The 94276-nt window shown below is 55.5% G+C and carries 83 protein-coding genes and 2 pseudogenes; 45 read left to right on the forward strand and 40 right to left on the reverse strand.

Features of this window, described 5'->3' with window-relative positions:
* Nucleotides 1-214: 214 nt before the first annotated feature.
* Entirely contained in the window at nucleotides 215-1108 is an 894-nt protein-coding gene (locus tag GOV91_RS19095) for a YegS/Rv2252/BmrU family lipid kinase (RefSeq protein ID WP_171236596.1), read from the forward strand.
* A 127-nt stretch (nucleotides 1109-1235) separates the two neighbouring features.
* Here GOV91_RS19095 and GOV91_RS19100 read toward each other — a convergent pair whose 3' ends face one another.
* Nucleotides 1236-2330 carry an AI-2E family transporter gene (locus GOV91_RS19100; RefSeq protein WP_171236597.1) on the reverse strand — a complete coding sequence of 365 codons (1095 nt, stop codon included), beginning with the start codon at nucleotides 2328-2330 and terminating at the stop codon, nucleotides 1236-1238.
* A gap of 540 nt (nucleotides 2331-2870) precedes the next feature.
* Between GOV91_RS19100 and GOV91_RS19105 the strand changes: the two genes are divergently transcribed.
* Complete coding sequence (locus tag GOV91_RS19105) at nucleotides 2871-3167, forward strand: hypothetical protein (RefSeq protein ID WP_171236598.1); 297 nt, start codon at nucleotides 2871-2873, stop codon at nucleotides 3165-3167.
* A 45-nt stretch (nucleotides 3168-3212) separates the two neighbouring features.
* Nucleotides 3213-3959, forward strand: coding sequence for a sulfite exporter TauE/SafE family protein (locus tag GOV91_RS19110; protein ID WP_371732346.1), 747 nt, complete (start codon nucleotides 3213-3215; stop codon nucleotides 3957-3959).
* 391 nt (nucleotides 3960-4350) lie between these two features.
* Here the strand turns inward: GOV91_RS19110 and GOV91_RS19115 are convergent, their stop codons facing one another.
* The 8 genes from GOV91_RS19115 to GOV91_RS19150 all read right to left on the reverse strand — a co-directional run bounded on the left by GOV91_RS19115 (nucleotide 4351) and on the right by GOV91_RS19150 (nucleotide 11693).
* Nucleotides 4351-5019 carry a fumarate hydratase C-terminal domain-containing protein gene (locus GOV91_RS19115; RefSeq protein WP_171180529.1) on the reverse strand — a complete coding sequence of 223 codons (669 nt, stop codon included), beginning with the start codon at nucleotides 5017-5019 and terminating at the stop codon, nucleotides 4351-4353.
* Nucleotides 5016-5972 carry a fumarate hydratase gene (locus tag GOV91_RS19120; protein WP_171236599.1) on the reverse strand — a complete coding sequence of 319 codons (957 nt, stop codon included), beginning with the start codon at nucleotides 5970-5972 and terminating at the stop codon, nucleotides 5016-5018. Before GOV91_RS19120 ends, GOV91_RS19115 begins: the two co-directional genes overlap by 4 nt.
* On the reverse strand, nucleotides 5969-7726 hold the full coding sequence (locus GOV91_RS19125) for an L-aspartate oxidase (RefSeq protein WP_171236600.1): 1758 nt from the start codon (nucleotides 7724-7726) through the stop codon (nucleotides 5969-5971). Before GOV91_RS19125 ends, GOV91_RS19120 begins: the two co-directional genes overlap by 4 nt.
* A 1-nt stretch (nucleotide 7727) precedes the next feature.
* On the reverse strand, nucleotides 7728-8081 hold the full coding sequence (locus GOV91_RS19130; RefSeq protein ID WP_171209831.1) for a succinate dehydrogenase: 354 nt from the start codon (nucleotides 8079-8081) through the stop codon (nucleotides 7728-7730).
* Nucleotides 8078-8425, reverse strand: a complete 348-nt coding sequence (locus GOV91_RS19135; protein ID WP_171236601.1) for a succinate dehydrogenase — start codon at nucleotides 8423-8425, stop codon at nucleotides 8078-8080. Before GOV91_RS19135 ends, GOV91_RS19130 begins: the two co-directional genes overlap by 4 nt.
* Nucleotides 8425-9138, reverse strand: coding sequence for a succinate dehydrogenase/fumarate reductase iron-sulfur subunit (locus tag GOV91_RS19140; protein ID WP_171236602.1), 714 nt, complete (start codon nucleotides 9136-9138; stop codon nucleotides 8425-8427). Before GOV91_RS19140 ends, GOV91_RS19135 begins: the two co-directional genes overlap by 1 nt.
* On the reverse strand, nucleotides 9135-10169 hold the full coding sequence (locus GOV91_RS19145; protein ID WP_171236603.1) for a zinc-binding dehydrogenase: 1035 nt from the start codon (nucleotides 10167-10169) through the stop codon (nucleotides 9135-9137). Before GOV91_RS19145 ends, GOV91_RS19140 begins: the two co-directional genes overlap by 4 nt.
* Before the next feature lie 69 nt (nucleotides 10170-10238).
* Nucleotides 10239-11693: an NAD-dependent succinate-semialdehyde dehydrogenase gene (locus tag GOV91_RS19150; protein WP_254440717.1), complete on the reverse strand. Its 1455-nt coding sequence runs from the start codon at nucleotides 11691-11693 to the stop codon at nucleotides 10239-10241.
* 242 nt (nucleotides 11694-11935) lie between these two features.
* On the opposite strand from GOV91_RS19150, the gene GOV91_RS19155 reads away from it, so the two are divergent.
* Entirely contained in the window at nucleotides 11936-12817 is an 882-nt protein-coding gene (locus tag GOV91_RS19155) for a LysR family transcriptional regulator (RefSeq protein WP_171236660.1), read from the forward strand.
* 96 nt (nucleotides 12818-12913) lie between these two features.
* Here the strand turns inward: GOV91_RS19155 and GOV91_RS19160 are convergent, their stop codons facing one another.
* Both GOV91_RS19160 and GOV91_RS19165 read right to left on the reverse strand, forming a co-directional pair.
* Nucleotides 12914-13357 (reverse strand): hypothetical protein, encoded by a 444-nt coding sequence (locus tag GOV91_RS19160; RefSeq protein WP_171236604.1) that lies wholly within the window; start codon nucleotides 13355-13357, stop codon nucleotides 12914-12916.
* A gap of 43 nt (nucleotides 13358-13400) precedes the next feature.
* Nucleotides 13401-14333 carry a nitroreductase family protein gene (locus GOV91_RS19165; RefSeq protein ID WP_371732343.1) on the reverse strand — a complete coding sequence of 311 codons (933 nt, stop codon included), beginning with the start codon at nucleotides 14331-14333 and terminating at the stop codon, nucleotides 13401-13403.
* Between the two features lie 173 nt (nucleotides 14334-14506).
* Here GOV91_RS19165 and GOV91_RS19170 point away from each other — a divergent pair, with 173 nt between their 5' ends.
* Together GOV91_RS19170 and GOV91_RS19175 are read left to right on the forward strand one after the other, a co-directional pair.
* Nucleotides 14507-15253 carry a sulfite exporter TauE/SafE family protein gene (locus tag GOV91_RS19170; RefSeq protein ID WP_171180545.1) on the forward strand — a complete coding sequence of 249 codons (747 nt, stop codon included), beginning with the start codon at nucleotides 14507-14509 and terminating at the stop codon, nucleotides 15251-15253.
* A gap of 114 nt (nucleotides 15254-15367) precedes the next feature.
* Nucleotides 15368-16048, forward strand: a pseudogene (locus tag GOV91_RS19175) (IS6 family transposase).
* Between the two features lie 798 nt (nucleotides 16049-16846).
* Here GOV91_RS19175 and GOV91_RS19180 read toward each other — a convergent pair.
* Together GOV91_RS19180 and GOV91_RS19185 are read right to left on the reverse strand one after the other, a co-directional pair.
* On the reverse strand, nucleotides 16847-17956 hold the full coding sequence (locus GOV91_RS19180; protein WP_171236605.1) for a ParB N-terminal domain-containing protein: 1110 nt from the start codon (nucleotides 17954-17956) through the stop codon (nucleotides 16847-16849).
* The gene (locus GOV91_RS19185) at nucleotides 17953-19260 is read right to left on the reverse strand and encodes an AAA family ATPase (RefSeq protein ID WP_171180549.1); all 1308 of its coding nucleotides are present in this window, start codon (nucleotides 19258-19260) and stop codon (nucleotides 17953-17955) included. The genes GOV91_RS19180 and GOV91_RS19185 overlap by 4 nt, the downstream gene beginning before the upstream one ends.
* Nucleotides 19261-19649: 389 nt before the next feature.
* Here GOV91_RS19185 and GOV91_RS19190 point away from each other — a divergent pair, with 389 nt between their 5' ends.
* A complete protein-coding gene (locus GOV91_RS19190) occupies nucleotides 19650-20411 on the forward strand; it encodes a DnaA N-terminal domain-containing protein (RefSeq protein WP_254440718.1) in 762 nt (253 codons plus the stop codon).
* 53 nt (nucleotides 20412-20464) lie between these two features.
* Nucleotides 20465-21511: an aromatic ring-hydroxylating dioxygenase subunit alpha gene (locus tag GOV91_RS19195; protein ID WP_171236606.1), complete on the forward strand. Its 1047-nt coding sequence runs from the start codon at nucleotides 20465-20467 to the stop codon at nucleotides 21509-21511.
* A 26-nt stretch (nucleotides 21512-21537) separates the two neighbouring features.
* Here the strand turns inward: GOV91_RS19195 and GOV91_RS19200 are convergent, their stop codons facing one another.
* Together GOV91_RS19200 and GOV91_RS19205 are read right to left on the reverse strand one after the other, a co-directional pair.
* The gene (locus GOV91_RS19200) at nucleotides 21538-21780 is read right to left on the reverse strand and encodes an N-acetyltransferase (RefSeq protein ID WP_256368714.1); all 243 of its coding nucleotides are present in this window, start codon (nucleotides 21778-21780) and stop codon (nucleotides 21538-21540) included.
* Nucleotides 21781-22088: 308 nt separating this feature from the next.
* Nucleotides 22089-22967: a LysR family transcriptional regulator gene (locus GOV91_RS19205; protein WP_171236608.1), complete on the reverse strand. Its 879-nt coding sequence runs from the start codon at nucleotides 22965-22967 to the stop codon at nucleotides 22089-22091.
* Between the two features lie 96 nt (nucleotides 22968-23063).
* On the opposite strand from GOV91_RS19205, the gene glyA (GOV91_RS19210) reads away from it, so the two are divergent.
* Together glyA (GOV91_RS19210) and GOV91_RS19215 are read left to right on the forward strand one after the other, a co-directional pair.
* Nucleotides 23064-24371, forward strand: coding sequence for a serine hydroxymethyltransferase (gene glyA / locus GOV91_RS19210; RefSeq protein WP_171236609.1), 1308 nt, complete (start codon nucleotides 23064-23066; stop codon nucleotides 24369-24371).
* A gap of 168 nt (nucleotides 24372-24539) precedes the next feature.
* Nucleotides 24540-26555 carry a DEAD/DEAH box helicase gene (locus tag GOV91_RS19215; protein WP_171236610.1) on the forward strand — a complete coding sequence of 672 codons (2016 nt, stop codon included), beginning with the start codon at nucleotides 24540-24542 and terminating at the stop codon, nucleotides 26553-26555.
* Nucleotides 26556-26675: 120 nt separating this feature from the next.
* Here GOV91_RS19215 and GOV91_RS19220 read toward each other — a convergent pair whose 3' ends face one another.
* Together GOV91_RS19220 and GOV91_RS19225 are read right to left on the reverse strand one after the other, a co-directional pair.
* Complete coding sequence (locus GOV91_RS19220) at nucleotides 26676-27773, reverse strand: Gfo/Idh/MocA family protein (protein WP_171236611.1); 1098 nt, start codon at nucleotides 27771-27773, stop codon at nucleotides 26676-26678.
* A 12-nt stretch (nucleotides 27774-27785) separates the two neighbouring features.
* Nucleotides 27786-28496 (reverse strand): GntR family transcriptional regulator, encoded by a 711-nt coding sequence (locus GOV91_RS19225; protein ID WP_171180711.1) that lies wholly within the window; start codon nucleotides 28494-28496, stop codon nucleotides 27786-27788.
* A gap of 107 nt (nucleotides 28497-28603) precedes the next feature.
* Here GOV91_RS19225 and GOV91_RS19230 point away from each other — a divergent pair, with 107 nt between their 5' ends.
* From GOV91_RS19230 to dctP, 6 genes are read left to right on the forward strand one after another with little or no spacing between them, the layout of a single operon-like run.
* Nucleotides 28604-29758, forward strand: coding sequence for an LLM class flavin-dependent oxidoreductase (locus GOV91_RS19230; RefSeq protein ID WP_171236612.1), 1155 nt, complete (start codon nucleotides 28604-28606; stop codon nucleotides 29756-29758).
* Nucleotides 29758-30648, forward strand: coding sequence for an aldo/keto reductase family oxidoreductase (locus GOV91_RS19235; protein WP_171236613.1), 891 nt, complete (start codon nucleotides 29758-29760; stop codon nucleotides 30646-30648). The genes GOV91_RS19230 and GOV91_RS19235 overlap by 1 nt, the downstream gene beginning before the upstream one ends.
* Nucleotides 30648-31163 carry a flavin reductase family protein gene (locus GOV91_RS19240; protein ID WP_171236614.1) on the forward strand — a complete coding sequence of 172 codons (516 nt, stop codon included), beginning with the start codon at nucleotides 30648-30650 and terminating at the stop codon, nucleotides 31161-31163. The genes GOV91_RS19235 and GOV91_RS19240 overlap by 1 nt, the downstream gene beginning before the upstream one ends.
* 53 nt (nucleotides 31164-31216) lie before the next feature.
* Nucleotides 31217-31804: a TRAP transporter small permease gene (locus GOV91_RS19245; protein ID WP_171236615.1), complete on the forward strand. Its 588-nt coding sequence runs from the start codon at nucleotides 31217-31219 to the stop codon at nucleotides 31802-31804.
* Nucleotides 31805-33094: a TRAP transporter large permease gene (locus GOV91_RS19250; protein ID WP_171236616.1), complete on the forward strand. Its 1290-nt coding sequence runs from the start codon at nucleotides 31805-31807 to the stop codon at nucleotides 33092-33094.
* A 24-nt stretch (nucleotides 33095-33118) separates the two neighbouring features.
* Nucleotides 33119-34180, forward strand: coding sequence for a TRAP transporter substrate-binding protein DctP (gene dctP, locus GOV91_RS19255; protein WP_171236617.1), 1062 nt, complete (start codon nucleotides 33119-33121; stop codon nucleotides 34178-34180).
* A gap of 30 nt (nucleotides 34181-34210) precedes the next feature.
* Here dctP and GOV91_RS19260 read toward each other — a convergent pair whose 3' ends face one another.
* Nucleotides 34211-34681, reverse strand: coding sequence for a tetratricopeptide repeat protein (locus GOV91_RS19260; RefSeq protein ID WP_171236618.1), 471 nt, complete (start codon nucleotides 34679-34681; stop codon nucleotides 34211-34213).
* A 15-nt stretch (nucleotides 34682-34696) separates the two neighbouring features.
* Here GOV91_RS19260 and GOV91_RS19265 point away from each other — a divergent pair, with 15 nt between their 5' ends.
* A complete protein-coding gene (locus tag GOV91_RS19265) occupies nucleotides 34697-35965 on the forward strand; it encodes a cytochrome-c peroxidase (protein ID WP_171180571.1) in 1269 nt (422 codons plus the stop codon).
* Here GOV91_RS19265 and GOV91_RS19270 read toward each other — a convergent pair.
* Together GOV91_RS19270 and GOV91_RS19275 are read right to left on the reverse strand one after the other, a co-directional pair.
* A complete protein-coding gene (locus tag GOV91_RS19270) occupies nucleotides 35962-36807 on the reverse strand; it encodes a TauD/TfdA family dioxygenase (protein WP_171236619.1) in 846 nt (281 codons plus the stop codon). The genes GOV91_RS19265 and GOV91_RS19270 overlap by 4 nt on opposite strands.
* 115 nt (nucleotides 36808-36922) lie before the next feature.
* Nucleotides 36923-37552 (reverse strand): response regulator transcription factor, encoded by a 630-nt coding sequence (locus GOV91_RS19275; protein WP_245223249.1) that lies wholly within the window; start codon nucleotides 37550-37552, stop codon nucleotides 36923-36925.
* Between the two features lie 219 nt (nucleotides 37553-37771).
* Between GOV91_RS19275 and GOV91_RS19280 the strand changes: the two genes are divergently transcribed.
* The 6 genes and pseudogenes from GOV91_RS19280 to GOV91_RS19305 all read left to right on the forward strand — a co-directional run bounded on the left by GOV91_RS19280 (nucleotide 37772) and on the right by GOV91_RS19305 (nucleotide 43540).
* On the forward strand, nucleotides 37772-39013 hold the full coding sequence (locus GOV91_RS19280; RefSeq protein ID WP_171236620.1) for an aminotransferase class V-fold PLP-dependent enzyme: 1242 nt from the start codon (nucleotides 37772-37774) through the stop codon (nucleotides 39011-39013).
* 28 nt (nucleotides 39014-39041) lie between these two features.
* Complete coding sequence (locus tag GOV91_RS19285; RefSeq protein WP_171236621.1) at nucleotides 39042-40238, forward strand: malate--CoA ligase subunit beta; 1197 nt, start codon at nucleotides 39042-39044, stop codon at nucleotides 40236-40238.
* Nucleotides 40238-41125 carry a succinate--CoA ligase subunit alpha gene (sucD, locus tag GOV91_RS19290; RefSeq protein ID WP_171180586.1) on the forward strand — a complete coding sequence of 296 codons (888 nt, stop codon included), beginning with the start codon at nucleotides 40238-40240 and terminating at the stop codon, nucleotides 41123-41125. Before GOV91_RS19285 ends, sucD begins: the two co-directional genes overlap by 1 nt.
* Nucleotides 41125-42096, forward strand: a complete 972-nt coding sequence (locus GOV91_RS19295; protein ID WP_171236622.1) for a D-glycerate dehydrogenase — start codon at nucleotides 41125-41127, stop codon at nucleotides 42094-42096. The genes sucD and GOV91_RS19295 overlap by 1 nt, the downstream gene beginning before the upstream one ends.
* A gap of 78 nt (nucleotides 42097-42174) precedes the next feature.
* Nucleotides 42175-42420: pseudogene (glyA, locus tag GOV91_RS19300) on the forward strand (serine hydroxymethyltransferase); the annotation flags it as partial.
* A gap of 142 nt (nucleotides 42421-42562) precedes the next feature.
* A complete protein-coding gene (locus tag GOV91_RS19305) occupies nucleotides 42563-43540 on the forward strand; it encodes a CoA ester lyase (protein WP_171236623.1) in 978 nt (325 codons plus the stop codon).
* Nucleotides 43541-43625: 85 nt separating this feature from the next.
* On the opposite strand, the gene GOV91_RS19310 is transcribed toward GOV91_RS19305, so the two are convergent.
* Nucleotides 43626-44102: an Lrp/AsnC family transcriptional regulator gene (locus tag GOV91_RS19310; RefSeq protein ID WP_371732344.1), complete on the reverse strand. Its 477-nt coding sequence runs from the start codon at nucleotides 44100-44102 to the stop codon at nucleotides 43626-43628.
* A gap of 86 nt (nucleotides 44103-44188) precedes the next feature.
* Between GOV91_RS19310 and GOV91_RS19315 the strand changes: the two genes are divergently transcribed.
* From GOV91_RS19315 to GOV91_RS22965, 3 genes are read left to right on the forward strand one after another with little or no spacing between them, the layout of a single operon-like run.
* On the forward strand, nucleotides 44189-45199 hold the full coding sequence (locus GOV91_RS19315; protein WP_171236624.1) for a pyridoxal-phosphate dependent enzyme: 1011 nt from the start codon (nucleotides 44189-44191) through the stop codon (nucleotides 45197-45199).
* Nucleotides 45192-46316: an amidohydrolase gene (locus tag GOV91_RS19320; RefSeq protein WP_254440720.1), complete on the forward strand. Its 1125-nt coding sequence runs from the start codon at nucleotides 45192-45194 to the stop codon at nucleotides 46314-46316. Before GOV91_RS19315 ends, GOV91_RS19320 begins: the two co-directional genes overlap by 8 nt.
* A 44-nt stretch (nucleotides 46317-46360) precedes the next feature.
* Nucleotides 46361-46777, forward strand: a complete 417-nt coding sequence (locus GOV91_RS22965; protein WP_171236626.1) for a PfkB family carbohydrate kinase — start codon at nucleotides 46361-46363, stop codon at nucleotides 46775-46777.
* A 118-nt stretch (nucleotides 46778-46895) separates the two neighbouring features.
* Here the strand turns inward: GOV91_RS22965 and GOV91_RS19330 are convergent, their stop codons facing one another.
* Both GOV91_RS19330 and GOV91_RS19335 read right to left on the reverse strand, forming a co-directional pair.
* A complete protein-coding gene (locus GOV91_RS19330; protein ID WP_171236627.1) occupies nucleotides 46896-48914 on the reverse strand; it encodes an adenylate/guanylate cyclase domain-containing protein in 2019 nt (672 codons plus the stop codon).
* Between the two features lie 310 nt (nucleotides 48915-49224).
* A complete protein-coding gene (locus GOV91_RS19335) occupies nucleotides 49225-51660 on the reverse strand; it encodes an FAD-dependent oxidoreductase (RefSeq protein WP_171236628.1) in 2436 nt (811 codons plus the stop codon).
* Between the two features lie 190 nt (nucleotides 51661-51850).
* On the opposite strand from GOV91_RS19335, the gene GOV91_RS19340 reads away from it, so the two are divergent.
* The gene (locus GOV91_RS19340; protein WP_171236629.1) at nucleotides 51851-53374 is read left to right on the forward strand and encodes a trimethylamine methyltransferase family protein; all 1524 of its coding nucleotides are present in this window, start codon (nucleotides 51851-51853) and stop codon (nucleotides 53372-53374) included.
* Between the two features lie 33 nt (nucleotides 53375-53407).
* Here GOV91_RS19340 and GOV91_RS19345 read toward each other — a convergent pair whose 3' ends face one another.
* Together GOV91_RS19345 and GOV91_RS19350 are read right to left on the reverse strand one after the other, a co-directional pair.
* Nucleotides 53408-54382 carry a LysR family transcriptional regulator gene (locus GOV91_RS19345; protein ID WP_171236630.1) on the reverse strand — a complete coding sequence of 325 codons (975 nt, stop codon included), beginning with the start codon at nucleotides 54380-54382 and terminating at the stop codon, nucleotides 53408-53410.
* A gap of 284 nt (nucleotides 54383-54666) precedes the next feature.
* On the reverse strand, nucleotides 54667-55575 hold the full coding sequence (locus GOV91_RS19350; RefSeq protein WP_171236631.1) for a LysR family transcriptional regulator: 909 nt from the start codon (nucleotides 55573-55575) through the stop codon (nucleotides 54667-54669).
* A gap of 230 nt (nucleotides 55576-55805) precedes the next feature.
* On the opposite strand from GOV91_RS19350, the gene GOV91_RS19355 reads away from it, so the two are divergent.
* From GOV91_RS19355 to GOV91_RS19370, 4 genes are read left to right on the forward strand one after another with little or no spacing between them, the layout of a single operon-like run.
* On the forward strand, nucleotides 55806-58259 hold the full coding sequence (locus GOV91_RS19355) for an FAD-dependent oxidoreductase (RefSeq protein ID WP_171236632.1): 2454 nt from the start codon (nucleotides 55806-55808) through the stop codon (nucleotides 58257-58259).
* Between the two features lie 14 nt (nucleotides 58260-58273).
* Nucleotides 58274-59794 (forward strand): trimethylamine methyltransferase family protein, encoded by a 1521-nt coding sequence (locus GOV91_RS19360; RefSeq protein WP_171236633.1) that lies wholly within the window; start codon nucleotides 58274-58276, stop codon nucleotides 59792-59794.
* 56 nt (nucleotides 59795-59850) lie between these two features.
* Nucleotides 59851-60876: an Ldh family oxidoreductase gene (locus tag GOV91_RS19365; protein ID WP_171236634.1), complete on the forward strand. Its 1026-nt coding sequence runs from the start codon at nucleotides 59851-59853 to the stop codon at nucleotides 60874-60876.
* Nucleotides 60877-62118: an FAD-binding oxidoreductase gene (locus GOV91_RS19370; RefSeq protein ID WP_171236635.1), complete on the forward strand. Its 1242-nt coding sequence runs from the start codon at nucleotides 60877-60879 to the stop codon at nucleotides 62116-62118.
* A 52-nt stretch (nucleotides 62119-62170) separates the two neighbouring features.
* On the opposite strand, the gene GOV91_RS19375 is transcribed toward GOV91_RS19370, so the two are convergent.
* From GOV91_RS19375 to GOV91_RS19400, 6 genes are all read right to left on the reverse strand, one after another.
* Nucleotides 62171-63166, reverse strand: a complete 996-nt coding sequence (locus tag GOV91_RS19375; RefSeq protein WP_171236636.1) for an ABC transporter ATP-binding protein — start codon at nucleotides 63164-63166, stop codon at nucleotides 62171-62173.
* Nucleotides 63163-64197, reverse strand: coding sequence for a Gfo/Idh/MocA family protein (locus tag GOV91_RS19380; RefSeq protein WP_171236637.1), 1035 nt, complete (start codon nucleotides 64195-64197; stop codon nucleotides 63163-63165). The genes GOV91_RS19375 and GOV91_RS19380 overlap by 4 nt, the downstream gene beginning before the upstream one ends.
* A complete protein-coding gene (locus GOV91_RS19385) occupies nucleotides 64194-65033 on the reverse strand; it encodes a carbohydrate ABC transporter permease (protein WP_171236638.1) in 840 nt (279 codons plus the stop codon). Before GOV91_RS19385 ends, GOV91_RS19380 begins: the two co-directional genes overlap by 4 nt.
* A 10-nt stretch (nucleotides 65034-65043) precedes the next feature.
* Nucleotides 65044-65958: a carbohydrate ABC transporter permease gene (locus GOV91_RS19390; protein WP_171236639.1), complete on the reverse strand. Its 915-nt coding sequence runs from the start codon at nucleotides 65956-65958 to the stop codon at nucleotides 65044-65046.
* A 64-nt stretch (nucleotides 65959-66022) separates the two neighbouring features.
* Nucleotides 66023-67273, reverse strand: coding sequence for an ABC transporter substrate-binding protein (locus GOV91_RS19395; protein ID WP_171236640.1), 1251 nt, complete (start codon nucleotides 67271-67273; stop codon nucleotides 66023-66025).
* Nucleotides 67270-68193 carry an N-acetylmuramic acid 6-phosphate etherase gene (locus GOV91_RS19400; RefSeq protein WP_254440721.1) on the reverse strand — a complete coding sequence of 308 codons (924 nt, stop codon included), beginning with the start codon at nucleotides 68191-68193 and terminating at the stop codon, nucleotides 67270-67272. The genes GOV91_RS19395 and GOV91_RS19400 overlap by 4 nt, the downstream gene beginning before the upstream one ends.
* A 148-nt stretch (nucleotides 68194-68341) precedes the next feature.
* Here GOV91_RS19400 and GOV91_RS19405 point away from each other — a divergent pair, with 148 nt between their 5' ends.
* From GOV91_RS19405 to nagA, 4 genes are read left to right on the forward strand one after another with little or no spacing between them, the layout of a single operon-like run.
* Entirely contained in the window at nucleotides 68342-69229 is an 888-nt protein-coding gene (locus GOV91_RS19405) for a BadF/BadG/BcrA/BcrD ATPase family protein (RefSeq protein WP_171236642.1), read from the forward strand.
* Entirely contained in the window at nucleotides 69216-69971 is a 756-nt protein-coding gene (locus GOV91_RS19410) for a GntR family transcriptional regulator (protein WP_171236643.1), read from the forward strand. Before GOV91_RS19405 ends, GOV91_RS19410 begins: the two co-directional genes overlap by 14 nt.
* A 13-nt stretch (nucleotides 69972-69984) precedes the next feature.
* Nucleotides 69985-71013 (forward strand): SIS domain-containing protein, encoded by a 1029-nt coding sequence (locus tag GOV91_RS19415; RefSeq protein ID WP_171236644.1) that lies wholly within the window; start codon nucleotides 69985-69987, stop codon nucleotides 71011-71013.
* Nucleotides 71010-72170: an N-acetylglucosamine-6-phosphate deacetylase gene (nagA, locus tag GOV91_RS19420; RefSeq protein ID WP_171236645.1), complete on the forward strand. Its 1161-nt coding sequence runs from the start codon at nucleotides 71010-71012 to the stop codon at nucleotides 72168-72170. The genes GOV91_RS19415 and nagA overlap by 4 nt, the downstream gene beginning before the upstream one ends.
* A 101-nt stretch (nucleotides 72171-72271) precedes the next feature.
* Here nagA and GOV91_RS19425 read toward each other — a convergent pair whose 3' ends face one another.
* The 3 genes from GOV91_RS19425 to GOV91_RS19435 all read right to left on the reverse strand — a co-directional run bounded on the left by GOV91_RS19425 (nucleotide 72272) and on the right by GOV91_RS19435 (nucleotide 76426).
* Nucleotides 72272-73237 carry a LysR family transcriptional regulator gene (locus tag GOV91_RS19425; protein ID WP_174836815.1) on the reverse strand — a complete coding sequence of 322 codons (966 nt, stop codon included), beginning with the start codon at nucleotides 73235-73237 and terminating at the stop codon, nucleotides 72272-72274.
* 198 nt (nucleotides 73238-73435) lie between these two features.
* Complete coding sequence (locus GOV91_RS19430; protein ID WP_171236646.1) at nucleotides 73436-75310, reverse strand: adenylate/guanylate cyclase domain-containing protein; 1875 nt, start codon at nucleotides 75308-75310, stop codon at nucleotides 73436-73438.
* A gap of 237 nt (nucleotides 75311-75547) precedes the next feature.
* Nucleotides 75548-76426: a LysR family transcriptional regulator gene (locus GOV91_RS19435; RefSeq protein ID WP_171180665.1), complete on the reverse strand. Its 879-nt coding sequence runs from the start codon at nucleotides 76424-76426 to the stop codon at nucleotides 75548-75550.
* Between the two features lie 163 nt (nucleotides 76427-76589).
* On the opposite strand from GOV91_RS19435, the gene GOV91_RS19440 reads away from it, so the two are divergent.
* Nucleotides 76590-76853, forward strand: coding sequence for a DUF4242 domain-containing protein (locus GOV91_RS19440; RefSeq protein ID WP_171180667.1), 264 nt, complete (start codon nucleotides 76590-76592; stop codon nucleotides 76851-76853).
* A 346-nt stretch (nucleotides 76854-77199) separates the two neighbouring features.
* Here the strand turns inward: GOV91_RS19440 and GOV91_RS19445 are convergent, their stop codons facing one another.
* Nucleotides 77200-78543, reverse strand: coding sequence for a lipopolysaccharide assembly protein LapB (locus tag GOV91_RS19445; RefSeq protein ID WP_171236647.1), 1344 nt, complete (start codon nucleotides 78541-78543; stop codon nucleotides 77200-77202).
* A gap of 440 nt (nucleotides 78544-78983) precedes the next feature.
* On the opposite strand from GOV91_RS19445, the gene GOV91_RS19450 reads away from it, so the two are divergent.
* The 3 genes from GOV91_RS19450 to GOV91_RS19460 all read left to right on the forward strand — a co-directional run bounded on the left by GOV91_RS19450 (nucleotide 78984) and on the right by GOV91_RS19460 (nucleotide 82813).
* Nucleotides 78984-80237, forward strand: coding sequence for a DUF3179 domain-containing (seleno)protein (locus GOV91_RS19450; protein WP_171236648.1), 1254 nt, complete (start codon nucleotides 78984-78986; stop codon nucleotides 80235-80237).
* A 20-nt stretch (nucleotides 80238-80257) separates the two neighbouring features.
* Nucleotides 80258-81925: a sulfatase-like hydrolase/transferase gene (locus GOV91_RS19455; protein ID WP_171236649.1), complete on the forward strand. Its 1668-nt coding sequence runs from the start codon at nucleotides 80258-80260 to the stop codon at nucleotides 81923-81925.
* 69 nt (nucleotides 81926-81994) lie between these two features.
* The gene (locus GOV91_RS19460; RefSeq protein ID WP_171236650.1) at nucleotides 81995-82813 is read left to right on the forward strand and encodes a hypothetical protein; all 819 of its coding nucleotides are present in this window, start codon (nucleotides 81995-81997) and stop codon (nucleotides 82811-82813) included.
* A gap of 87 nt (nucleotides 82814-82900) precedes the next feature.
* On the opposite strand, the gene GOV91_RS19465 is transcribed toward GOV91_RS19460, so the two are convergent.
* From GOV91_RS19465 to comD, 3 genes are read right to left on the reverse strand one after another with little or no spacing between them, the layout of a single operon-like run.
* On the reverse strand, nucleotides 82901-84046 hold the full coding sequence (locus GOV91_RS19465) for an alpha-hydroxy acid oxidase (RefSeq protein ID WP_371732345.1): 1146 nt from the start codon (nucleotides 84044-84046) through the stop codon (nucleotides 82901-82903).
* 10 nt (nucleotides 84047-84056) lie between these two features.
* Entirely contained in the window at nucleotides 84057-84611 is a 555-nt protein-coding gene (comE, locus tag GOV91_RS19470) for a sulfopyruvate decarboxylase subunit beta (RefSeq protein ID WP_171180678.1), read from the reverse strand.
* On the reverse strand, nucleotides 84608-85114 hold the full coding sequence (gene comD / locus GOV91_RS19475; protein WP_171095649.1) for a sulfopyruvate decarboxylase subunit alpha: 507 nt from the start codon (nucleotides 85112-85114) through the stop codon (nucleotides 84608-84610). The genes comE and comD overlap by 4 nt, the downstream gene beginning before the upstream one ends.
* A gap of 124 nt (nucleotides 85115-85238) precedes the next feature.
* Here comD and GOV91_RS19480 point away from each other — a divergent pair, with 124 nt between their 5' ends.
* A complete protein-coding gene (locus GOV91_RS19480; protein ID WP_171236651.1) occupies nucleotides 85239-86132 on the forward strand; it encodes a LysR family transcriptional regulator in 894 nt (297 codons plus the stop codon).
* Between the two features lie 18 nt (nucleotides 86133-86150).
* Here the strand turns inward: GOV91_RS19480 and GOV91_RS19485 are convergent, their stop codons facing one another.
* Nucleotides 86151-87419, reverse strand: a complete 1269-nt coding sequence (locus tag GOV91_RS19485; protein WP_171236652.1) for an MFS transporter — start codon at nucleotides 87417-87419, stop codon at nucleotides 86151-86153.
* 475 nt (nucleotides 87420-87894) lie between these two features.
* Nucleotides 87895-88497: a helix-turn-helix domain-containing protein gene (locus tag GOV91_RS19490; RefSeq protein ID WP_171180684.1), complete on the reverse strand. Its 603-nt coding sequence runs from the start codon at nucleotides 88495-88497 to the stop codon at nucleotides 87895-87897.
* Between the two features lie 147 nt (nucleotides 88498-88644).
* Between GOV91_RS19490 and glyA (GOV91_RS19495) the strand changes: the two genes are divergently transcribed.
* The 5 genes from glyA (GOV91_RS19495) to GOV91_RS19515 all read left to right on the forward strand — a co-directional run bounded on the left by glyA (GOV91_RS19495) (nucleotide 88645) and on the right by GOV91_RS19515 (nucleotide 94193).
* Nucleotides 88645-89898, forward strand: a complete 1254-nt coding sequence (gene glyA / locus GOV91_RS19495; protein ID WP_171236653.1) for a serine hydroxymethyltransferase — start codon at nucleotides 88645-88647, stop codon at nucleotides 89896-89898.
* Nucleotides 89899-89909: 11 nt separating this feature from the next.
* Nucleotides 89910-91289, forward strand: coding sequence for a dihydrolipoyl dehydrogenase (lpdA, locus tag GOV91_RS19500; protein ID WP_171236654.1), 1380 nt, complete (start codon nucleotides 89910-89912; stop codon nucleotides 91287-91289).
* 14 nt (nucleotides 91290-91303) lie between these two features.
* Nucleotides 91304-92248, forward strand: a complete 945-nt coding sequence (gene lipA, locus GOV91_RS19505) for a lipoyl synthase (RefSeq protein WP_171236655.1) — start codon at nucleotides 91304-91306, stop codon at nucleotides 92246-92248.
* A gap of 24 nt (nucleotides 92249-92272) precedes the next feature.
* Nucleotides 92273-93691, forward strand: a complete 1419-nt coding sequence (locus tag GOV91_RS19510; protein ID WP_171236656.1) for a sodium:alanine symporter family protein — start codon at nucleotides 92273-92275, stop codon at nucleotides 93689-93691.
* A 79-nt stretch (nucleotides 93692-93770) separates the two neighbouring features.
* Nucleotides 93771-94193: a universal stress protein gene (locus GOV91_RS19515; protein WP_171236657.1), complete on the forward strand. Its 423-nt coding sequence runs from the start codon at nucleotides 93771-93773 to the stop codon at nucleotides 94191-94193.
* Nucleotides 94194-94276 lie beyond the last annotated feature (83 nt).

A 94276-nucleotide genomic window follows, 5' to 3' on the forward strand; every position in this document is an offset into this window, starting at 1 on the left:
CCCTTGTTCCCCCCTCTCGACCAAAGTAGTGGCCCAATTTTACGGGGCAAAGACAGGCTCAGAGCAGCCGTTTGCTGGGCTCTGTTCGAGTGACCCCTACGCGGACAAGGCTGACTATTGGCTGGCACAAATAAAATTTCAATTGCCTGAACGCCCCTGCCTTTCTTACTTTTAAAGCAGTTGCTCCAACGTACGAGAGCTTTATGCTGGAACCATGGCCAAACGTACCCTGCTAATTCTTAACAGGAAGTCCGCAGCAAGACCCGATCTGCGTGCTGCTGTTCGCCCATTGGAAAAAGAGCTTGGCATTAGGGTAAGTATTCCTTGGTCAGGAAAAGACTTGAAGAAGACGCTCCGAGAAGCCGTGGGCGATGGGGTAACTCGGATAATCGCTGGCGGTGGTGACGGCACTTTGAACTCGGTCGCGAGTGCTGTTTTGAAGTTGAAGACAAAGTCGCCTGTCTCGCTAGGTCTTGTTCCCTTGGGGACAGCCAACGATTTCGCCCGGTCGTATGGTGATAAGGGTTTGGACTTGGCAACATCTGTTCGAGTTGCAGCATCGGAAGACGCGCAGCCAATTGATGTCGGACACATAAACGGCAGTCCGTTTGTGAATGTTGCAAGCGGCGGTTTTGGAGCGATGATCACTGCAACCACACCCAAGGAAATGAAGAAACGACTGGGGGGACTCGCGTACACACTGTTTGGGCTTGCTCGTTTATCTGATGCAAAATCTGTTCCCGCAAAAATCTCAATTGATGATCAAGACCCGTACAACGTTTCCATTTCCGCTATCGCGATTGCGAACAGCCGCTATGCAGGTGGCGGTTTTGACGTAGCGCCTGAAGCGGAAGTGTCCGATGGGTTGCTGGATTTAAGCGTGCTTTCCGCTGAAAGTTTAATGCCAGAAAACCTACCCTTTGGCAGACTGCCGGATATTTCGGATCCCACGGATGGTGTTGTACAGCGCTCTCGTCTGAGATCTATGGTTCTGGAAACCTCCCAGCCGTTTCATATGAATTTGGACGGCGAGCCGATGATCGATCAACGCTTTGAGGTTTCAATTAGACCAAAAGCGCTGAACTTCGTTTTCCCAAGAGGGAAGTAGTGCGGGTTTCTCCTTGAAACTCAAGCTTCGTGCGGTGTTTCGAACATTATATGCGGGGCTGACACATACATTCGCCGATATAGTCAGGTAAAAAGCCGCCATCCAGTTTGGAGAACGTCTTTCGCGCTTAGCTTTTCACTGCGCCAGTGTTGTTTATCTTCCCATCACCGGACATCAGTATCGCAATAGGCTGAGTAGATGGGATATTCGACAGCACAATCATGATGCACACTGTGATCGGAACACTCATCAACGCGCCGGCAATCCCCCAGATCGCAGTCCAAAACGTGAGCGCCAAAATGACCATGAATGGCGACAAATTCAGGCTTTTGCCAAGTAGCATTGGCTCCAGGATATTGCCGATAGAGAATTGAACAGCGCCACAACCAATTAGAACAACAAGAAAGGGCACGGCTTCTTCAAACTGTACCAGTGCGACAATGGAAGGAAGCGCGACGCCGACGATAGAGCCGACTGTGGGGATAAAATTCAACAAAAACGCAAGAACGGCCCAGGTTTCAGAGAAGTCCAGGCCGACGGATGCCATCACGGCATAACTGCCCAAGCCAGTCAGTGCACTCACCAGCGTTTTGATGCCAACATATCTTTGAATGCTGTCCGACGTGCTCTCAAGAACGCGGCGAACTTTTTCAGCGGCTTCTCTGTCTTTGATTGCGAGCTTGATTTTGGCGCGCATCGGAACACGTTCGACCAACATGAATGGCACATAGAGCAGCACCAGGAAAAAAGCGCTTAGGAATGCCCCAGCAGAGCCGATCACTCCTGTCGCGAGCCCAGCCAGGTTGATCTGTTCCAAGGCTTTGATCGCTGCTGCATAGTTGTCTTGCCCAATCAGTGATACCAGCTTTGCGACTATGCTGGTAAACCGTTCCTCATAGCGCGGAAACGCTTCCGAAACCTCGCCGGCTTGACTGGATAATATCGACAACACAAGCGAAAGGCCGATTAACACAATTGAAATTGCGGCCAAATGCGCAAGCCACTTCGGGACGGTACCGCCAAATATCTTGAATCTGCCAATGCGATCCGTAGTTGCGGTGAGAAGAACGAACAGGAGGGCCGCAAAAGACAGGGGAACTAGCACAGAGGAGGCGAGGACTAGCGACGCTATTGTCAAGAACACCAGCACGACCAACTGATACCAGAACGTGAGCCCAAAGAAGTTTGGAGCGGGATCTTTATGATGCATACCCTTTTTCATTTGTAGGCTCCCTACAGGACTGAGCGTTGTCCAGCCGCTTTCTGAAAATGAAAGTATATTAGCTCGCCTTGAAAGTAACTTGGCAAGAGGTTCAATTACTTCTCTCGAGAACGAATAGTAGAGATTTTCAGGTGAAGACTTTCATATTTTTACCGTGAACTTGCTGTCGATCTGAAATCTGTATCTCAAAGGTCATCAACGAAAGCTTGGTTCTTCAGCCGCCTACTGAGATCGGATATCTGATAGTCCACATTGGGCTCGATGCGGACGTTCACCTGAACATCGCAATTGAACGGCTTGCGGACTTTCTCGACATTCGTTTTTCGTGCCTTGCTGACGCAGCATTTGTTCGCGGCTGCGGCACACGTGCTGATGCAACGCAGCGTTTGTCGTCAATCCGGTCATTCACGAGTGTTGTTCTAGTTGGAACTGAGACTGGGCTTTCTCCGAACCGTGTTTAGAATCGAAAGACGACGACAATACGGACTTTTTTTCGCCAAAGGGATTTGCGTGGCCATGGGAAGCGTTCGGATCAAAATCATGTTCGTTATTGACCGCTACAGCAACACTAAGATCGCGATTTGGCACCGAGGCAAATTGGCTGAGTGCGCTGTACGGAATCAGCCCGAACAAAATGAACTACAAGGGGAAGCGTTTGAAAATCACCCAAAGTTTGGGGCTACCGGCCAGCATCGGTGGGAGGGTGAAGATTCTGAGAGAAATACGGGGTGTCAAGAATTTTTGTCGGTTGCAACGAAAACCGCAATCGCCGTCGATTGGGCTTGGAATTGGTTGCGAAAGCGCGCAAAATTGTTGGGCGTCTTCGTAGTCAAGTAAGACTACGTATTATCTCGCTGGGCGTTGAATTTAAGGACATTGCAATTGCCAACTGAGCTCTATGTTTACCTGCTTATGGGGGCGGCAGCTGGTGGGCTCATCAACGGATTGGCGGGATTCGGAACAGCTCTTTTTGCACTTGGCTTCTGGCTAAATGTCATGCCGCCGGTTCAGGCGGTTTCAGTGGTTGTTGTGATGTCCGTCGCCAGCGGTTTGCAAGGCGTTTGGTTGGTACGAAGGTCCATTGCAAATCAGCCAAGGCGCCTCGCGCGCTTCCTGCTGCCCGCTCTTCCAGGGATACCGATGGGCGTAGCAGCTCTTTCGTACATTCCGGTGGATACACTTAAGATGATCATCGCAGGTTTCATGCTGCTCTATGGCGGATTTTTCACTTTCCGCACCACGTTGCCAAAACTCGAACGCCCCGCACCAATAATCGAATGCATCGTCGGATTCTTTGGTGGCTTACTTGGAGGTGCCGCATCGTTGTCGGGCGCATTGCCGACGATGTGGTGCGCCATGTGTCCTTGGACTAAGGCTGAAACCCGTGCTGTGCTTCAGTCTTTTAACGTGGCTGTCTTGGCGCTCGCGTGTATCATGTTTGCGGTCAACGGAGCCTATTCGTGGGATACGCTGATACTCATCGGCTTAGCGCTTCCTGTTACTATTGTCTTTGCCCAGATCGGGATCTCGCTGTTCAAGCGGCTGGACGATGATCAATTTCGTCGCTTGATCATCGCAATGATGTTTCTGTCGGGCATTATACTGATGCTGCGCGCGCTGGTTACTTAATTCGAGGTGCCTTAAGGAAAAGTGTTCGCGCGAATGTGATAAATTGCGGGTACTCTGGACATCGCGGAATACTCTGACTGTACTTCACTTGCCAGTTGCCTGAAGGCCAGCGCCCTAAGTGAGATCACCGGTTCCTAACGCCGCACAAAGCATCACCAATCTACGACCAAAAATAGAGACGCTCGGCGATCCAGAACTCTGGATGAACTCTTGCTCTTCTAATGCCTCGAAATGCGGTTGCAGCACCGCTGTCTCTATTTCCAAGGATTTACCCGTGTCAGCCACGGACATCGGTCGATCTGACTTCACCAATGTCTCCAGGATAAACAACGGAATGAGGCACTCCTATTCCCGTGCGACCTCATCTTTATGCGCATCGATAGGCATACCTTCAAATGACCTCATCCGTGCGGTCGTCACTTTCGCCATAGCGTTTAAGGGTTGCAGGCCTGGTGCCTTCGTAGACCCGTGCTACGTTCTTAGCGATTTTGGCGTTTTCCCGTTCAAAAAGACAGTCACCGTACATGTCGGAGGCGACGATGAAGGGGCCCATGCGGTTGCATTTGAGAACCCACATCGCCTGCGCGAGGCCCAGTTCCTCGTTCCAGTGCACAGCCTCCACATTCTCAACGCCGCGCCCAAGAAGCGCACCCGTGCCGTATCCGACGGTCGACAGGTAGACTGCGCCATTAGGCACGAAGTATTCCTTGTAGTCCTTCGATGTCATGCCGCCCTTGCCGACGATCAACTTTGCCCCGGTCTTGGCCATCCATTCAGGCAACCATTTGGCAAAGCGGAAAGATGCCGTCGCCGTCACAGCGCCCATGTCAAAAGACCCATCCGGGTTGATTCGAGCGGCGGGTGAGCAGTGGAAGTTGGCGGCGGATTGGGAGGGCAACTCCATCGGGATATTCGCCTTTTCCTCTAGAGCGCGCATATAGACGCCTTCTCGAGCTGTGTACATCAGGCCATCAAGGTAGACGACATCGCCCAGGCGCAGATCTGCGATCTCTTCGTCGGCGGGGGTGGTGGACAGGATGATTTCACGCGGTGCGCTCATTCTGCTGCCTCCCGCACAGGTTCCCAGTCAATGGTTTCACGACGCTGATAGTCGGTGAACCAGTCTGGGTCCGTGCGATGTTCGACTTGCCCGTCCGCGTGGATGCGGGCGACGGCGCGGCGCGAGCTTAGACAGAACGCATGCACCGACATGGGCATTCCGCCCGTGTGGCAATACCCAACTTCGATATTACAATCGATTACCATGTTCTTGCCGACAAACCCCATGGCACCCATGCCGATAGAGTTGCCAAGTTCTTTGAATTCATCCTCCATCTTGGCGATTTCTGGATCGCTGTTACGCGATCCGACGATCCGCAACGTCGAGGCGCGTTTGCCCAGTGTCATGCAGATATCCTTGGATCCCCCCAACCCGATGCCGATGATGGCAGGCTGGCAGGCAAGGCCGCGTTTGCCGAAAGCCATAAGGCTGTCGAGGTAGAAACGCTTGATCCCCTGAATACCATCAGACGGGAACAGCATCCGGTAATCCGAACCAAAAAGCCCGCCCTTGTGGACGGTGATCAGATCTACCCATGCGCCCTCGGGCTCATAGCCATATTCGATCTCCGGCGCGCCGATGCCCACGTTGTTGTTGTGATCCGTCCGCCACAATGGATGCACTCGGTTCGGTCGTAGCGGAACACCGTTGGTGGCATTCGCCGTTGCGCGGCGCAGAGCGGCTTCAAGTGCGACCATACCGCCTTCAACCTGCGCTTCGTTGCCCATCTTGACGAACCAGCGCGGCACGCCAGTATCGCCGCACATCGCGCGTCGGTCTTCCTTGGCGGCCTCGTAATTTTCCAGCATCGCCTTGAGAACAAACGACGACAGATCGCCGTCTTCTGTCCTAGCGGCCTCTTGCAAGCCATCGAGGTAGTCTTGCGGGATTTCAATAGCGGCCTTGTCCATCAGGGTTTCGGCGGTGGATTGGATCAGGTTTATGGGTATCATTGTGCTGCAACCAATGTTTCAGGCGCACCTTCGGGCAAGACAGTCTCGCCCGGACGCACGATGGTGAATTGAACGGGTTCATTGTTCACGGCCACCCTGCCGTTTTGCAGTGTTGCGACAGTGAATGCGCTGTCTTCCATCGCACCAGGCTCTGGATAGTCTTCACGGAAATGCGCCCCGCGGGAGTTTTCACGAGCAATCCCGGCTTTGGCAATGACCTCGGATACATCGCACAGTGAACGTAGATTTAGCCAGTCATGCCAAGTCAGGTTAAACGCTAGATTACTGTCCTCAACACCTACATCCATCAAGGCCTCAGAGACGCTTGCTATCCCTTTCAACCCGCGCTTCATGCCAGCCTCGGTGCGCATGACACCCACGTCGTCCCACATGATATTCTGCAACTGCTTTCGCAGCGGTAGGACAAGATCCGGCTTGCGGCTCAGCGGATAGATGGCGCGCTCGAACTCTGCCGCCAGCACATCTTCGTCTGGGTCACGCAGGCTCATGCCTGCCACATCGCGCCCCATCGTGTCGCCTGCGATACCGCCATAGACGGTGGAATTGGCCACACCATTCCCGCCTAAGCGGTTGGACCCATGGGCGCCGCCGGCGTCCTCGCCGGCGACATAAAGACCCTCCATCTCCGTGCGCGTGTCGACATCGACGACGACGCCGCCCATGAAGTAATGCGCCGTTGGCACAACTTCGACCTTACCGGCGGCCAGATCGAAGCCGCTGTCAGCGCAGCGGTTGACCATGCCTTTAAACTTCTTACGCACGTTATCCGGCCCAAGATGTGCCATTGAGATGAAGACGCCCTCTTGTTCGGGATTGTTGTTCTTGCGCATCTCGGCATAGATACCCCTACTGACCACATCACGGGTGGCACGTTCGCCTCTGTCGTCATAATCGAACATGAACCGCTGACCAGTGTGGCTGATGAGCTGTCCGCCAGCGCCGCGCAGGCCTTCTTCCAGAACGGTGCCGGTCATGCGGGTATGATCCCCGGCAAGCAGCCCTGTTGGGTGAAACTGCACCATTTCCATGTCCCGCAAAGTTAGCCCCGCACGCAAAGCCATGGCCAGACCATCCATGGTCTTGTCACCGGATGGAGTGTGGTATTTGTACATGGTCGGCCCGCCGCCCGTGCCCATCATCACCGTTTTGGCACGCACCAGACGGAACTTGCCAGTCCGCATGTCGATCATCAGAACGCCCGCCAGCGCACGGCTGTCTTTGGTCGGGATTAGACCCACCGCGCGGTGTTCTTGCAGTTTCTCAACACCGGAGGCGAGGACCTTTTCCATCAGCCGATTGATGATCTCGATCCCCGTCAGATCACCCTTGTGAACCGTCCGGTCCGCCGTTTGCCCGGCAAATGCCTTTTGGTGTAGCGACCCGTCCGCGTTGCGGTCAAAGAAACACCCGACCTCGTTTTCCAGCTCGCGAATGCGGACCACGGCCTGCTCACACAAGCGCCACGCCATGTCCTGATTGGGCAGCCATTTGCCGCCATTGATCGTGTCCATGAAGTGCCGTTCAACCGTATCGCCGCCCCCAAGGGCCACGTTGTACCCGCCCTGAACCATTCGAGTGCAGCCGCATTTTCCGATCAAGCCTTTCACCGCGATGGTGATTTTCGCCCCCTCTGGTGCTGTCTGCTGGGCGTGAAGTGCAGCGAACAAGCCAGCGCCTCCGGTGCCGAGGATAAGAATGTCGGTGTCGTGGCGTTCAATGTCAGAAACTTTCATGTCAAATCGCTTTCATGAAAAAGAGAATCGCAATGCAAAAAGATCCCGCCGTTGCACCTGCCGCTAGTGTCTTTTGGGGTGCGCTCCACGGCAGCCATTCCATCGCTATCAGACGCAAACCGCCAAACATGTGAATAGCCAGAAGGAAAACGAGACCAAACTCTGCGATCTTCACCGCGGCCGCTTCGGTGAGATGAAGGAAGCCGTCCAGCCTAACGGGGTCTGTCATCGCCATGGCCAGCACCCAGAAGTGTAGGGGCAGGAACAAGGCCAGCGCGAGCCCGGACAGGCGGTGCAGGATATAGGCAAGCCACAGGGGATGCGCGCGGGATGTGATGCCTTTTGCGGCCTTCATACGCCCACTCCTTGCGCAAAGGTCACCGCCCAAACGGCGCGCGCGCCAAGCGCTAACAAACCCAGTCCAACAAGCCACATGAACCCTTCCAACGCAGCGCCTTTCAATCCGCCCCATTCCAACGCGATAGCACGCAAGCCAATGGCGCCATGGATGGAAACCGCGACTACGAAGATGCCATAGAACAGAAACCAGAGCACAGACCCTTGGGTACGCTCCAAGATCTCAGCGGCACTCAACCCACCCTGAATGGCATAGATCATCACCGCCAGATGCCCGACCACAAAGGGGGCCATCAGCAGCGCGCTTAGCCGTTGAAACATGTAAAGCCGCAAACTCAGCATTAGCGCCCCCTCTTGAAGAAGTTTTTTGCGGTTTCTCGTTTCAGCCCCGCGATAGCTGACATCGGGTTCAGCTCATTCGGACAATACATCGTGCATGACCCCATCGAGTGACAGTTGTGACATCCACCACTGCCGGAAACAGCATCCAAAATCGCGACGCGCCCTTCGTCCTTCGCATCGTTCAGGAGGGTCCAGGCCCGCTGTAAAGCAGCCGGACCGAGGTAGTCGGGGTTGCTCGCCACTGTGTCACAAGCGGCGTAACACACAGAACAATTGATGCATTCAATTCCGGCATTCGCTTCGACCCTCGTGGCGCTTGTCTCATCCACCGGGGCAATCTCGTCATCTCGTGTGAGAGCGCCGTGATGCACACCTTCGGCGGCAACCCATTTGTCAAAAAACGGATCCATATCAACGGCCAGATCCTTGATGACGGGCAAGTTGCGCAACGGTCCGATCATCACCGCATTGCCATCAACAACCTTGGAGATGTGTGTGCGACAAGTCCAGCGCGGGACACCGTTGACCATCATCGCACAGCTGCCGCACATACCGACACGACAGGCAAACCGATAACTCAAGGTCGGGTCCGCGTTTTGCTGCACCCAGGACACTACATCCAATACAGTCTGGTTCTCATAGGCGGGCACATCGAAAGTTTCGACGCGGTCTGCATCGCGCTGAATGGTGACTTTCAGAACCTCTGCCGTCATTTGGAGAAATCCGTAATCACTGCTGTTCCGGGACGCGTCGGGCCCTTCATCGAGCGCAATTCAGCACTTGCCCCAGATAGGGTGACTTCGCGATCCAACATGGGGGTAAGATCCACGTCGCCCCGTTCGATCATCTCCAACAAAGACGGGTATTTCCATGCAGGCATGCCGCGGGTCCCGAAAAAGGCCAATTGTTTGGAATAGATGGCACGCATGTTAACCTCCATTATGCCATCACCGGCGGGCATGCCCACATGCACGTGCCGACCAAGGGTGGCGAGACATTCAACAGATGCGTTCGTCGTCTGCGCAATGCCAAGCGCCTCAAGTGAGACCTGCGCACCGCCCTTGGTGATCTCGCGGATGGCGTCGGGAACATCCTCGGTCGCTGCGTTCACGGTTGCATCTGCGCCCAGCGTCAGCGCATGATCCAGCTTTTCCTGAACGACATCGACGACAACAACCCGCGCCCCCAGCATTTTGGCCAGAAGCAAAGCCGACAGGCCAATGCCGCCCGTGCCATGTACGGCGACCCATTCACCTGCCCGCACATTAGCGCGATCAGTCAATGCGTGCCACGCGGTTGTGACCCGACAGCCAAGACCAGCGGCCAGTGCGTCTGGCATTGTTTCAGGCAAGTGAACTAGGTTGTGGTCAAACGGAACGGCAACAAATTCTGCGTAGGCGCCCGGCGCGCCAAAACCGGGGACAATAGCACTTTCACAGGTGTTCGAGTGACCCGTCTGACACGCCAGGCAATCACCACAGCCCAAAATGAACGGGGCGATCAGTTTGTCGCCGATCTTGTGTCTGGCCTGCGCGCCTGCCTCGACCACTGTTCCGCAGTATTCATGCCCTAGGATTGAACCACTGGTGACTTTGGGATGACTGCCCACCCATCCATGAAAATCAGAACGACACACCCCGCAGGCAGCCACTTCGAGAACAACGCCGTTCTCGGGGCAGCTTGGGTCCTCTACCGTTTCAATGGAAAGATCTTCATTGAAGTCTCTGACAACAGCGGCGCGCATCGTTCATTCCCTTATTTGTTGAGCCAAGCTCTGTGCGGCTCTGTCCCCTCGGGACGCGGTGATTTCTTGTCAGGCGTCCAAACCGGCAACGCACATGTATTTGACAGACAGGTAATCCTCCGAACCCTGACTACCGCCTTCCTTGCCCATACCGCTTTCCTTGAGTCCTCCGAACGGAGCTTCGACGGTCGTGATCAGGCCGGAGTTGATCCCGATCAACCCATACTGAAGCCCATCATTTAGCCGAAAAGTGCGCCCGAGCGATTTGGTGCAGGCGTAAGCTGCAAGGCCGAACTCCGTGGCGTTAGCGGCTTCAAAAGCTTCTTGTTCGGTCTCGAACTTGAAGACAACGGAAAGCGGGCCAAAGATCTCTTCGGTTGCGCATTTCATGTCGGCGTTTGCAGCGGTGATCACTGTTGGTTCAAAAAAGGTGCCGCCTATCTCGTGCCTTTTGCCACCAGAGACGATTTTGCCACCCTTGGAAGTCGCATCCGCGATCATATCTTCCACTTTCTCGACGCCTGCCATGTCGATCATCGGCCCTTGTGCGACACCATCATGCGCGCCATCCCCGACAACCAATTCCTCGGACGCCTGCTTTAGCCGCGCGACAAAGGCGTCGTGAATACCAGCCTGTACGTAGAAGCGGTTCGTGCACACGCAGGTCTGGCCCATGTTGCGATACTTCGCGATCATTGCCCCTTCGATAGCCGCATCAATATCTGCATCGTCAAACACGATGAACGGTGCATTGCCCCCTAGCTCCTTCGACACTTTCTTGAACGTGTCTGCAGATTGGCGGATCAACACTTTGCCAACGTCTGTTGACCCGGTAAAGGTGACCTTGCGCACATCAGGGCTGGCCATCATGGCTCCGGCGATTTCTCGGGCGGAGCCGGTCAGTATGCTGACGACACCGTCAGGAAAACCGACATCCTGGCACAGCTTGACCCAGGCAAGACCAGAATAGGGCGTAGCCGTCGCTGGTTTTGCAACTATCGTGCATCCTGCGGCAAGCGCGGGTGCCAGCTTTCGCGCCAACATGGAGGACGGAAAATTCCACGGTGTGATTGCCCCCACAACGCCCACAGGATGGCGTGTCACCATGAGTTTGCGATCGGCGGTCGGAGACGGCACAATCTCGCCTTTGGCGCGCCGCACCTCTTCAGCAAACCAACGCACATAGGCAGCGCCGATGGCAATTTTGCCACGCGCCTCGGCAAGCGGCTTGCCTTGCTCTGCTGTCAGCAGCTGCGCCAGGATTTCCTGGTTGTCCATCAATGCGTCGTGCAACTTATGCAGCAGACCAACACGGAAAGACAGATTGCTGGTTGACCAGCCGTCGAACGCTTCCGTCGCTGCCGCAATCGCGCGATTGGTCTCGCTTATACCGCAACTAGTTACATGTCCGATGACTGTACCAGTTGCCGGGTTCGTCACCGAAATGGTCTCACCGCTTTCCGATCCGCTCCAAGCGCCGCCGATCAGGTTGGCCTGTTGCAACATGTCACCATAGTCACTCATGGAATTTCCCTCTAAACAAGCGATGAGAAGCGCACCGGACACAGCCGAAAAGCCACGATAGTGACTCTGATTAACAGTAAGACAATCTGTAAATAAGCGAAAAAATATTTATATTAAATTTAGTAAAGCTTTCAAAATACCATGTGGTCGTTATAGAGACAGTCATTAGCTCGTGCGGCCCCAAGGCCCCAAGCGGCCCGACATTGGCTGAAAAATCGACCCAATGGGTGAAAGGATTGGACATGACGATCCGGCAACTCCGAACCCTAGTTGCTATTGCAGACACCAAAACATTTGGTGAAGCCGCGAATGTCATTCACGTGACCCATGCCGCGATCAGTCAGCAAATGCAGGCACTTGAGGCCCAGCTGGACATTGAACTGTTTGATCGGAGCACGCGCACGCCAAAGCTTACCCCAGCGGCGCATCTGATCGTTGCAAAGGCCCGAACGCTAGTCGATGCTTATGACAATCTGGTACCGTCCGCCTTAGAAGACGGCGGCCTCAAAGGCATTATCACTCTTGGAACTCTGCGTACGACACTGACAGGGCTAACGCCAAAGGCGATGGCAGCCTTGAAATCCAAGTGGCCCGAAATTGGGCTTCACATTCGCCCTGGGCTGACAGGCGCCTTGCTAACAGAGATTGAACGTGGAGGCCTGGACGCTGCAATTGTTGTCAAACCAAACTTGATGCCTGCCGGTCTCACCTTTCGAGAACTGGCGCAAGAGCCAATGCAACTGATCGCATCCATCGACGAAACAGAAGTGGACCCGGTGGTTCTTTTGAAATCCAGACCATTTATTCGATACGATAGGAACGCTGTTGCAGGGACACTAATAGACAATTGGCTTCTCTCGAAACGTATTCAGGTGGCTGAGACAATGGAATTGGATAGCCCAGAAGCGATTGTATCGATGGTACACGCCCGCCTTGGTGTATCCATCGTCCCTGATCTTGCGGTCAAGCCGTTTGATGCCGTCCCAGTAATGCGCATTGGCCTCGGCCCGGATGCGCCAATAAGAACGCTCGGCCTTGTTTACAGAGACAACCAAGTCAAAAAGCGGGTTCTCGACGAGTTATTCGAGGCGCTCATGCATGCCATTGAGATATCGCAAAAGTGACAATCGCGAAATAAGCAAAGTATCTTGTTTCAAGAGCCGTCTCACTTTGACTTGATGAAAGAATATCAGGGTAGTGAATCCGAGAAGGTATTTGCTTCAGTCCATTAGCGACGTGACAAATTTTCTGATTTCTGCCTTCGCATATCTGTTGCGAAGGAAAATAGGAGCTGCAACATAAATGATTGCGGCGACCATTATGGCACCCAAGCACCACTCCGGCAGAATGAAGACCAGAACGCAGCATAGCAGGATCAGTCCTACGTCAACCCACCAAGATCCTTTATTGGGCAACGTAGAAAAAATGGTTTCGGCCGACAGTACTTCAGTTTCGTGTTCTGACCTTGCAAGTGTTGTGATAGCTCGGTACCCGTAAGCGTCAAAGCAAACCTTGTTGCGACTCCCGGGAATCAATTGCCAACCGTGCTGCACCGCAGCCCGCGAAATGTATTCCTCCAAAGCCCACTGTGAAGAAATTTGTTCGCCCATTCTGAATTGTTGGCAAAGGACGTTCTCTGGCTCGTGTGTTACGACTTCTGACATCAACCCTCCGCGTCCTGAAGTGCTTAGCATCCTAGCGTACAAATCAATTAAGCTCGAAGCCGCATGACCGAACGTAGTTACCAAAGTCAGCACGTTCGGGCTCGCTATACTGCCGAACTTTGTCTTCAGACCAGGAATACCTTTCGCTGTCCGCAAATTTCTTTGGAAATCTCTGTTTTTCATAGGGCTGCGACGTCGCGCGCTCTTCATCGTATTGCACAATTGTCTCTTTCAAATTGACCTCCCTATATTGGTCGACGTGACATGTGACCTGTAGTGGCAGCCGCTTAGAGATCTTCGGCGTTTGCGCGGGAAAACCAAATGCGAGGCCCGCAAATGGAAAAACATGGTCCGGCAGATCAAGCAGGTCAGAGACGGCCGCAGCCTTGTTTCGCACAGCGCTGATCGGGCAGCAGCCGAGTCCAAGCACTTCCGCCGCTGTCACGAAAGCGCCCAGCGTAATCGCTGCATCCCCCGTTGCATTGAAAAACGCGTCAAGATGGTCGTTTGCGAAGGGGACACCATGCCATTCGTGCAGCAACCTTTGGCGACGGTTGTTGCCGCAAATGACGGCAATCATCGGCGCATCCGCGACCCAAGACTGACCCGACACAAGTGTTGCAAGACGTCTTTGGATATCTTCGGATTCCAGCAAGATGATATCACACTGCTGCAGATCGCTCTTTGTGGGCGCGGATAGGGCGATCGCGGAGATGGTGCGGACCCAATCGGATGGGATTGGCTTGTCCATGAATGCACGACAAGACCCACGGGCCGCCATGGAATACAAAAGGTCCGATTGTGCGGTGCTTTCAACTTGTGAAGGTGCATCGCTGAAACGCGCCGCGAGGGCGCGTTGCAAGTCCGATTGGGGTGCCTTCGACATGCTGGTCCTTCTCTTTAGCTGCTTGTTTCTTAAAGTACACATAGAAGCTGAACGGTTTTTTGCTTGCTTAGCAACTGCAAGATGTTCCACCGGCACACGCGCCGCGTAGTTTCTTTTCCGTCATGAACGGCAATTGCCTGTTGGCACATAAACCCGCAAGCATTGCCGAAAATGTATCACCGCGCTAAGATACGCCGAAACCTGCGGCTCTCAAGCTTTGCCGCGAAAGCCGCGACAGGCAGATAAATTAAATCGAAGCAGCAATGCATGACATTTCCCTGATCGCGTTTGCCAGCGCCGTCCTGCTGCTGGCAGGCGCAGTGAAAGGTTTCATTGGGCTGGGAATGCCGACCGTCGCGCTGGTTCTGTTAACGTTTAAGCTCGACGCAAGATCCGCCGTCACATTGATCCTGATTCCAATGTTGCTGAGCAACGTCTGGCAATTCTGGCGTGGACCTGACATGGTTGGATGCGCGAAACGGCATTGGCGCTACGCGGCCATTTTGATCCTATGCGTCGCTGGAACCGTCTGGTTCAGTCAATCCACTCCAGATCGGTTTTTGCGCGCTGTGCTAGGTGCGTTTGTACTGGCGTTTTGCTTTTTCAGCTGGCGTGACATGGTGCCTCCGATCCCGTCAAGCACAGTGCGCTTGTTCGAAATAATCAGCGCTTTGGTTGCCGGGCTGGTTGGTGGGTTGACTGCCGCATGGGCGCCACCATTGGCTATGTACCTGACCGGTCTCCGACTGGAGCGTGACGCATTTGTTCAGGCACTCGGGTTCTTAATCACGGCTGGTAGTGTGTCCGTTTTGGCGATGTTCATAGCTGTCGGGCACAGTTCGCAAGCGGATCTGGCAGTCTCGGTCTTCTTGCTGGTTCCGACCCTGATTGGGTTTTCCGCAGGTGAGCGGTTGCGGCATAGGGCAAATTCCGAAGCCTTCAAAGGCTTTTTCTTAGGCGCATTTTCGCTGCTGGGGGCGAATTTGTTGTTGGGCACTCTCTGGGGGTAGTGCGCAGCGGAATCATCGCACGCAGCACTGCGTCTGGATCTGTTGCAAACTTTTGACTGTTGACGCTCATAAGTTCTTCGAGTGATTGGATATTGAAGTTGAAAGTTTGTTTTTATGATCTCTTTCAAAGGCGGGCAGTATCCGAAAGATGTGATCCTCTTCGCAGTGTTTTTCTATGTCCGATACGGTTTGTCATATCGCGATCTGGAAGAGATCATGCATGAGCGAGGCGTTGCAGTAGATCACACGACGCTGAACCGCTAGGTGACGCGGTATGCAGGCGCAATTGCTGAAGCGGCGCGTCGTCGAAAGGGGCCGTGCGACCGCTCCTGGAGAATGGACGAAACTTACATCAAGGTGAAAGGAAACTGGGTCTATCTCTATCGAGCTGTCGACAAGCACGGCAAGACGCTTGATTTCATGCTTTCGCAACGTCGAAACAAACCCGCGGCCACCAAGTTCTTTGCCCGAATGCTGGAGGTCAACGGCCTTCCGAGAAAGATTGTCATCGACAAAAGTGGAGCTAACACCGCTGGCCTCAAGGCCATCAACAAGATGCTGAAAGGTTTTGGTTGCCCGGTCCCAATTGAAATGGTCAGGCGAAAATACTTGAACAACATCGTGGAACAGGACCATCGTTTCATCAAAAGACGAACCCGCCTGATGTTCGGCTTCAAGTCTTTTGCTTCGGCATCAGCGACTCTGGCTGGCATCGAGGTCGCGCACATGATCCGTAAAGGCCAGTTCACACCGGGACTCTGCCCGTTTCGTCAATTCTCCGAGTTGGCAATCTGACCCGGAAGCGATCGCAGATATACTTGGCCGACCTAAAACTTTGCAACGAAACCGTGTCAACTCTTCGGTCAGTAAGAAACTTTGCAACAGATCCCCCTAGATAACAAAATTTCTTGCTTAAGCTTATTTTAATGATCATTTTTTAAACTTATTGCACGTTACACGACACCTCACGTAAGCGCACCTTTTCTCACTCTTGGAGCATTAAGAGCCAAGTCGTAGCTGAGCGCTGCAAGAGAACGAGGCTAGGACGGTGTTGAGTACCCTGCCCTAGATCAAGGTTCAACTTGACCAAAACGTAACTCAAACAAAAACTCCGCTCTGCGGCTGCCAATATTTGCGAAAACCTTTTGTCTAGCACATGACAAACCTTGCTGCGTGGCTGGACCTCCCAAAAGAGCTGCACAAGTTGGATGGCCCTCTAACTGAATCAATATCGTAAACCGCCAGACTCCATGCCCCGAGCTAAAGGCAAGAAGCATAGGAAAATCAATGGTGCATCACATGAGTGTCTCAAAAAACTGCTGCGAGCGGTGGTAACGTTAGCCTTAGAAGGGCTGCCTTCCAGAGGATTGGTTTAATCGCCAGCTTCAAACTTTGGCTTAGTTCCACGTTTGTGCGCTGCTTTACGAAAAACAACTTCTGCCTCAGCATAGGCCTTCTAAGCCCACTCTATCATACTCAAAACGAACTAGCTTGGCCCGATACTGGATGCCGATACTGGCCCCGGCTTAATACGCCTCCAACAAAAAAGCGCGAACTGCAGTCCGCGCCTTTGATAAATTACTGCCTTAGTTCTTACCCGTGGGTAAGATCATCTTCTTCAGGCAAAGCTTCAATAAAAGCGGCGATCGCCTCTTCCAGTTTGTTGCGATCCACCCGCGTGAAGTCCAAGTTGTATTTTAGCTCAATTCGCCCGCTGGAAGCAGAGCATTTCGCAACCCCTGCCCTGCCAGTTACTTGAAACGTAGTTTTCGCTCGCCGAGGCTTACTGGAGCTTTCACCCTTAGGCTTCTGGTCCTCGCTGGCCTCTGTCGCCCCTAAAAAAGACCTGAGAATCGCGACCTCGCGAACGCCGTCACGATCCGGTTCGCTCATCAACGTCTCGCTCACCTGCCGCACAAGATTCGGCGTTGCATCGAACTTGCGTTTAAGTTCCACGCCGACATTTCGCGGAATGTCATTTGGATGCATCAGCACTTTGTCCAACATCCTCAACAAACTGGCAAACGACCTGATATAGCTGCGCTTGGTGTAGCTTGCCGACTTGAACAACGTGGAAACGGCCTTGTCCACATCCGGGCAATCATTTGACGGGTTTTCCGCATACGCTCGTGCGAGTGCGCCCATTTCCGCAAATGAGATATCCTTGCGGATCAAGTTTTCATCCACCATGCGACGGTAGCTGTTGTCGAGGTCGCTAGCCTCTGAAATGCCCGCCGGAATTCGGGCGTACACGTCCTTACCCGTTTCATCGAGCAATGCTCGATAAGCAGATAGGCGACGCATCCCTTGGATGAGCTCGAACCGGCCATCCGAACGACGTTCAAGTCTGATTGGATTGGACAGCCCAATGTCCCGAATAGAATCCTTGAGCTCGTCCAACTCTGGATCCGGTCCAGGCTTGCGATCTCGTGTCAGCTTTTCGGTCAAGACATCGGCCAGAGGTACATGTTCAGTGACCAAACCTTCGTTCCGAAGGCGGACCAACTCATGTGCCAGGCGATCGTTTTCTGCTCGAATGGTTTCTTCTGTCGATTGCTGATCCCGCAACGCATCGGCATTTTCAGAAATCGCCGCTGCCATCGGACCTCGGCGCTTCTCAAGAACTTTGTCCGGCACGTTCCCAACAGGAATGTCGTCCATTGCCGGTATGTCGATATCGAACATTCTGCGCTTGCGGCTCATGCCTCATCCTCCAGCTTGTCCCAGGCCGACAACATGACGCCCCGAAATTCCTCATATACATTGTCAAATGTCGAACGCGCTCGACGCCAGGTTTCTCGCGTCATCTCGCGATAATCCATTTCATAAACTGAGCTAAGGAAACGACCTGACTGCTCAACTGCGCGAGTCATTTCAACCGGATGCTCGGCGACGTGCTCTCCAAAGACCTTTTTGAACGCCTCAAACATCGCATGGTGAAGAGCGTTGCCCGGCTCGTATCGCGTGAGTAGGAACCGCAACTCACAAAACGTTTTTGGCAAACCGATCTTACCCGTGGGTAAGGTTTTGTCGAAGCCGTAAGCCAAATCCTCCAACGCCTCGGCAAGCTGCCCGATGAAAGACGTGGTGGAATCGTACTCCCAGTATCCCGGGCCCGATGGAATATAAAGCATGTCAGCAGCAAAGACGGCATTCATGGATTGATAACCAATTGCCGGAGGGCAATCGAAGATGATCAGGTCATAGGCATCATCGGGGATTTGATCCAGATATCGCGACACAGCCGCAAAGAATGACCACTCAGGGTTAAGATGCCGATACTGCGCCGAAGCAAATTCAACGAAGGCGGCATTGGCACAGGATGGGATCGCGTCGATCGTGGACCAGGAAGTCTTTCTGATAAAGTCCGAGATTCTGAGGTCACCAAGACCCATATCTGTAATTGACGGCGGCAGTTCACGGCGGGGTAGGGCGGTCCCTGATTGCGCGGCAACGGGGCGATTGTTCATACGTTCCGTTTCACGGATTAGATCCCGGGCCATGATGCCCCAGACAGTATAATCCTCGGCCACATCCGTAAGACCCATCGAATGGCTCAGCGTCGCCTGTGGGTCAAAGTCCACCACAAGCACACGATACCCATCCAGTGCAGAGGCGTGCGCAAGATGTAACGCCACGGTCGATTTTCCAGCTCCGCCCTTGAAGTTGGCAACAGCAGCGCGAATGGCGCGCTTGCCTTCGGGGCGCGGGGGCATCAGGGACTTCCGGTTTACCTTGAGACGTCGTCGCAACTCGTTCACCTCTTCCAGGCTGAACCACCTCTGGCGCCCATCCGGCTCGACCTCGCCACTGGGCAGGGACGGATCCGCCGCCAATTTGCCGCGAAAGGTCGACTGGTTGACTCGGAAGATCAGCTCGGAAACCTCCCAGCTTGAAAACCGGCGGAGTGTCTTCTCCATTTCGGGGCTAAAAGTCTGCTGGCGAATCCAGCCCTGCAGCTTGAGGGATTGGTTGCGCAATGCGCTCAGGTCTTCGTGCGTGTACATGCCTCTGATCTCTATATTTGGAACGTAAATTTCTGTTCGTTTCCTATTTACGACCGATTTGCACTTTACGCAAAAGAAAATATCATGAAACTGCAACCTTACCCACGGGTAAGAAAACAAGGCGTCTAAGCGCAAAAGCGATTCGGGAGATTCGGCCGCGCCGCTCAGCGAGTCATGTACCAGGAACCTCGTTATTTAGGGGGACAGGGAACGGTCAAATCCTATATATAGGGGGACATTAGAACTCTTTAAGGGGACATACTGCATGTCCCCCCTCACCATTAATTCACCAAATTCTTTTCTTTTTTGAAGGATGACCGACCTAAAGGTTGCCTCGATTTCAGACTCTTCTTGACAGAATCGAAGGTTTGGACGCTAATTAGGCCAAGATGGCGAAAAGCGTTGGAAAACAGCGCGAACATGGCGGGATAAACCCGTCTGAGGCAGAAGAAGCGGTGAGAACGGGTATGCAACTGGCTAAACCGGTCGGGCGTAATGCGGCGGCCTTAAAATACGATATACTCTCTGCGCTGACCGTTCACGCCTTGTCAGGAGATAAACACCGACAGCGTAGTGTTCTGCGTATCATCGCCTTGATTACGACCAGATATAACTGGCGCAGCAATGAATTGTCGATTGGACGCGAAGAAATTTCGCGCCTTTGGGCAGTGAACGAAAGGACAGTAAAGCGCGAAATGTCCAAATTTCGCGCATTAGGGTGGGTATCCGTCAAAAGGCCTGCGGCGCGTGGCAGAGTCGCCGTATACGAGATTGACCTCAAACAGATCATGATCGACACGCAAGAGGTGTGGCCGATCATAGGTTCGGACTTCCATGCGCGTATGATGCATGAACCGGAGCCGGAAACAAATATTGTGCCGTTCACGATGAAACCCGCGCCCACCGAAGATGGCGAGAGCGATGTCTGGTCACAGGTCCAGTCGAATCTTCATGAACGAGATCCAGAACTGTGGGCAAGCTGGTTTCAACATTTATCCGAAGCTGAGCGGGCAGGGGGGACTGTGACCCTCGTTGCTCCTTCGCGGTTCATGGCTGATTACATTTCTCAAAAGTGGAACCAACGTTTGCTCGCAGCCTATAGCCGGGTCGATCCCAGCATTAGAGTTGTGCGGGTGGAGTCGGCGGAGTGAGGGGCATCCGCCCATACTGGCGCAAGCCATCTGACCAACAGGAGAGCTCGTCCATGTTTCTGAAAAACTGCTGGTATGTCGCCGCTTGGAGCAAGGATATCGGGCGCGAACTGAAGGCCGAGACCTTTCTAGGCGAAAACATTGTGTTCTACCGCCAGCAGGACGGCACCCCCGTCGCGCTTGAGGATGCCTGCCCGCATCGCAAGCTGCCGCTGTCTAATGGCAACCTGATTGGCGATGTTGTGGAATGCGGCTATCACGGTCTGAAATTCGACTGCTCGGGTAAATGCACCGATAGCCCGACCCAGCGCGGTATGACCCCGCGTCGAGCGGTTGTAAAATCCTACCCGGTGGTGGATCGCTATCGCTTTCTGTGGATCTGGATGGGCGACCCGGATCTGGCCGATCCTGACAAGATTTTCCCGATTGATAACTTCGATGACCCAAGCTGGGGCAAAACCGATGGCGGGGTGATGGATATTGACTGTCACTACCTGTGGATCTGCGACAACCTGTTGGACCCCAGCCATGTAGCCTGGGTTCATGTGTCGTCCTTTGCAGGTGCAGGCACGGATGAAGAGCCGTTGGATGTGAATAGAACAGATCGAGGCGTAATCGTTTCGCGCTGGATCGAGAACAAGCCGCCGTCGCCTTATTACGCGAAACTGGTGGCCTTTGACGGTGATTGTGACCGACTGCAGCACTATGAGATGTGTATGCCTGCGATCGGGCTGAACAAATCTATCTACACGCCCGTCGGGACCGGAGGCTATGATAAGCAACCGGTTGCTGAGACATTCATCAACATATCTTACAACTTCATGACCCCGATTGATGAGGATCGAACCCGGTATTTTTGGTTCCAGCACCGCAATTCCGATCCCGACAATGCCGAGGTGTCCAAATTCATGAATGATGGCGCGCGGATGGCGTTTCTTGAGGACAAAGAAGTGTTGGAAAAGGTTCATCTGGGCATGAAATACGCCAAGACGCCCCATATTGATCTGGGGCTGGACGCGGGGGCCAAACTGTTCCGGAAAGCTTTGAACCGCGCGATTGAGGCTGAGGCTGGACCGATCGACATGGTTGAGCGGTTGTAAGGCTTGCTGGTCGGTTCTGAAACCCACTAGGCATCGAGAGGAAAGTGAAACCGGGGATGCACCGCATCCCGCCGCTCGAATCCGCAAGCCAGGTAGGCGGCTTGGGCTTTTGAATTGTCGGGGTGGGTGCCGACCATCATGTAGGAGCAGGACAGCGCGCGCGCCTTGTATATTGCGCCTTCGATCAGCCGCCGCCCGACGCCCATGCCGCGATGGGGCCGTTCGACAAAGAGGTGGTGCATGTCGATACCACGACGACCCAGCTGCAATTGGCTGAGCGGGCTCAGAACGGTATAAGCTTCGCGACAGTAGCACAGCCATTACTTTCTCGAAGTAGGAAGAGTTGGAAGCTTGTCTTCTAACAAACTTCGATCATACGAAAGTGGCTGACTGCACACTTAGCAGACAGGTTCTGAAGTCAATATCAGCGTCGGCAGGTAGATCGAGTTCCAAAACTGTCAGCGCCCAAAGCCGCCCATCGCGGCAAGCCCCAACCGCAGTTTATCGCTCAGAAAAGGTGAAATCCAACCCAATTAGCGGAAGCAGAGACAGTTCAATCTTTGGCGTGGATGATCGTTCAGTCTGACAGCAATTGAACAACTTGGTCCGTTTCAGGTCTGCGTCTCGATTGTTCTGGCATTTCGATCACAAGAGAGCGACCTGTATGGCAGGATTGACTATGCACGGGCGTCAAAGCACCAGAAGCTAAAGCTTCTTCGATCAGACACATGTGTCCGATCAACATGCCTGCGCCGGCCTTGGCCTCTTCGACGGCAAGGCTGTAGAGCGAAAACTGAGGTCCACTTTGATCATCGCGCAGTTTATACCCAGTTTTTTGGGACCAAGTGGACCAATCGTCTTTCCAAGCCTGATCATGCAGTAGTGGAATGTCTTCAAATCCGTTTCCGCCTCGGGCGCGATCCAGAAGCGTAGGCGCGCAAACCGGAGCGATAATGTCCTTGCAAACAGCGATCTGCCTTGGCGATCCATCCGTCACGGCGAAGAAGATCGACAAATCGAACAGCTCACGCCCAAGAGTGGGCGGAGTTTCCATGGCTGTTACAGAAAAAGTGATGTCTGGCAGTTGAGCTCTGATCTGACGCAGACGCTTGGGCAGCCAAAGTTGGGCAACACTGGGCAGGGCTGCGATGTGAAAATCGGCCTTGGGCTTTAAGTTGCGCAACGCTCGGGCCGCATCGGCCACTTGGTCAAAGGCCGAGGTGAAATCCGCGACAAGTGACTGCCCTTCAGGGGTGAGCTCAACGCCCTGGGCATTGCGGCGAAACAGCGGGGACCCTGCCCAACCTTCCAGTGTTTTTATGTGTTGAGATATCGCGCCCGGCGAGACGCTCAACTCTTCGGCTGCCGCGGCAAAGCTTACGTGGCGCGCAGCAGCCTCAAAGGCGCGCATGGCGTTCAGAGGTGGTCCTTTCGGGCGATTAGGAACAACGCTCATTTCAGAAGCCTTAGTTTTTCTACGCCAAGAAATATCAATTCTGCTTTGCGATGTCACGCGGCAGTCGTCACATTGAGAAAAACAGGAGATCGTCAGATGACACTTGCGCAAAGAGATTGGGTGCCCGCCGTAAGCGAAACCTTGGTTCAGGACATCGCAACAAAGGCCGCTGCGACACCGTCGGGTGATCTATTGGCCCGGATTGAGCATTTGGCAGAGGAAAACCGTCGCATCCACGAGAAAGAGTGCTTCAACCTAAACCCGGCAACCAATGTGATGAACCCCAAAGCCGAACTGCTTTTGTCTTCAGGCATTGGGTCGCGACCTTCCTTGGGTTACCCCGGCGACAAATATGAAATGGGGCTGGAAGCAATCGAAGAGATCGAAGTTATCGCCGCAGAACTGTGCGCCGAGGTTTTTGATGCCCAGTTTGCCGAAGTTCGCGTGCCTTCAGGCGCCATTGCCAACCTCTATGGGTTTATGGCGACTTGCAAACCAGGCGACACAATAATCGCTCCTCCCGCCTCAATTGGCGGGCACGTTACCCATCATGTAGCTGGTTGCGCCGGACTTTTTGGTCTGCGAACAATCGAAGCACCTGTGAACGCTAATGGCTACACCGTCGATCTGGATGGTTTGCGCGAACTGGCGAAGTCTGAGAGGCCCAAGCTGATCACGATTGGCGGCAGCCTTAATCTGTTTGAACATCCTGTGGCCGAGGTCCGCGCCATTGCGGACGAAGTAGGAGCATGGGTTATGTTCGACGCCGCCCATCAGTGTGGCATCATTGCCGGACGCGCGTGGTCAAACCCGTTGAAAGAAGGTGCGCATTTCATGACTATGAGCACCTATAAGAGCCTTGGTGGTCCGGCTGGGGGTCTGATCGTTTCAAATGAAGCCGAAATTGCGAAAGCGCTGGACGCGATAGCCTTTCCCGGCATGACTGCCAATTTCGATGCAGCCAAGACTGCTGCTCTCGCCGTCACGATGTTGGATTGGAAGGAATTTGGTTCGGCCTATGCGCGCGAGATGATCGCCATGTCACAAGCGTTGTCCCAAGCGTTGCACGAGCAGGGTGTTCCGATCTTCACTTGCCGGGATGGTTTTACAAATTCCCACCAATTCGCGGTTCTTGCGAAGGCTTTCGGCGGAGGTCAAACAGCATCCAAAAAGCTGCGGGCAAGCGGGTTCCTCGCATGTGGCATCGGCTTGCCGGTCGAACCCGTAGAGGCGGACATGAACGGCCTGAGGATCGGCACCCCAGAGTTGGTGCGGTGGGGTATGAGGTCCGACGACGCTGAGCGTTTGGCCGATCTGATCATGCGCGGCCTGAGTGGTGAAACTGTTCTGGCAGAGGTTTCTGCCTGGCGCAGAGAGTTCGACCAGCTGCATTTCGTGAATTGAGATCAAAGCGGCCGTTTGAGTTGACCTCTCGAATTCCGGTCGCTTTGACAACATCCTTGGAGACGGCAAAGGGACGATTTGCCGCCGATCGTACTTGTTGGTTCGAGCGGGCTGTACAATGTCTGTCATCACCGTTAAGGGCGTGATCTTTCTTCTGCAAGGTGATCTATGCACAACCCCTTCGACCTGCCCAAGACGCTTTCGCAGGCGTTGACCCAAAAGGGTTACAGCGAACTAACACCCGTTCAAGTCGCGGTGACACAGCCTGAACTGAGCCAGCTTGATCTGTTGGTGTCAGCGCAAACCGGATCGGGAAAAACGGTGGGTTTTGGCTTGGCGATTGCGCCAGATTTGTTGGACGGCGATGGCCGATTTGATCGCCCCGCGTCCCCTTTGGCTTTGGTCATTGCGCCCACACGTGAATTGGCCATGCAGGTGCAACGGGAATTTGACTGGCTGTTTTCTGAGGCCGGGATCGTTACCGCATCCGCCGTTGGAGGCATGGATGCGCGTGCTGAACGCAGAGCGATCGAGCGCGGCGCGCATGTCATTGTCGCCACGCCCGGTCGACTTAGGGACCATGTCTCTCGGGGTGTGATCGATCTGAGCGATCTCAGGGCTGTCGTCCTGGATGAAGCGGACGAAATGCTGGACATGGGGTTTTCGGAAGATCTGGAGTTCATTCTGGACCACACGCCTGAAAACCGTCGCACATTGCTATTCTCGGCAACGGTGCCGCGCGGTATCGCCAAGCTTGCCCAGACCTATCAAAAAGATAACGCACGCCGCATCGAGGTCGGCAACAAAGACGCCCAGCACGCGGACATTTCCTATCTTGCGCTGTCCGTGGCCCCGTCAGACATCGAAAAGGCAATCATCAACCTGTTGCGTTTTCATGATGCGCAAACGGCGATCATCTTTGCCAATACCCGGTCTATGGTGGCCCGCCTGACAGCGAAGTTTTCCAACAGGGGGTTTTCGGTGGTTTCGCTTTCGGGCGAGCTGAGCCAGTCTGAACGCACCCACGCTTTGCAAGCCCTGCGTGATGGGCGTGCACGTGTATGTATCGCAACAGATGTGGCTGCACGCGGCATAGACCTGCCCCGGTTGGAACTTGTGATCCATGCGGATCTGCCGTCCAATGCGGAATCTCTGTTGCACCGATCCGGGCGAACAGGCCGCGCCGGACGCAAGGGCACTTCGGTGCTGATTGTACCGGGGCGCCAACGGTCAAAGGCACAACGCCTTTTGAAATCCGCCAAACTAGAGGCGGAATGGGGTACGCCACCCTCCGCCGAGGCGGTGCTTGCGCGCGATGAAGAACGGCTGATGTCCGATCCGGGCTGGGATCAGTCCCCAAGCGCCGAAGAACAGGCTTTCTCTCAGCGCCTTCTGCAAGAGCACTCTGCCGAGAAGATTGCGGCGGCGTTTCTGCGGCTCTACCGCGAGCGCAATTCCGCGCCCGAGATTTTGGGTGATGTGCCTGAACCGGGTGCCCGCAAAAAACGGGACGCTTCGGATTTCGGGCCCAGCACTTGGTTTTCGCTGTCTTTGGGCCGCAAACAACGCGCCGAGCCGCGATGGCTGCTGCCCATGCTGTGTCGTAATGCGGGGATTTTCAAAGATGCAATTGGGGCCATTCGTGTTCAATATCAGGAGACATTCGTTGAAATCCTGACCGATGCCGTGCCTGCGATGAAGAACGAGCTTGGCCCAGAGCTTGACCTTGAGCAGGGCGCGCGTTTGACCGAATTGCCCGGCGTCCCGGATTTCGACGCCTCACCAAAAGGCCCCCCTGCGGCACCAAAGACGCCGCGTGCAGATCGCAAAAAGGACGTATCGCGTCGCGACTCTAAGCCCGCTGTGGATCCAAACGCCGCTGAATCCGAACAGAGCGCGAAAAAGCCCTCAAAGCGCCAGGATAACGTTGACAAACCACAGTCTGGCAAGCCGAAGCGGAACCATGGCAAGAGCCAGGGCAATCCTGAGAAGAAAACAACCGTCAAAAGCAACGGTATCGAGACCAAGCGGCGCAAGAACGCGGCTGATCCGTCAAAACCCATGGGTTCTCGGAAAGAACGCGCCAAGGGCCGGCAGGATGGCGACAAACCCAAACGCTTTAAGGTGCGCGCAGGAAAAGGCCCGGATGCGCGGCCGATGCGCAAAGGGTCACGGAAAAAGTGAACCCCATTGTTGCTTTCTGGTGGCATTGCAAAAGGTGCATCAGCCGAGCCATATGATGGATGCGATAAGCCGGGTTGGGATCCAACTGATCTTAAAACCCAACCCGGCGCGTCTTTGTGATCATTCGCCTATTCGTACGGTTTCGCCGCTTTCTATCGCTTTTTGTGCCGCGTGCCCCATCCGTACGGCCCAAAGACCGTCCTTCAGGCTGACGTCCGGTTTGGCCTTTTCACCGCGCAGCACGGCCAGAAACCCTTCGTGCTGATAAAAGGTTGACCCATTGTGGTCTCCGGCCGCCAATATTCTGGCGTCTACGGGTACATCTATTGTCGTGGGCCCCTTGGGGCTGCGGGGGCTTACAATAACTTTGGGCACTGGTGGTTCCCCCAGATGATCCGGCCAGAAGCGCCCTGGGCCGGGAACCAGCGCCTCGACCTTGGCCTTGGCTCCAACAGCCGAAATTTCTTCCTGATACCGGGAGCCTTCTGCAAACATGCACAGTTCTAACATGGCCCGTGCGCCCGAGGCGAAATCGACAATGACGTACCCGTGGTCCAGAATATCGGGTGTTTCGCCTTCGTAGCTTTCGTCCAGATGGTTGACGGCTTGTCCGCCGCTTGCGGTCACGCGCACCGGGTCGGATTGCAGGATCAAGCGCATGAGGTCGAAGAAATGGCAGCATTTTTCGACAAATGTGCCCCCGGTATTGCGATTGAATCGGTTCCAGTGGCCAACCTTCTCCAGAAAAGGGAAACGATGCTCGCGGATAGACAGCATCTTCACGCCACCCGTTGCTTCCGCCTTGTCGATCAAAGCGGCAATTGGGGGCATGTATCGGTATTCCATCGCAACCCAGATGGGGCAGGGATAGCTACGCTCAACATATTCTAACCGGGCCACATCCTGTGGGTCGGTGAACAACGGCTTTTCCACCAACAACGGCAGGGGTCGCGTTTCGGCCACTTCGCAGATCTGGTCTACATGCAAGTGATTGGGGCTTGCTATGACAAGGCAATCCAACTCCGCGACTGCCAGAAGCTCTTTGACCGAGCTTACCATCGCGGCATCCGGTGCGATGGCTTTGGCAGCTTTTGCCATCACCGGATCCGGCTCAAAAATCGCCGCCACGCGCGTCCGTTCCAACAGGCCGATATTGTGCAAGTGCTCTTGCCCCATCATGCCGCATCCAATCAGCCCGTAGTTGATGGTTCGGGTCATGCGTGTTTCCTTTTACTTCAAACGTTGGACGTAGTTGGCCCGATCTGGGTCGAACCATGTTTTTGAGAATTCAACGGGTTCAGCGGTCTCTGACCAGCTGAAACGCTCGATATACCCCACTGTTTGGCCTGCTGGTTTGGTGAAGCTTTCGGGCGTCCAATCGGGAAGCGATTGGACCGAGACCCTGTCTTCGGCCCGAATGATCCAAAATCCCAATTGGCGTTGATAGTAGCGGTAAAGAGAGTCGGACAAGAGGGTCCGGTCGATCAAACCTGCTGATTCGTCCAGCCAGATTTCTTCGACGGCTATGATTGTGTCATTCAAGTAGCGCATCCGACGCACGCGTGATCCGCGGGTTGACTGTCCGAACGGGGGCAGATCGGAAGGTTTTTCCAAGTGATCCACCGACAGGATATCCGCGCGCGGCAAGCCGCCACCTTTAGGCAATTCAAGCCGGAACATCGCATAGACGCTGTTCTGTGTTCCTGTTTCCCGAATGTAATTGCCCGAGCCTTGGATGCGCTCGAGCATCCCCTTTTTTTCTAGCTCGGCGAGCGATTTTCGCAGCGTCCCGACCGAGACATTTAGTTCTGCGGCCAGCTCGCGCTCGGGTGGCAGGCGCTCGCCGTCTATCAGCCGACCCGCCGCGATGTCGCGGATCAGAAGCTCCGCAATCTGGATGTAAACCGGAAGGGCATTTGGGTTTCGATTAGCAGAGGGCACAGTCAGTCGCTTCACTTAGTCGCGGAAAAAATTGATACACTATTGATCTACATCAAAGCGATTGCTACGCAAGAGAAAAAGCAAACGCTGCGCGGAGACCGACTCAGATGACTATCGTCCCCATCACTTCCCCTGATCTGGATGCGGCAGAGGTCTCGTGGTTTGCTGCGCTCTGCTCGGACGACTACCAGTTCCTTGGAGTGCCCGATGGCGATCTGCGGTCCAGTTGGGCGCATTGTTCCGGCATCGTAAAAGAGGCCGAAGCGCAAGGGTTCCGCAATATCCTGTGCCCATCCTCTTATCAGGTTGGCCAGGACACGCTGAGCTTTGTCGCGGGCTGCGCCCCGATCACTGAAAAGATTAATATGTTGGCTGCCGTGCGGTGTGGTGAGATGCAGCCGATCATGCTGGCCCGCACCATCGCTACGCTGGATCACATGCTGAAGGGGCGGTTGACGGTCAACATCATCTCATCGGACTTCCCCGGTGAGAAAGCCGATAGTGCGTTCCGTTATCAGCGATCGCGCGAAGTGGTCGAGATTTTGAAACAGGCCTGGACACAGGACGAGATCAACCACGCCGGCGAGGTGTATAACTTCTCGGGTCTGACAACGGATCCTGCGAAACCCTATCAGACTGGCGGGCCGCTGTTGTATTTTGGTGGATATTCACCTTCGGCTTTGGATTTGTGTGGTGAACATTGCGACGTCTACCTGATGTGGCCCGAAACCAAGGATCAACTTGCCGAACGGATGAAGGCCGTTCACGCTGTGGCCAAGAACTACAACCGCACGCTGGACTACGGCCTGCGTGTCCACATGATCGTCCGCGATACCGAGGCTGAGGCACAGGAATATGCGGATTACATCGTCTCGAAGCTGGATGACGAATACGGTCGCGCCATCCGTGAACGGGCGTTGGACGCGACGTCGCTGGGTGTGGCGCATCAGGCCAAGAACCGCGATCTGGCAGACGAGTATGGCTATGTCGAACCCGGTCTCTGGACTGGTGTTGGCCGGGCGCGGTCTGGCTGCGGTGCCGCTCTGGTCGGATCGACCGATCAGGTTATGTCGAAGATCGAGGAATATCAGAAGATGGGCATCCGCGCTTTCATATTCTCGGGCTACCCGCACATGGATGAGGCCAAGCACTTTGGTGCTCGGGTGTTGCCCAACTTGAAAACCTGCTCGCTGCCCGAAGCTTACGGGCGCGTGCCAGCAACGACCCCAGCGACCCCACTGGGCAACGGAGAACGCCGCTGATGCAACGTGTGAAACTATCTGACTCGCTTGAGATGAGCCGTCTTGTCTATGGCATGTGGCGGCTGGGCGATGACAGCGACACGTCCACAGGGCATGTGGAGGCCAAGATTCAGGCTTGCTTGGATCAGGGCATCACCACCTTTGATCAGGCTGATATCTATGGCGGTTACGCAGCTGAGGCCGTTCTGGGCAATGCCTTGCGCGCCAACCCAAGCTTGCGCCAGAAGATGGAGATCGTCACCAAATGTGACATCATCGCCCCGGTGGGCCGTTGCGCGGATGCGAAGGTGAAATACTACGACACGTCGCGCGCCCATATTCTGAAGTCGGTCGATACCTCGCTGAAAGAAATGGCCATTGACCATATCGACCTGCTGTTGATTCACCGCCCTGACCCGCTGATGGACCACAATGAAACTGGTGCCGCTCTGGACGAGGTTGTCGCCAGTGGTAAGGTGGGCGCTGTGGGTGTATCGAATTTCCGCCCGTGGGACTGGTCGCTGCTGCAATCGGCGATGAAGACTAAACTGGTCACCAACCAGATCGAGATCTCGCTGGGCGAGATCAGCCCTTTCACCAATGGCGATCTGGCGTTTCACCAGCAACACGGCCACCCGTTGATGGCGTGGTCGCCGCTTGGTGGAGGCCTGTTGATGGCCGGAAACCCTCCGGTCGGCGTTGTGGCCGATGAAATCGCAGCCGAGTTCGGTGTGGATCGCGCCGCCGTCGCTGTGGCTTTCCTGCTGGCACATCCGGCCAACATCCTGCCGGTTCTGGGAACCAACAATCTGGATCGGATCAAACGCGGCTCGGACGCGTTGAAAGTTAAACTGGATCGCGAAACCTGGTATCGCCTCTATGAGGCGGCACTGGGGCATGAGGTACCATGATGAACGCAATCTCAAAGGACATGACCCACACCTTCGTTCCACATAAGGACGACACCCGTACCCTGCGCGACGCCTTTGGTCGCTTTGCTACTGGGGTGACCATCGTCACCTGCGACAGCGCGGATGGTCCGGTCTGTATTACGGCCAATAGTTTCTCGTCCCTGTCGTTAGACCCGCCGCTGATCATGTGGGCGGGTGACCGCAATTCGCGGCGCTTCCCCTATTTCCAAGAGGCCCGTCATTTCAGCGTTCACGTGCTGTCATCCGAACAGGCCGAGCTCTGCTTTGGCTGCTCCAAGGATGCCTTCGCCCTGCGCGACATCGCGCATGAGCGCTGCGAGAACGGAACGCCGTTGTTGTCAGATTGCCTGGCGCGGTTTGAATGCGAACAACATGCATATCACGATGCGGGCGATCACGTTATTGTTGTGGGAAAAGTTCTTAGGGCCAGCATGGCGGACGGAGACGCGCTGACCTTTTATGCCGGGAAACTCGGCCAATTCGCGCAGCACTAAGCGCGATCTGACGGCCGTGGGACATTCCCGCGGCCGAACAAGGGAGGATCCGCATGGGCGGACTGGCATCGGTGCTTGCGCCGATTGCATTCGTGAACGAAACCGTGCTGCGTCTGGGCCGCGCGGTTGGTGTCGTTGCGATTGCACTCATGGTCATTGCAATTCTGATTCAGGTGTTCTTCCGATATGTTCTGGGCAATGCGCTGCCCTGGCCGGATGAGGCCGCGCGGTTCTGCATGTTGTGGATGACCGGTCTGATGGCCCCGACCGCCTTTCGCCGTGGTGGCTTTGTGGCCATCGACATGCTGGAGCGCTTTTTGCCGCGCATTATCGGCCAAACGCTGAACCTGTTCTTGCTGCTAATCTCGCTTGCCGTGCTGCTGGTCGCCGTCAATATCGGCTGGTCCGAGGTGACTGGCTTTGGCGGTAGGTTCGCCACCGCAGCGCTATACCTGCCCACATCTTTCGGGTTCGACGAATGGTACCGCATCCCGCGTAGCTGGATGATGGCCTCGCTGTTGGTGGGGATTATCTTGCTGATCTCGGTGAATATCGAGTTGATCCTGCGATCTTTCATCACTCTGCTGGGCGGAGGTCACCTGTTGCCCGAAATTCCTGATGCGGCAGTGGGGGCCGAATAAATGCTGATCTGGTTCCTGCCCACCTTTCTGATTTTTCTGCTGGTCGGACTGCCGGTCTTTTTCGCCCTTCTGGCCGCGCCCGGTATCCTGCTGTGGCTGAGTGGCCAAACCAACGACATCACGCTGCTCTACCGCAACGTCTATAACGGCATGGACAGTTTCCCGCTGATGGCGATCCCCTTCTTCATGCTGGCCGGAGAGTTGATGAACCGAGGCGGCATCACCATCCGTCTTGTCGAGTTTTCACAGGCGCTTATGGGCCATCTGCGTGGCGGTCTGGCACATGTGAACGTGCTGAGTTCGATCCTGTTTGCGGGCTTGTCCGGCTCGGCAGTCGCAGACACCTCGGCCCTAGGGTCCATGCTGATCCCGGCGATGGAGAAACAGGGTTATACCCGTAAATTCGCTGCGGCGATCACAGCGGCAAGTTCGGTGATCGGACCGATTATTCCGCCCTCGGGCATCATGATCATCTATGCCTACGTAATGGGCGAAAGCGTGGCTGCCCTGTTCCTCGCGGGTATCGTCCCCGGTGTGATGGTTGGTGTCGGCCTTATGCTGATGATCAAACTGATGGCTGACAAATATGACTTCCCTGTCGCCAGCCGGAAATACACCTGGCCCGAGCGTCGTCAGGCCAGCCTTAAAGCCTTCTTCCCGCTGATGACCCCGGTCATCATTCTGGGCGGTATTCTGGGCGGTATTTTCACCCCGACCGAGGCTGCAGCCGTCGCCGTAGGCTATGCTTTCATCATCGGCTTCTTCGTTCTGCGCACTTTGACGTGGAAAGAAGTGCCCGAGGTTCTCAGCAACGCAGGCATGACCTCGGCCGTCGTGCTGCTGCTGGTTGGCGCGGCGATGGCGTTCAAAACTGTGGTCAGCCTCAGCCATGCGCCCGAGCAATTGGCTTCACTGATACTCAGCCTTTCGGAAAACCCGCTGATCCTACTATTTCTGATCAATCTGCTGCTTTTCATCGTCGGTATGTTCTTGGACGCCGGTCCCGCGATCATCATTCTCGGGCCCATCCTTGGCCCGATCTTCACCAGCCTCGGTGTTGACCCAATTCACTTCGCCATCATCATGAGCGTCAACCTGACCGTTGGTCTGGCCACCCCACCGATGGGCTTGGTCCTGTTCGTGGCCGCCGCCGTGTCACGCGAACGGGTTGAGACCATCGCCAAAGCGATCCTGCCATTCCTGGCGGTCGAAATCATAGTGATCTTCCTGATCACCTACATCCCCGCACTATCCATGACCATCCCGCGCATAACGGGGTTTGCCAACTAACTGAGTTCCACAGGGAGGAAACGCATGCTCAGAAACTTTATCAAAACCGCAGCGGTGGCCACATCGTTGGTGGCCGCGTCTGCCGTGGCCGCCACAGCCGCAGACTACACGCTGCGCGCCACTGCCAACTCGAATGAGAATGACGAGGACTACGACGGCCTGATAGTTTTCAAGAACTACGTCGAGGCCGCCTCGAACGGCGCGATTGAAGTCGAATTGTTCATCGGAACCCAACTGTGTTCGAACGGCGCGGAATGCCTGCAAGGCGTCGCCGACGGCACAATCGACATCTTCATTTCGACATCAAGCGGGGCCTCGGGTATTTTCCCGTACGTACAGGTGTTGGACCTGCCCTATCTGATGGCGGATGACCGCATCGCCGAACACGTCCTGACGGGCGACTTTACCCGCAAAATGCGTGAGATGGCGCTGGAGGATTCCGGCGGCGCAATTCGTCTGATGACCATCGGCAATACCGGTGGCTGGCGCAATTTCGCCAACACGCAGCGCCGCATCGCGGAACCTGCGGATATGGAAGGTTTGAAGATTCGTACCGTGGTCGCCGATTTGCCACAGGAACTGGTCAGAGCACTTGGGGCGTCGCCAACGCCAATCCCATGGCCAGAATTGTTCACCAGCTTCCAGACAGGCGTGGTCGAAGGATCCAAAAACGGTATTACGGATATCATGGGCATGAAATTCCCCGATGCCGGTTTGCAGTATCTGACTTTGGACGGGCACGCTTACATGGGCGCGATGTGGTGGATGAACAACGCCAAGTTTATGGAAATGCCGGAAGACATGCGTCGTGTCGTTGTCGACGGCTTCTATGCGCTACAACAGGCAACTTTCGCGTCGCCTAAACGAAAGTCGATCCAGGCTTACGAGGATTTCGTTGCTGGCGGCGGTGACCTCTATGTACCCACGCCGGAGCAAAAGGCTGCGTTCAAAGAGGCCGCAACGCCGGTATATGACTGGTTCCAGTCCAATGTCGCGCGTGGGGACGAGATCTTTGTTGCACTGACCGAAGCGGTCGCTGCGGCTGAGGCCGATGTGAACGCGTCGCGCGATGCGGATCTGAACTAAGCGTCCGGGTCGGGCCTTCGGGCCCGGCCCCTATCGAAACGGGTACATCCACCCTTTGTAGTCGTTCACCAGAACATGCGCTCTTTCGATCTGCTCCGGCGACATTTTCTTGACCACTTCCTCAAGGCTGATCGCCGCATCGGGATCGCCGCCAATCGCGCTGAGCGTGTACCACATGTAAGCCCTGACCAGATCAGGCGCGGGCATCCCAAGACCCAGCTCATAATACCAGCCAACCCCCGACTGGGCCCCCGGATGCCCCTTCATCGAGGCGCGCAGATACCATTCGAACGCGCGCTCATAGTCCCGTTCGACGCCCAGGCCCAGCCCGTACATCACGCCGATCAATTCCTCGGCCTCGGCATTGCCCGAGCGGGCGGCGGGCAGCAGTTCTTTGCGCGCGGCCTCAAACTCGCCGGCCTCCATCAAATCGCGCGCCTGTTCCAGTTCGGCGAGCGCCGGGCTGGCAAGCAGACAAAGGGCAAGTACAAACTGGCGCATGGGGTTGCTTTCCTCTTGGCCGGGAGCGCGGCGGCACAGGATGTGCCGCGCCCTCTGACAGATGATGATTTCCTGCCTTTTGATATGGAACAGGCCGCCATCGGTCATCAACTGTTTTACGACCCGATCCTGTCGGGCAATCAGAATATATCCTGCGCGCATTGCCATCATCCGGACTTCGGGACTTCAGATGGGCTGTCGCTTGGCATCGGGGAAGGCGGTGAAGGTCTGGGACCGGACCGTACTCCGGGCACCGGCGCAGACAGAATCCGAAAGCGTATCCCGCGTAACTCACCGGGGCTATGGAATCTCGGGGCGAAAGGTATCCACACGGTGTTTCACGATGGCCGCCTGAGCATCTCGGATGTTTATGAAAACGGGTTCAACTCACCCGCGCAGGAATGGTTGCCTGAAGGGTTGAACTCTTTGCTAGCCGCACAAGCGCTTTTTCCATTGACCGCACAGTTCGAAATGGCGGGAAATGTAGCCGAAAACCAAGTGACCGGGGCCGTCCACGATCGGATCGACAAAGGTTGGCCGATCCTTGCCAAACGCGTAAGAACCGATCCGTTTTACGGACCGGCGATGGTCGCGGCGTTCGGAGAAATCGAAACAACCGAGGACATTACAATCACGCAGGTCGCCAATGCCTTGGCAGCGTTCATGGCCATCGAATGGCGCAGCACGGACAGCCCATTCGACCAGTATCTGGCAGGGGACATGAATGCGTTATCAACCGTTCAAAAAGACGGGATGGATCTGTTCTATGGTAAGGCAAACTGTTCCGTGTGCCACGCGGGCCCGTTGATGTCCGATCAGGAATTCCACGCTTTGGCCATTCCGCCTTTTGGTCCGGGCCGAACCCGTCAATGGGATCCGTATGCGCGCGACGTTGGTCTTATGGGTGAAAGCAACCGGTTGGAAGATGCCTACAGGTTTCGCACCCCCATGTTGCGCAACGTTGCTTTGACGGCCCCTTACGGTCACAACGGGGCTTTCCCCGACCTTGAAAGCGTCATCCGCCATCATCTGAACCCTCAGGCAAGCTTTGATGCCTGGACGCCCGATATGGCCGGGTTGCCTCAGGTTCCGTGGTTGCACGACGCTGACTTTCTGGTTTGGGATGATCGACTGGAAATGGAACGCCAACGCAGCAAAACTGACATTGATCCGATTGAACTCTCGGAAGTGGAAATCCAGAATCTGATCGCTTTTATGGACGCTTTGACAGGTTCCAGTGTGGATGCACCGATTTTTGGCGTGCCCAGTGGATTTGTTCCTTAGCTGTCCTTGTTTTCAGCAGGGGTCGACAAAGCCACGCCTTCAACCGTGACCCGGTGCATCAGGCGTCGAAAACCGTGATAGTCGTTGATTGCCTTGTGCCATGTGGCTCTGTTGTCCCACATCGTTATGTCGCCCGCGCGCCAGCGCACGCGGCATTGGAACTCGGGTTGTTTGCAGTGTTCGTACAGCATCGCAAGAATTGCATCAGACTCGTCTTTGCTGAGCCCTTCGATATGCGTTGTGAAGACAGGGTTCACAAAAAGACCACGACGCCCGCTGAGTGGATGTGTGATGACAATGGGATGGTGCGCATCTTGTGTTGCGGCGTCTGCGTTGCCTAATCGACCGCTCTTGGCGGCTTCGCTGTCTTGTATGGCGGCACCAAAGACGTGACGTGAAGAATGCACAGCAGTCAGCCCGTCTAGAAACTGACGCATTGGGGCCGAGAGTGCCTCATACGCGGCTGCCATAGACACAAACAGCGTGTCTCCTCCATAGGGCGGCATCTCAATCGCATGCAGGATTGATCCCATGGCTGGCGCTTCGTCATAGGAATGATCGGTGTGCCACCCTTCACCCACCGCTTCTTTCTGGCCCTTTTCTTTTAAGACCGTCGCAATCTCGGGATAGCCATTAACCGGTTTGAAGAAACGGTTGACGTTGATCGCGCCAAAGCTGCGAGCAAAGTTCAGATGGTCTTCAGGGGTGGCTGTTTGACCCCTTAGGACGATAACGGAATACTTGGCAAAGGCTTGGTGAATATCAGGAAATTGCCCGCTGTCTCGAATATCGGCGCCGTAGATTTCAGCGCCTAAGCCGCCGGTGAGTGGTGTGATGTCCATCGGGGTGCTCCTGCTTTTTCAAGATCAGGATAAAGGACGATTGGGCTTTGGAGAAACGGAATTAGCTAGTACTACGCCGTCGCGCATTCTGGACGGCAGCCCCCGGACCATAGCCCTAATCCAATGCGGATCTGGACGAATAGTAAAACGCAATGGCCTGAGTTCTGTTTTTCACGGCCAGCTTGTCATAGATATTGGACAGGTGAAATTTGACCGTGTTTGTCGAAATCTGCAGTTCTTTTGAAAGGTCCCGATTGGACATGCCTTGGGCCAAGGCTTCAAGAATGGCGCGTTCTTTGCGGGACAGGCTTTGGATAGGGTCCTGTTGCATTTTTCGAACGTCGATGAATGGAAAGACCATTTTGCCAGCCGCCACATCGGCGCAGGTTTCAAGCAAGCCTTCAACCTCGCCGGATCGCGCCGCAAAACCAGCGGCCCCGGCTTGCATGGCCAGCCGCGGCGTTTCGCTGGTCACATCCCCATACACCACAAACCGGGGTGCATTGGCCTGTTCTCGAAGAACCTCGATCAGCTTTGCCGCTCCGAGCACCGGGAGGTTCCAGTCGACCACCCCGACCTGAACCGGAACTCGCATGACGGTTCCCAGGAACCCTTCGGCGGTGGCTGACGTCGCCACCAACGAGAATCGCGGGTCGCGTTCAAAGATTTCAGACATGGCAGACAGAACCAGCGGATTGCCGTCTGCCAGCATGACATCAATAGGGGTACCTGGCGCGCCAATCATCTGTTTTTACCCAACTTTCGCAATTTACTACCCAAACGGGTAGGTGATAACTCAGTATACCTTGGTATTTTTACCAATTCGGGTGGGAAATTCCCCATCCTTTTGGCCATCCTAAAGCAGTAGTAAGTTACGTTGCGTCATTGCGCAAGGCGGCGTTTTCTGTCCGGCAACGAAACACGACGGGTCCAAGAGCCCGACCAACGCCGAGGATGACAGACAATGACGTTTCAGATTTTCCCTCCTCTTGAGATCCCCGAGACTTTGGCCGCTGGCCCGGGACCGGGCAACACCGACGCCCGTGTCCTGCGCGCCTTCAGCAGCGCAGGCGTAGCGGATCACATGCAGGGTGACGTTCTGCGGGGCATGATCGAGTGCAAACACATGCTGCGGAAAATCTGGGGCACGTCCAACACGTATACTTTTGCGGTCGCAGGCACCGGTTGGAGCGCTCTGGACGCTATGTTCTCTGCCGTCATGCCTGGCGATAAGGTCGTGGCGTTTGCCAACGGGACATTCTCGGGTATCGACGCTCTGACCCTGCGGATCAAGGCAGCTACACCTCAAGAACACGCATCCAACCCGCTTGACCCACAAGCCGCCAGTGTCACCGTGATCGAGGTTCCACATGGTCAGCCGGTGACAGGTGAACTGGTTGACGCCGCTTTGGCGGAGCACAAGCCAAAATGGGCCTTCATGGCACACTGGGAAACCGGATCCGGGCGTGTCAACGATCTGCGCGGCTTTTCGGACGCCTGTGAACGCAACGGTGTGATGGGGCTGATCGACGCGGTGTCGTCGCTGGGTGCCGATGACTTTTCGATTGATGATTTTCCCGGTATCGCCGGATGGGCGTCTTGCCCGCAAAAAGGTTTGTGCTGCCTGCCGCTGACCTACGCGCCGGTCAGCTTTACGGATGCTTATATCGAAAGCCTGAAGGTGTCAGGTGCATACTCCTATGTTCACAACCCAATCTTTGAAGCGCGCCATTGGGGCATTGTCGATGGGCAAGACGTAGAAAAAGGCACATACCACCGGACGCATTCGGGATACGCCGTTGCGGCGTTCCACGAAGCCCTGCGACTGACCCTGCAAGAAAGCCTGGCAAAGCGGGCCATGGCCTACCGCACCCATGAGAAGGTTCTGCGCGATGCGGTGATCGAAATGGGCTGCGAAGTGACATCGGACATGCCCAGCCTTGTTGTTCTGAACCTGCCACCGGAACTGGCGGGGCGAGAGATGGAGCTGGTCCAGAACTGCCGTGCACGGGGATTTGGCATCTGGCCGACTCTCAGCGCTCCGGTACAGGTGCGGATCGGCATCCTCAATCAGTTGAACCGCGACGCGGTCAGCCGGATCGTACGCCTGTTCGCCGAAGCCCTGCGCGAGCTTGGCGGAGAGGTCGATCAGGATGCGATCGAGGCTTTGCTTGAAAGCCGCTACGGCACTTCAATCGCTGCTTAACCACACTGCATGAACGGGAGGATTGCAGATGGATATTCATGAATACCAAGCGAAAGAACTTCTTTCCAATTTCGGGGTCGACGTACCTCCGGGCGCACTTGCTTACAGCCCGGAACAAGCGGCCTATCGGGCGCGAGAGCTGGGTGGTGAAAAGTGGATCGTCAAAGCGCAGGTCCATGCCGGTGGGCGCGGCAAGGCCGGAGGCGTCAAGCTGTGCAACACTGAAAACGAGATTTATCAGGCCTGCGATGACCTGTTCGGTCGCAAGCTGGTCACGCATCAAACGGGCCCGGAAGGCAAAGGCATCTACCGTGTTTACGTCGAAGCCGCCGTGCCGATTGATCGCGAGATTTATTTGGGATTTGTTCTGGACCGATCCAGCCAGCGGGTGATGATTGTTGCCTCGTCGGAAGGTGGGATGGAGATCGAAGACATCTCGGCCGACCGTCCGGACAGTATCGTGCGATCCATTGTGGAACCGGCAGTTGGGCTTCAGGAATTCCAGGCGCGTGAAATTGCGTTCAAGCTTGGTCTTGAACCCAAGCTGATCCAGCAGATGGTGCGCACACTGCAGGGTTGCTATGCCGCGTTCAGCGACTTGGATGCCACCATGGTCGAGATCAACCCGCTGGTCATCACCGGCGACGACCGGGTGCTGGCGCTGGATGCAAAGATGAGCTTTGACGACAACGCTCTGTTCCGCCACCCGCAGATTGCCGAGCTGCGCGACAAAAGCCAGGAAGACCCGCGCGAAAGTCGCGCGGCGGACCGGGGGCTGTCTTACGTGGGTTTGGAGGGAAACATCGGTTGCATCGTCAACGGTGCCGGTCTGGCAATGGCAACTATGGACACGATCAAGCTGGCCGGTGGTGAGCCCGCAAACTTCCTTGATATCGGTGGCGGTGCTTCGCCAGAACGGGTCGCCAAGGCGTTTCGGCTGGTTCTGTCGGACACCAATGTCCAGGCCATCCTCGTCAACATTTTCGCAGGCATCAACCGCTGCGATTGGGTGGCCGAGGGCGTCGTTCAGGCGCTGAAAGAATTGGATATCGACCTTCCGGTCGTTGTCCGGCTCGCTGGTACCAATGTCGAAGAGGGCCAGAAGATCCTTGCCAAGTCCGGGCTGCCGATCATCCGCGCCACAACACTGATGGAAGCAGCAGAACGCGCTGTAGGCGCATGGAAAAACGACCTTACCCAAGGCACCAAGATGAGGGCTGTGTAATGAGCATTCTTCTCGATCGCGACTCGCGTGTCATAGTACAGGGCATCACCGGCCGGATGGCGCGGTTTCACACCAAAGACATGCTGAAATATGGCACGAATGTCGTAGGCGGCGTCGTTCCCGGCAAGGGCGGCGAAACCGTCGAAGGCGTTCCGGTTTTTGACACTGTCAAACAAGCCGTTGAGGCGACCGGCGCGGATGCCAGCCTTGTTTTCGTTCCTCCTCCGTTTGCCGCGGATTCGATCATGGAAGCAGCGGATGCAGGCATCCGGTACTGCGTTTGCATCACCGACGGTATCCCAGCGCAAGACATGATCCGGGTGAAACGCTACATGTACCGCTACCCCAAAGACAAACGTATGGTTCTGACCGGTCCGAACTGCGCGGGCACGATTTCGCCCGGTAAAGCTTTGCTGGGGATCATGCCGGGTCACATCTACCTTCCGGGGCATGTGGGGATTATCGGACGCTCGGGCACGCTGGGCTATGAGGCCGCAGCGCAGCTGAAAGAACGCGGAATTGGTGTATCGACCAGCGTCGGGATCGGGGGCGATCCCATCAACGGGTCTTCGTTCAAGGACATCCTTCAACGGTTCGAAGAAGACGAAGACACCCATGTCATCGCCATGATTGGTGAGATTGGCGGCCCGCAGGAAGCCGAGGCGGCAGAGTACATCCGTGACCACATCACCAAACCTGTGATCGCCTACGTTGCGGGCCTGACTGCTCCGAAAGGGCGGACCATGGGCCACGCGGGTGCGATCATCTCGGCCTTTGGCGAAAGCGCTAGCGAGAAGGTTGAAATCCTGTCTGCCGCTGGTGTGACCGTGGCGGAAAACCCTGCCGTAATTGGTGAAACAATTGCGCGTGTGATGGAGGCTGCGTGATGGTCAAACCGTCTGTTCTTGTGACCCGTCGCTGGCCTGCTGCCGTCGAGGCGCAGTTGGCCGAGAACTATAACACCGTACTGAACACTGGGGACAAACCTTTGTCCCCGTCTGAAATCCGGCAGGCGTTGAAATCCTATGACGCGGTCTTGCCTACGGTAACCGATACGCTCAGCGCCGAGGCGCTGGACGTATCTGGTGCGCAGACAAAAATCCTTGCCAATTATGGGGTCGGCTACAGCCACATTTGTGAGCCGTCTGCCCGCGAACTGGGTATGACCGTGACGAACACGCCTGATGTTCTGTCAGAATGCACTGCAGATATCGCCATGACCCTGCTGCTGATGGTGGCGCGTCGGGCGGGCGAGGGCGAACGCGAGCTGCGTTCCGGCAACTGGACCGGTTGGCGGCCCACGCATCTGGTTGGGACCAAAGTCAGCGGTAAGACGCTTGGCATCATCGGCTATGGGCGCATCGGTCAGGAAATGGCCCGCCGTGCGCATCACGGCTTTGGCATGGACGTGCTGGTCTATAACCGCAGCCCGGTGGACCCGGATATATTGGCGCGGTGCAATGCCACTCAGGTGGCGTCAATTGATGAGTTGTTGCCGCAATGCGATTTCGTCTCACTTCATTGCCCCGGCGGGGCTGCGAACCGCCACCTGATCAATGCGCGCAGGCTGGACCTTATGAAACCCGACGCGTTCCTGATCAACGCGGCGCGTGGTGAAGTCATCGACGAACGGGCGTTGGTTCAATCGCTGGCTTTCGACATGATCGGCGGTGCAGCACTGGATGTGTTCGATGGTGAACCACGCATATGTGCGGATCTTCTGCAATGCGACAACCTTGTGATGCTGCCGCATCTGGGCAGCGCCACGCGCGAGGCACGCGAGGCGATGGGGTTCCGTGTGCTCGATAACCTGCGTGATTTCTTCGAAGGCCGAGAGCCACGCGATCGGGTGATCTGACCTGCCAGCGCGCCTAAGGCTAATTGCCGATGCGGCCCACGGTGGCCGCGTCGCCGCCATCCACCGGAGGATTTACTTTTGAATGCACCGCAACGTGCCGATGGATTTTTCACCCAATCCCTGTTTGACCGCGACCCTGAACTTTTTGGCTCGATCACATCTGAACTGGGTCGTCAGCGCGACGAGATCGAGCTGATTGCCTCTGAGAACATCGTCTCTGCCGCCGTGATGGAGGCGCAGGGTTCGGTCATGACCAACAAATACGCCGAAGGCTATTCCGGTCGGCGCTATTATGGCGGTTGCCAGTTCGTCTTCATCGCCGATTGGTTCATCGAAGTGGTCGACGGTCTGGCCGCGAATGGTGAAGACGGCAACGGCGCTGTCGAAGCCAAGGTCAAAGCCGAAGTCGCAGAACTCTGCGCACGATTCCCGATCCATGCGAACCTGTAAGAAGAAGGACCAAAACATGAGCTTTCACCCCATTGAACAAGCCCCAGCACGTCTAAACCGTAGCGAGCTTGCCGTTCCCGGTAGCCAGCCCGGAATGTTTGAAAAGGCGGCAAAATCGGATGTGGATGTCATCTTTCTTGATCTGGAAGATGCTGTCGCGCCTGACGAAAAGGAACAGGCGCGCAAGAATATCATTCAGGCGCTGAATGACATCGATTGGGGCAACAAGACCATGTCGGTGCGCATCAACGGGCTGGACACCCATTACATGTATCGCGACGTGGTGGATGTTGTTGAACAGGCTGGCACGCGGCTGGATCTGATCATGATCCCCAAGGTCGGAACAGCTGCTGACGTCTATGCCGTGGATATGCTGGTCACGCAAATCGAGGACGCAAAGGGTTATGGCAAGCGCATCGGGTTCGAGCACATCATCGAAACTGCGCTGGGCATGCAAAATGTCAGCGAGATCGCCGCTGCCTCGAAGCGCAACGAAAGTCTTCACTTTGGTGTTGCCGATTATGCGGCATCGACACGTGCACGGACAACCATCATCGGTGGTGTGAACCCCGATTATTCAGTGCTGACCGATGCGGATACCGATGGAGGTCGCATGACACACTGGGGTGACATGTGGCACTACGCGCTTGCGCGCATGGTCGTGGCCGCACGCGCCAACGGGCTGCGACCCATCGACGGTCCGTTCGGGGATTTTCAGGACCCCGATGGATATAAAGCTGCCGCCAAGCGCGCCGCTGTTTTGGGCTGCGAAGGGAAATGGGCCATTCACCCAAGCCAGATTACTTTGGCAAACGAGGTTATGTCGCCATCCGACGCCGAAGTGACCAAGGCTCAGCGCATTCTTGTCGCCATGGCCGAGGCGGAAGCGGATGGGAAAGGTGCTGTTTCTCTGGATGGTCGTTTGATCGACTATGCTTCGATCCGCCAAGCGGAAGTGTTGGTTGAAAAAGCAAGCCAGATTGCCGCAGCATAAGAGCGATTAGGCAAAGGCCAGAACAGTTGCCCAAACGAAAAATCTGGTCTTTGCTACTTCGATAAAGCGAGAATGGGGCGCTTCATCAGTCCATGTCATTGTTTTTGGCAGGAATGCCCAAGCCGACTTTCTTGCGTCCCATCACAACTGACGTGCGGAAGCGGCGAACGTTTGAATTGTCGAAAAACAACTTTTTGGTCAGTTCTTCAAAATCATCCATATCACGCGCCGTACAGATCAGGCAAAAGTCAGCATCACCTGTGATGTAATAGCACTGTTGCACCCTTGGCTCTGCCTGCGCCTGCCGAGAAAAAGCGTCGATCTGATCCTGGCGTTCGCGTTCTAATTCGACCATGACAACGAAGCTCATTGCAACGCCCAGTTTTTTCGGGTCGACGATTGCCACTTCCGAGTGAATAGCACCAGAAGCTCTGAGCGCCTTCAGACGCCTTTGAACGGATGCGACCGATAAGCCTGTTTCGGATGCAAGCGCCTCCAGCCCCATTTTAGCATCTCGTTGCATCAGGTGCAGCAGGCTGCGGTCAAATTGGTCGAGTTTCACAAAGATTTCCTTGATGTGAAAAAGTTTCCCGAAAAATCGGCAAATGTGACCATAATAGATCGCAGCTTGTGCGTAAAACTCTGATCATGGAACACAGTAAGAAACTTGATGTGGCAAAGCCGCTGGCGTTGCTGGCGGAATGTCCTGCTTATAAGCCGAGCCCTTTGGAAACCCACAGATTCCGGGGGGGCTCGATCCTGATCAAGGATGAAACCAACAGGATGGGCCTGGGCGCGTTCAAAGCTTTGGGCGGTGTTTACGCTGTTGCCAAGCTGATCGAAGCGCGTGTTGGTCGTTCTTTGACACCCAGCGCCTTTCTGAGCGATCCCGTAAAGGATGTGGCGCGAACGATGACTTTTGTGTGCGCCAGTGCTGGCAATCACGGTATGTCCGTGGCCGCCGGCGCGCAGCTCTTTGGTGCAACGGCGCGCATTTATCTTGCCGAAACAGTCCCCGAAGAGTTTGCCGTTCGTCTTCGGGCGAAAGGCGCAGATGTTGTTCGATCCGGCAGTGACTATGAGGCAAGCGTGGCCGCAGCCATCGCCGACGCCGAAGCAACCGGTGCCATTCACCTCGCCGATGGGTCGTGGCCGGGATATACCGAGCCTCCGCGATTGGTGATGGAGGGTTATACTGTCGTTGCTGAAGAAATGCGCAACGATTTAGAAGTGTCCGCAAATTGGCCGAGCCACGTGTACCTGCAGGCGGGCGTTGGTGGGCTGGCCGCGGGCATTGCCTATATGATCCGGTCGAATTGGCCGGTGCAGCCAAAGATCACAGTGGTTGAACCAGATGCTGCACCCTGTCTGAAGGAAAGCGCCCGAGCCGGAGAAATCCTTACGGTTGAAGGGCCCGTTTCAAATATGGGGCGGCTGGATTGCAAAACGCCATCCATGTTGGCTTTGGATATCTTGAAGCGCTGTGCAGACGATTGGGTTACAATCAGTGACCAACAGGCTCAGAACGCAGTAAACAGCGCCTTTGATTTGGGTTTCTCGACCACGCCATCCGGAGCGGCTGGGCTTGCCGCCTGCCTTGAGGGCGACGATGATTTGCCATTGGTCATCTTGTCCGAAGGGGGCGTTTCTGATGCTTGATCTTGTTGCGTTTCGTCGTGATCTTCATGCCCATCCAGAATCCGGGTTCGACCTTGACCGGACCCCCAATTTGATCGCGGCTGAGTTGGAGCGCGCCGGGCTTGAGGTCACCCGAGGCGTGGGTCGAACCGGGGTTGTTGCCACTTTGCGCCGTGGTCCTGATGAGACCGCAATCGGGTTTCGCGCCGATATGGACGCGCTGCCGATTCACGAGATGACCAATTTGCCCTATCGATCGAAAACAGAGGGCAAGTTCCACGGCTGCGGCCATGACGGGCATAGTACAATGCTGCTTGGTGCTGCCTTGGCCCTTGCTGCGGACACATCGTTGGACAGGACCGTTCACTTTGTTTTCCAGCCGGATGAAGAGAACGGAAATGGGGCCGCTGCGATGATTGCTGACGGTTTGTTCGAACGCTTTCCTATGACCGCAGTTTTTGGGCTTCACAATATGCCGGGAATGGAGCTGGGCCACTTCGCCACTCAGGCAGGACCTTTCTGTGCATTCGAGGATAATTTTGAAATCCGCCTTAAGGGGCAGGGGGGGCACGCGTCCATGCCAGAGAAGGGCGTTGATCCGATCGTGACGGGATCTGCGATTGTATTGCACTTGCAGTCGATTGTATCGCGCTCGCTTCCTCCCGGCGAACATGGCGTGGTTTCAGTTACTGAGTTCCTGACAGACGGAGCGCGCAATATCCTGCCGAGTAATGTGACCTTGCGTGGGGATTGCCGGGGGTTTTCCAAAGACGTCTCGGACAACATTCAGCGCAGAATGCGCGCCATCGTTGATGGCGTGTGTGCTGCGCAAGAGGTGGCGGCGGAGGTCGATTATTCAACGTCGTTCCAGCCTTTGGTAAATGATACCCGGGCCACCGAGGTAATCTTGGGCGCAGCTCGCGATGTTGGCTCTGTTGACGCTGAATACGGTCGGGTGGGTTTCTCGGAGGATTTTGCCGAGTTTCTGGCGCATCGACCGGGCGCGTTCATTCTGATGGGAAACGGGTTGGACGGGAGCAACGCCATGCCGCTTCACAACCCGTCATATGATTTCAACGATGACGCGATCCGTCATGGAATTGCATTCTGGACCAACCTTGCGCAACGCGGTTTTTGAGCCTGACGCAGTGGCCCTTCTGGTGATCCTTTGTCGGTTTTGTTGTGAAGTTCAGAGAAAGACATATTGGGGCAGACACGTTTGGAAACTCGTTCATTGACCTTTGGACGGCAGAAGGCATCAATACGTCGACTGTTCGCCAGGTCTCGGATGCGCACATCGGTGTTTACTTTGTAACGTATGGCACGAATGGTCGTGAGTTCACCTACTTCCGTGCAGTTTCCTCCAGCAGCCGAATGGGTCCAGACGATCTGCCGGTGACGGCGCTGCAGTCGGTGAAGATTTTACATGTGTCTGGAATCAGTCAAGCCATTTCAAACACCGCTGCTGATGCCGTTTCCGGTAGTGTGTCGGTCAGAGGATGTTCAGACAAAGCACCTGGCGCACCAATCGCCAAAACCCGTGTTTCAGGTTGGCGATCTCCCCACGTACCGTGCCGTGCGATAGAATTGGTGGCTTGAGCACTTGCGTCTTATCGCGAACTGTCGCTTTCACAAAGTTCCTTTACTTCCGGTTTTGAAGTCCGAAAAGCCCGATCCACGGTTGTGATGCCGGCGAAAACTAATGCGTATGCCCGGGTTAAGAGAGGCCAGATTGCTGCATAGTTGCGCGTTGGATCATTGATCGCGATGCCATGTCGCCGCCACGCAAGGTGTCGGCGGTTTGAAACGCATGGATTGCCTTGGTGAAACGATTGGCCCTGAAATGGGACAAGCCGTCTTCGTATGCTTCGATCCAATCGTGTGATCCTTCGAACTTGTCGGCCATCGCGATCAATTCAAACACCACAAGAGCTTCAGACCGGCCTTGTATCTCAACCGTGTCCAGCTCACGCACGACGATGGCATCACCCGCCTCGCGCCGTGTTTCCGGGCCGATAATGATTGCAGTGCCGTAAGTTTTGTTGACCCCTTCCAGACGGCTGGCGACATTCACAACATCACCGATTGCGGTATAGTTCAACCGTTGCTCGGACCCGATATTTCCGACCAGAGCCTCGCCGCTGTTTAGCCCGATGCGAACATGAAGCGCGCTGTCGGTCTGGCTTTGCAGGCTGGAATTCTCGACCACGTCCACCAGCTCCAGCGCGGCACGGCAGGCGTGTTCGGCGTGTTTTGGGTTCTGCTTTGGTGCGCCCCAGAAGGCCATCACCGCGTCGCCAATAAATTTGTCGATCGTCCCGTCGTGGCGTTCTATTGTCGATGAGGCGGCGCTGAAAAAGGGCGCCATCAGTTCAACGATTTTGGGGCCGTGTTTTTCGGTCAGTCCCGTGAACCCGGACACATCGCAAAATAAAACGGAGATCTGTTTTGGCTCACCGCCCGGCTGGGTCTTGATGCCTTCCGCCACAAGCATCCTGACCAGATCGGTCGGTACGTATTTGCGAAATGCCGACAAACCCACAGCCATGCTGGCGGTCGCGGCGGACAGATTTTCAAGCTCTTTCAGGCGCGAGGGCCTGCGCGAGACCTGTTCAACGTCAAATCGTTCGATCCTGCTGAGGTCTTCAGCCACACGTGACAGCGGGTTTGCAACGACGTGGCGCACAAACCAGATCGCCAGACCAATCGCGACAACAACGACGCCAAGCAAGATGTAAACCAGATTGATCAGAGTTTTGTCGATCCCCGACAGGAACGCGGATTCCGGAATTACTGTGGCCACCCGCCAGCCGTAGAATCCAAGAGGTGTCAGCGCCACTGCATAGGGCACATCCTCATAGATGATCCGTTTCGTCACGGGGCCGGGTGTTTTGTTGTCCGCGTCGGCCATCAGCCTTTCACCCGAGATTTTGGCAACCTCGTATAGTTCCCCCTCTCCCATTCGGGCCGGTGTGATTTCGTCGGCTTCGGGATCCGGTACGGCAATGACTTTGCCGTCGGCGTTGATGATAAAGGCCGCACCAAACTCACCAGGACGTAGTGAGCCCAGAAAGCGTGACAGGCGATCCGTGTCAATCGCCACGGTCAACACGCCCTGTCGTTGTCGGCGTACGTCGATGGGCCCGGAAAAGGCATATAATGTTTTGTCGCTGCCGGGCAGATCCCGAACCTCGATCCAATCCGGTTTGCTGCGGCTTATGAAGTTGCTGTACCAAGCGTGTTCACGCGGGTCGTATTCGGTTTCTGTAAAGCTCCGTTCTTCGAACTGAATGTCACCGGGAATGAAAATATACCGATCCTTCCGCAGCATTCGGTTACGGATATTCTTGTCGATTTCCATCATCTCCAGCCCGCTGTCACCCAGCCGGTGGGCAGCAAAAAAGTTGCCATCGGGCCAGCCAAAGGTCAGCCACGAGATATTGGGCTGCGCTTGCAGCTGCGAAAGGAACACGAACTCGCGTTTGTCGGCCTGACGTGTCTGGATGACATCCTGGATGAAAATCGTGCGGACAGCGGCCCATGCGGCCTCGGCCGATCTGAGGGTCAGCCCAAGTTCAATGCGCACGGTGTTGGCAATCTGGCTGTTGATTTCGGCCGACAGCATGCGGCTGTTTTCGCGGGCTGTTGTCCACCACAGGGAATGCACCGCAAAAGTCGACACGCCAATCGACAGGGCAACAAGTATAGATACGGCGATCCCTACGCTGACACGCATTCTAGCTCCACAACAGCCCATGGCGGCAGACGGTTCGATTGCTATGCCTTCAATTGCTATGCCAAAGGGTCAAATTCAGCTTAGTGTCTGCCACCTTTGGTTTCCAGACGGTTGAGCAGAATATGCCAACTTGTTTACTTACCGTTGAATAGTTTGAGTAGTTTTCGACCTCATTGGTTTTTTTAAGGGGGGGCAGGCAGGCACTTGCCACAGGCTTTCCACGGTTTCAGGGGGTTGCCGGGCTTGCACCTAAACCGGAACAGGACCTGCTATGGCAAGAAAGAAGGCGCGAAGAAGGCTTAAAGCATCCTCAACTGCGCATGAGCGAGAAATCCGGATCATAGGGTGAAAAAGGTATAACTTCTGCCGCGACCATATCTCCGCACATGTCCAAGTTCATTGTGGTGCCTGGACTGGTCAACTCGGGGGTTACGAAGGCGTAAGCCAGGTTCATCCCGACGCGATGACCCCAATTTCCGGATGTGATGGTACCAACAACTGTGTCGCCCTCCATCAGCGATGCGCCGCCGTGGGCCGGGGCGTGTATGGCGTCGATCTTCAGCGTCACCAACGATCTTTTTGGGCCGCTGGCCTTGCGTTTCAGCAGCGCGTCTTTGCCAACAAACTGGCCTTTGTCTAAATTGACAAAGCGATCCAGCGCTGTCTCAAACGGGTCGAACTCGGTTAGCAGATCGGCTTTCCAGTGCAAAAAACCTTTCTCCGTACGCATAGATTCAACCGCACGCGCGCCGAACAGTTTCAAACCATGCCTCTCACCGGCTGAACGTAGGGCAAGATAAGCGGCATAAAGCGAGGCATTTGGGACGTGGATTTCATAAGCGTGCTCGCCCGAAAAGCTGATGCCCATGACGGTGGCCGGGGCAAAGCCAATGAAGGTTTCGCGAACCGAGAGCCACGGGAAGGCCTCTTTCGACCAATCTCCACGCGCGCAGGCGGACAGGACTTTACGCGCGTTGGGGCCTGCCAGAACAAGGATCGTCTGGTCATTGGTCATCGACCGGATTTGCACATCCTCTTCCGCGCGCAGATGCTGGGACAGCCAATCCATATCGTGGAATTCACTCGCAGCTGCCGATCCATACCAGACGCGGTCTGGCCCACGATCGCTGGCTGGAATGTTGGCGATTGTGGCCTCGCCCTTGATCATGCCCTGTTGGTTCAAAAGATAGCCTAGACCAACACGGCCTGAACGCCTGGTGACGTTGCCACAGAACAACCGGTCAAGAAATGAATGGCGATCAGGCCCGGTGATTTCCAACCGGTTAAATCCATTCACTTCGCACAGGCCGACATTCTCTTGCACGTTATTAACTTCGCTTGCGACGACGTCGAAGGATTCGTCAAAGTTGAAGGTGAGGCTGGGATGGAAATCGGGCGACGGTTTGATGTAATCCACCCGTTCCCATCCGTTCACCACAGTAAACTCGGCGCCTTCCGCTGCCAGAATTGGCGTCAGCGGCGTCGTTTTGGCGGGGCGACCTGCGGGTCGGTGTTCGTGTGGGAAATGGAAACGGAATTCATTCTGATAGTCCTCGATGGCCTTAAGCGAGGTCAGTTCTACATTGGCATGTCCGGTGAAGCGGCGCGGATCGAGGCACCAGGTGTCGTAACACGCCTCGCCATGCACGATTTGTTGCGCCAGCAGCCAACCGTGCCCGCCGCCTTCGCCAAGACCGGCACGCAAGCCGATAATGCAGAAAGCATTGCGCTTGCTCGGTATCGGCCCAACCAACGGTGCACCGTCGATTGTATAGGTGATCGGGCCGTTCACGACCGATCGAATGCCTGTTTCACGCAAGGCGGGCATCCGCTCGAACGCGCCTTCCAGCACATCCATGACCCGATCCAGATCATCCGGGCAGAGCGCATTAACAAAGTTTGGATCGATACCGTCCATGCCCCAGGGCTTGCAGTCCTGTTCATAAAATCCCACCAGCAGTCCGCCTTTTTCCTGACGGCTATAGTAGTCACTGATTGGGCATCGTAGCAGCGGCATCCGGTGTCCGGCCTCTGCAATGCCGGGGATGTCTTCGGTCAGGAAGTATTGATGCTCCATCGAGGCGACGGGGTGATGGACACCCATCATCGCACCCACTTCGTTGACACGGTAACCACAGGCATTGACCACGATGTCGCAGTCGATGTCGCCCTGTTCAGTGTGAACGGTCCAAGTGTCGTCCTTGTGCTGAGACAGGGCGGTCACAGGTGTATTGCGATAGACTTCAGCCCCCGCTTTGCGCGCGTGATAGGCCAGAGCCTGACATAGTTGCGCAGGATCAATATCGCCGTCCAGCGGATCCCAAAGCCCACCAAGCAGGTTGGTGGTTGAGATCAGAGGATGACGGCGGGCGCATTCTTCGGCGTCGATAACCTCGAATTCCACCCCCATGCCCCGCGCCATTGACGCAAAATGGCGATAGCCCTGCATTTGCGCTTCGGTATTAGCCAACCGGATACCGCCATCGGCGTGGTGATAGTTGATTGGGTATTCCGGGTTTTCAGACAGATTCTTGTACAGATTGATCGAATGCGTTTTCAGGCCGACCATGGTCTGGTTCATACCAAAGTTGGTCACCTGCGCCGCTGAATGCCAGGTTGTGCCACTGGTCAGTTCGTTGCGCTCGACCAGAACGACGTCGCTCCAGCCTTCCTGGGTCAGATGGTAAAGCGTGGAACAGCCCGCAATGCCACCCCCAATGACAACAACCTTGGTACGGGATATCATGTGACGCATGCCTCCGACAAACAGCTTGCGGAGATAGGCCCGCATATTGGTGCAAGTCGCAATATGGCGTATCTTTTTTCATAACATATCGAACTTTAACTTCGATTGTTTCACATAAAGTACAAGGTTGTTGAAATGTCGAAGTTTAAGCCTCTTCTTTCCCGCTTATAACACGGTCGAAGGAGCAAGCATGGTAGGGCATCGCGTCAAGCGAGGGGGTCGACGCGAGCGGATGGCTCAACGTGCGTCAAAGCCCGCGATTGATCCTTGTCCGCCGGGACAAATCGGCGGCGTCTACAAGCCGCTGAGTGACACAGACCTTCACCGGATTTTCGACACAGCTTTGGATCTTCTGGAAAAGCTCGGTTTGGGCGAGGTGCCCGAGCGCCTGCACGCTGATCTTCTGGCGGTGGGTGCGATCGACAATGGCGAAGGGCGCGTGTTGTTTCCACCGGCTTTGGTGAATGAAGCCATCGATCAAGCGGCCAAGACTTTTACGCTTCATGGAAGGGATCCTGCGCGGTCAATTGAGGTCGGCGGTAACAAGGTCTATTTCGGTACAGGTGGAGCCGCTGTGCAGACACTGGACTTGGACAGCGGTACTTATCGGCCTTCAACCCTGAACGACTTGCACAACTTTACCCGGCTTCAGGACGCGCTTGCCAATGTCAGTTGGTACACGCGATGTTGTGTTGCCACTGATGTGCCAGACAATTTCGATCTGGACGTCAACACCGCATTTGCGTTGATCAAGAACACAACCAAACCAACGGCAACATCGTTCACGCTGGCCGAGTATGTGGCCCCAATTGTCGAGATGCTGGACATTGCGGCTGGCGGCCCGGGCGAGTTTTCCAAGCGACCGTTCATGAAGGCACATATCAGCCCGATGATCTCACCCATGCGCTACGGTGAGGATGCGGTGGATGTGGTTTATGAGTGCATTCGGCACAATATCCCGATTTCCTGTATTACCGCGGCACAGGCGGGGGCGACTGCACCGGCCACGCTGGCCGGGTTCCTGGCGCAATCGCTTGCAGAGACGCTGGCCAGCCTGCTTATGGTGCATGCAATCCGGCCAGGATTTCCAATGGTATTCTCCAACTGGCCGCTGGTCATCGACCTGCGCACTGGCGCATTCTCAGGCGGCAGTGGCGAAACGGCGGTGCTGAATGCCGCATCAGCACAGTTGTCGAATTGGCTGGGCCTGCCCTCGGGCATTGCGTGTTCGATGACCGATGCTAAGGCCATCGATGCCCAGTATGGTGTGGAGAAAGGCCTGACCTCGATGGCGGCTGCCCTGGCCGGAGGCAATCTGATTTATGAAAGCTCAGGCATGACCGCCTCATTATTGGGGGCCAGTTTCGAAGCGTTTGTTCTGGATGACGAAATGCACTCGAACACGTACCGCGCATTGCGGGGGATCGAGGTGAGTGATGAAAACCTTGGGTTCGATGCGATCTGCGATGCGGTTCTGGGCGATGGCCATTTTCTAGGCGGTCAACACACCTATGCTGCGATGGAGCGGGACTATTTCTATCCATCACTTGCCGACCGTGATGGGCCGCGCACATGGGCAGAAAACGGGGCTCGGGATGCATGGGCGCGTGCCCGAATCCGCGCGCGGGAAATCCTGACTGAACACAACCCGCACTATCTAACGCCCGAGCAAGAGCGTGAAATTCGCGATCGGTTCAATATTTTGCACCCGTAGCACTTGGGCATTATCTGACAATGAGCAATTCAGTCAGCTGAGAAGCCGGAAGCTTTCGGCCAGCCAGGGCTTGCTCTGGGTTTGATGAGAGATAGCGTGCTCGGTGATCAGATTGCGCATCTTCTGGTCGACCAGTTCAAGCAGCGATCTGGAACAATCCGGTGTTGCGACGATGGCCAATGTGCGCGCGAAACTCTTACCGGGAAAACGATGCATGCTTAGGCTATTTTGAAACCGTTTGGCGCGGGAAAACAACAAAGGCGTCGTAATGGTCCATCCGGCACCCGCCGCGACCATTGCCATCAGTGTTTGATTGTTGCTGCATTCGAAGTTCGAAACAGAAGACAGACCGAGGCGGCGCATCTGCGACTCAATTTGCCGGGCAATGATCAGGTTGCTTGAGAATTTCAGAAAAGGCAGGGCACTGCGGCCGTCCACGATGTCTTGCACTGCGTCCTCGCACGTGCGCGGTAAGACCACAACAAACGGATCGCGCAGCAGAGGCCGCTCCTGCAGGTCACGCGCACGTTCAGTCGGAGATGTCGTGATCCCCAGATCAAGGTGCCTGTTGCGCAGCATTTCTATGATCGTGTGACTCGAGTCCGTTTGATACATGAAATTGCAACTTGGCATGTACTGCGACAGGAAAACGGCCAGTTCGGGCATGATGTCGCTGTCGAAATCTTCAATTGACCCAACCCGCAGCAAACTTGCCTCGGCTATGCTTCCGGCAGACGCCTCGGCCTTGGCCTTGCGAATGGCGAACAGGGCTTCTTCAATATTGCGCAGAAACACCTCTCCTTTAGGTGTCAGAACCATGGGCCTGCGAGAGTGGTTGAAGAGCTCGACCCCCAGATGATCTTCGAGATTGCGCAGGTGATGCGAGACCGTGCTGATGGTCAATCCCGTTTGTTTTGCGGTTGCCTGAAGCGATCCCTGGTGTGCGCAAATCTGGAAAAGTTCCAACCATTTGAGACTGAGATCTTTGGCGGCTGATTGGCGGGGCATATCGGTCTTTCCGGCATGTTTGAAAGAAGTGGCCTATTGTTTCGAAAGTATACAAGTTTTGTTACCATTTTTTCGCAGCAATTCGATGATCTTTGGCCAACGGAAAACTCAGCAACCCATTTCGCGACAGCCAACTTGGTTTTTCTCTCATGGCCGTATGCAAAAACAAGAAGTTGGATCGCCCTGCGGTTTCGTCTCTGGTGCCCCTGACTTGGTCTATTGCTGATTGCGGTTCACAGATCCGGCGGTAACCGGCCTCTGGCGGGCCTAGTGGGACCAAAGTGTCAACATTCGTTGAAATTTGATCTACTAATGGAGTCCTCGACCAACCAATTGAAAACCAAGGCGGCACGATCCGATGAGGTGTTGTGAAGCACCACGTAGAAATCAAGCGGGGCTGACAGTGTTTGCGGTAAAAGCTTGGTCAACTTGCCGGATGTGATCAAGCCTGCGGTCAGGCCTTCCCACCCCAGCACGGCACCCATGTCATCCTGTGCAGCTTGCAGGGCAATGGTATAGTTGTTCACCCTGTGCCCCGATTTAAGCGACCCTGAATACCCAAGGCCGGCAGCCCATTCCTGCCAACCAGTCCAATCGGTGCCAGGTGCGTCCAGATGTATAAGTGGGACTTTGGACAGGTCCTGCAACTGGTCGATTTTGTGCTGCTGGACGAACTGAGGGCTCGCCAAAGCCATGATCCGGTCCCGAAACAGCACCTGACTTGTACCGCGTTCCCGAGAGGCATCGCCGTAACGGATACTGATGTCGCACTTTTGTGTGTCATACCCCAGATCGGTGACAACCTGCGTAACCGAGATATGCCCGTAACTTTTCCAGAATTGCGCCAGTCGCGGTGTGAGCCATAGCGAACTGACGGCCGTGCTGGATCGGATCGTGACACCGGAGCGATCGTATTGTGAGCGCAGCTGCTTGAGCGCCTCGCTGATGCCTTCGAAACCGCGTTGCAGCGCTACCAGCAGATAGGCTCCGCTTTCGGTCAACTCGACCCCTCGGTGGTGTCGGTGAAACAAAGCGCAATTGAGTTCGACCTCCAGCGCTTTGACCTGATGGCTGATGGCGGCGGGCGTTACGTTCAACTCAGTCGCGGCCTGTTTGAAGCTGACATGGCGTGCCGCGGCCTCAAAACTGATCAGTGAGCTGAGCGGAGGCAGTTCGTATGGGCCAATGGGCAAGGTGATCTGACCTGTATCTTGCAGTTTTAGGTTATTTTCCTCGTCATAGGATTATTCGCATTAGCTGAATTTGCCCAGAGTGAAAATTTTTACAATTGCCATCCTCGCCCATGAACGCGAAGATTTGGCCAAAGAAGCACGTGTTGCACAGTGTCCCGGTCAAACCGAGTACCCGCCCGGCGGGACAACTTTGGCCGGGATTTGGCGCGTAACGGAAGAGGAGAATTCAAATGCAGTCACATGCAGAAGTGGTTGTTGTCGGGGGCGGGTGTGTCGGAGCCTCGATCCTTTACGGCCTGACCGAACATGGGTGCACCGATGCCGTAATGCTGGAACGGACGACATTGACCTCGGGCTCGACCTGGCACGCGGCCGGTTTGCTGGTGACTTTCGTGCGCTCGCACAACGTTTCGAAGATGACGATGGAAACCATCCGCATCTATACCGAGGTCGAGGAAAAGATGGGCAGCTCGGTCGGGTTGCGGAAAGTCGGTCAGCTGCGCGTTGCAAACACCGAAAAGCGCTGGGACGAGTTCCAGTCTTATATCTCGATCGCCGAGGCCGCTGGTGTGCCGTGTAAGCTGCTGACTCCGGAAGAGGTGGCCGAGGTTCATCCGTTGCTGAACCAGTCTGAACACATCCGGGGCGGTATCCTGCATACCGAAGACGGCTATGTGAACCCCGCTGACATCACCATGGCGATGGCAAAACTGGCGCGTGATGCAGGGGCGAAAGTTTATCAGAACACAGAAGCGCAATCTTACGAAAAGTTGGAGAACGGGCTTTGGAAAGTGACCACCCACAAGGGTGAGATCACCTGTAAGCATCTGATCTTTGCCACTGGCAACTACGCGCGCGAAAACGCGCGGCGGGTGGGGCTGGATCTGCCATGTATTCCAATCGTACACCAATACTGGACAACCGAGACCGTGCCGCTGCTGAAGGAGCGTCGTGCACAGGGGCTGCCTGAATTCCCGATCCTGCGCGACGAGGATTATGGTGCATATCTGCGCGAGGATGTGGGGGGCATTCAGTTTGGTCCCTACGAATTCACCAAAGACCTCAAGCTGTTTGCCGAAGACCGTGTGCCGCCCGACTTCGGCGCCGATCTGCTGCCTGAGGATTTCGACGCGGTGGAAACCCAATGGGAGCGTGCCATCGAGCGTGTGCCGACTTTGGGCGAGGTTGGTATCAAGGCCAACACACGCGGCCCGTTCCAGATGACACCGGACGAATTGCCTTTGGCGGGCCCTGCCCCCGGGCATGAAAACCTGTGGCTGGCCGAAGGGATGCCGGGAGGTATTTTGTGGGGCGGGACAGTCGGCAATCGCCTGGCGCAATGGATTGTAAATGGCGATCCGGGTATGGACATGTCCGAACTCGACCCACGCCGTTTTTCCGACTACGCTTCGAAACGCTGGACCATGGACAAGGTGCGCGAGACCTGGGGCACCCATATGGACGCGCATGTTCCAGGAGAGGACTTCCCGGACGCGCGCCCGATGAAAACCATGGGGTCTTATGATCTGCTAACCGCGCACGGCGCGGTGTGGACCAGCTTCAACGGATACGAGTTCCCCCGGTGGTTTGCCAAATCCCCCGAGGAGGCGATCCCCGAGCACTCTTTCCGGCGCACCAACCATATGGAACTGGTACAGGCCGAGGTGCGCACGACCCGCGAAGAGGCCGGGTTCATCGACATGTCGCCGATGACAAAGTTCACCGTGCGCGGCCCCGGTGCCGCAAAATGGCTGGACAGCCTGATGGCCAACAAGTTGCCTAAGATTGGCCGCATGACCCTGTCTTTGATGTTGAACGACAAGGGCGGCATGGATGCGGAATACACCATCGTTCGCTATGCCGAGGATGATTTCTATCTGATCTCGACCCCGAATTGGCGGGCCTACAATTGGGACGAGTTGCAGCGCTTGCTGCCCAAGGACGGCTCGGTCGCGATGGAGGATATCTCGGAACAGCTGGGTGTGATTGCTTTGGCCGGTCCAAAAGCACGTGAGATCCTGCAACCGCTGACCGATAACGACCTGTCGAACGACGCTTTCCCATGGCTGTCGGCACAGATGGGTGAGGTAGGGTATGCCAAAGGTGTTCATCTGCTGCGCGTCTCGTATACCGGCGAGCTGGGATGGGAGCTGCACCACCCGGTCGGATATAACCGCCATTTGGTCGATCTGCTTCTCAAGGCTGGGGTGAAGCCCTTTGGCCTGGAAGCCTTGGAGTCGATGCGGCTTGAGAAATCCTATCGGGCGATCAACCGCGAGATTTGCAAGGATATGACACCGTACGAAGCTGATCTGGGCCGCTTTGTGGCCATGACCGAGAAAGTCAATGGCGAGGTGGTCGAGCGGGAATTCATCGGCAAGGCTGCGTTGCAAAAGCAAAAGGCAGAGGGTGGTTACAACACGCTGGTGACTCTGAAACTGCCGTTCTGCGATACCTCAGTCATGTTTGACGAAGGCGTCTATGCCGATGGCAAGCTGATCGGGCGCGTCACGTCGGGTGGATTTTCCTACTACTGCAACCACGACATCGCGATGGCCCTGGTGCCACAGGGCATGACCGCACCGGGTACGACAATGCAGGTGCTGATCCACAATGAAATGCGTGATGCCGAGGTGATCGACATCTGCGCTGTTGACCCGACCAGCGCACGCGCCCGGGCCTGAGAAGGAGAGCTGAAATGGCACAAGCACGAGGACGGTCCAGCCGTGGCGGTGGGCGCGCGGCACGCGTTCAGGCCCGCACCAACCCACCCCCGGTCTATCTGTCGACCCTGAACCGCAAGATTGGGCCGATCGATCTGCTTGGCCCAGAGGGGGTCGAGCGTATTCACAATGCCGCAATGACCATTCTGGAAACCACCGGCATTGAATTTCGCGATCCGGTGGCTCTGGCGGACTGGAAAAAATACGGCGCAGATGTGCAGGGCGAGCGCGTCCGGATCGGGCGCGACATGCTGATGGACCTGATCTCGTCAGTACCTTCAGAATGGGCTTATGCGGCACGCAACCCAGAGCGGTCTTTGCGTGTGGGTAACGAGCACTCGGTCTTCGCGAACGCCTATGGCGCACCCTTTGTCTATGATCTTGACGGCGTGCGCCGCCCCTCGCAGTTGGAGGATGCGCACAACTTCTTCAAGATGAGCCAGATGAGCCAGTCGATGATGGTTCCGGGTATTCTGCCGGTGGAACCGCAGGATGTTCCGGTTCCGCAGCGCCATCTTGAGCTTGTGCATGCGGCGTTGACGCTGACGGACAAGCCGATCAAAGGTTCGGTATTGTCAGAGCAGGCAGCACGTGACTCGGTGGACATGACCCGGATCGTGTTTGGTGAAGAGTTTGTAGACAATAACGTAGTGATGGCTGCGCTGCTGAACTGCAACACGCCGCTGGTCTGGGATGAGACCATGCTGGAAAGCTTGCGCGTTTATGCTGCGGCCAACCAGCCTTGCCTGCTGTCGCCTTTCGTTTTGGCGGGGGCTTCAACGCCGGCCAGCCCGCAGGGTGGTGTGGCATTGCTGATTGCGGAATCCTTGGCGGGCATGGCCTATAGCCAGATCATCCGACGCGGCGCGCCGATGGTTCTGGGCGTGGCAATCATGGGTGTGTCGATGAAAACCGGCGCGCCGATGATGGGGTCGCCGGAGCCGGGTCTGATGAACCTGTTGGTGGGTCAGATGGCGCGGTTCTATCAGGTGCCCTGGCGGACTTGCACTATGTGGACCGGGTCAAAGTCACCCGACATGCAGGCCGGCTTTGACACGGCCAACACGATGTGGCCCGTGCTGCTTGGCGGGGCGAATTACATTGTGCACTCTGCCGGTTTTCTGGAAGGGGCGTTGGGGGTCAGCTACTCGAAATGGGTGCAGGACACCATGCAGCTTGAGAATTTCCATCGCTTTTTCAGCGGGCTTCAAGAGGAAAACTTGGACCTGTTGCTAGACGACATCGCCCTGATCGGCCCCGGAGGGCATTTCCTGGGCACGGACCACACGCGTGAAAACCCGATGCATATGAATCACTTGCAAAACAACGACAGTTTTGAACAGTGGGAAGCCGAAGGTTCGAAGACGGCAGAGGTTGTTGGCAATGAAGCCGCGCGGCGAATGTTGGACAACTATGTGCAGCCTCCGATGCCTGACGATCAACGCGGCGCGCTGGACGAGTTTGTTGCCAAAAAGCGCCGGGAATACAGCAGTTAACCCTGACGTGGGCGCTGACGCGCCCCGCCGAGCCACATAAGGACAGGATCGCCCCGATGACGGAAATCTCGACGAAGACGCTCTCACTCGAAGAGGTCAGGGAATTGGCCAGATCGATCCTTGTGGCAGCGGGTATGGATGCGCAAGGCAGCACCGTTCTGGCGGATATCGTCACCCGATCCGAACGGGACGGTCCCCGCAGTCATGGGCTGCGCATGCTACCGGTTTATGTTCAAAGTTTTACTTCTGGCTATGCCAATCCGGCGGCGTCGCCCAAGGTTGAGCGTATTGCGCCCGGTGTTTTGCGCGGGGATGGCGACAACGGGTACTATCAACTCGCAGCGGGGATGGCGCGGGACGAGTTAATTGCCATGGCCCGAGAAAACGGCATTGCCGCTTTCACTTGTGCCAATTGCCATCACCTGGCTGCGCTGCGTTTTGACACCGAACCTCTGGCCGAAGCGGGTCTGGTGGCGCTGAGCGTTGTGAACTCATTGTCAACGGTGGTGCCACAAGGCGGAGTGCGCCCGGTTTTCGGGACCAACCCGATGTCATTTGCGTGCCCGCGTGAAGGGGCTGAGCCGATTGTTTGGGATCAGGCGTCTTCGATGGTTGCGCTTATGGATATTCGTATGGCCGCGGCCGAAGGGCACGATCTGCCCCGCCCGGCGGGTTTGGCGCCGGATGGCCAACCTACGGCCGATCCGAATGCCATTCTCGAGACCCGCAGCCTGTTGCCCTTTGGCGAGCATAAAGGGGCCGCGATTGCTTTTCTGATTGAAGTTTTAGGCGCGGCGCTGGCCGGTGGCACCCTGTCAGTAGACAATGCTAAACGTGTGGAGCACGGCGCTTTGAACATCAAAGGCGGCTCCACTCTGATCGCGATTGATCCCACGCGCTTTGGGAACCCGGGTTTTGACGACTACGTCAAACGCATATGTGCCGAAATCGACGGCAACGGCACGGCTCGCGTTCCGGGTGACGGACGGTTGAAAAATCGCGCCGCTGCGCAGGAAAAAGGCGTGGTTGTCAGCGTAGAGTTGCTGTCACAGCTGCATGAAATGCAGCAGGAAAGCCTTTAAATGTCAGAAGTTGCGGTTGTCGGCGGCGGTATCGTCGGCATTTCCTGTGCTCTGGCCCTTCAGTCAGAGGGGCACCAGGTCACGGTTATGGAACCCAACACCGTTGGTGAGGGGGCCAGTTGGGCGTCGTGCGGCTGTATTGCGGTGGGGGAAATTGTTCCTCTATCGCAACCCGGAATGATGCTGAAAGTACCTGGGTGGTTGCTGGACAGCGAAGCGCCCTTGTCGTTGCGTCCAAGTTCAGCGTTGAAGTTATTGCCGTGGTTCTCACGGTTCACCGCCAACGCCCGTCCATCAAAAATGCGTGCCATTGCCTCTGATCTCGCGCGGCTAACATTCTCGGCCACCGCGGATTTCAAGGCGCAATTGCAGGACATCGGCGAACCTGAAATGCTGATAGAGCGACCCGTCATCAAGCTGTTCGACGATGATGCCGACAAGGCGACCATGGGGGCGGCTTTTGATCTGGCGCGCGAACTTGGCTGCACCATTGATGAAATCTCGGGCCATGATGCACACGAGCTTGACCCAGCGATAGCGCCCGATTTCAAATATGCGGCGGTGTTGCGGGACTGGAGTTATGTGACGGACCCTAAACGCCTGGTCGAAGCCTTGCACCAGACATTTTTGAAACGAGGCGGAACTGTAAAACGGGTAGGGGCCGTAGGGTTCGACCGCGAAGGCCGAAAGGTGCAATCGGTTAAACTGACCGACGGAACTGAGTTTTTTGCAGATCAATTTGTCTTGGCTGCGGGTGCACGATCCAAAGGCTTGGCGAAAGATCTTGGCGTACCAATTCGACTGGAGGGTGTGGCAGGGTATTCAACGGCATTGTCAGATCCGGGTGTGGAGCTGAAACACACGATTTTCTACCCTAAAGGCGGGTTCGGCGTCACGCCGTATGACGTAGCTCTGGCTGTCGCGGGTACAATCGAGTTCGCCAGTTTGGACGCAGCACCAAACTGGAACCGGGCGGATGTGCTTGTGCGACGGGCGCATCGGGTCTTGCCCGGCCTGAAGACGGACGTTGCCGAGCGTCGCGTCGGCTATCGCCCCTTCACTCCGGACACGCGACCGATCATCGGGCGCAGTCATCGTCTGGACAACGTCCAATTCGCCACCGGGCATGGTCAGCTTGGGCTGACTTTGGCTGCCACCACCGCCCGGTTGGTGGCAGATAACACGGCTGGGCGGAGACTTCATGTCGATGTAAAGGCTTTTTCACCTGATCGTTTTTCCTGAACCAGGCGCGAAGCTTGATAAGCTGTTGCGGTGAGCGGAAATCAGTAGCGGCTCAGGCCAGCCGCGCGCCATGTGTGTCGAAGCGATAGCTGCGATCTGGCGTATAGCCAATCTGTATCTCTTGGCCCGTGTCCACGTGATGCTGGCCAAAAAGGCGGGCTGTGACCTGATGGCCTTGCATCATCGCGATCACATTTGTGTCTCCACCCAGATGCTCGACATGGGTCACTTTTGCGGTAAGCGGACCGTCATCGGCCAGAAAGAGATCCTCGGGGCGGACGCCCATTGTGATGTCCGCGCTGTCGCCAACCACGCTAGCGGGGAAGAAATTCATCGACGGCGCGCCAAGGAAACCGGCGACAAACTGATTAGCGGGATTGTTGTACAGCTCCATCGGGCTGCCGACCTGTTCGACCCGCCCATCTCGCAGTACGACGATCTTGTCTGCCAAAGTCATCGCTTCGGTCTGGTCATGGGTTACATAAATCATCGAAGCGTCCAGCTGCTGGTGCAAATTCGCGATCTCAAGCCGCGTGTTCATACGCAAAGCCGCGTCCAGATTTGATAGAGGTTCGTCAAACAGGAACAGTTTGGGTTCGCGAACAATCGCGCGACCGATGGCAACACGCTGACGCTGACCGCCGGACAGCTCAGAAGGGTAGCGGTCGATGTAAGGTTCAAGGTTCAACATCTTGCTCGCCTTGGCGACACGTTCATCAATGACCTGCTTACTTTGGCCTTCCTGTTTCAGCGCCAGTGACATGTTCTTTCGCACATTCAGATGCGGATAGAGCGCATAGCTCTGGAACACCATCGCGATACCGCGCTTGGAGGGTGGTGTGAGGTTCATCAGCTCGCCGCCAATGCGCACTTCGCCCGATGTAACATCTTCCAGACCTGCGATCACGCGCAATAGGGTGGACTTGCCGCAGCCCGAGGGGCCGACGAAGACGACGAACTCGCCGTCTTCCACTTCGATATTGATGTCCTTGAGAACCTCGACATTGCCAAAGGACTTGTTCACGTTCGTAAGCGTCAGGGCGGTCATTGGTGTGCCTCTTTCAGCGAAATGGGTTGGCCAGTACGGATGCTTTCGTCTGCTGCCAGACAGATGGCCAGCGATTGTACGGCGTCATTCATGTGGCGGGTCAGATCGATGTCGTCGGCAATAGCGCGCAGCATATAGGCCTGCTCTGCGTCGCAAAGCTCCTGATGGCCGGGTTCATCGGGCATGTCGATCTGACTGTCCCCTTCGGGGCGGTGGACCAGAATGCCGCCGACCTTGGTGTGGCCGTCGATATCTGAGGATGCGCCCTTGTTGCCATCGGTGATCGAAACCGACCCGTTGGGCGAGACGATGTCTTTCACGAAAAACGCGGTCTCAGACATCATCGGGCCCCAACCGGCCTCGTACCAACCGACCGAGCCGTCCTCAAAGAGCACCTGAAACTGTCCGTAATTGTACATATCTTCGGCGATCTCATCGCTCAGGCGCAGGCCCATGCCATGTACGCGCACCGGGTCCGAGTCCGTGATCTGGCACATCACATCGACGTAATGCACGCCGCAATCGACGATGGGAGAGGTGGTCTGCATCAGCGCCTTATGCGTTTCCCATTCGGCCCCGCTGCTTTGCTGGTTGAGGTTCAGCCGGAAGACATATGGCCCGCCAAGGTTGCGGGCTTCCGAGATCAGGCGCATCCAAGAGGGGTGATGGCGCAGGATGTAGCCAATCACCAGCTTGCGGTTGGTCTGGGTGGCCTTTTCGACAACGCGTTTGGCATCGGCCACTGTGGTGGCCAGTGGTTTTTCAACAAAGACATGCGCGCCGGCTTCCATTGCGGCGCAGGCATAATCGGCATGGCTGTCGGAATAGGTGGCGACAACCACCAAATCCGGATTTGTTTCTGTCAACGCAGAGTGGAAATCCGAATAGGCGGGATAAAGACCCAACTCGGGATGATCCACATGACCGGACCTGTTCACCAGCCCCACGATTTGCGCGTCCGGATGGTGGTGATGGGCCAGCGCGTGGCTTAGGCCCATATTGCCAAGGCCTGCAATCAGAACTCGGGTCATTTGACAGCTCCTGATGTGATGCCGCGGATCAGTTGGCGTGAGAAGATGACATAGAGTACCAGCACCGGCAGGATCGCCATCGACAGGGCAGACAGAACCGCGTTCCAATCCGTGACAAACTGGCCGATGAAAACCTGACTGCCCAGCGTCAGTGTTTTGGTCTCCTCCGCTGGGGTAAGGATCAGCGGGAACCACAGATCGTTCCAGATCGGGATCATGTTGAACACAGCAACTGTCGCCATTGCCGGGCGCACTAGCGGAAGGACAAGGCGGAAGAAGATCGTGTACTCCGACAATCCGTCGACACGGCCCGCATCCTTCAGGTCGTCCGAGACCTGTCGCATGAACTCGGACAGGATAAACACCGCCAACGGCAATCCTTGTGCCGTGTAGACAAGGATCAAGGCCCAAAGCGTGTTCACAAGCCCGGTGGCCACCATCATCTCGAGTATCGCGACGGTACCGATACGGATCGGAATCATGATCCCAAGTGCCAGATAGAGACCCATCAGCAGGTTGCCCTTGAACCGGTATTCACTGAGGGCAAAGGCCGCCATGGCACCAAAAAGCAGGATGAAGGCCAGCGACACCACCGTAACGATCATCGAATTCTGGAAATAGAGGAAGAAATCCCCTTGTTTCATCACCGTCTGGTACCCGATCAGCGAAAAGCTTTCGGAATCGGGCAAGGCAAGCGGTTCACGGAAGATGGCGCGGCGGGTTTTAAAGCTGTTGATGATGATGACGAAGACCGGGAACAGGGCGATCAGCGTGTAAAGGATCAGCGCCCCATGCATGGCGGCTGAGTTCAGCGGGTTTTGGCGTGCTTTGTTCATGGCCATGCCCTCACAACTGGTACCTGCGCATCCGGGTCTGGATGCCGAATAGGTAGATGCAAACACCCACAAGGATGATTGCGAACATGGCCCCGGCGATTGCGGATCCCATATGCGGATCACCCAGTTGCAATTGGAAACCAAAGAAGGTGCGGTACATAAAAGTACCGAGGATGTCGGTTGAGAAATCCGGCCCTGCCAGTGCCCCCTGAGAGACATAAATCAGGTCGAACGCGTTGAAGTTACCTACAAATGTCAGGATTGAAATGATTCCGATAGACGGCAGGATCAGCGGCAGTTTGATTTTCCAGAACGCGGAAGCTCCGGTAATCCCGTCAATCTCTCCGGCCTCAAGGATTTCTTCCGGGATCGACAGCAAGGCGGCATAGATCAACATCATCGGGATGCCGACGAACTGCCAGACCGACACCAGCGCCAGCGTTGTCAGTGCGTATTCTTCTTTACCCAGCCACGGTGCAAACAGTGATTTCAAACCAATGGCGTCCAGCATCGACGGAGCAATGCCCCAGAGTGGTGACAAGATCAGTTTCCAGGCAAACCCAACGATCACAAAGCTTAGGATCGTGGGGATGAAAATGGCCGAACGGTAAAGCGCGGCGAACCTCAGACGCGGATGTGACAAGATTGCTGCCAAGGCGATGCCGATGGGGTTCTGCACGAGCATGTGGATCAGGAAAAACCAGAAGTTATTTCCCAACGCGTTCCAGAACTGTTCGGACCAGATCGGGTCGAAAAACAGCGTGCGGAAATTCTGTAGGCCCACATAGACGCGCGCCTGATCAACCTCGCTGAACAGTGCAAGACGGAGGGTGTTGAACAAAGGGAAGATCATCACCGCCGTGTAGACCAGAACCGCAGGGGCAAGGAAAACGGCGATGTGCCAGCGGATGCGGCGGGTCTGCATGACGGTCTCCGGGAAAAGGTCCGGACACGAAACCCCGCGTCCGGTGATGGTTAGCGCTCAGGCTTTACTGATGTGGTGCGTACCAACTGGCCAAACCGTCCTGCAACTGCTGGCCCAATGCCTCGGGGCTTTCCGTGCCTTTAATGGCAGCGACAGATGCACCCCAGGTTTCGTTTTCCAGGTTTGGCGTGCCACGCGACAGGATCTGATAGGTCGAACGGATTGTGCTTTCACACTCATCCCGCCAGCCGACGATTTCCTTGGCCAGCGGGTCTTCCAGCTCGACCGGAGTGTTGGACAGGGGGAAGAACCCGGGAACCGCGTTGCCAAAGATACTGGCGAATTCCGGGCTGGCGACCCAGGACAGGAAAGTTTTTGCGGCCTCTTGGTTTTCACTGGCCGCGTTCAGGCCGATACCAATGTCAGTGTGGTCAGAGATATAGCAGGTGTCGCCTGCATTCTGGACCGGAGGTTTGAAGGCGCCCATTTCGAAATCGGCCTGCGTATTGAAGCCAGCGATTTCCCAGCTGCCCGCAGGGTAGATTGCGGCGCGACCGAGGGTAAACAGGTTCTGACTGTCGGGATAGGTTTGCGCTTCGTATCCGTCGCCCAGATAGTCCGCCCATCTAGCCAGTGTCGCATAAGGTGCAACCCATTGCGGGTCGGTCAGTTTCTGCTCGCCTTTGATCAGCGCTAGGCGGCCTTCTTCGCCTTTCCAGTAGTTCGGGCCGATATTGTTATAGCCCATCGTGGCAGCTTCCCACTGGTCGTTTGTGCCCATCGCCATTGGGATATAGGTGCCGTCTTCCTTGATCTTGTCCAAAGCGGCAAAGAACTCGGCCTCTGTGGTGGGGACTTCAAGGCCCAGCTCGTTGAAGGCGTCTTTGTTGTAGATAAATCCGTGGATCACCGACGCCATCGGCACGCAGAAGCTGGCGGATGCGTCATCGGTCTGCCATGCGGATTTCGCAACATCTGAGAAATTGCCCATGGCCTCGAGGTCGGACAAGTCGGTGAGATGCCCGCTTTCGTACAGCGCCAGCGAAGCATCAAACGGGCGGCAGGTGATCAGGTCGCCGGCCGATCCGGCCTCAAGTTTCGAGTTCAGAACCGCGTTGTATTCGGCAGGCGCGGAGGGTGAGAAGATAACCTTGATCCCCGGGTGCTCTGCTTCGAACGCTGGAATGATCTTTTCCTGCCAAAGGGCCAGGTCGTCGTTGCGCCAGCTTTCGATTGTCAGCGTAGCCTCTTGAGCATAGGCGCTTGTGACCAGCGCTGTGGTCATTAGTGCCAAGCTTAAAACTTTGCGTTTCATTTGGTTTCTCCCAGGTTGATGTTATCGTTTTTGTGTTTCAGTCGATTCATTGCGCGACGCAGATGGCCGTTTTCTTCATTCAGCAACGCTTGTGCAGCCTCGGCAGACCGGGCTCCAGCCGCAACAAGCGCGCCGCATTTGAGGTTGCCCTCAGCGGCGTTCAGCGCCGATTCGGCTTGTTCCGAGGTAACACCTGTCAGCTGACACACGATTCCATTGGCGCGGGCGCGCAGTTTGTCATTGTCGGCACGCAGGTTGATCATCATGCCGTCCTGAATATGCCCCAACTCCATGGCCATCAGAGTCGATAACATGTTCAGCGCAATTTTTTGCGCTGTACCCGCGCCCATTCGGGTCGAGCCGGAAACCAACTCGGGCGGTGTGGGCAGAAGGATCGCGTGATGTGCCAATTGCAACAGCTCGGTGCCTGCATTGTTGGCGATACCTATAACTTTGGCGCCCTTATCGCGTGCGATGCGCGCTGCCGCGACCGTGTATGGTGTTGTTCCGCTTGCCGATACAGCGATCAGAGTATCCCGGACGGTCAGGTCGGCAAGTTCATCTGTGAGAGTGGTCGAGATATCTTCGACGTCGCCAGGCATTTCCGAGTTGGAAGGTAAGCCACCCGCCATGTGGATGCGAACCTGATGTGCCGGGATTGAAAAAGTGCCCCCAAGTTCAAGCGCGTCTGCCGCAGCCATCAACCCGGAAGAGCCGGCAGCTAGATAACGCAGAACGCCTTCTGCCCGGATCGTTGCGGCCATGGTCACAGCCCCTTCGCAGATCGGGTCAACTGCGTCCATCGGTGCCGACGCAGCCTTGGCTTGCGACTTCGCAAGAAGGGCGGCGACATCCGACAGAGGTCGCGCATCCAGCCCGATCGCGTTTCGGTGCAGCTGTTCTGTCACAGGCGTGTTCAAGTGATTCTCCCCTAGTCTATCGGCATCATACCTTTTAGATACCATTAGTCTACCACTTTGTTTACGACCTCAAAAAAGTACCAATTTTTCGGTATCAGGTCGTGTTTTGGCCTTCTAAATTTATAAAAGGTATTATAAAGGTCTCTTCATGACTAGCAGCTCTGGCAATCTGATTCTGGCAATAGATGGTGGTGGCACGCGGTGCCGCCTGGCCCTGTTAAATGGCGCTCAAACTTGGCGGGTTGAGGTTGGATCGGCAAACGTATCGACCGATTTCGAAACGTCCTGTGCGGAGCTTGTGAGTGGGCTGGCTGTCCTTTGCAAACAGGCTGGCATTGAACTTGCAGAGATTGCACGAGCGCCCGCATACGTGGGCTTGGCGGGCGTCACCGGACAAGCCATTGCTGACCGTCTGGCCGCAGCCCTTCCATTTGCGCGCGTGCGCATAGAAGATGATCGTCCATCTGCTCTGCGTGGCGCACTGGGGCCGCGTGACGGGTTTGTGGCGCATTGTGGCACCGGGTCTTTTTTGGCTGCGCAGCGGAGTGGAGCGACCGTCTTTGTCGGAGGATGGGGACCGGTCTTGGGTGACCAGGCCTCGGCCCAGTGGGTCGGCAAGCGCGCGTTGTCGGAGGTGTTGGAGTGCGCTGATGGCATGCGTGCGGCGTCTGAAATGTCCGAACACTTGCTGCGCCAATTCAATGGGACCTCTGGAGTCGTAAAAGCCGCATCTATGATGACACCCACTGAGTTTGGCGCTTTGGCACCTGTCGTTACGCAGTTTGCAGGGCAGGGGGACACAGTTGCACAATCGATTATGCAGGCGGGCGCTGACTATCTGGCGGATAGGCTTGTGAAGATGGGTTGGAGCCCTGGTGCTGCAATTTGCCTGACGGGCGGAATTGGCCCGTACTATTCCACGTTTCTGCCTGAGGACATGCAGCAAGCCTTGGTGCAGCCATCAGGCGATCCACTGTCAGGCGCGATCGCTTTGGCGCAGGCTTTCAAAGAGGAGATCGAACATGAGCGTTGTTGATTTCCTAAGGCCCGAGGGATGGCTGGGGCAGACCGCCGGGCCACGTTATGTGCAACTGCGCCAGCGGCTTGAGCAAGGCATCGAAGAAGGTATCCTGCCGCCCAACAGCTCTCTGCCGCCCGAACGTGAGATTGCAGAGTTGACCGACCTGTCGCGTGTCACTGTGCGCAAAGCCATTCAGGAACTAGTGCGCAAAGGGACGATAGAACAGCGGCAAGGTTCAGGCTCATTCGTGCGTGAACCAGTCGCCCGGGTCGAGCAGTCTTTGTCACACCTGACTTCATTTACCGAGGACATGGAGCGGCGTGGTTTTGAGACGACGTCAACCTGGCTGGAGCGCGGAATTTTCCTGCCGGCACCCGATGAAATGCTGGCGTTGGGCCTTTCGGCCAATGATCAAGTTGCGCGGATTCACCGTCTTCGCGCTGCCGGAGGACGCCCGATGGCTCTGGAGCGCGCGGCGCTTCCTTTGGATATCCTGCCCAATCCGACCGAGGTGACCGGGTCGCTTTATGCCGTTCTGGAACGATCGGACCATCGCCCGGTGCGTGCGATCCAAAAGATCTCGGCCATCAATCTTGAAGCAGCCGAAGCGCGTTTACTGGACGTTGCCGAAGGGACCGCCGGGCTACGCATCCAGCGCACGTCATATCTGGAAAGCGGGCGTGTCGCAGAGCTTACCCGATCCATTTATCGCGGCGATGCCTACGACTTCGTGGCCGAACTGCGCTTGTCAAACTGAAAGGCCGGACCTGATGTCCAACCAACTCACACTCATGCGACAGGAAATCAACGAAATTCCCACCGCCGTTGACCGTCTGCTGACTGACGGTTCCGAGGCGATCAAAGCAGCCGCACTTGAAGTGCGGTCGCGCGATCCGCGCTTTTTGATTTCCGTCGCGCGCGGTTCGTCCGATCATGCCTGCAGTTTTCTGAAATACACTTCTGAACTGCTGCTGGGCCTACCTATGGCCTCGGTGGGTCCAAGCGTCAAATCGATCTACGGTGTGGATATGCGCTGTCCCGATGCGCTGTGTGTCTCGGTTTCCCAATCCGGTCAGAGCCCCGACATCGTACGCCTTACACAATCACTGACCCAGGGCGGTGCCTATTCGGTTGCAATCACCAACGACACCGGCTCGGCCTTGGCGAATGTTGCTTCAGCCGCGTTGCACATTCATGCAGGGCCGGAACTGAGCGTTGCCGCGACCAAAACATTTGTGACTTCACTGGTTGCCGGGCTTTGGTTGCTGGCTGAGATTAAGGACGACGCCGCATTGTTGTCCGCGATCCGAAATCTGCCAAAAGACCTGGAACGAGCCATAACCTGTGATTGGGGAACGGTGATCGACGCGATCAATGGTCAATCGCTGTTCACTTTGGGGCGCGGAACGACTTGGGCGATCTCGAACGAAGCTGCGTTGAAATTCAAGGAAACCTGCCAGATCCATGCCGAAAGCTACTCCTCTGCAGAGGTGCTTCACGGCCCGGTTTCCATTGTGGATCAAGGCTTTCCGGTGCTTGCCTTTTCATCCGGCGACGCAGCTGAGGACAATTTAGCCGAAGTTGCCGATGCTTTGGCAGCCAAGGGCGCAAAGGTATTTGCAACAACGGATCGCGTGAAGGATGCGGTGTCGCTGCCACATGTTCGGACCGCGCATTGGATGACCGATCCTGTCGCCTCTATCGCATCTTTTTATAGTATGGTTGAAATCGTTGCCACCCGCCGTGGTATCAATCCCGACACACCTCGCCATCTTCGGAAAGTGACTGAAACGGTATGAGTGGCTCGATCATCACCTTTGTGGGCGGACCGATCTTTGACGGAAGGACGCTGTTTTCAAACCACGCCGCCCGGTTTGTAGATGGAACGCTTGACGCGATCGTACCTACAGATGATCTGCCATCGGAAACCCGGACCGAGGATCTGGCCGGTGACATTCTTAGCCCCGGTTATGTGGATCTACAGGTGAATGGCGGCGGCGGCGTGATGTTCAACGACGACCCATCGGTCGAGACGTTGCGGCGGATCGCTCGGGCGCATCGCGGGTTGGGTACGGTTTCTATTCTGCCGACCCTGATCACAGACACGCCGGAAAAAACCACAGCTGCCATTCGAGCCGCGATACAAGCTGTACGCAGCCGGGTTCCGGGCATCGCTGGGCTGCACTTGGAAGGCCCGCATTTGTCAATACGCCGCAAGGGTGCCCATGATGGCGCACTAATCCGCCCGATGGAGAGTGCCGATCTGGACCAATTGTTGGCAGCTGCCCGCGACTTACCTGCGCTGATGGTCACATTGGCTCCTGAAAATGTCACGATAGATCAGGTCGAAGCTTTGACCAAGGTAGGGGTTATCGTCTCGCTGGGTCACACCGACGCTCCGTTCGACACTTGTGTGGCTTACGCGAAAGCCGGCGCAAGTTGCGCAACGCATCTGTTCAATGCAATGAGCCAGTTTGGCAGCCGCGAACCCGGTTTGGTGGGCGCAGTGCTTTCGAATGGGAACCTGTCTGCCGGATTGATTGCGGATACTGTACATGTACATCCGGAAACGATGCGAGCCGCTTTTGAGGCCAAACGTGGGCCAGGAGAGATTTTTCTGGTCAGCGACGCGATGGCAGTGGCCGGAACGGATCTGAAAGAGTTTCACCTGGAAGGGCGGCCTATCCGGCGCGAAAAGGGCAAGCTGACATTGCAAGACGGCACTTTGGCTGGAGCCGATCTGGACCTGACTACGGCCATTCGAAACCTTACAACAAAGCTGGGTATGCCTTTGTCACAAGCGTTGACGGCAGCAACCCTTGTGCCGTCCAAATTGATTCAAAAGGGATCATATGGGCAAAAGCCCTCGCTTTCCGAATTGATACGGATCGCGCCGGACCTCTCGAAAGCTATGCCGGTTCAGCCCCACTCTGCTGTTGCTCCAGCGGGTTCTTAGTTATTGGCCGAGGCTTTAAGCCGAAGCATCGACGGACAACTGCTTCTGGGACAACAGCCTTGGTCATAAAAGCCATGCTGAAACTAAGCCTAAACCGAAGTCTAGAGCGTTTCTTGCTGTTTTAGATGTTCGATGAACAGTTTCAGAGGCATCATTGATCTGTACTCCCGAGGAAAATACAAGAAAATCCCGGGTGTTAAACCAAGATGATCTTCCAGTACTGGTTTCAAAAGGCCGGCGTTGATTTCGGCCGCCACATAGGCCCTGAATGTGTACACCAGCCCCAACCCTAGCGTTGCCATATCGACCGAGGCAGGTAAGGTGTTTGTAATCAGATTTCCTTGTACTTGGACGGAATACGAGCCGTCTTTCGAGTTAAAACTCCAAGGCGCAATCTGGCCGGAGGACTGAAACCTGTATCGGACACAGTTGTGTTCAAGAAGATCGCGCGGTTCTTTGGGCGTGCCGTGGGCGGTGAGGTACGCAGGGCTGGCTGTAACGGCAACGGGCAATGGCCGAGTAAGCCGAACCGCAACCATGTCTGGTGCAACACGGTCCCCTAGACGGAAACCGGCATGCAGTTCTTCGCCCAGAATGTCCGAAAGCGCATCCGTCAAAGACAGTTCCAACTCGATCTCGGGGAACTTGGCGCAAAAGCTGTTCAAGATCGGGCTCACGTACAGGTGGTAGGCAAATTCTGGCATTGCCAGCTTAAGGGTGCCACGCGCGGCGTGACCCGTGCTGCGCGCGCTTTCAACGGCCTCGGACAATTGGTCAAAGGCCGGGCCAGCGCCGCGTATGAGCGCACGTCCGGCTTCGGTCAGGCTGATCGAGCGTGTTGTTCGGATGAATAGTGCGGTGCCGAGCTGATCCTCCAGTGACTTCAACTGATGGCTCACTGTCGACGGTTTAACGCCAAGCGCTTCGGCTGCAGCTCGCAGTGACCCCTGTTGGGCTACAGCCCTTGGAAAAAAGCGCCAATTCTGGTGCCTTTGGGTCCAATGATCGGCAATAGCTGGCTGTTTGCAACAGTTGGTGACTGGATCACTCGTAAAAAGAAGGGGCAAATCTTTTCATTCCCAAATATCGAAAGGCATTTGGTGTTGTTAATACGAGAAAGTAGTTCTGATTATTGGAAACGAATTGTCCGCTCGCTCATAAAAAACCGGCATGCCAAGACAACGAAATTAGGCAAATCGTGTGTCACGAAGACCTCTTGAGGTTGCGTGCAATGGCGTGCCCGCACGGAAGAGCCCAAAAACCAGTCATTCCGTCGATTCAGGTACACCCAGTTTTCGCAGATCTTCTACCCATCGATTAAGATACGCCTCACTCTCGAATGGCGCATTTTTCGCCTCTTGGATAGTGAATTCTGGATTGGCCGTCAGAAACTCATCGATAACGATCTGCGCATCACTGGAAAGACCAAGACGCAAAAGAACTGGCGCGTAGGTGCGCTTCAATCCGTCCGGTATTTCGTTCATCTGTTCAATCGAAGCCTTTGCCTCTTCATACCTTTCAGCGAAGTACTGGGCCCAACCCAAGTTCCAAAGATACCAGTCTTGGTGGTGTGGGTTCAGTCGGATCGCCAGTTTCATGCGCTCAACGGCCTCAGGTGCTTTGCCGTCATAGACGAGTGGGTCAATGGAATCTGCAAGAACGGATGCCGAATTTGGATTCAGCGATATGGCCTTGTCATAAAGCGAAGCAGCCCGCTCGAGGTTCCCACCTTGAGTTGTTGCATTGGCCAAGACCCAATGACCCTTGAAATTGAAGGGTTCCAATTCAATGGCTTTCCGCGCCATCTCAAATGCGCGGTCCAGCGACTCCTCGCGTGTCAAAGAGTTCGTCCATCCCCAACGATACCCGTTGATGTGGGCCCAAGCGTTTTCGACATACGCCCCGGCAAAGTTCGGATCGAGCGCAATCGCTTTTGCACTGAGCTCCTCTGCCCTGATGTTTCCTTCTTTCGTGAAGGTAAACCACTCCTCTTGTGCGCGTTTGCGCAATTCATATGCACCAAGGCTTTCGGTTGGTTGATGCTTGAGGCGGCTATATTCCGCAAGATCAATGTTCGTAGAGAGAAGCGAAGCCACCGTTCGCGTTATCTCATCCTGTACTGAAAAGATGTCCTGTAGGTCTCGGTCATAGCTGTCTGCCCAGATGTTCTGGCCTGTCGTCGCATCAATGAGTTGGGACGTTACACGCAAGCGATCACCAGCAATCTGGACGCTCCCCTCAACGATGTAGCGGACACCTAATTCTTCTGACACTTTCTGTATATCCGCCGGAGTGTCCTTGTACGAAAACGTCGAGTTTCGGGCGACCACGAAGAAATCGGAAAAACGGGACAAAGCGGTCAGGATGTTCTCACTAAGTCCGTCGCTCAGGTAATCTTGGCTCGGGTCGTTGTTGAGATTGTCGAACGCCATGACCGCGATGGAGGGTTTGCCAGACAGGGCCACGGCGTGTTCATTCGAGTCCGGAAATTGCACCGCGGACCAAGGTTGCAGCCATGCGGTGACCAACAACGCCAGGAAAATTACGGCGCAACCCAACATGATCAGGCGATTTGTTGGCCTGTTCGAAAGTGGCACGATAGGAGAAACGATGGCTTGCGCCTTGTCATCCAGTTTTAGGCTGTACACGTGAACGGGGTCCGAGATGTTCTTGACCTCTCGCTTCCCCAAATCTTCGATAGTGAGATCAAGCTTGGAATGGACTTGTTCGAAAATACTGGCTGACATGTAAATGCCATCCGGAACAGCCAGACTTTCAATGCGTGCGGCGACATTTACACCATCCCCGTGAATGTCATCCTGATCTACAACGATATCGCCAACATTGAGACCGATCCGGTATCGCACTTGTGAGTCTTGAGGCAGGTCCGCGTTGGCGATCCCTATATAGTGCTGCATGTCCACTGCACACCGAACGGCCTCAACTGCACTTGCAAACTCAAGGAGCAAGCCATCGCCCATCAATTTAACGATGCGCCCATGTCGTGCAGCAACAACTGGTTCAAAGATCTGCTCGCGATGGGCCTTGACCCTTGCAAGCACACTCGCCTCGTCATTTCGAATAAGACGACTATAGCCAACCACATCGGCGGCAAGTATCGCTGCCAGACGTCTTTCCAAAGACTGAACTCCCAGAGTGGGCATCACGCTAAACAGGTTATTACATCTATGCCAGACGCACTAGTCGAACACATATCTCCGATGAGGCGATTTTTCAGTCGTTTGCAGAATTGTCGGCCGCAAAGTTGCGCCTGATAACGACGAGCGGTTATTCAATGAATGTCGGTTTCGGGACTGCCTATAGTCTATGACGGGAGGCAGTCGAGAACGGTGCTGCCGAGACCAAAGCCAACGTGCTTACCCCGGCCAAGCGAAAGTTTGCGACGACCTCATTAGGGCTTCAAGTGCGGGCGAGTGTTTTCGACCTGGAACTGTGAAAGCTGCAATCGTTCTTGAAACTTCCGGCTCTACAAGCGGGCGCTGTAACAAGCCCGGTAAACTAACCGAGTACTCAGGCATAAAGGCAAAACCAATGCCTGCAGCGACCATCGCTTGCACCCAATCTTCTCGCTCAGAGCGGAAGCGAGCGTACAGTTCCACGCCCTTCGACTGGCAGACCGACATCACCATCTCACGCAGCTCACAGGCCAGGCGATCCACGTAGTTTTCTTGCGATAAGTCTTGCAGCGAAACCGAATTGAGTTGTCCAAGACGGTGCTCGGGAGGGAATACAACCACATATCTTTCGACGTATAGTGGTCTCGCCCTGAACTCTTCTTCCAACTCTTCAGTCAGCGTCATCAAAGCGACATCGATATCGCCATCTGAGAGTTTTTTCTTTAAGTCAGGCGCGCTTGCTTCATTGACTGACAACTCCAAGCCGCTGTGGTTTTTCTCGAATTGAGCCAGAAACCGAGCCAGGCGAACATGCCCAATTGTGGATAGGACACCCAAGCGCAATGGCACCTTTTCGAGTAAGCGAAAATTCTGAGCCAGTGCTTGTGTAGCTGCTGCTTCGTCAACGATGTGCTGTAGATGCGGCAGCATTGACTTGCCAAAGTCGCTGACCAAAATTTTTCGACCTTCCCGATGAAAAACCTGTGCACCTAGTTCTGCTTCCAGAGACTTGACGCCCTTGGTCAACGCTGGTTGGCTCACGTTGCACTCTGCGGCAGCTTTGGTGAAATTCAGGTGTTTTGCCGCGGATAAAACGTATCTAATCTGAGACATCTCCATTTTGAGGCACCTCGTCACTTATGGCGATAGTCAACTATACCGCAGAATACACCGATTTATCCAAACCTGGAGTTATTAAGTCATAAGGTATCGATAGTTCCCTGCGTTACAGACCCGTGATGCAATAGACGCACTGGTTTTGACAGTTTGGAAAGGGAGCGAGATGTCTGTTTTTATGGTCGAAAGAAACCTCAAGGGTATAAGCATGGATGACTTGGGTGCTGCCCAGAAGGCAGCGATAGCGACAGCACAAAAAATGACCGCAGAAGGGGATAAGATAAGCTATGTCCGCTCAACTTTTGCCCCGGAAGACGGTCGTTGCATGTGCTTGTTTGATGGCGAAAGTGCTGAACAAGTTCGTCGACTGAACGATACCGCAGGTCTGCCATACGAGAGTGTTGTTGCAGCCATGGACTTGTCTGCATAACGACCATTTGGGTGTAAAATTCTTTTTTGATTGGGCCCAGAGCAAATGCTCTGAGGCCCTTAGAAAAGTTTAAACGGCTCGACATAGTACGGCAGGTTCGTCCGCTGAGCTGCTCGTCCCTGAACTGTACATTGAAGCCGTCGTGTCATCCATTCTCATACGGGTTACCAGTTTCGACGTAAGTCGTCTTGGCGCTGACGGCGGCAATCCAGTCGCGGACAGCCTGGATAACAAATTCCGACCTGTGACACTTTGGGAATGAAGTTGTGTCAGAGACCATGGCTGCCTGCGAATGCATTTGAACCTTACGGGGCGGGGAACTGTTCTGAGAAAATATTCAGTTCCTTTATTTACCTGCTTGTTGCGTCGCAATCTGGGCAAGCGCACTGATAATGTCTTCGGCGTGGCGCTGATCTGCAAACAGCGCACGAAGCAAAGACGGCAAAGGGTAGTCAGGCCAAGCCTCCTCCAACAGAAGGACTGTTGCCCTTGCGCGGTCGTGTTCTCCCATCTTTTGATAGGCGGCGGCGAGGTACCCGATTGATATGGCGCTGACAGGATCACCCAGCCTGATTGACGTGTTGAACTGGTCAACGCAGCCCTGATAGTCCCCTAGATGAAAACTCGCTGACGCCAAAACGCTTCGGTAAGGGAACCTCCGATTGGTCGTATCGTCGTTTTGCGCGCGTCTGGCTGACGCGATGGCGCGTTCGAAGTCGCCGCCAAACAAGGCAAACAACGCGTCAAAATTTGTGACATGGATGTCTTCAGGTGCAAGGCTGACCGCGCGGTTTGATTGGGCGAGGGTCGTGTCGAAATCCCGCTGGGCAAAGGAGACAAGTGCAAGGGCAGAGTGGCTCCACCCTTCATCCGGTGCCAGTTCGACGGCTTTGTCGGCATGCGTTTTGGCCAGATCCAGAAAAGTGCGCCTTTCTTCGCTGGGCGGAGTGGTAATCGCAAGAATACCCAATGCTTGTGCTGACCCCGCGTAGCCACCAAAATACGACCCGTCCAGCGCAATGGCGCGCTTGAACATACCGCTGACGGCCTGCAACCGTGCGCGATCCAGAACCGGAAACATTAAGGGGCGCGCTTCTTCAGCAAGGTTAACCGCCTGTAGTTTGATGGGATTGGTGGAAAACAGCGCTTCTCGGACTGCTTGCTGTTTCCTTTCGGTTTCAGATTGGGAAGTGGTCACCGTTGATGCCTGAGGTTTGAGCTGAAGGTAAAGGCCGGTTGCGCACAAAGCGAGTACGGTTGCTACAGCGGCGCCGTGCCACCAATAGCGTCGTAAAGGACGTGGCGATCCGTTTTCCTGATCAGGTGAAAGTACCTCAAATCGGGGTACATACCCTCCGGGATCAACATGAATGCGCAAACACTCATCCTTGCCGGAGTTCGAATAATAGTTGGCTAATCGTCTGCGCATACGACCGGCATCGACACGTACAACGGCCATTGGATCGCCGCGCCCACCCAATGTTCTGCCGTATACGTCCTCGGCCACAGACTTGGCCCGGATGTCGTCGGCGTGGCCAGCTAACATAGTTTCAACAACATAGCGCAGAAAGGACTGAAGACGTTCAGCGCCGTCAAACTCCGGGCTGTTCAAAATCGAATCCAACGCCTGTTGGATCTGGATTTCAGTCAGGTTTTTCGGGATGGGATTGGGCCCCGATTCTGAACGCAAGCCTCTTGAAGTCATCGCATCTGTCGCTGTTGATTGTTTCGTAAGCACCTGAAAATAAACATGTTACGTCGTAACATACGTTAAGATACCTGAATATGTAAATGAATTTTGTGTATACTCGTTTTTAAAGGAGGGGGATTTGCCTTTTCGCTGAGGCCTGACCGAGATCAGACAGCTTGGGGATGGATATGAACTCATTAACATTAGTATTTCCAAACAAAGCGAATGAAATCGGTCGATTACGCAGTTCGGACACGGTGTTTGCTCAAATCTGTGCAGATTATGAGAGTTTGATAGCACTGCTGCCCTGTGATGCTAGCGATCCAACTTATGCAGACTTAACCGATAGCCTTCGGGGGCTTGAGGATGAAATTCGGCTTTACCTCGCGTCCAAGTCCAAATCTCCCGAGGGCTAACCACACGTAAGAAAGGCGATCTGAATGCTGGCCAACGTTTTGTTTTATTTGGGTCTTGTCGTTTCGCTGACCATTGGGTTCATGTATTTTCGCGACCTTGGAGACATCAGCCAGATGGTTTTGAAGGTAAAGCGGAACAACATGATCCGTTTCATTCGAAACGAAAACGCCTATATCGCTGCGGGCGTAAGTGGGTTGGCTTTGATGCTGGTTGGCCATTTTATGGGCGGCGGACCAGGCTGGTTGTTCTTTCTGGGTGTGCCTGCAGTAACTTTATTGATTATTTTCCTGTTCGTCTTCCCATGGGTGTGGGTTCACGTCGGTTTGCGTAACCAGCAAGACAGTGCCCGGTATTATCCGATCTCGGAAGCTAAGGACTTCATTAACCCGTCGGCCAGCGTTTTGGTGATCGAAAACAACGGCCATGCCCGCGCGCATTCCGACGGGCAGTTGATGCGCCCCCACCTGGCTGGCAATGCCGATGGGCTTGGAGGCGATGACATCGTCATGACGTATTGCGCCATGGCGAACCTGGGTCTGGCTTACAAACCGCAGATCAATGGTAAGCGGCTTGATCTGGAAGTCATGGCCCAGCACGGCAACAACCTGATCCTGCGCGACAACCTCACTGGCGAACCCATTCAGCAGATCTATGGTCACTTTGATAACGATACGTCCAAACAATCCGCCATGCAGCCCTGGCCCACTTTCCGGATGAGTTTTCGGGGATTTCAAAAGGCTTATCCAGACGGCGAGGTGTTTTTGAACAAGCCTTCTTCGAACCCTTTTCTAAAACTCTTCGATCTATTCACAGAAACTGTGTTCGCTTCGGGCATTGCGAAACAGCATCAAGAGGCAGCGCCGGTCATGGATAACATGAGCCACAGCGACGACCGGTTGCCCAACAAGACCTATGTCTGGGGCGTAACAGTGGGTGACGATGCTGTGTGCTGGACCGATGAGTTCATTGCCGAGCATAAGGGGTTGATCAACGCTACCGTGGGCGGTCGTGATCTCGTCGTTGCCTATGATCCAGGCTATGAAAGCGTAGGGGTCTGGTACAATGACAGCGGAGAACCGGTAACCGAAATCGACTTCTTCGGAAATTCGGACCAAGGAAATCTCAGTCGTGTCGAGACTCTAAGATCCGGAATGTTCTGGCATGTCTGGGTCGAGTTCTTCCCGGATACTGACATCAATCGCATCGGACCTCAGACCTTGGATGCAGAGGAGATGCAGAAACCCCCAAAACTCGAAACGCACACAGAACCGGAATAGAGCCAATGAGCAGGAGCGACATGAGACAAGTTGTTTACCTTTCGGCAAGCCTTTGTATTGCAGCCCAAATGGTGACGGCGCAAGATGCGCCCATCGTTCACGATGCCGAGTTTTACATACTGCAAGCCCAGCACGCCGAAAAATGGGCCGAGGATGATGCTGCGGTTGACGCGCTACTTTCCGAGTTTCGGGAGCGCAATAATGGCAATCCGCCAAATATCGTTTCCATCCTGATTGATGATCTCGGTTTCGGAGATATGGGCATACCGGAACTCAACGCAGTACGCGGCATCGAAACTCCGAACATCAACCAATTCTCGGACGAAGGTATGCGGATGGTGCGAATGTACACCGAACCATCCTGTACTCCGACACGGGTTGCTCAAATGACTGGGCGTCTTCCAGTACGCATGGGAATGGGGAACACGACTGTGGATATAGCTGGCTTCGGTCTTCCAGGAAAGGAAGTCACTCTTGCTGAGGTTCTTAAAGAAGCTGGCTATGCTACCAGCCATGTAGGTAAATGGCACATGGGTGACATCGCTGAGAGCTGGGCGATGAACCAGGGTTTCGATTACGCACAACATGCGATCCACCAACAAGGTCAGCTTACGATTTTTAACGACGATGCCATTCGCGAGCAAGTCTCAGTTGGTATCGGAGATTTTGTCCCTGAGTACGTGCTCGACGAATGGTTCCGCCCAGACGCTTCAGCAATGATGACCGTCATCGAAGGCGAGGCAGGTGGACCAATCCGGGAGATTAGAATGCAACCTGGTGAACGTTGGGGCGCATTGAAATACGATGAGATGAACCAAGCGTATCAAGACAAGACGATAGAAGAGCTAAGACGTCTTGCAACCGGTGAGCAACCGTTCTTCCTTCAATACTGGCCGATGATCCCACTACATAACACGCGCACCGGAAGAACTGGGCCAGAGTCACCCAATGGTGGCCTCTACGCCGATAAGCTCCAGTTGCTAGATGAATACCTCGGGGAAATCTTCGCCGAAATGGAAAATCTGGACGTCGCGAATAACACTGTCGTTGTTGTCATGGGTGATAACGGACATTTCACCAAATACTCACCTCAATCCGGCTTCACGCCTATGATCTACAAAGGTGGCAAAGGCGACACCACCGAAGGCGGGGTTCGAGTTGACGCCTTTATTCGCTGGCCTGGTGTTATCGGCCCAGATTCAATGGTTAATAACATCTTACACGTCTCCGATCTCTATACGACACTGTCACGTATCGCTGGCGCAGATGGGTTCATCCCGCGCGATCGGCTGGTAGATGGCGTCGATCAGTCAGCTTCGATTTTGTTCGCTGATGAATCCAAAGGTCGCCGAGACTCGTTGATTGTGTATAACATTGATAAACCCGGAGCCATCATTAAGGATAAATTCCGAATGAACCTGCCGAAGGACCTCACAAACGGTATTTTGGCAGACTTCATAGACATTTATCGCGACACTCATGAAAAGTACCCTGTCTCGACTGAAGTCGGTGCTTGGGGAGGTCAGGAATTCGTTCGAATTCTCGCTCGTCACCAAGCCCGGAAGGAAAAATTCCCTGACGAGAAACCCGCATTCGGCATCCCTTACGAGGGGATTGAAAACATTCGCCCTGAAACCGCCGCGGCAGTTGAGGCATTCAAAATCAAGCAATCCTCGGTCAGCAAATGAGGTGCGATTTGTCGAAGCATCACCAGCGTGGCCTGTTCCTGTGGAAGTGAAAAGCTAGGAGATTGGCACATGAACTTCAAAAAATCTGCTTGCGCCGCAAGCACAATTACTCTGACCTGTCTGCTGGCTTCTGCAGCGTCCGCTCAATCCTTGCCCCCGCCAGGGCAGGATGACGAGGGTTGGCGGCACACGCTTGGCTTTTACCTATTCACACCACTCAGGACCACCGGAACGTCCACCGTTGCGGGTGTCTCGGCTGATCTTGATCTTGATCTGGGTGATGTTTTGGAGGTTCTCGATTTCGCCGCCGCCGGGCGTTACGAGTCATGGAATGGCGATTTTGGTATCATTGTTGACGCCAATTATGTGGGCATAGAAGAAGACGCGACACTGCCCGGACCGATTGGGGCCTCGGTGAACGTAGATGTACGTCAAAAATGGTTCGGAATCTTGGGGGCTTATCGTATTGCGGATGGCACCTATGGCGCGGCCAATCAACGCTATACCATCGATCTTCAGGGGGGCATTCGGTACAACTCGATCCGGCAGGAGATTGACATCACAACACCGGGCCCAACAACACCACCGGTATTGGGCGGTGATCCGGGATGGGTCGAGCCCGTTATCGGTGCCCGCGGCATGTGGAGACTGAACGACCGTTGGACGGCTATCACGTCCCTTGATCTTGGTGGCTTCGGTGCGGGCGGTAACGATCTGCAGATCGGGGCAAATATCGGGTTTGACTACCAGCCATGGGACAGAACAGCGATCACATTTGGCTATCGGTACTTCAGTGTTGACTTCAGCGACACGCTGAGCACCGGTGCTTTCGCCTATGATGTTACCCAACATGGACCGTATTTTGGATTGAAAGTCTTCTTCAATTAAACACCAAATGGCGAGGCCGACACGGCATCTTGCCTATTCATTTCACAAACCGCGCGGGGCAGGTGTATGGACTGTCGCCGCGTGCAGTCACGTTTTGCTCTCTTGAAGCAAAAATTGCGAACGATCCAAGCTCTGGCCAAGCTGAGCCGGGCTGGGTGTTGTTGCGCCAATCTGGGCAAGGGTCAGGCTCGTCTCCTGCGAAAGCACATCCCAAAGGGTTCGCAACCCAGTCTCTCCTCCAGCAGCGATTGCATATAACAGAATGCGCCCCAGAAAGGCAAAATCAGCACCTGACGCCAGCACCTTCACAACGTCTTCACCGCTGCGCAGCCCACTGTCGTAGAACAAGGGAAAATCCGAGCCAACCGCCTGACGAATGGCGGGCAGCGCGAGAGCGGGAGGGATTGCAGCATCTAGCTGCCGACCACCGTGGCTGGACACTTGTATGGCATCCACTCCCGCTTGTTTGAGGCGCTGTGCATCTTCGGCATCCAGAACGCCTTTGACGACCAGCTTGCCTGGCCATCGGTCACGCAACCGACTGAGATAGTTCCAATCGGCACGCGCGCGGGATTCGGTGCGATCAAAGGTGCCGTCTGGAAAATTTGCCATCTGTGGCTTGCCGCGGAACAAAGTGTTCAGCGACCAGCGTGGATGCAGCGCGAAATCGAAAAACTGCCTGGGCCCAATCCGAAACGGCATCTTGAAACCGTGGCGCAGTTCGCGCGGACGTCTGCCAACTTCTGGTACATCCAGTGTCAGAACTAGTGTGCGATAGCCTGCCGCTTCGGCCCGGTCCACAAGACCCATAGCGCTGCTGCCGTCGCCGCTGAAGTACAGTTGGAACCAGGCGTGCCCTTCAGCCACTTCGATGATCTTTTCCAACGGCGTCGAGGCTACGGTCGAAACCCCGTGCGGGATTTCGTAGTCAGCTGCCAGACGCGCCAGCATAAGGTCCGCGCCGGGCGCAGCCAGATTGCACATCCCCATTGGAGAGATACCAAAAGGCCGTTTAGCAGCATGGTCAAAGACAGCCAAATCCAGGCTGCGCTGGCTGACATCCACCAGAACCCGCGTGCGCAGGCGAATGTCCTGCAAGGCGCGCAGGTTTAACTCCGCGCCGTGTTCTTCACCCGCGTTGCCATCCATGTAGTCAAACACCATCCAAGGCAGACGCCTGCGGGCTATCCGCCGGGCATCTGCGCTAGAATGGATCTGGCCGGACGGCAACATGTTCGGGGCCTCAGGCCTGAACAGCTTTCATGAACCGATCACGGATTACCACCGGGTCCATGGTGATGACGGGCATCTTGGCATTGCCGCTTTCGCATTTGGCCACGATGATGGTCATCTTGTTCCCGGCCAGAGCGTCTTCGATCGCCTGTTTTGTATCCTCGGCCCGGCATTCGACAACGTTTTCGCAGCCGCAGGCCGAAGCGACTGCCGCTAATGAGGTTTTCTGCCCCGCATAGGTCGGCTGATCACCGGTCGAACCATATGATCCGTTATCAACGATCAGCAGGATGAAATTGTCGGCCACGTTGTTCGCGATCGTGGGTAGAGTGCCGAAATTAGTCAGAACCGAGCCGTCACCGTCGATGGCAATCACCTTTTTGTCCTGAGCCAGCGCCAAACCCAACCCGATGCTTGAGGCTAGCCCCATTGTGCCCAGCATGTAGAAATTGGTGGGCTGGTCGTCGATGGCGTGCAGTTCCTGACTGGGGATGCCGATATTGCAGACCACCAACTGGTCGCGGATAACAGGGGCGATTTCTTTCAGAATCTCAGAGCGGATCATTGGTCTCCGTAGCCTCCCCAGAAGGACGCGTCGGTCAGGATGGCGACCGGCTTGTTGCACATGAAGGTGTATTTCAGGATTGTATCCAGCTCATCCGCGTCACTTTCCTTGTGGAAGTGATAGGTCGGGATGTTGAGTTGGGCCAGCAGAGCCTTGGTGTGCACTGCCATTTCAACCTGGCAGGCCACTGGCTCGCGCAGTTCACCCCGGTATGAGATCAGCATTGGCAGCGGCATCCGGTAGTACTGGATCAACGTGGCCAGCGTATTGATTGTTACGCCGATCGCGGTGTTCTGCATGATGATGGCGGGTCGCTTGCCCCCCATCCAGGCCCCGGCGCACAGGCCCATGCCTTCGTCTTCTTTGTTTGAGGGGATGTGAAAGATCTCGGGGCGCGCTTCGACCTCGTCGATGACACCGGCCAACTGCTTGCAGGGCACGGTCGTCACGAAACTGATGTCATTGGCCACCAGATCATCAACGATTTTGCTGTGGATGGACATTCTCGATTCCTCTGTTCACTGACACTCATATCGCCCAAAACCTATGCTTTACTCAAATCAAATATACTTTATTATGAATAAAATTTTGGTTTATTCAGGTCACAAGCCGCGAAGAAATGGTTTCATGAGCATCACGCTGTACAAAACCCTTATTGCAATTGCTGACACAGGCAGTTTTGCTGCCGCCGCCGACAAGGTCTATGTCTCTCAGGCGGCGGTTGGGCAGCAGATGAAGCGGCTTGAAGATCATTTGCAAATTACTTTGTTCGACCGAAGCGAGCGCACTCCCAAGCTCAATCAAACCGGCTGGGCGCTGGTACCCAAGGCCAGAGATCTGGTGCGCGCCTATGACACAATCCTGGACGGTGTGGTTGGTGACACGGCTTTCGGCGGTGAGTTTAATCTGGGCGCTGTGTCATCGACCATTCGCAACTTAATCCCGGTCACCGTCCGGCGATTGCTGGAGGCCTATCCAGAGCTACGAGTCCATGTGACGTCGGCTCTGTCCGGAGATCTTCAGACGCAGGTAGAGCGTGGCGTGATCGATGCGGCGGTGCTGAGCGCGCCAGAAACTCTGACGCCGGATCTGGAATGGCATCTTTTTGCGACCGAAGAACTGGTTCTGGTGACATCGCCCGAGGTGACCGAAACTGATCCGATCCAAATCCTTGCAACACAACCTTTCGTCCGACACGCCCGGGATGGGATGGTCGGTGTTCTGGCCGACACGTGGCTTGCCCAGAGCGGAATCCGGGTGAGCTATGCCATGGAAATGAAATCGCTCGAAGACCTCACAAGTATGGTGGCCCATAACTTGGGTGTCTCAATCGTGCCCAACCTGTGTATGCCCGATCCGGAATTCGGCCGATTGCGAAAAATCCCGCTAGGTGGCAAACCCGTTTCCCGCGCGCTGGGCGTTTTGCTGCGCGCCGACAGTCCCAGAAAGCGGTTGATTGATCTGTTCGTTGACGAAATCCGGACCTCTGTCGCGTACCATCCGGCTGTGTCCAAGGATTAGCCAAACTGTCTAATTGTATTAAGCACGGCCCTCTGTGCCAGCTTCCTCATTAAAACTTGCTTCCTCTTCCTGTACCAAGGTTTCCGCTTGCAAGACGCCCGGTTGTGTCGCGCCGATGATGCCCACAACCTGCACTTCTCCGGTCTCGGCAGGCGCGGCAACCTTGACGCGCCGGATCAATGCGATCACGGCAACAGAAAGCCCGATGCTGGCTAAAAGAAACTGCAATCCCCTGCCTCCGAACAGGGAAATGGCGTTTGGACCCAATATGGTTCCGATGAGAAGTCCGATGTTCAGCAGCAAAACCATGGTGCCGCTGGCGGGTACGATCTGAGACAGGCGGAGCTGATCATTCGCATGAGCGGTCAGGATTGAGTAGGTCGGGTACAAACCGATTGCAATCACTACAAAGCCGAAGACAATGTATTCGGGCGACGTGTTGGCTGCCATCCAAAGACCCGACACCAAGACGATAACGCCCAGACCAATAACAACATAGCGCCTGTCGGTGTGGTCTGAAATCCAACCCACCGGGTATTGCACGACGGCACCAGCAATCAAGGCAGCCACCAAAGCGCCCGATGCCTGCGCAGCCGAGAACCCCTGTTGCAGGGCATACAAGGGCAGGGTGATATAGTGTGCGGAAACACCGATACTGACCAACACAATTCCAATAACCGCGATGGGAGAGACCTTGTACAACCGTGTGACTGGCATGCGCTCTGGGACGGTATAGTCCGGTGCTTTGTTGCCTGACAAAAGCAATGGCACGATCGACAGCGAAATCAGGATCGAGACGGTTCCGAACAAGAGATTGCCAGTAGGATCAGGAAAGCCAACAAGAGCCGTACCCAACGCTGGTCCCGCAAGTTGGATGATGAAATAGAGCGACAGCACTTGCGCCCGCGTATTGTTTTCGGATTTGGCGTTCAGCCAGCTTTCGGTGATGACGTAAAGACCCGGGTAACAAAACCCTCCCAAAAAGCGCATCACGCTCCAACTGATGGCATCGCTGGTCAGCAGGTGTACGATCGCCGCGATAGAAACCAGTGACGCAAGTGCGGAAAATGCCCGGATGTGCCCGACGTTTTCCACCAGACGCGGCGCCATGGCCGTTCCGGCCAGCGCGCCCAGCGGATAGCTTGCTTGCATGACCGAGATGGTAAAATCACTGAACCCAAGACTTGCGCCGCGAATTGTAAGCAAGGTCGCCAACAGGCCATTGGCAACCATCAGCATGAGCATCCCCAAAAACAGGGCCCAGCTTTCATTTAATGCGCGTATCATGCCCCATGCCTATTGCGGGCCGGATCAGCAGTATATCAATCCCGCGACAAGCTGATGTCGCGACAAGCCACAGCAAGGCACCTGAAACGGGCCTTGCGAGATTGCCGATACTTTCAAAGAAAGTTCAGGCTGTCAGACAGCAGAGATCTAGGTGTCTCTTGAAACCAGCACTGCCCAAACCGTTGAATCGAGGCGGGGACCTCGCGCGCTGGCGAGAAATTCGGTGTCTCACATTGTGTCGGGAAAGGATTGGCGCGACGCCCAAAGCGCCACAACGGGCAGATTTTCACATCGCAATTCCATGGCGAACGCGCCAAAGCGCTGGCGCAAGGGTTGGTGCCCTCGAACATACAAGCCATGGCAGAGCGACCGTTACTGCGCGCAGACCGGTAGACAAGATGTCTTTTGCCAAAAAGAGGGGCAACCGGCACTGATCTGAATTGCGCGTCCTGCACCTTGGCGGGCCAAGGTGGGTTCACTCCAGCGAGACCCAAAGCACCTTTGCGTCTTCTTTGCTGGTCGAAATACAACCATGCCCCATTCCGCTGTCATAATAGAGCGAATCCCCGGCTTTCATTGGAAGTGGTCGGTAATGCTCGGACAGGAAAATCAGCTCACCGCTGAGGACATACATGAATTCTTCGCCCGAATGGTGAACCAGCGGATCGAATTCTGATATGTCTCGCGCCCGGATTGTTGCGATATAGGGCAACATGCGTTTGCTGGTCAGATCCGAGCACAAAAGTTCGTGCAGGTAAGTGGCGGTTTCTCGCGTGTCGCCCTGACCTTTGGCGGTGAAATCGCGCCGCCCTGCTATGCCTGACTGACCCGACTCCAAAAACAATTGTGGGGGGTTCATGTCCAGCGCCTGGGTCAGACGGCGCACGATCTCGAAACTTGGTTTGGTCTGGTTGTTTTCAATCTTCGACAGAGTCGAGCGACCGATTCCCGCAGCGCGCCCGGCCTCTTCCAAAGTCCAGCCTTTTTCCCGCCGTGCATCGCGAATGGACCGGCCCAACGCCGCGCCTTCGTCCTCTTCGTCTTGGACTGAACCTTCATTCCAATGGTCGTCGCCCATCATTTTCCTCCCAATTTATCGTAGGGTACAGATTCCCCTATACGCACGCAATATCACGAATATGAGAATTGTGTTGCCTAGTTGAGCGAAATTCCACTATAGGAAACAAAGTTTCGAATTCAGGATTCGAAAGCGGAGGAAGAAACCATGTTCAAAACGTCGCTGAAAGAGGCTGATCCTGTCATCGCTGCGTCGATTGACCGCGAGGGCGCGCGCCAGGCCGAGCAGATTGAGCTTATCGCATCCGAGAACATCGTCTCTCAGGCCGTGATCGAGGCGCAGGGCTCGGTCCTGACCAACAAATACGCCGAAGGATATTCGGGCCGCCGGTATTATGGCGGGTGTGAATATGTAGACGAGGTCGAATCCGAGGCCATCGACCGTTTGAAGAAACTGTTCGGGTGCGAATACGCCAACGTGCAACCGCATTCCGGTGCGCAGGCAAATGGCGCAGTCAAACTGGCACTGTTAAGCCCGGGCGATACAATTCTGGGCATGTCTCTGGATGCTGGCGGTCATTTGACCCACGGGGCGAAGCCGGCGCAATCAGGCAAATGGTTCCGGCCGATCCAATATGGCCTGACCGAGGCCGGCCTGATCGACTATGACCAAGTCGAAGCCTTGGCCAAGGCTGAAAAACCGCAGTTGATCATCGCAGGTGCGTCGGCTTATTCGCAAAAGATCGACTTTGCCCGTTTCCGTTCCATCGCGGACGAGGTCGGCGCATGGCTACTGGCCGACATGGCCCATATCGCGGGTCTGGTTGCAACCGGTTTGCACCCTTCACCCATTGGGCATGCGCATGTTGTCACGTCGACCACGCATAAAACCCTGCGCGGCCCGCGCGGAGGCATCATCCTGACCAATGACGAAGCGCTGGCGAAAAAGATCAATTCGGCCGTGTTCCCCGGTCTTCAGGGCGGCCCGTTGATGCATGTGATCGCGGGTAAGGCGGTTGCGTTTGGCGAGGCGCTGAAGCCTGAATTCAAAGAATACATGCAGCGCGTGGTCGATAGTGCTTCGACGCTGGCCAATGTGATGATCGCACGGGGATGTGACATCGTTTCTGGTGGTACCGAGAACCACCTGATGCTGGTCGATCTGCGCCCAATCGGCGTAATCGGCAAAGATGCCGAAGCCGCGTTGGAGCGTGCCGGGTTTACCTGCAACAAAAACAGCGTTCCGGGTGATCCTCAGAAGCCAACCGTTACCAGCGGTATTCGACTGGGTACCGCTGCCGGATGCAGCCGTGGCTTTGGGGCGGAAGAATTCAAACAGATTGGCAACCTGATTGGCGATGTTCTGGACGCATTGGCTAAGTCGCCCGAAGGTGATGCCGCTGTCGAACAGGCGACCCGCGAAAAAGTCCGCGCGCTCTGCGCCAGCTATCCGATTTACTGAAAGACGACGAAATGACTTACGACCTGATTGTCATCGGCGGAGGGCCAGGCGGCTATGTCGCCGCGATCCGTGCGGCCCAGCTGGGTATGAAAGTGGCTTGCGTCGAGGGTCGCGGGGCTCTGGGTGGCACTTGTCTGAACGTCGGGTGCATACCCTCCAAAGCGTTGCTGAACTCCTCGGCGAAATTTGCCGAACTCTCCCATTTCTCCTCCCATGGCATTGCGGTCGGGGAGGCCAGCATTGATGTACCCGCGATGATGGGGCGCAAGGACAAGATCGTTGGCGATCTGACCAAGGGCATTGCGTTCTTGTTTCAGAAAAACGGAGTTGATCTGATCGAAGGCTGGGCCACCATTCCCGCAGCCGGTCAAGTCAAGGCGGGCGACGAGGTTCATGAGACCAAGAACATCCTGATTGCTACGGGGTCCGAGCCTACCCCATTGCCCGGCATCGAGATTGACGAGCAGAACGTCCTGAGTTCGACCGGCGCGATTGCGTTGGACAGCGTGCCGGATCATCTGGTGGTGATCGGAGCTGGCGTTATTGGTCTGGAACTGGGTCAGGTCTGGGCACGTCTGGGAGCCAAGGTCACAGTTATTGAGTATCTGGACCGCATCCTGCCCGGCATTGACGGTGAAATAGCCAAATTGGCGCAGCGCGCGCTCAGCAAGCGCGGTTTGAAGTTTCAGTTGGGGCGTGCGCTGAAATCCGTTGAAGAAACCACGACTGGTCTGACATTGACCGTGGATCGTGTGGGCAAAGACAAAGAAGAGGTGATTGAGGCCGACAAGGTTCTGATCGCCGTCGGTCGCCGCCCCGTTACACGCGGGCTGGGTCTTGAAGACCTTGGCATCGCTGTGAGCCCGCGCGGCTTTATTGAAGTTGACGGCACGTTCCAGACCTCGGTTCCTGGCGTCTATGCGATCGGTGACTGTGTTCCCGGCCCGATGCTGGCGCACAAAGCCGAAGAGGACGGCGTTGCCTGTGTCGAAATGCTGGCCGGTGAAACGGCTCACGTCGATTACAACACTGTTCCGGGTGTGGTTTATACCGACCCCGAGGTCGCCTCGGTGGGCTTGACCGAAGAAGCGCTGAAAGACGCGGGTACCGAATACGCAGTCGGCAAGTTCGCGTTCATGGCGAATTCGCGCGCACGCTCTACCGGGGAAACCGACGGCGCAGTCAAGGTGATAGCCGATCTGAATGGCAAAATTCTGGGTGCACATATCTGCGGTGCTCATGGTGGTGATCTGATCGCCGAACTGGTTCTTGCGATGACCAAAGGCGCCACCGTGTCCGAGGTCGCCTCAACCTGTCATGCACACCCGGCTATGGGGGAGGCGGTCAAAGAAGCCTGCCTGGACGCCCTGGGCCGCGCAATCCACGCGTAAGAAAGAGCAGCCAGATGACTATCCAGCTTCGCCCTCGCCACCCTGAAAAGGCCAAAAAGGCTGACAGTGTCATCCCGCGCAAACCCAAGTGGATTCGCAAGAAAAAGGGCGATAGCGCCGAGTATTACGAAACCCGCCGCCTGATGCGCGAACATAACCTGGCGACCGTTTGCGAAGAGGCTGCGTGCCCCAACATCGGCGAGTGCTGGTCCAAGCGTCACGCCACCATGATGATCATGGGAGAGGTCTGCACACGCGGTTGTTCCTTCTGCAACGTGTCCACTGGCCGTCCCGATGCGCTGGATGCGTTTGAACCGGGTAGGGTTGCCGCGGCGGTGAAGAAACTGGGCCTGCGTCATGTGGTCATCACCTCGGTCGACCGCGATGATCTGGACGATGGCGGGGCTGAACATATCGCGCAGACCATTCGCGCCGTGCGTCATCAGAACCCGGGCACCACGGTCGAGGTTTTGACCCCTGATTTTCTTGGAAAAGGCACTGCTTCAGATATCGTATTTGACGCGGCACCGGATGTTTTCAACCACAATCTGGAAACTGTGCCGCATCTTTATCCGACAGTGCGTCCCGGTGCGCGGTATTATACTTCGCTGCGTCTTCTGGATGATGCGAAACGCGCCAATCCCGAGATTTTCACAAAATCCGGCCTGATGGTGGGCTTGGGTGAAAGCCTGAATGACGTGCGGCAGGTCATGGATGACCTGCGCGCCGCTCAAGTCGATTTTCTGACGGTTGGCCAATACCTGCAACCGACCCCGAAACATCATCCAATTGACCGGTTCTGGTCACCGGAGGAGTTCGCCCAACTGGAACAGATCGCACGTTCCAAGGGCTTCCTACACGTGTCGGCAACCCCGCTGACCCGTTCATCGTTCCACGCGGACGAAGACTTCGCTGCTCTTAAGCAAGCCCGCCAGCGGGCCATCGCAAACAGGGCGTAACCAAACGCAAATGGGAGGGAAACCATGGAAGCGTTAACTTCAATCACAGGGGCCATTAATGGCGTCGTATGGGGGCCGTGGATGCTGGCGCTCATCCTTGGCGTCGGCTTCTTCCTACAGGTTGGTCTGAAATTCATGCCGATCCTGCGCATCGGCACGGGCTTCAGCCTGCTGTTCAAAGGCCGTGAAGGTCAGGGCGAAGGGCAGATTAGCCCGTTCAACGCGCTGATGACCTCGCTGTCGGCGACCATCGGTACAGGTAACATTGCCGGTGTGGCCACTGCTGTCTTCCTGGGCGGTCCGGGCGCCTTGTTCTGGATGTGGATGACCGCCCTGGTGGGCATGGCCACCAAATATGCCGAGGCTGTCTGCGCGGTGAAATACCGTGAAAAAGACGAGCTGGGCAACTATGTCGGCGGCCCGATGTACTACATCAAAAACGGTCTGGGCGCGAAATGGGCCTGGCTGGGTGTTGCCTTCGCTTTGTTCGGCGGTATCGCGGCCTTCGGCATCGGCAATGGCGTTCAAGCCAACGGTGTAGCACAGGTTCTGGAAACAAACTTCGGCATCAATGAATCGATTACTGGTATTGTGCTGATGATCCTGACCGCCGCCGTTATTCTGGGTGGTATCACTCGCATCGGTGCGGTTGCAGGTAAACTGGTTCCGTTTATGGCCATCGCCTACATCGTTGCGGGCCTGCTGGTTCTGCTGATCAACATCGGTTCAATCGGCGCCGCGCTGAGCGATGTGTTCACTTATGCGTTCACGCCTTGGGCTGCCAAGGGCGGCGCAGCTGGTGCAGCAGTGTGGCTTGCCATCCGCTTTGGTGTGGCGCGCGGTGTCTTCTCAAACGAAGCCGGTCTGGGTTCTGCCCCGATCGCCCATGCCGCAGCCGAGACCAAGGGACCTGTAAATCAGGGCCTGATCGCGATGCTGGGGACATTTATCGACACGATCATCGTGTGCTCGATCACAGGTCTGGCGATCATCGCTTCGGGCGCATTGGATGCGTCGGTCGCGGATTTCGTCGCGAATGGTGAAACCGAAGGATACAAGGCGATTTCCGGCGCAGCTCTGACGTCGCTGGCCTTTGAAACCACTCTGCCGGGAATCGGTGGGTACCTGATTGCCATCGCTCTGTCGATCTTTGCGTTCACCACTATCCTGGGTTGGTCCTTCTATGGCGAGAAATGCGTTGAGTTTCTGCTGGGTGTTAAATCCCTGCTGCCTTACCGCATCCTGTGGATCGTCGCGATTTACTTCGGCGCAACAGCAGATCTGGGTTTTGTCTGGCTACTGGCGGATACACTTAACGCCATGATGGCTATCCCAAACCTTATTGCACTGGCCTTGCTGAGCCCGATCGTCTTCAAGCTGACGAAAGAGTTCTTCGCATCGAACGGTCAATCGGAAGAGCCCGGCGGTCAAGCTGCCGAATAAGCTCGGCCATGACGAATGCGGGGGGCCAAACTGGCCCCCCGGTTTTAAAACATAAATCCATATCTCGAGGAGAGACGTGATGGCCACGAAAATCCTGCTGCCAATTGATCACACCGACGACCGCTCGTGGAAGAATGCCCTGCCGCTCGCACTGGAACAGGCCAAGTTCTATGGTGCCGAGCTGCACGCAGTTGCCGTCATCCCCGAGATCATCCAGCTGCCGAACCTGCCCGCCAACTATGGCGCGGGTGCTCGGGATCATGTGCGCAATGAAGTTCAGGCTATCCTAGATCATGGCAATGCCTCGGACGTGAACGTTCACATCGAAGAAGGCAGCGTATACCGCGAAATCCTGAAACTCGCTTACAAGGATGGCTTTGACCTGATCATCATGGCCTCGACCAAAGGCGATTTCCCGAATTACGAGATCGGCCCGAACCTGGCCCGTGTGGTGCGCAATGCGCATTGCACAGTCACAGTCGTTCGCGACCAATCCCGCTGATCGAAAGGTGAGAACTATGTCCGACATTAAACGCACTCCCTTGTATTCGTTGCATGTTGAGTTGGGAGGTAAGTTGGTTGATT

Origin of the sequence: Ruegeria sp. HKCCA6837 (genome assembly GCF_013034475.1) — a bacterium.
Lineage (GTDB): Bacteria > Pseudomonadota > Alphaproteobacteria > Rhodobacterales > Rhodobacteraceae > Ruegeria.

Excerpts from the sequence above, each read along its gene's own strand:
- GOV91_RS19095 (WP_171236596.1), top strand. The coding sequence starts at position 215 with ATGGCCAAACGTACCCTGCTAATTCTTAACAGGAAGTCCGCAGCAAGA.
- GOV91_RS19100 (WP_171236597.1), bottom strand. The coding sequence starts at position 2,330 with ATGAAAAAGGGTATGCATCATAAAGATCCCGCTCCAAACTTCTTTGGG.
- GOV91_RS19105 (WP_171236598.1), top strand. The coding sequence starts at position 2,871 with ATGTTCGTTATTGACCGCTACAGCAACACTAAGATCGCGATTTGGCAC.
- GOV91_RS19115 (WP_171180529.1), bottom strand. The coding sequence starts at position 5,019 with ATGAGCGCACCGCGTGAAATCATCCTGTCCACCACCCCCGCCGACGAA.
- GOV91_RS19120 (WP_171236599.1), bottom strand. The coding sequence starts at position 5,972 with ATGATACCCATAAACCTGATCCAATCCACCGCCGAAACCCTGATGGAC.
- GOV91_RS19125 (WP_171236600.1), bottom strand. The coding sequence starts at position 7,726 with ATGAAAGTTTCTGACATTGAACGCCACGACACCGACATTCTTATCCTC.
- GOV91_RS19130 (WP_171209831.1), bottom strand. The coding sequence starts at position 8,081 with ATGAAGGCCGCAAAAGGCATCACATCCCGCGCGCATCCCCTGTGGCTT.
- GOV91_RS19135 (WP_171236601.1), bottom strand. The coding sequence starts at position 8,425 with ATGCTGAGTTTGCGGCTTTACATGTTTCAACGGCTAAGCGCGCTGCTG.
- GOV91_RS19140 (WP_171236602.1), bottom strand. The coding sequence starts at position 9,138 with ATGACGGCAGAGGTTCTGAAAGTCACCATTCAGCGCGATGCAGACCGC.
- GOV91_RS19145 (WP_171236603.1), bottom strand. The coding sequence starts at position 10,169 with ATGCGCGCCGCTGTTGTCAGAGACTTCAATGAAGATCTTTCCATTGAA.
- GOV91_RS19150 (WP_254440717.1), bottom strand. The coding sequence starts at position 11,693 with ATGAGTGACTATGGTGACATGTTGCAACAGGCCAACCTGATCGGCGGC.
- GOV91_RS19155 (WP_171236660.1), top strand. The coding sequence starts at position 11,936 with ATGACGATCCGGCAACTCCGAACCCTAGTTGCTATTGCAGACACCAAA.
- GOV91_RS19160 (WP_171236604.1), bottom strand. The coding sequence starts at position 13,357 with ATGTCAGAAGTCGTAACACACGAGCCAGAGAACGTCCTTTGCCAACAA.
- GOV91_RS19170 (WP_171180545.1), top strand. The coding sequence starts at position 14,507 with ATGCATGACATTTCCCTGATCGCGTTTGCCAGCGCCGTCCTGCTGCTG.
- GOV91_RS19180 (WP_171236605.1), bottom strand. The coding sequence starts at position 17,956 with ATGAGCCGCAAGCGCAGAATGTTCGATATCGACATACCGGCAATGGAC.
- GOV91_RS19185 (WP_171180549.1), bottom strand. The coding sequence starts at position 19,260 with ATGTACACGCACGAAGACCTGAGCGCATTGCGCAACCAATCCCTCAAG.
- GOV91_RS19190 (WP_254440718.1), top strand. The coding sequence starts at position 19,650 with ATGGCGAAAAGCGTTGGAAAACAGCGCGAACATGGCGGGATAAACCCG.
- GOV91_RS19195 (WP_171236606.1), top strand. The coding sequence starts at position 20,465 with ATGTTTCTGAAAAACTGCTGGTATGTCGCCGCTTGGAGCAAGGATATC.
- GOV91_RS19205 (WP_171236608.1), bottom strand. The coding sequence starts at position 22,967 with ATGAGCGTTGTTCCTAATCGCCCGAAAGGACCACCTCTGAACGCCATG.
- glyA (WP_171236609.1), top strand. The coding sequence starts at position 23,064 with ATGACACTTGCGCAAAGAGATTGGGTGCCCGCCGTAAGCGAAACCTTG.
- GOV91_RS19215 (WP_171236610.1), top strand. The coding sequence starts at position 24,540 with ATGCACAACCCCTTCGACCTGCCCAAGACGCTTTCGCAGGCGTTGACC.
- GOV91_RS19220 (WP_171236611.1), bottom strand. The coding sequence starts at position 27,773 with ATGACCCGAACCATCAACTACGGGCTGATTGGATGCGGCATGATGGGG.
- GOV91_RS19230 (WP_171236612.1), top strand. The coding sequence starts at position 28,604 with ATGACTATCGTCCCCATCACTTCCCCTGATCTGGATGCGGCAGAGGTC.
- GOV91_RS19235 (WP_171236613.1), top strand. The coding sequence starts at position 29,758 with ATGCAACGTGTGAAACTATCTGACTCGCTTGAGATGAGCCGTCTTGTC.
- GOV91_RS19240 (WP_171236614.1), top strand. The coding sequence starts at position 30,648 with ATGAACGCAATCTCAAAGGACATGACCCACACCTTCGTTCCACATAAG.
- GOV91_RS19245 (WP_171236615.1), top strand. The coding sequence starts at position 31,217 with ATGGGCGGACTGGCATCGGTGCTTGCGCCGATTGCATTCGTGAACGAA.
- GOV91_RS19250 (WP_171236616.1), top strand. The coding sequence starts at position 31,805 with ATGCTGATCTGGTTCCTGCCCACCTTTCTGATTTTTCTGCTGGTCGGA.
- dctP (WP_171236617.1), top strand. The coding sequence starts at position 33,119 with ATGCTCAGAAACTTTATCAAAACCGCAGCGGTGGCCACATCGTTGGTG.
- GOV91_RS19260 (WP_171236618.1), bottom strand. The coding sequence starts at position 34,681 with ATGCGCCAGTTTGTACTTGCCCTTTGTCTGCTTGCCAGCCCGGCGCTC.
- GOV91_RS19270 (WP_171236619.1), bottom strand. The coding sequence starts at position 36,807 with ATGGACATCACACCACTCACCGGCGGCTTAGGCGCTGAAATCTACGGC.
- GOV91_RS19275 (WP_245223249.1), bottom strand. The coding sequence starts at position 37,552 with ATGATTGGCGCGCCAGGTACCCCTATTGATGTCATGCTGGCAGACGGC.
- GOV91_RS19280 (WP_171236620.1), top strand. The coding sequence starts at position 37,772 with ATGACGTTTCAGATTTTCCCTCCTCTTGAGATCCCCGAGACTTTGGCC.
- GOV91_RS19285 (WP_171236621.1), top strand. The coding sequence starts at position 39,042 with ATGGATATTCATGAATACCAAGCGAAAGAACTTCTTTCCAATTTCGGG.
- sucD (WP_171180586.1), top strand. The coding sequence starts at position 40,238 with ATGAGCATTCTTCTCGATCGCGACTCGCGTGTCATAGTACAGGGCATC.
- GOV91_RS19295 (WP_171236622.1), top strand. The coding sequence starts at position 41,125 with ATGGTCAAACCGTCTGTTCTTGTGACCCGTCGCTGGCCTGCTGCCGTC.
- GOV91_RS19305 (WP_171236623.1), top strand. The coding sequence starts at position 42,563 with ATGAGCTTTCACCCCATTGAACAAGCCCCAGCACGTCTAAACCGTAGC.
- GOV91_RS19315 (WP_171236624.1), top strand. The coding sequence starts at position 44,189 with ATGGAACACAGTAAGAAACTTGATGTGGCAAAGCCGCTGGCGTTGCTG.
- GOV91_RS19320 (WP_254440720.1), top strand. The coding sequence starts at position 45,192 with ATGCTTGATCTTGTTGCGTTTCGTCGTGATCTTCATGCCCATCCAGAA.
- GOV91_RS19330 (WP_171236627.1), bottom strand. The coding sequence starts at position 48,914 with ATGCGTGTCAGCGTAGGGATCGCCGTATCTATACTTGTTGCCCTGTCG.
- GOV91_RS19335 (WP_171236628.1), bottom strand. The coding sequence starts at position 51,660 with ATGATATCCCGTACCAAGGTTGTTGTCATTGGGGGTGGCATTGCGGGC.
- GOV91_RS19340 (WP_171236629.1), top strand. The coding sequence starts at position 51,851 with ATGGTAGGGCATCGCGTCAAGCGAGGGGGTCGACGCGAGCGGATGGCT.
- GOV91_RS19345 (WP_171236630.1), bottom strand. The coding sequence starts at position 54,382 with ATGCCCCGCCAATCAGCCGCCAAAGATCTCAGTCTCAAATGGTTGGAA.
- GOV91_RS19355 (WP_171236632.1), top strand. The coding sequence starts at position 55,806 with ATGCAGTCACATGCAGAAGTGGTTGTTGTCGGGGGCGGGTGTGTCGGA.
- GOV91_RS19360 (WP_171236633.1), top strand. The coding sequence starts at position 58,274 with ATGGCACAAGCACGAGGACGGTCCAGCCGTGGCGGTGGGCGCGCGGCA.
- GOV91_RS19365 (WP_171236634.1), top strand. The coding sequence starts at position 59,851 with ATGACGGAAATCTCGACGAAGACGCTCTCACTCGAAGAGGTCAGGGAA.
- GOV91_RS19370 (WP_171236635.1), top strand. The coding sequence starts at position 60,877 with ATGTCAGAAGTTGCGGTTGTCGGCGGCGGTATCGTCGGCATTTCCTGT.
- GOV91_RS19375 (WP_171236636.1), bottom strand. The coding sequence starts at position 63,166 with ATGACCGCCCTGACGCTTACGAACGTGAACAAGTCCTTTGGCAATGTC.
- GOV91_RS19380 (WP_171236637.1), bottom strand. The coding sequence starts at position 64,197 with ATGACCCGAGTTCTGATTGCAGGCCTTGGCAATATGGGCCTAAGCCAC.
- GOV91_RS19385 (WP_171236638.1), bottom strand. The coding sequence starts at position 65,033 with ATGAACAAAGCACGCCAAAACCCGCTGAACTCAGCCGCCATGCATGGG.
- GOV91_RS19390 (WP_171236639.1), bottom strand. The coding sequence starts at position 65,958 with ATGCAGACCCGCCGCATCCGCTGGCACATCGCCGTTTTCCTTGCCCCT.
- GOV91_RS19395 (WP_171236640.1), bottom strand. The coding sequence starts at position 67,273 with ATGAAACGCAAAGTTTTAAGCTTGGCACTAATGACCACAGCGCTGGTC.
- GOV91_RS19405 (WP_171236642.1), top strand. The coding sequence starts at position 68,342 with ATGACTAGCAGCTCTGGCAATCTGATTCTGGCAATAGATGGTGGTGGC.
- GOV91_RS19410 (WP_171236643.1), top strand. The coding sequence starts at position 69,216 with ATGAGCGTTGTTGATTTCCTAAGGCCCGAGGGATGGCTGGGGCAGACC.
- GOV91_RS19415 (WP_171236644.1), top strand. The coding sequence starts at position 69,985 with ATGTCCAACCAACTCACACTCATGCGACAGGAAATCAACGAAATTCCC.
- nagA (WP_171236645.1), top strand. The coding sequence starts at position 71,010 with ATGAGTGGCTCGATCATCACCTTTGTGGGCGGACCGATCTTTGACGGA.
- GOV91_RS19435 (WP_171180665.1), bottom strand. The coding sequence starts at position 76,426 with ATGGAGATGTCTCAGATTAGATACGTTTTATCCGCGGCAAAACACCTG.
- GOV91_RS19440 (WP_171180667.1), top strand. The coding sequence starts at position 76,590 with ATGTCTGTTTTTATGGTCGAAAGAAACCTCAAGGGTATAAGCATGGAT.
- GOV91_RS19450 (WP_171236648.1), top strand. The coding sequence starts at position 78,984 with ATGCTGGCCAACGTTTTGTTTTATTTGGGTCTTGTCGTTTCGCTGACC.
- GOV91_RS19455 (WP_171236649.1), top strand. The coding sequence starts at position 80,258 with ATGAGACAAGTTGTTTACCTTTCGGCAAGCCTTTGTATTGCAGCCCAA.
- GOV91_RS19460 (WP_171236650.1), top strand. The coding sequence starts at position 81,995 with ATGAACTTCAAAAAATCTGCTTGCGCCGCAAGCACAATTACTCTGACC.
- GOV91_RS19465 (WP_371732345.1), bottom strand. The coding sequence starts at position 84,046 with ATGTTGCCGTCCGGCCAGATCCATTCTAGCGCAGATGCCCGGCGGATA.
- comE (WP_171180678.1), bottom strand. The coding sequence starts at position 84,611 with ATGATCCGCTCTGAGATTCTGAAAGAAATCGCCCCTGTTATCCGCGAC.
- comD (WP_171095649.1), bottom strand. The coding sequence starts at position 85,114 with ATGTCCATCCACAGCAAAATCGTTGATGATCTGGTGGCCAATGACATC.
- GOV91_RS19480 (WP_171236651.1), top strand. The coding sequence starts at position 85,239 with ATGAGCATCACGCTGTACAAAACCCTTATTGCAATTGCTGACACAGGC.
- GOV91_RS19485 (WP_171236652.1), bottom strand. The coding sequence starts at position 87,419 with ATGATACGCGCATTAAATGAAAGCTGGGCCCTGTTTTTGGGGATGCTC.
- GOV91_RS19490 (WP_171180684.1), bottom strand. The coding sequence starts at position 88,497 with ATGGGCGACGACCATTGGAATGAAGGTTCAGTCCAAGACGAAGAGGAC.
- glyA (WP_171236653.1), top strand. The coding sequence starts at position 88,645 with ATGTTCAAAACGTCGCTGAAAGAGGCTGATCCTGTCATCGCTGCGTCG.
- lpdA (WP_171236654.1), top strand. The coding sequence starts at position 89,910 with ATGACTTACGACCTGATTGTCATCGGCGGAGGGCCAGGCGGCTATGTC.
- lipA (WP_171236655.1), top strand. The coding sequence starts at position 91,304 with ATGACTATCCAGCTTCGCCCTCGCCACCCTGAAAAGGCCAAAAAGGCT.
- GOV91_RS19510 (WP_171236656.1), top strand. The coding sequence starts at position 92,273 with ATGGAAGCGTTAACTTCAATCACAGGGGCCATTAATGGCGTCGTATGG.
- GOV91_RS19515 (WP_171236657.1), top strand. The coding sequence starts at position 93,771 with ATGGCCACGAAAATCCTGCTGCCAATTGATCACACCGACGACCGCTCG.